The 112,243-nt window shown below is 66.0% G+C and carries 99 protein-coding genes, 5 tRNA genes, 6 pseudogenes and 2 riboswitches (1 of these 112 cut by a window edge); of the genes and pseudogenes, 63 read left to right on the top strand and 47 right to left on the bottom strand.

What is annotated here, in order from left to right; translation table 11 throughout:
- The first annotated feature begins 339 nt into the window (after positions 1–339).
- Positions 340–1,242, top strand: coding sequence for a class I SAM-dependent methyltransferase (locus tag DAD99_RS05190; protein WP_309233206.1), 903 nt, complete (start codon positions 340–342; stop codon positions 1,240–1,242).
- Between the two features lie 32 nt (positions 1,243–1,274).
- On the opposite strand, the gene DAD99_RS05195 is transcribed toward DAD99_RS05190, so the two are convergent.
- Both DAD99_RS05195 and DAD99_RS05200 read right to left on the bottom strand, forming a co-directional pair.
- Complete coding sequence (locus tag DAD99_RS05195; protein ID WP_193340641.1) at positions 1,275–1,625, bottom strand: DUF2516 family protein; 351 nt, start codon at positions 1,623–1,625, stop codon at positions 1,275–1,277.
- A 9-nt stretch (positions 1,626–1,634) separates the two neighbouring features.
- Complete coding sequence (locus DAD99_RS05200) at positions 1,635–2,825, bottom strand: PLP-dependent aspartate aminotransferase family protein (protein ID WP_193340642.1); 1,191 nt, start codon at positions 2,823–2,825, stop codon at positions 1,635–1,637.
- A 53-nt stretch (positions 2,826–2,878) separates the two neighbouring features.
- On the opposite strand from DAD99_RS05200, the gene tmk reads away from it, so the two are divergent.
- The 4 genes from tmk (at position 2,879) to DAD99_RS05220 (ending at position 6,428) form a co-directional block, all read left to right on the top strand.
- Positions 2,879–3,535: a dTMP kinase gene (tmk, locus tag DAD99_RS05205; protein ID WP_185262580.1), complete on the top strand. Its 657-nt coding sequence runs from the start codon at positions 2,879–2,881 to the stop codon at positions 3,533–3,535.
- Positions 3,532–4,674 carry a DNA polymerase III subunit delta' gene (locus tag DAD99_RS05210; protein ID WP_193340643.1) on the top strand — a complete coding sequence of 381 codons (1,143 nt, stop codon included), beginning with the start codon at positions 3,532–3,534 and terminating at the stop codon, positions 4,672–4,674. Before tmk ends, DAD99_RS05210 begins: the two co-directional genes overlap by 4 nt.
- Before the next feature lie 21 nt (positions 4,675–4,695).
- On the top strand, positions 4,696–6,261 hold the full coding sequence (locus DAD99_RS05215) for an alpha/beta hydrolase (protein ID WP_193340644.1): 1,566 nt from the start codon (positions 4,696–4,698) through the stop codon (positions 6,259–6,261).
- A 94-nt stretch (positions 6,262–6,355) separates the two neighbouring features.
- Positions 6,356–6,428, top strand: a tRNA-Thr gene (locus DAD99_RS05220).
- 149 nt (positions 6,429–6,577) lie between these two features.
- Here the strand turns inward: DAD99_RS05220 and DAD99_RS05225 are convergent.
- On the bottom strand, positions 6,578–6,790 hold the full coding sequence (locus DAD99_RS05225) for a hypothetical protein (RefSeq protein WP_193340645.1): 213 nt from the start codon (positions 6,788–6,790) through the stop codon (positions 6,578–6,580).
- A 342-nt stretch (positions 6,791–7,132) separates the two neighbouring features.
- Between DAD99_RS05225 and DAD99_RS05230 the strand changes: the two genes are divergently transcribed.
- Both DAD99_RS05230 and DAD99_RS05235 read left to right on the top strand, forming a co-directional pair.
- Positions 7,133–8,128 carry a hypothetical protein gene (locus DAD99_RS05230; protein ID WP_193340646.1) on the top strand — a complete coding sequence of 332 codons (996 nt, stop codon included), beginning with the start codon at positions 7,133–7,135 and terminating at the stop codon, positions 8,126–8,128.
- A gap of 39 nt (positions 8,129–8,167) precedes the next feature.
- Positions 8,168–8,353 carry a hypothetical protein gene (locus tag DAD99_RS05235; protein WP_193340647.1) on the top strand — a complete coding sequence of 62 codons (186 nt, stop codon included), beginning with the start codon at positions 8,168–8,170 and terminating at the stop codon, positions 8,351–8,353.
- A 3-nt stretch (positions 8,354–8,356) separates the two neighbouring features.
- On the opposite strand, the gene DAD99_RS05240 is transcribed toward DAD99_RS05235, so the two are convergent.
- The 9 genes from DAD99_RS05240 to DAD99_RS05280 all read right to left on the bottom strand — a co-directional run bounded on the left by DAD99_RS05240 (position 8,357) and on the right by DAD99_RS05280 (position 18,061).
- Positions 8,357–8,836, bottom strand: coding sequence for a hypothetical protein (locus DAD99_RS05240; protein WP_193340648.1), 480 nt, complete (start codon positions 8,834–8,836; stop codon positions 8,357–8,359).
- Between the two features lie 8 nt (positions 8,837–8,844).
- On the bottom strand, positions 8,845–9,522 hold the full coding sequence (locus tag DAD99_RS05245) for a bacterial proteasome activator family protein (RefSeq protein ID WP_193340649.1): 678 nt from the start codon (positions 9,520–9,522) through the stop codon (positions 8,845–8,847).
- An 82-nt stretch (positions 9,523–9,604) separates the two neighbouring features.
- Complete coding sequence (locus DAD99_RS05250) at positions 9,605–9,796, bottom strand: YbdD/YjiX family protein (RefSeq protein WP_193340650.1); 192 nt, start codon at positions 9,794–9,796, stop codon at positions 9,605–9,607.
- Positions 9,796–12,096 carry a carbon starvation CstA family protein gene (locus DAD99_RS05255; protein WP_193340651.1) on the bottom strand — a complete coding sequence of 767 codons (2,301 nt, stop codon included), beginning with the start codon at positions 12,094–12,096 and terminating at the stop codon, positions 9,796–9,798. Before DAD99_RS05255 ends, DAD99_RS05250 begins: the two co-directional genes overlap by 1 nt.
- A gap of 225 nt (positions 12,097–12,321) precedes the next feature.
- Positions 12,322–12,606, bottom strand: a complete 285-nt coding sequence (locus tag DAD99_RS05260) for a DUF1540 domain-containing protein (RefSeq protein WP_111907293.1) — start codon at positions 12,604–12,606, stop codon at positions 12,322–12,324.
- Positions 12,607–12,703: 97 nt separating this feature from the next.
- On the bottom strand, positions 12,704–15,610 hold the full coding sequence (locus DAD99_RS05265; RefSeq protein ID WP_193340652.1) for a hypothetical protein: 2,907 nt from the start codon (positions 15,608–15,610) through the stop codon (positions 12,704–12,706).
- Between the two features lies 1 nt (position 15,611).
- Positions 15,612–16,349: an ABC transporter ATP-binding protein gene (locus DAD99_RS05270; RefSeq protein ID WP_193340653.1), complete on the bottom strand. Its 738-nt coding sequence runs from the start codon at positions 16,347–16,349 to the stop codon at positions 15,612–15,614.
- Positions 16,346–16,957, bottom strand: coding sequence for a PadR family transcriptional regulator (locus DAD99_RS05275; RefSeq protein ID WP_193340654.1), 612 nt, complete (start codon positions 16,955–16,957; stop codon positions 16,346–16,348). The genes DAD99_RS05270 and DAD99_RS05275 overlap by 4 nt, the downstream gene beginning before the upstream one ends.
- 120 nt (positions 16,958–17,077) lie before the next feature.
- The gene (locus DAD99_RS05280; RefSeq protein ID WP_193340655.1) at positions 17,078–18,061 is read right to left on the bottom strand and encodes an NAD(P)H-quinone oxidoreductase; all 984 of its coding nucleotides are present in this window, start codon (positions 18,059–18,061) and stop codon (positions 17,078–17,080) included.
- Between the two features lie 109 nt (positions 18,062–18,170).
- On the opposite strand from DAD99_RS05280, the gene DAD99_RS05285 reads away from it, so the two are divergent.
- Both DAD99_RS05285 and DAD99_RS05290 read left to right on the top strand, forming a co-directional pair.
- Positions 18,171–18,258 (top strand) — tRNA-Ser (locus DAD99_RS05285).
- A 149-nt stretch (positions 18,259–18,407) separates the two neighbouring features.
- Positions 18,408–19,174: pseudogene (locus DAD99_RS05290) on the top strand (VOC family protein).
- 31 nt (positions 19,175–19,205) lie between these two features.
- Here the strand turns inward: DAD99_RS05290 and DAD99_RS05295 are convergent.
- Positions 19,206–21,215 carry an FAD/NAD(P)-binding domain-containing protein gene (locus tag DAD99_RS05295; protein WP_193340722.1) on the bottom strand — a complete coding sequence of 670 codons (2,010 nt, stop codon included), beginning with the start codon at positions 21,213–21,215 and terminating at the stop codon, positions 19,206–19,208.
- A 75-nt stretch (positions 21,216–21,290) separates the two neighbouring features.
- Here DAD99_RS05295 and DAD99_RS05300 point away from each other — a divergent pair, with 75 nt between their 5' ends.
- From DAD99_RS05300 to DAD99_RS05315, 4 genes are all read left to right on the top strand, one after another.
- Entirely contained in the window at positions 21,291–23,591 is a 2,301-nt protein-coding gene (locus DAD99_RS05300; RefSeq protein ID WP_193340656.1) for a prolyl oligopeptidase family protein, read from the top strand.
- Positions 23,592–23,692: 101 nt separating this feature from the next.
- Positions 23,693–24,103: a GNAT family N-acetyltransferase gene (locus DAD99_RS05305; protein ID WP_227007693.1), complete on the top strand. Its 411-nt coding sequence runs from the start codon at positions 23,693–23,695 to the stop codon at positions 24,101–24,103.
- Positions 24,104–24,251: 148 nt separating this feature from the next.
- Positions 24,252–24,339, top strand: a tRNA-Ser gene (locus DAD99_RS05310).
- Between the two features lie 158 nt (positions 24,340–24,497).
- On the top strand, positions 24,498–25,979 hold the full coding sequence (locus DAD99_RS05315) for an MFS transporter (RefSeq protein ID WP_193340658.1): 1,482 nt from the start codon (positions 24,498–24,500) through the stop codon (positions 25,977–25,979).
- On the opposite strand, the gene DAD99_RS05320 is transcribed toward DAD99_RS05315, so the two are convergent.
- Entirely contained in the window at positions 25,903–28,083 is a 2,181-nt protein-coding gene (locus DAD99_RS05320) for a RecQ family ATP-dependent DNA helicase (protein ID WP_193340659.1), read from the bottom strand. The two genes, DAD99_RS05315 and DAD99_RS05320, sit on opposite strands and share 77 nt — an antisense overlap.
- A 96-nt stretch (positions 28,084–28,179) precedes the next feature.
- Here DAD99_RS05320 and DAD99_RS05325 point away from each other — a divergent pair, with 96 nt between their 5' ends.
- The 4 genes from DAD99_RS05325 (at position 28,180) to DAD99_RS05340 (ending at position 31,867) form a co-directional block, all read left to right on the top strand.
- Entirely contained in the window at positions 28,180–29,598 is a 1,419-nt protein-coding gene (locus DAD99_RS05325) for a phosphomannomutase/phosphoglucomutase (protein ID WP_193340660.1), read from the top strand.
- On the top strand, positions 29,585–30,100 hold the full coding sequence (locus DAD99_RS05330) for a hypothetical protein (RefSeq protein ID WP_227007694.1): 516 nt from the start codon (positions 29,585–29,587) through the stop codon (positions 30,098–30,100). The genes DAD99_RS05325 and DAD99_RS05330 overlap by 14 nt, the downstream gene beginning before the upstream one ends.
- A gap of 17 nt (positions 30,101–30,117) precedes the next feature.
- The gene (locus tag DAD99_RS05335; RefSeq protein WP_185262562.1) at positions 30,118–30,567 is read left to right on the top strand and encodes an Rrf2 family transcriptional regulator; all 450 of its coding nucleotides are present in this window, start codon (positions 30,118–30,120) and stop codon (positions 30,565–30,567) included.
- 139 nt (positions 30,568–30,706) lie between these two features.
- Positions 30,707–31,867 (top strand): globin domain-containing protein, encoded by a 1,161-nt coding sequence (locus tag DAD99_RS05340; protein WP_193340661.1) that lies wholly within the window; start codon positions 30,707–30,709, stop codon positions 31,865–31,867.
- Positions 31,868–32,002: 135 nt separating this feature from the next.
- Here DAD99_RS05340 and DAD99_RS05345 read toward each other — a convergent pair whose 3' ends face one another.
- A complete protein-coding gene (locus tag DAD99_RS05345; protein ID WP_193340662.1) occupies positions 32,003–33,829 on the bottom strand; it encodes a phosphoenolpyruvate carboxykinase (GTP) in 1,827 nt (608 codons plus the stop codon).
- Positions 33,830–34,103: 274 nt separating this feature from the next.
- Between DAD99_RS05345 and DAD99_RS05350 the strand changes: the two genes are divergently transcribed.
- From DAD99_RS05350 to DAD99_RS05370, 5 genes are all read left to right on the top strand, one after another.
- Positions 34,104–34,177: transfer RNA gene (locus tag DAD99_RS05350), tRNA-Arg, on the top strand.
- Positions 34,178–34,437: 260 nt separating this feature from the next.
- A complete protein-coding gene (locus DAD99_RS05355) occupies positions 34,438–35,952 on the top strand; it encodes an NAD(P)/FAD-dependent oxidoreductase (RefSeq protein ID WP_193340663.1) in 1,515 nt (504 codons plus the stop codon).
- Between the two features lie 127 nt (positions 35,953–36,079).
- Positions 36,080–36,787 carry an ABC transporter ATP-binding protein gene (locus tag DAD99_RS05360; protein ID WP_227007695.1) on the top strand — a complete coding sequence of 236 codons (708 nt, stop codon included), beginning with the start codon at positions 36,080–36,082 and terminating at the stop codon, positions 36,785–36,787.
- On the top strand, positions 36,784–38,820 hold the full coding sequence (locus DAD99_RS05365) for a YhgE/Pip domain-containing protein (protein ID WP_193340664.1): 2,037 nt from the start codon (positions 36,784–36,786) through the stop codon (positions 38,818–38,820). Before DAD99_RS05360 ends, DAD99_RS05365 begins: the two co-directional genes overlap by 4 nt.
- 98 nt (positions 38,821–38,918) lie before the next feature.
- The gene (locus tag DAD99_RS05370; RefSeq protein ID WP_193340724.1) at positions 38,919–39,533 is read left to right on the top strand and encodes a TetR/AcrR family transcriptional regulator; all 615 of its coding nucleotides are present in this window, start codon (positions 38,919–38,921) and stop codon (positions 39,531–39,533) included.
- A 558-nt stretch (positions 39,534–40,091) separates the two neighbouring features.
- Here the strand turns inward: DAD99_RS05370 and DAD99_RS05375 are convergent.
- Positions 40,092–41,120, bottom strand: a complete 1,029-nt coding sequence (locus DAD99_RS05375) for an EamA family transporter (protein WP_193340665.1) — start codon at positions 41,118–41,120, stop codon at positions 40,092–40,094.
- Between the two features lie 72 nt (positions 41,121–41,192).
- Here DAD99_RS05375 and DAD99_RS05380 point away from each other — a divergent pair, with 72 nt between their 5' ends.
- Positions 41,193–42,140 (top strand): LysR family transcriptional regulator, encoded by a 948-nt coding sequence (locus tag DAD99_RS05380; protein ID WP_193340666.1) that lies wholly within the window; start codon positions 41,193–41,195, stop codon positions 42,138–42,140.
- Here the strand turns inward: DAD99_RS05380 and DAD99_RS05385 are convergent.
- Both DAD99_RS05385 and DAD99_RS05390 read right to left on the bottom strand, forming a co-directional pair.
- On the bottom strand, positions 42,118–42,645 hold the full coding sequence (locus tag DAD99_RS05385) for a histidine phosphatase family protein (RefSeq protein ID WP_185262553.1): 528 nt from the start codon (positions 42,643–42,645) through the stop codon (positions 42,118–42,120). The genes DAD99_RS05380 and DAD99_RS05385 overlap by 23 nt on opposite strands.
- A gap of 93 nt (positions 42,646–42,738) precedes the next feature.
- Complete coding sequence (locus tag DAD99_RS05390; protein WP_193340667.1) at positions 42,739–43,605, bottom strand: winged helix-turn-helix domain-containing protein; 867 nt, start codon at positions 43,603–43,605, stop codon at positions 42,739–42,741.
- Between the two features lie 623 nt (positions 43,606–44,228).
- Between DAD99_RS05390 and DAD99_RS05395 the strand changes: the two genes are divergently transcribed.
- The 3 genes from DAD99_RS05395 (at position 44,229) to DAD99_RS05405 (ending at position 47,513) form a co-directional block, all read left to right on the top strand.
- On the top strand, positions 44,229–44,969 hold the full coding sequence (locus DAD99_RS05395; RefSeq protein WP_193340668.1) for a response regulator transcription factor: 741 nt from the start codon (positions 44,229–44,231) through the stop codon (positions 44,967–44,969).
- Between the two features lie 93 nt (positions 44,970–45,062).
- Positions 45,063–46,526 carry a HAMP domain-containing sensor histidine kinase gene (locus tag DAD99_RS05400; protein ID WP_193340669.1) on the top strand — a complete coding sequence of 488 codons (1,464 nt, stop codon included), beginning with the start codon at positions 45,063–45,065 and terminating at the stop codon, positions 46,524–46,526.
- A 76-nt stretch (positions 46,527–46,602) separates the two neighbouring features.
- A riboswitch (cyclic di-AMP (ydaO/yuaA leader) is annotated at positions 46,603–46,779 on the top strand.
- Between the two features lie 5 nt (positions 46,780–46,784).
- Complete coding sequence (locus DAD99_RS05405) at positions 46,785–47,513, top strand: hypothetical protein (protein ID WP_193340670.1); 729 nt, start codon at positions 46,785–46,787, stop codon at positions 47,511–47,513.
- 39 nt (positions 47,514–47,552) lie between these two features.
- On the opposite strand, the gene DAD99_RS05410 is transcribed toward DAD99_RS05405, so the two are convergent.
- From DAD99_RS05410 to DAD99_RS05425, 4 genes and pseudogenes are all read right to left on the bottom strand, one after another.
- A complete protein-coding gene (locus tag DAD99_RS05410; protein ID WP_193340671.1) occupies positions 47,553–48,251 on the bottom strand; it encodes an HAD-IA family hydrolase in 699 nt (232 codons plus the stop codon).
- Positions 48,252–48,281: 30 nt separating this feature from the next.
- A pseudogene (locus DAD99_RS05415) lies at positions 48,282–48,555 on the bottom strand (VOC family protein); the annotation flags it as partial.
- Positions 48,556–48,611: 56 nt separating this feature from the next.
- Complete coding sequence (gene upp, locus DAD99_RS05420) at positions 48,612–49,247, bottom strand: uracil phosphoribosyltransferase (protein WP_056342624.1); 636 nt, start codon at positions 49,245–49,247, stop codon at positions 48,612–48,614.
- A 42-nt stretch (positions 49,248–49,289) separates the two neighbouring features.
- Positions 49,290–49,982, bottom strand: coding sequence for a phosphatase PAP2 family protein (locus DAD99_RS05425; RefSeq protein ID WP_193340725.1), 693 nt, complete (start codon positions 49,980–49,982; stop codon positions 49,290–49,292).
- Positions 49,983–50,112: 130 nt separating this feature from the next.
- Here DAD99_RS05425 and tadA point away from each other — a divergent pair, with 130 nt between their 5' ends.
- Entirely contained in the window at positions 50,113–50,619 is a 507-nt protein-coding gene (tadA, locus tag DAD99_RS05430; protein ID WP_193340672.1) for a tRNA adenosine(34) deaminase TadA, read from the top strand.
- Positions 50,620–50,625: 6 nt separating this feature from the next.
- On the opposite strand, the gene DAD99_RS05435 is transcribed toward tadA, so the two are convergent.
- The 5 genes from DAD99_RS05435 to DAD99_RS05455 all read right to left on the bottom strand — a co-directional run bounded on the left by DAD99_RS05435 (position 50,626) and on the right by DAD99_RS05455 (position 56,451).
- Positions 50,626–51,894 carry a DNA glycosylase AlkZ-like family protein gene (locus DAD99_RS05435; RefSeq protein WP_193340673.1) on the bottom strand — a complete coding sequence of 423 codons (1,269 nt, stop codon included), beginning with the start codon at positions 51,892–51,894 and terminating at the stop codon, positions 50,626–50,628.
- 3 nt (positions 51,895–51,897) lie between these two features.
- Positions 51,898–53,109, bottom strand: a complete 1,212-nt coding sequence (locus DAD99_RS05440; protein ID WP_193340674.1) for a glycosyltransferase — start codon at positions 53,107–53,109, stop codon at positions 51,898–51,900.
- Positions 53,110–53,113: 4 nt separating this feature from the next.
- Positions 53,114–53,509, bottom strand: a complete 396-nt coding sequence (locus DAD99_RS05445) for a 6-carboxytetrahydropterin synthase (RefSeq protein WP_193340675.1) — start codon at positions 53,507–53,509, stop codon at positions 53,114–53,116.
- Positions 53,497–54,573, bottom strand: coding sequence for a zinc-binding alcohol dehydrogenase (locus DAD99_RS05450; protein ID WP_227007697.1), 1,077 nt, complete (start codon positions 54,571–54,573; stop codon positions 53,497–53,499). The genes DAD99_RS05445 and DAD99_RS05450 overlap by 13 nt, the downstream gene beginning before the upstream one ends.
- A 408-nt stretch (positions 54,574–54,981) precedes the next feature.
- Positions 54,982–56,451, bottom strand: a complete 1,470-nt coding sequence (locus tag DAD99_RS05455; protein ID WP_193340676.1) for an HNH endonuclease signature motif containing protein — start codon at positions 56,449–56,451, stop codon at positions 54,982–54,984.
- A 261-nt stretch (positions 56,452–56,712) separates the two neighbouring features.
- On the opposite strand from DAD99_RS05455, the gene DAD99_RS05460 reads away from it, so the two are divergent.
- Positions 56,713–56,802: transfer RNA gene (locus DAD99_RS05460), tRNA-Ser, on the top strand.
- A gap of 220 nt (positions 56,803–57,022) precedes the next feature.
- Here the strand turns inward: DAD99_RS05460 and DAD99_RS05465 are convergent.
- Together DAD99_RS05465 and DAD99_RS05470 are read right to left on the bottom strand one after the other, a co-directional pair.
- Positions 57,023–57,802, bottom strand: coding sequence for a type 1 glutamine amidotransferase domain-containing protein (locus DAD99_RS05465; RefSeq protein ID WP_193340677.1), 780 nt, complete (start codon positions 57,800–57,802; stop codon positions 57,023–57,025).
- Between the two features lie 105 nt (positions 57,803–57,907).
- A complete protein-coding gene (locus DAD99_RS05470) occupies positions 57,908–58,249 on the bottom strand; it encodes a hypothetical protein (RefSeq protein ID WP_185262540.1) in 342 nt (113 codons plus the stop codon).
- A 440-nt stretch (positions 58,250–58,689) separates the two neighbouring features.
- Here DAD99_RS05470 and DAD99_RS05475 point away from each other — a divergent pair, with 440 nt between their 5' ends.
- The 5 genes from DAD99_RS05475 to DAD99_RS05495 all read left to right on the top strand — a co-directional run bounded on the left by DAD99_RS05475 (position 58,690) and on the right by DAD99_RS05495 (position 63,464).
- Positions 58,690–59,811 carry a nitronate monooxygenase family protein gene (locus tag DAD99_RS05475; protein WP_193340678.1) on the top strand — a complete coding sequence of 374 codons (1,122 nt, stop codon included), beginning with the start codon at positions 58,690–58,692 and terminating at the stop codon, positions 59,809–59,811.
- Between the two features lie 70 nt (positions 59,812–59,881).
- Complete coding sequence (locus DAD99_RS05480; protein WP_193340679.1) at positions 59,882–61,228, top strand: hypothetical protein; 1,347 nt, start codon at positions 59,882–59,884, stop codon at positions 61,226–61,228.
- A 64-nt stretch (positions 61,229–61,292) separates the two neighbouring features.
- On the top strand, positions 61,293–61,916 hold the full coding sequence (locus DAD99_RS05485) for a hypothetical protein (RefSeq protein ID WP_309233207.1): 624 nt from the start codon (positions 61,293–61,295) through the stop codon (positions 61,914–61,916).
- An 85-nt stretch (positions 61,917–62,001) separates the two neighbouring features.
- A complete protein-coding gene (locus DAD99_RS05490) occupies positions 62,002–62,736 on the top strand; it encodes a YcnI family protein (protein WP_193340680.1) in 735 nt (244 codons plus the stop codon).
- A gap of 104 nt (positions 62,737–62,840) precedes the next feature.
- Positions 62,841–63,464, top strand: a complete 624-nt coding sequence (locus DAD99_RS05495) for a DUF4232 domain-containing protein (RefSeq protein WP_193340681.1) — start codon at positions 62,841–62,843, stop codon at positions 63,462–63,464.
- 32 nt (positions 63,465–63,496) lie between these two features.
- Here the strand turns inward: DAD99_RS05495 and DAD99_RS05500 are convergent, their stop codons facing one another.
- The 5 genes from DAD99_RS05500 to DAD99_RS05520 form a co-directional block, all read right to left on the bottom strand.
- Complete coding sequence (locus tag DAD99_RS05500; RefSeq protein WP_193340682.1) at positions 63,497–65,005, bottom strand: glycoside hydrolase family 32 protein; 1,509 nt, start codon at positions 65,003–65,005, stop codon at positions 63,497–63,499.
- 100 nt (positions 65,006–65,105) lie between these two features.
- A complete protein-coding gene (locus DAD99_RS05505; RefSeq protein WP_193340683.1) occupies positions 65,106–66,713 on the bottom strand; it encodes an ABC transporter substrate-binding protein in 1,608 nt (535 codons plus the stop codon).
- A gap of 86 nt (positions 66,714–66,799) precedes the next feature.
- Positions 66,800–67,759, bottom strand: coding sequence for a carbohydrate ABC transporter permease (locus DAD99_RS05510; RefSeq protein WP_227007698.1), 960 nt, complete (start codon positions 67,757–67,759; stop codon positions 66,800–66,802).
- 7 nt (positions 67,760–67,766) lie between these two features.
- On the bottom strand, positions 67,767–68,741 hold the full coding sequence (locus DAD99_RS05515; RefSeq protein WP_193340684.1) for a sugar ABC transporter permease: 975 nt from the start codon (positions 68,739–68,741) through the stop codon (positions 67,767–67,769).
- Positions 68,738–69,748 carry a LacI family DNA-binding transcriptional regulator gene (locus tag DAD99_RS05520; protein WP_193340685.1) on the bottom strand — a complete coding sequence of 337 codons (1,011 nt, stop codon included), beginning with the start codon at positions 69,746–69,748 and terminating at the stop codon, positions 68,738–68,740. The genes DAD99_RS05515 and DAD99_RS05520 overlap by 4 nt, the downstream gene beginning before the upstream one ends.
- A gap of 180 nt (positions 69,749–69,928) precedes the next feature.
- On the opposite strand from DAD99_RS05520, the gene DAD99_RS05525 reads away from it, so the two are divergent.
- Genes DAD99_RS05525 through DAD99_RS05535 form a run of 3 tightly spaced genes read left to right on the top strand, consistent with a single transcriptional unit; the run spans position 69,929 to position 77,491 of the window.
- On the top strand, positions 69,929–71,482 hold the full coding sequence (locus tag DAD99_RS05525) for an FAD-dependent oxidoreductase (protein ID WP_193340686.1): 1,554 nt from the start codon (positions 69,929–69,931) through the stop codon (positions 71,480–71,482).
- A 56-nt stretch (positions 71,483–71,538) separates the two neighbouring features.
- The gene (locus tag DAD99_RS05530) at positions 71,539–76,653 is read left to right on the top strand and encodes a DNA glycosylase AlkZ-like family protein (protein ID WP_193340687.1); all 5,115 of its coding nucleotides are present in this window, start codon (positions 71,539–71,541) and stop codon (positions 76,651–76,653) included.
- The gene (locus tag DAD99_RS05535) at positions 76,646–77,491 is read left to right on the top strand and encodes an Fpg/Nei family DNA glycosylase (RefSeq protein ID WP_193340688.1); all 846 of its coding nucleotides are present in this window, start codon (positions 76,646–76,648) and stop codon (positions 77,489–77,491) included. Before DAD99_RS05530 ends, DAD99_RS05535 begins: the two co-directional genes overlap by 8 nt.
- A gap of 5 nt (positions 77,492–77,496) precedes the next feature.
- On the opposite strand, the gene DAD99_RS05540 is transcribed toward DAD99_RS05535, so the two are convergent.
- Complete coding sequence (locus DAD99_RS05540; RefSeq protein WP_193340689.1) at positions 77,497–78,177, bottom strand: YitT family protein; 681 nt, start codon at positions 78,175–78,177, stop codon at positions 77,497–77,499.
- 61 nt (positions 78,178–78,238) lie between these two features.
- Between DAD99_RS05540 and DAD99_RS05545 the strand changes: the two genes are divergently transcribed.
- The gene (locus DAD99_RS05545; RefSeq protein WP_193340690.1) at positions 78,239–79,777 is read left to right on the top strand and encodes a PLP-dependent aminotransferase family protein; all 1,539 of its coding nucleotides are present in this window, start codon (positions 78,239–78,241) and stop codon (positions 79,775–79,777) included.
- An 18-nt stretch (positions 79,778–79,795) separates the two neighbouring features.
- Here DAD99_RS05545 and DAD99_RS05550 read toward each other — a convergent pair whose 3' ends face one another.
- Positions 79,796–80,299 (bottom strand): DUF4188 domain-containing protein, encoded by a 504-nt coding sequence (locus DAD99_RS05550; RefSeq protein ID WP_193340691.1) that lies wholly within the window; start codon positions 80,297–80,299, stop codon positions 79,796–79,798.
- 66 nt (positions 80,300–80,365) lie between these two features.
- On the opposite strand from DAD99_RS05550, the gene DAD99_RS05555 reads away from it, so the two are divergent.
- Together DAD99_RS05555 and DAD99_RS05560 are read left to right on the top strand one after the other, a co-directional pair.
- Positions 80,366–80,941: a TetR/AcrR family transcriptional regulator gene (locus DAD99_RS05555; protein ID WP_227007701.1), complete on the top strand. Its 576-nt coding sequence runs from the start codon at positions 80,366–80,368 to the stop codon at positions 80,939–80,941.
- Between the two features lie 197 nt (positions 80,942–81,138).
- Positions 81,139–82,149 carry an RluA family pseudouridine synthase gene (locus tag DAD99_RS05560; RefSeq protein ID WP_193340729.1) on the top strand — a complete coding sequence of 337 codons (1,011 nt, stop codon included), beginning with the start codon at positions 81,139–81,141 and terminating at the stop codon, positions 82,147–82,149.
- Here DAD99_RS05560 and DAD99_RS05565 read toward each other — a convergent pair.
- Together DAD99_RS05565 and DAD99_RS05570 are read right to left on the bottom strand one after the other, a co-directional pair.
- A complete protein-coding gene (locus DAD99_RS05565) occupies positions 82,134–82,667 on the bottom strand; it encodes an O-acetyl-ADP-ribose deacetylase (protein WP_193340692.1) in 534 nt (177 codons plus the stop codon). The genes DAD99_RS05560 and DAD99_RS05565 overlap by 16 nt on opposite strands.
- A 30-nt stretch (positions 82,668–82,697) precedes the next feature.
- Complete coding sequence (locus DAD99_RS05570; protein ID WP_193340693.1) at positions 82,698–83,075, bottom strand: hypothetical protein; 378 nt, start codon at positions 83,073–83,075, stop codon at positions 82,698–82,700.
- A gap of 669 nt (positions 83,076–83,744) precedes the next feature.
- Between DAD99_RS05570 and DAD99_RS05575 the strand changes: the two genes are divergently transcribed.
- Both DAD99_RS05575 and DAD99_RS05580 read left to right on the top strand, forming a co-directional pair.
- Complete coding sequence (locus tag DAD99_RS05575) at positions 83,745–84,422, top strand: hypothetical protein (RefSeq protein ID WP_193340694.1); 678 nt, start codon at positions 83,745–83,747, stop codon at positions 84,420–84,422.
- 133 nt (positions 84,423–84,555) lie between these two features.
- Positions 84,556–85,173 (top strand): DedA family protein, encoded by a 618-nt coding sequence (locus DAD99_RS05580; RefSeq protein ID WP_193340695.1) that lies wholly within the window; start codon positions 84,556–84,558, stop codon positions 85,171–85,173.
- 39 nt (positions 85,174–85,212) lie between these two features.
- On the opposite strand, the gene DAD99_RS05585 is transcribed toward DAD99_RS05580, so the two are convergent.
- Complete coding sequence (locus DAD99_RS05585; protein ID WP_185262518.1) at positions 85,213–85,518, bottom strand: hypothetical protein; 306 nt, start codon at positions 85,516–85,518, stop codon at positions 85,213–85,215.
- 466 nt (positions 85,519–85,984) lie between these two features.
- Here DAD99_RS05585 and DAD99_RS22245 point away from each other — a divergent pair, with 466 nt between their 5' ends.
- The 6 genes and pseudogenes from DAD99_RS22245 to DAD99_RS05610 all read left to right on the top strand — a co-directional run.
- The gene (locus DAD99_RS22245) at positions 85,985–86,572 is read left to right on the top strand and encodes a hydrogenase maturation nickel metallochaperone HypA (protein ID WP_193340696.1); all 588 of its coding nucleotides are present in this window, start codon (positions 85,985–85,987) and stop codon (positions 86,570–86,572) included.
- 2 nt (positions 86,573–86,574) lie between these two features.
- Positions 86,575–86,754, top strand: a complete 180-nt coding sequence (locus tag DAD99_RS21515; RefSeq protein ID WP_255527440.1) for a GTP-binding protein — start codon at positions 86,575–86,577, stop codon at positions 86,752–86,754.
- Complete coding sequence (locus tag DAD99_RS05600) at positions 86,751–86,972, top strand: hypothetical protein (RefSeq protein ID WP_227007702.1); 222 nt, start codon at positions 86,751–86,753, stop codon at positions 86,970–86,972. The genes DAD99_RS21515 and DAD99_RS05600 overlap by 4 nt, the downstream gene beginning before the upstream one ends.
- A gap of 48 nt (positions 86,973–87,020) precedes the next feature.
- Positions 87,021–87,089 (top strand): annotated as a pseudogene (locus DAD99_RS22250) (hypothetical protein); the annotation flags it as partial.
- 7 nt (positions 87,090–87,096) lie between these two features.
- Positions 87,097–87,588, top strand: coding sequence for a hydrogenase maturation protease (locus DAD99_RS05605; protein WP_193340697.1), 492 nt, complete (start codon positions 87,097–87,099; stop codon positions 87,586–87,588).
- Positions 87,589–87,667: 79 nt separating this feature from the next.
- Positions 87,668–87,874, top strand: a pseudogene (locus DAD99_RS05610) (hypothetical protein); the annotation flags it as partial.
- Between the two features lie 630 nt (positions 87,875–88,504).
- Here the strand turns inward: DAD99_RS05610 and DAD99_RS05615 are convergent.
- Positions 88,505–88,711 (bottom strand): annotated as a pseudogene (locus tag DAD99_RS05615) (four-helix bundle copper-binding protein); the annotation flags it as partial.
- A 193-nt stretch (positions 88,712–88,904) separates the two neighbouring features.
- Positions 88,905–89,201, bottom strand: coding sequence for a heavy-metal-associated domain-containing protein (locus tag DAD99_RS22255; RefSeq protein ID WP_227007703.1), 297 nt, complete (start codon positions 89,199–89,201; stop codon positions 88,905–88,907).
- Positions 89,202–89,285: 84 nt separating this feature from the next.
- A riboswitch (cyclic di-AMP (ydaO/yuaA leader) is annotated at positions 89,286–89,481 on the top strand.
- Between the two features lie 3 nt (positions 89,482–89,484).
- Between DAD99_RS22255 and DAD99_RS05625 the strand changes: the two genes are divergently transcribed.
- The 3 genes and pseudogenes from DAD99_RS05625 (at position 89,485) to DAD99_RS05635 (ending at position 91,809) form a co-directional block, all read left to right on the top strand.
- The gene (locus DAD99_RS05625) at positions 89,485–90,225 is read left to right on the top strand and encodes an NlpC/P60 family protein (RefSeq protein WP_193340699.1); all 741 of its coding nucleotides are present in this window, start codon (positions 89,485–89,487) and stop codon (positions 90,223–90,225) included.
- A 337-nt stretch (positions 90,226–90,562) separates the two neighbouring features.
- On the top strand, positions 90,563–91,228 hold the full coding sequence (locus DAD99_RS05630) for a hypothetical protein (protein WP_193340700.1): 666 nt from the start codon (positions 90,563–90,565) through the stop codon (positions 91,226–91,228).
- Positions 91,229–91,342: 114 nt separating this feature from the next.
- Positions 91,343–91,809 (top strand): annotated as a pseudogene (locus DAD99_RS05635) (ATP-binding cassette domain-containing protein).
- Positions 91,810–91,854: 45 nt separating this feature from the next.
- Here DAD99_RS05635 and ppc read toward each other — a convergent pair.
- Together ppc and DAD99_RS05645 are read right to left on the bottom strand one after the other, a co-directional pair.
- Positions 91,855–94,677: a phosphoenolpyruvate carboxylase gene (gene ppc / locus DAD99_RS05640; protein ID WP_193340701.1), complete on the bottom strand. Its 2,823-nt coding sequence runs from the start codon at positions 94,675–94,677 to the stop codon at positions 91,855–91,857.
- A 152-nt stretch (positions 94,678–94,829) separates the two neighbouring features.
- The gene (locus DAD99_RS05645) at positions 94,830–95,510 is read right to left on the bottom strand and encodes an NADPH-dependent F420 reductase (RefSeq protein ID WP_193340702.1); all 681 of its coding nucleotides are present in this window, start codon (positions 95,508–95,510) and stop codon (positions 94,830–94,832) included.
- 144 nt (positions 95,511–95,654) lie between these two features.
- Here DAD99_RS05645 and DAD99_RS05650 point away from each other — a divergent pair, with 144 nt between their 5' ends.
- On the top strand, positions 95,655–96,497 hold the full coding sequence (locus DAD99_RS05650) for a DUF1684 domain-containing protein (protein ID WP_193340703.1): 843 nt from the start codon (positions 95,655–95,657) through the stop codon (positions 96,495–96,497).
- Between the two features lie 76 nt (positions 96,498–96,573).
- Here the strand turns inward: DAD99_RS05650 and DAD99_RS05655 are convergent, their stop codons facing one another.
- Positions 96,574–97,899 carry an acyl-CoA dehydrogenase family protein gene (locus DAD99_RS05655; protein WP_193340704.1) on the bottom strand — a complete coding sequence of 442 codons (1,326 nt, stop codon included), beginning with the start codon at positions 97,897–97,899 and terminating at the stop codon, positions 96,574–96,576.
- A complete protein-coding gene (locus DAD99_RS05660; RefSeq protein WP_193340705.1) occupies positions 97,896–98,720 on the bottom strand; it encodes an SDR family NAD(P)-dependent oxidoreductase in 825 nt (274 codons plus the stop codon). Before DAD99_RS05660 ends, DAD99_RS05655 begins: the two co-directional genes overlap by 4 nt.
- Positions 98,721–98,822: 102 nt before the next feature.
- Between DAD99_RS05660 and DAD99_RS05665 the strand changes: the two genes are divergently transcribed.
- From DAD99_RS05665 to DAD99_RS05680, 4 genes are all read left to right on the top strand, one after another.
- A complete protein-coding gene (locus DAD99_RS05665) occupies positions 98,823–100,013 on the top strand; it encodes a glycoside hydrolase family 76 protein (RefSeq protein ID WP_193340706.1) in 1,191 nt (396 codons plus the stop codon).
- A gap of 162 nt (positions 100,014–100,175) precedes the next feature.
- Positions 100,176–101,231 carry an iron ABC transporter substrate-binding protein gene (locus DAD99_RS05670; RefSeq protein WP_193340707.1) on the top strand — a complete coding sequence of 352 codons (1,056 nt, stop codon included), beginning with the start codon at positions 100,176–100,178 and terminating at the stop codon, positions 101,229–101,231.
- 5 nt (positions 101,232–101,236) lie between these two features.
- Positions 101,237–102,829 carry an iron ABC transporter permease gene (locus DAD99_RS05675; protein ID WP_193340708.1) on the top strand — a complete coding sequence of 531 codons (1,593 nt, stop codon included), beginning with the start codon at positions 101,237–101,239 and terminating at the stop codon, positions 102,827–102,829.
- Positions 102,826–103,986 carry an ABC transporter ATP-binding protein gene (locus DAD99_RS05680; RefSeq protein WP_193340709.1) on the top strand — a complete coding sequence of 387 codons (1,161 nt, stop codon included), beginning with the start codon at positions 102,826–102,828 and terminating at the stop codon, positions 103,984–103,986. Before DAD99_RS05675 ends, DAD99_RS05680 begins: the two co-directional genes overlap by 4 nt.
- Positions 103,987–104,017: 31 nt before the next feature.
- Here the strand turns inward: DAD99_RS05680 and DAD99_RS05685 are convergent, their stop codons facing one another.
- Positions 104,018–104,620, bottom strand: a complete 603-nt coding sequence (locus tag DAD99_RS05685) for a YdeI family protein (protein ID WP_193340710.1) — start codon at positions 104,618–104,620, stop codon at positions 104,018–104,020.
- A gap of 77 nt (positions 104,621–104,697) precedes the next feature.
- On the opposite strand from DAD99_RS05685, the gene DAD99_RS05690 reads away from it, so the two are divergent.
- The 6 genes from DAD99_RS05690 (at position 104,698) to DAD99_RS05715 (ending at position 110,506) form a co-directional block, all read left to right on the top strand.
- Positions 104,698–105,447 (top strand): VOC family protein, encoded by a 750-nt coding sequence (locus DAD99_RS05690; RefSeq protein WP_193340711.1) that lies wholly within the window; start codon positions 104,698–104,700, stop codon positions 105,445–105,447.
- Positions 105,448–105,545: 98 nt separating this feature from the next.
- A complete protein-coding gene (locus tag DAD99_RS05695) occupies positions 105,546–106,085 on the top strand; it encodes an NUDIX hydrolase family protein (protein ID WP_185262491.1) in 540 nt (179 codons plus the stop codon).
- Positions 106,086–106,171: 86 nt separating this feature from the next.
- Positions 106,172–107,209, top strand: a complete 1,038-nt coding sequence (locus DAD99_RS05700) for a DUF6707 family protein (protein WP_193340712.1) — start codon at positions 106,172–106,174, stop codon at positions 107,207–107,209.
- 61 nt (positions 107,210–107,270) lie between these two features.
- The gene (locus tag DAD99_RS05705; RefSeq protein ID WP_193340713.1) at positions 107,271–107,996 is read left to right on the top strand and encodes an SRPBCC domain-containing protein; all 726 of its coding nucleotides are present in this window, start codon (positions 107,271–107,273) and stop codon (positions 107,994–107,996) included.
- Between the two features lie 33 nt (positions 107,997–108,029).
- Positions 108,030–109,394 (top strand): tRNA guanosine(34) transglycosylase Tgt, encoded by a 1,365-nt coding sequence (gene tgt / locus DAD99_RS05710; protein ID WP_193340714.1) that lies wholly within the window; start codon positions 108,030–108,032, stop codon positions 109,392–109,394.
- Between the two features lie 170 nt (positions 109,395–109,564).
- Positions 109,565–110,506, top strand: coding sequence for a type IV toxin-antitoxin system AbiEi family antitoxin domain-containing protein (locus DAD99_RS05715; RefSeq protein ID WP_193340715.1), 942 nt, complete (start codon positions 109,565–109,567; stop codon positions 110,504–110,506).
- A 98-nt stretch (positions 110,507–110,604) separates the two neighbouring features.
- On the opposite strand, the gene DAD99_RS05720 is transcribed toward DAD99_RS05715, so the two are convergent.
- Positions 110,605–111,321 (bottom strand): queuosine precursor transporter, encoded by a 717-nt coding sequence (locus DAD99_RS05720; RefSeq protein ID WP_193340716.1) that lies wholly within the window; start codon positions 111,319–111,321, stop codon positions 110,605–110,607.
- A gap of 201 nt (positions 111,322–111,522) precedes the next feature.
- On the opposite strand from DAD99_RS05720, the gene DAD99_RS05725 reads away from it, so the two are divergent.
- Positions 111,523–112,179: a TetR family transcriptional regulator gene (locus DAD99_RS05725; protein WP_193340717.1), complete on the top strand. Its 657-nt coding sequence runs from the start codon at positions 111,523–111,525 to the stop codon at positions 112,177–112,179.
- A gap of 32 nt (positions 112,180–112,211) precedes the next feature.
- Positions 112,212–112,243 carry the 5' portion of a TIGR01777 family oxidoreductase gene (locus DAD99_RS05730; RefSeq protein WP_193340718.1) on the top strand. The gene runs 886 nt beyond the window's last position, so the window shows 32 of its 918 coding nt (coding positions 1–32); it begins with the start codon at positions 112,212–112,214; its stop codon lies off the right edge, out of view.

The raw sequence follows: 112,243 nt of genomic DNA on the forward strand, positions 1-112,243 counted from the left end.
GAGGCCGGGGCTTGACCTGTTTGAGGACCAGAGCCTGCCGCAGCGCCTTCCGCGCATGGTCACGGTGCCAACGCGTCAGGGCACACAGCTCGTCGAGAATGGTCTTCTTGGCGGCCCGGCCCGACCGGGCATATCGGAGGGCGGTGGTCTTCGTGACGGCCTTGCGTTCGCTCATCGAAAGCTCCATGGCTCACAGTGCCGGGCCAGCGGATGCCATCCCAGCAGACGCGCCGCTACGCGGGCATTATCAAATGATTCTTCGATAGCAGCTACGCGGGCATCTTTGATGAGTCAACGCGGGGCGTTAAGTGACCCCGCGTTGGAAGATACAGTGGGGCGGTGGTGCAAAAAGCTGAACGGGTGGCAAACGCCCAGATCTCGGGCAGGACCGCCGGCGGGCCGGCCAAACCCGCCAGGCCAGGCAAACCTGTTGGAAACGTCACCCGGGGCACCACCAATCCCAACAGGATGCGGCGGGTGGACCGCTGGCTCGCCAGCCCCCAGGCCTGGCGCCTGCGCGCCGCCGAAGACCCACTCGTGGTTGACCTGGGCTACGGCGCAACGCCGGCCACCGCCGTCGAACTCTTTGAACGCCTCCGCGCCGTCCGGCCGGACGTGCGGGTGTGTGGCATCGAAATCGAGCCGGAGCGCGTCCGGGTGGCCAAAAGGCTCGAAAGGCCGGGCCTGAGCTTCCAGGTGGGCGGTTTCGAGTTGCCGCTGCCCGGGCGCCCGGTGTTGGTCCGCGCGTTCAACGTCCTGCGGCAGTACGAAGAGGCTGACGTGGCGGGGATCTGGCGGCTGGTCCAGGGCCGGCTTGCCCCCGGCGGGCTCTTTATCGACGGGACCTGCGATGAGATCGGGCGGCGCGTGACGTGGGTTGCCCTCGACGCCAAGCGCCCGTTGTCCCTGAGCATGTCCGTGCGGTTCGGCAGCTTTGACCTGCCATCGGAAATTGCCGAGCGGCTGCCGAAGGTGCTGATCCACCGCAACGTTCCGGGTGAGCCTGTCCACCGGCTGATGCAAGCCATGGACCGCGCCTGGTTGGAGTCGGCGCCGCTCGCGTCATTCGGCAACAGGCAGCGCTGGCACGCCATGTGCAAGGTACTGCTCGACGGCGGGTGGCCGGTTCAGGACGGGCCGTCGCGGTGGCGCCTGGGCGAACTAACGGTGGCCTGGGATGCAGTGGCGCCGCTGGGTAAGTTGGCGGCCGGTGGGTGGGCCCACACCGGCAGGGTTCCCTGAGCGAGCTTGCGAGCTGAGGGGGCCGGTGGGGACTACCAGCCGCCGTAGGGCCCCGTGTTGCGACTGCCGCCGCGGCCCGCGTCCTTGACCGCCGGCCGGACGTCGGCGAGGTACACCGCGGCTGAGACCACGGCCACGAGCCCAAAGAGGCCGAGTGTGCCGAAGATTCCGCCGCCGCTAAAGAGCGAGATGGCGCCGATCATGGTGGCGCCGCCGGTCAGTGCCAGCCAGAAGGTCTTGGTTCGTTTGCCGGTCGCTTCAAAGGCGGCGGACTTGTGCCGGACGCAGTCCAGCAGAGCCCACGCTTCAAGTCCGAATGCCACCAGGGCAAGGATAAAAAACACTGCCAGCTCTACAGGCCGAATTATCAGTTCACCGTCCACCGTCCAAGCCTAGCGGTCCAGCGAGTCCAGTGCCTGCTTCAAATCGGCCCAGAGGTCCTCAATATTCTCAATGCCGACGCTCAGGCGCACCAGATTGTCCGGAACACTCAGCGGCTCAGCGGAGTGGCGGCGGCGCCGTTCGATCAGCGATTCCACCCCGCCCAGGGATGTCGCCGGGAGCCAGAGCTGCAGCGCGCGGACCAGTTTGTCCGCGGCATCCGCACCGCTCAGGCCGGCAACGGGCGCGATCTGCACGCACACAATCGAACCGAACCCCGTCATCTGGGTCTTGGCCCGTTCGTGGCCGGGATCCGCGGGCAGGCCCGGGAACCGGATGCTGTCGATGAGTGGGTGCACGCTGAGGCGTTCGGCCAGGACCGCGGCCGACGCCTGCGACCTTTCAACACGCAGGGCAAGCGTCCGCAGCCCGCGCAGTGCCAGCCATGCCTCGAACGGCCCGGCAATACCGCCGTGGATGATGCGGTGGTGCAACAGCGCTGCCCGGATGTCGGGGTTGGAGGTCACCAGTGCACCGAGGACGACGTCGGAGTGCCCGGCCAGGTATTTGGTCACCGAGTGAAGAACGACATCGGAACCCAGGCTTAGCGGCAGCTGGACCAGTGGCGTGGAGAACGTATTGTCTGTCACCACAATGGCGCCCACCCGATGGGCAGCCGCAGTAAGTTCCCGGATATCGGCGATGCCCAGCATGGGGTTGGTGGGGCTCTCAAGCCACAGCATCCTGGCTGCCTTGGCGTCCGGGCCCTGCGGGGCGAGCTGTGCTTTGACCGCGTCTGTGTCCGCGATATCCACAATCCGCAGTTCCAGGAAGCCCTTCTGCGCCAGCTCCGTGGCCATCACCAGCGAGCCCGCGTAGCTGTGCGACGGCATCACCAGGACACCTCCGGCGGGCAGCAGGGACAGCGCGGAACTGACGGCCGCAAGTCCGGATGCGTAAAGCAGGGCGGGCAGGTCGGACCCTTCAAGCTGGCCCAGGGCCTCCTCAAAGGGATCCCACGTGGGATTGGAGTAGCGGCCGTAGCCCCGGTCCCCGTCGCCCAGCTCTCCAGTGCCGAAGTATGTCGAGGACAGCACGATGGGCGGGTTGACGGGCTCGTCCCGCTTACGCGGCGGCCGGCCGGCGGCAACCACCATGGTTTCGGCCGACAGGGAGGCTGCGTACTGTTCCGAGAGACTCATGGAGAAAGCGTACTTGGACGTGCGGCGGCGTCCGAAGTCGGTAGTCTTGAGCAGTGACCACCAACAGCCCTGGACTTTTCATCGCCTTCGAGGGCGGCGACGGCGCCGGCAAGTCCACCCAGGCTGCCAGACTTGCCGAAACCCTGGAATCACGTGGACTGACGGTCCTGCGGACCCGCGAACCCGGCGGGACGCCCATTGGCGAAAAACTGCGTTCCCTGGTCCTGGACCACGGCCACGGCCACATAGACGCCCACACCGAAGCCCTCATCTTCGCCGCCTCCCGCGCAGCCCATTCCAGCCAGGTCATCCGCCCGGCGCTGGCACGCGGCGATGTTGTCCTGACAGACCGTTACATTGATTCGTCCGTGGCGTACCAGGGGGCCGGCCGGGATCTGGGTACCGATGCCGTGCGTACCCTCAACGAATGGGCGACGTCGGAGCTGCAGCCCGATCTCACGGTGTTGTTGGACGTGGATCCCGCTGACGGCCGCCGCCGCCGCACAGCCGGCGACGCCGCCGAAGACCGCCTTGAGTCAGAGGCCGATGAGTTCCATTCAACAATCCGCGGAGCGTTCCTCGAACTGGCCGCCGGCCGGCCGGCGACGTACCTGGTCCTGCCGGCGGACCTGCCTGTCGCCGAACTGGCCGCGCGCATCCTCACCCGGGTGGATGCCCTGCTCGCGTCTGCAGGCCGGGGCGCCGCGTGACTGTCTGGGACGACCTTCAGGGCCAGCCCGCCGTCGTCGAGCAGCTCCGGCAGGCCTCGCGGGGAGAGGGACTGACCCATGCCTGGCTGTTCACGGGCCCGCCCGGCTCCGGGCGTTCCAACGCCGCTAAGGCCTTCGCGGCGGCCCTCAACTGCGACCAGGACGACGTCGCCAGGCGCGGCTGCGGCGAGTGTCCAGCCTGCCTGACCATCCTCGGCGAGACCCATTCAGACGTGACGTACGTCAGGACCGAGAAGGTCACCATCACCATCGATGAAGCCCGCGACCTGGTCTCCAAGGCCGGCAACCGGCCGTCTTCCGGGCGCTGGCGCATCATTGTGGTGGAAGACGCCGACCGCATGGCCGAGCGGACCACCAATGTGTTGCTGAAGGCCATCGAGGAACCCACTCCGCGGACCATCTGGATGCTGTGCGCACCGTCGCCCGCTGACGTCCTGGTGACCATCCGTTCGCGCTGCCGCGCTGTGGCCCTACGCCTTCCGCCGGCCGCCGACGTCGCCGCTTTGCTGGTCAAGCGCGACGGGGTGGACCCGGTCCTCGCCGAACTCGCGGCCCGCGCGGCGCAAAGCCATGTGGGGATCGCCCGCCGGCTGGCGCGGGACCCTGAAGCGAGGGAACGCCGGCTGGAAACCGTGCGATTCCCGCTGGGTCTGCGCGGCGTGACCGCGGCGGTGATGATGGCGGACAAGCTGGTGAAGATTGCCACCGCGGAAGCCAGCAGTTCCAATGAAGAGCGCGACGCCGCCGAGAGGGCTGCGCTGCTGGCCACCCTGGGCGCCCCGGAGTCAGGGATGCTCCCGCCATCGCTGCGCAGCCAGGTCAGGCAGCTGGAAGACGACCAGAAACGGCGGGCCAAGCGATCCATCACGGACTCCCTGGACCGGACACTGACGGACCTCCTCTCGTTCTACCGGGATGTGTTGATCATCCAGTTCGGGAACGCCGTGGAGCTGGTAAACGTTGAGCTCAGGGGTGAGCTGGAGGAATTCGCTGCCCGGTCTGCCCCGGAGACCACCCTCGCCCGCATGGACGCGATCAACAAAGCCCGCCAACGAATTACCACCACTAACGTTGCTCCGCTATTGACCATTGAGTCGATGGCAGCCAGCCTGATCTAGCAACTACTAGGAGACCGCTCGATGACTGCACGCCCCCTGCCCCCACGCTCCCGATCCCTGGTGATTGGGCTGCGGGCTGCCGGCGCCCTGATCCTGGCCCTGACGCTGGCCTCGTGCAGCCTCCTGGGCGGGGATACCCCGGCCGCAGCCCCCGCTAGGGCAAAGGCAGACCCGTCCATCGTGGCGTCCGCGCCCGCCGGATTGGATGCCTTCTATGCCCAGGAGGTCGTGTGGGAGCCTTGCGAAAACGGCTTCCAGTGCGCCAAGGTCACCGTGCCCATCGACTACGCGAAGCCGGATGGCGACACGATCCAGATAGCTGCGCTGCGTGCTCCCAGCACAGGCAAGAAGACAGGCAGCCTGCTGGTCAATCCTGGCGGTCCGGGCGGGTCCGGCTACGACTTCGTCAAGGATGCGGCAGGAACGCACTTCTCGCAGTCCGTCCGGGCCAGCTACGACCTGGTGGGATTCGACCCGCGCGGCGTCAAACGCTCCGCCCCGGTGACCTGCCTGACGGATGCCGAACGGGACGCGTCACGGGCCAAGGTCTACGCCCTGGATACCGACGCCGGGCTGGCCGCCGCATTGGCTGACAACAAGGCCATCGCAGAGCAGTGCGCCAAAAAGACCGGTCCTGTACTGGGCCACGTGGACACGGTCAGCGCAGCCAAGGACCTTGACGTCCTGCGGGCTGTGGTCAACGACGCGAAGCTCAATTACCTGGGGTACTCCTACGGCACCTTCCTTGGTTCCACTTACGCCTCGCTGTTCCCGGACAATGTGGGCCGGATGGTCCTCGATGGTGCACTGGATCCTTCCATCAGCAACGAGGAGCTGACCAGCGGCCAGGCAGTGGCCTTCGAGAAGGCCATCAGGGCCTATGTGGCCAGCTGCCAGCAGGAATCTTCATGTCCGCTCACCGGGAATGTGAACAGCGGCGTCCAGCAGATCCGCGACATCATCAACGCCGTCCAGGCGACACCCAGGCTTGCCAAGGACGGCCGCCTGGTGAACGCCACGATGTTCGTCAGTGGCCTCATCACCCCGCTGTATAACGACCAGAGCTGGCCGGCCCTGACCCAGGCCCTGGAGGCCGCCACTACGGGCGATGTGAGCCTGATGCTCCGTCTGGCGGACCTCGGCGCTGACCGCGGCGCCGACGGGAAGTACACGTCCAACTCGACCTTCGCCTTTGGCGCCATCAACTGCCTGGACTACCCCATGGTGTCCGACACGGCCGGGATGCGCGCCGAACAACAACGGCTTATGCAGGCCTCCCCCACTCTGGGCTACTTCTTCGCCTACGGCGGCACCAACTGTTTGGACTGGCCGTACAAAAACCTGCGGACTCCTGCCCCGGTGGAATATGCCGGTGAAGCCCCGATCGTAGTTGTCGGAACCACCGGAGACCCTGCCACCCCCGTGGAATGGGCGGCGTCCCTGCGCAAGCAGTTGGGCAACGCCTCGCTGCTGACTTGGCAGGGAGAGGGCCACACCGCCTACGGCCGGGCCAACAGCTGCCTCGAAGAAGCCGTGGACAAGTACCTCGTGGACGGAACGGTTCCCACCGACAACACGGTCTGCTGACGTTTTAGGACCCCATTTTGACCCGGGCGCAGGGACTCTATTACAGTTGACTCTTGCATGAACCGCCCGGGTACGCCGGGTGAATTTGTGCGGTGCTTCCTTAGCTCAGTCGGTAGAGCGTTTCACTCGTAATGAAAAGGTCATCAGTTCGATTCTGATAGGAAGCTCGGGATAAACCCCCTAGAAACCACGGTTTTTAGGGGGTTTTTCGCTGGTTAAACAAGGAAAGCCGCCTACCGCCCAGGCGTGCCCTCGTGGAAGACCTGCCGGGCGGAAATCGCACGTGAAGCCCCGCAGCTCGCCCGAACGCGCACTTTTAGGGCACCACAAGCCGCACCGGCGAAGCGTCAACAGGCCCGCCGCACTGGGCTGAGCCGCCCACCCGCTTCCAGTCCAGGTCGGCGTCCGTCTCGGCAATGACCTCGCCTGTGGCAGACAGCGCTTTCGCGGTCACATGGTCAGGGAAGCTCATATTGACCTGGAATTGCCAGGTATCGGCATCGATCCGTTCAGCGTAAAACGGGGCCATAGCCGGCTGAGCTTCCGGTGTAGGAGAAGCCTTGGCATCCAGCGGTGTTGTCACGACAATACGCGGCACTGCTGTCCCGGGCTCCGGTCGCGACTCCGAGCACGCGCCATCAGCACACAGCTGCACGGTGCCTACCCGCGAGACATCACCCGACAATTCAACCGTGACGAAGTTGACCCACCCGATGGCCGGACAGACGTTCGAGCAGCCCGCCACCGGAATACAAACGGCCAACATCAGAACCGCCGGCCGGACAATGAGCCCCCACACTCTTCTCATGCGGCCAGTCTAGGCTTTAAGGCTTCCCGGCCGCCCACAGCCGCTCCACCTATGATGGCGTGCATGGATGACAAGGCGCTGGCGGCTATCGCATTCGAACTCTACGCCCTGCCTTTCGAGGAATTTGTGGCTGCCCGGACGGCCGCAGCCAAGGCCTCCGCCGGTTCCGGGAAGGAGCTCCCGGCAGCCGTCAAGGCCTTGCCAAAACCATCAGTGGCGGCCTGGGCCGTCAACATGCTGGCCAGCCATGAGCCAGGAGTCCTCGCGCAGCTTGCCGAGCTCGGCCAAAGGATGCGAGCTGCCCAGGCATCCCTCGACGCCGCCGCCCTGCGGGAACTGGCACGTGAGCGCCGCATCCTGCTGGGGATCGCAGTCGACACCGCCCGCGCCGTTGCCGAGCGCCAGGGGCGCACTATCAGCGCGACGATCGCGGCCGACGTCGAACGGACCCTGCAGGCGATGACGGCCGACGAAGGAGCCACCGCCGCCGTCCAAAGCGGACTGCTGGTCCAGGCGCTGTCCGCCGACGGCGTGGACACCGTTGAACTCGACGGGGCCGTGGCTCTTCCGGCCGCAGTGCCGGCGCGGCGCACCACCCCGCCGTCCACCACTCCCCCAGACAGTCCAAAGCAGCCACCGGCCGCAGCAGCAGGTCAGGAAGAACGCACGACGGCGGAACGCGGCGCCCGCAGGCCTGCGGACCAACCACGGCTCAAGGCCGTCCGGGAGACTCCGCGGGCGGCGTCCCCCTCCGCCTTGGAGAAAGCCAGCGCTGCCTTGGGAGAGGCCCAGGCTGCCGAGGCAGAGTCAGCCCGGCTGGCCGCGGACCGGCAAAGGCAGCTTGCGGACACGGAGGCGGAAGTTTCGGACCTGACCCGCGAAACACGTGAGCTCCGAGACATGCTCAGAGCCGCGGAGGAGCAGCTCGATAGTGCCAGGAAGAGTCTGGGCACGGCGGCAGCCGAGGCCAAGCAGGCGGCGCGGGCAGCAGATAAGGCCAAGCGTTCAGCCATGCTCGCGCAGGAGCGGGTGCTCCGCCTTGGCAACACGCGGGACTGATGAACGGTTATTGTCAGACCCCGGTCGCAGACTGGATTTATGGAAAACCAACTTGCACAGGAATTTCACGTCACGTACTTCGACGCTGATTGCGGCCGGATCTTCAGTGAAGGCTTCGATTCCCTGAAGGAAGCCGAGCATTTCGCCAGCCGGAACTGCGGCAGCGAGGAATCCTGGGCTGTCATCGACGCTGTTGCCGTCGGGCAGGCCCGGATTGCCGCCTGACGGTTAGCCGGAAAGGCTCTCGGGCTGGCCACTGGCGGCGGCATCCTCGGCGAGCCGGCGTTCAGCGTCGGCCACCTGCTCAAACACCGATTCCGCACGCCGGCGCACCGAAGCCGCCCCCACCGGGACGGGACCGACGGCGAGCCGGAGCATAGCGGCAGCCTCGGCGGTGGTGGCCAGCGAATTGCCCGCCTTCGACAGCGACCGGTGTACACCTGCCAAGTCCCCGGGAATGTCCAGGCCTTCGCTGGGCGACCGCCGCTGGGCCTCGACGCAAACAACACGGACACGTTCCATGAGTCCCGCCAGCTCGTTGGCTACTTCCACGAGTTCTGCGTAAAGCTGCTCGTCTTCGACACCTTCGAGGACCTGGTGATAGCGGTCCAGGCCCCGGTGGAAACGATCATGGGCGCGGCGCCAAAGGCCCTTCCCCAGCTCGGCATCGTCCTTGCGCCCTTGGCGGGCGGCAGAAAAGAATCCCACGCAGGAACCTAGAGGTACTGGCCGGGGCCGTGGTCCGGGTCCTCCGGCTGCCCGGACGGTACCGGACCGGAACGCTGGCCGGCGGCGGCCCGCTGAGGCTCGCCGTTCTCCCCAATAACCACACCAGGGGCGATCATAGTGCCCGGCGGAAGCTGCCTCAGGTGCAGCTGTGCGGCGGATTGCTCCCGTGCTGCGTGCTGGGCCGCGATAGCCGTCTGAATACCATGGAAGAGGCCCTCCAGCCACCCCACCAGCTGCGCCTGGGCGATCCGAAGCTCAGCGTCGGACGGCGTGGCGTTCTCCGGGAAGGGAAGGCTGATCCGTTCCAGCTCTTCAACAAGTTCCGGAGCCAGTCCGTCCTCCAACTCCTTGATGGAACGCTCGTGGATTTCGGCCAGGCGTTCGCGCGCGGCGTCGTCCAGCGGAGCCGACTTAACCTCCGCCAGGAGCTGCCGGATCATGGTGCCGATCCGCATGACTTTTGCGGGTTCGTCCACGAGGTCCTGCAGGTTGCTGCCCTTGGCCTTGCCGCTGGCCGCCGGGTCGGTACTGACCGGGCCAGGAGCACCGGGGCCGGCGCCGGCCCCCGCCGGGCCGGCCGCGGCGGGCATGGCCGGTTCGCCGTTGTCGAGGGTCCTGCCCTCAACGGGGACATCATCAGGCTGAGTGTCTGTGGGATCGCTCATGCGTTCATACTCTCACGAGCGGACGACGCACAGCCCAGTCGATGAAGCAGGCCAGCCGGTGAAGGCTGGCCTGCCGTCAACGTCAGCAGCACCGGCCCTGCGGGTTGGAGTCCTGTCGGTCCGTCCGGTCGCGCCAGAACTCGCGTTCAGTCATTGGGGCGTCCGCGTGGCCGGAAGCGTTGTGGTGCTCCAGGTACTTCGTGTAGGCATCGGCGCCCATGATCCCTTTGAAGTACGTGGCGAACCCACGGAAACCACCGGCAACCGCACCCATCAGTGGTGACCCGCCTTATCCAGCCGCTGATCGGCCGGCAGCTCGTCCCATTTCGCCATCAGTTCCCGTTCCGACGACGTCGGGATGAGTCCGGCGGGAGCAAAAACACGGGATGCCCGCGGACGGTCCTCGTTGTCCACCATGGGCACACCTGCCGTGTGGTCGCGGAAGGCCTTGATAGTTGCCAGGATCGCGGCGACGATCACGATCAGGCTGAGCACCACAAACACAATGGACAGGATGCCCTGGATCATTGTGTTGCGTACCACTGCTTCCATGGCCGCCTGGGTCTTGGCGGAGCCGAAGGAGGTCTTGCCTTCGGCCAGCGCCTTGCTGAACGCGGCATTGTTGGCGAAGTAGCCCACCGCGGGCGTGGTGGAGAAGATCTTTTGGAAGCTGGCCGTAATGGTCACGACCGCAGCGAACGACAGCGGTACGACGATGATCCACAGGTACTTGAACGACCCCCGCTTGGCCGCGATGGCCATGCACACCGACAGCGCGATGGCTGCGAGCAACTGGTTCGAAATGCCGAACAGCGGCAGGAGCGTGTTGATGCCACCGAGGGGGTCGGTGACGCCCATCATCAGCACGGCGCCCCAGGCCGCCACCATGACCGCGGTAGTGAGCCAGGCGCCGATCCGCCAGGAGTGTTCCTTGAACTTCGGGATGAAGTTGCCGATCGAGTCCTGCAGCATGAACCGCGCAACGCGGGTGCCGGCGTCCACGGCGGTCAGGATGAAGAGTGCCTCGAACATGATGGCGAAGTGGTACCAGAAGGCCATCATGGCAGGTCCGCCAATGAACTGCTGCATGATGTGCGCCAGGCCGACGGCGAGGGTCGGGGCGCCGCCGGAACGGGAGATGACGCTCTGCTCGCCCACGTCCTTCGCGGTCTGCGCCAGCATGTCCGGGGTAAGGTTCACGCCGGAGAGCCCCAGCGAGTTGACCCAAACGGCCGCCGTTTCCACAGTGCCGCCGGTCAGGGCCGCGGGGGCGTTCATCGCGAAGTAGATGCCGCGGTCGATCGACAGCGCCGCTACGAGGGCCATGATGGCAACGAAGGACTCCATCAGCATGCCGCCGTAACCAATGAACCGGGTCTGGCGTTCCTTTTCGATGAGCTTGGGCGTGGTACCGGAGGCGATGAGTGCGTGGAAGCCGGACAGTGCGCCGCAGGCGATCGTTACAAACAGGAACGGGAAGAGTGCGCCGGAGAAGACCGGCCCGTTGTCCCGGCTGGCGAACTCGCTGAAGGCGGGGACGTTGATTTCCGGGCGCACCACGATGATGGCGACGGCAAGCATACCGATGACGCCGATCTTCATGAAGGTGGAAAGGTAGTCGCGCGGGGCCAGCAGCAGCCACACGGGCAGGATCGCGGCGATAAAGCCGTAGATGATCAGGCCCCAAGCGATGGTGACCTTGTCCAGGTGGAACATCGCGGCGCCCCATTCGGTGCCGGCGACGGCGCCGCCACCGATGATGGCGGCCATCAGCAGGACGAAGCCGATGATGGAGACCTCCATGACTTTGCCAGGCCGCAGGTAGCGCAGGTACACGCCCATAAAGAGGGCAATCGGGATGGTCAGGCCGACGGAGAAGACACCCCACGGGCTTTCGCCCAGGGCGTTGACCACAACGAGGGCCAGGATTGCAACGATAATGACCATGATGAGCAGCGTGGCAACCAGGGCCGCGGTGCCGCCGATGACGCCGAGTTCCTCACGGGCCATCTGGCCCAGGGAACGTCCGCCGCGACGCATGGAAAAGAACATCACCAGGTAGTCCTGGACGGCGCCGGCGAAGACGACGCCGAGGATGATCCACATGGTGCCGGGCAGGTACCCCATCTGGGCGGCGATGACCGGGCCGACGAGCGGGCCGGCGCCGGCGATGGCAGCGAAGTGGTGGCCGAACAGCACGTTGCGGTCGGTGCGGACATAGTCCTTGCCGTCAGCCTTGTATTCCGCGGGCGTGGCACGGCGGTCATCCGGCTTGGTGATGAGGCGTTCGATCACCTTGGAATAGAAGCGGTAGGCGATCAGATAGGTACAGACCGAGGCAAAGACGAACCAGATCGCGTTGACGGTCTCGCCACGGACGATCGCCAGCATGAACCAGGCGACGCCACCGAGCAGCGCGATGGCTGACCACAGTGCGATCTTGGCCGGGGTCCATTTCCTGTCTTCGGCCTCGCTGACGGCCGCATCCACGGCCGTTGGCGGAAGCTTTGGATCTGCGGTCAGCGGCCTGCCTCCTTGCGCTGCACTTACCGCTTCCTCAGGCCTGCTGGCCATGTCTCCTCCTTGAGATTCTATGCTTCGGTGGGTTGCTCAAAGGCACCCTACCAACGCCGCACAAACGTGGAAACGGCATTGTGCACGCACCGAGCGCCATTTGCGGTGAACGGCGGGCTGCAGGCGCCGAGCGGCGCAAAAGCCCCCGTCCAGGCTTTCCTGGACGGGGGCTTCAATGTTTGCTCGCACGCGGGAGCTCGCACGCGGGACACGCGGGAGCAGCGGCTACGCGTGTGCGTAAGTAAGGCAGTCCGCGTTGTCAGCGCCCGGGCCAACATGGACCTCCGGGGCATTGCACATCAGGTGGTCATTGTGGACGCACTCGGAGCGCTGGCATGCTCCGACATCTGCCAGGACTTTGGGCAGCCCGCCGTGGGTCCCGGTGTCGATGAACGTGGCGCAGCTGGCGTGGTCTTTACTCCCGCCAACCGTGATGGCATGGGCCGTACAGCCTTCATGGTCATTAAAGGAGCAACGGGTAACACTGCAATCGGCAACATGTGTTGTCATAAGAGGTCCCTCCGTACTTCGGCCGTCCGGGAGGGACAGCATCCTAAGCCCTACGGTAGGCCCGCCGGGCCCAATCAAAAAGACCCAACTGTGTGACCTAATTGCCGGCCCTGCCCAACTCCCGGCGGGACACCGGAAGCCTCGCCCGCGTAGACAGCCAAGCCAGGGCTGCACCGGTGAGCGGCACCGCGATCAGCAGCGCCACGAGCTGGAGCCAGGGCACGACGGCGGTCCGCGCCATCCCGGTTGCGGTCACCAGCAGCACGGCAGGCACTATCCCGGCAAAACTTCCCAACACCGTTCCGAGCCCCGCCGTCATCAGTGCCTGCGAACCTGCAAGCGCCTTCCGCAAGCGCGGGGATGCACCCACTCCGGCAAGCGTCACGTGGTCTTTCCGTGAGTCCGCCATGGATAGGCCCGTGGTAATGCCTGCCGCGCTGAGTGTGATCAACGCACCCAGTCCCACGATGGACCAGAGGATCAGCGATGCGTCCCGCTCGGCCCCGCGCTCGACATGCGGGGTCCCGAAGCGGTCCTTGTAAAGTCCGGCGAGTGCTGCCGTCATTTTGTCAGCCTGGGTGGCATCGGGGTAGGCGCTGAACTGGACCAGCAGGGCACTGTCATCCACCCGCATGCCGGCCGCCGCGGCAGCTTCCGGGGATACCACTCCGTAGTACGGCACATTAACCGACGGCTCCAGCACGGCCGCGGCCACGTCCGTCCGCGCCGTCTCCTCGTAGCCCTGGAAGGCGCCTGTTGCGGGGTCGGCGCGCGCGGGCTTGCGGACGTCCCGCGCCACCAGCGATGCCTGCCCGTCGCGGACGAACACGGGATTGCTGACTACCATTCCGCCGACCGCCAGCACGTCGCGTGCTTCCGCCGTCGGCACCGTTCCAAACAGTCTTTCGACGTCATCGGCAGTCCCGACCACCATCGAGTCGGCCCTTCCCTGGGACTCATACGGGCGCATTGGCCCCTGGCAGCGCCAGTCCTCCGGATCCAGGACACGGCCGCCGGCCGTCACGGGACATGCGTTGCCTTCCGGCGTGGCCAGGGAATACTGCAGGCAGCTCGACGTCGGCGTCTGCGCGGGCGACGCGTCGACCAGTTCGGGCCGCATTTCACAGTTCCGGGTGGCGGCCGTATGCAGCACCCCGGTCCATTCGACGGTGTCCACAGCTCCATTCAGGGCGGACACCACCGCCGCGGGGTCAAGCCGCACCGGATCAGGGACTGTTCCGTCAGCCAGTACGGGTTGCCCCACGGACAGCGGCAGGACCGCCTGGTTCTTCAACCCGGACCAGTGGTGGTTTTGCTGTTCATTCGCCTGCTGGCTGGCTGCGAGGACCATGCCGGCACTGGCCAGGGTGGCAGCCGCGAGTACGGCGGCAACCGCCGGAACCGTCCGGCTGCGGTTGCGGGAAGAGTCCCGCGCGGCCATGCGTGCGGCCAACGGAAGCCGTCCGGCCCGCTTGGCAAGGAGCGCCACTACCTTGCCGGTCAGCAGAACCAGGGATGTAACACCAAGTACCGCGCCTCCCAGCAGGAACCAGGCAATGACCGGCGTCCTGGAGGTGAACACGTCGGGGTCTTTGCTGCTGACGGCGAGCCAGCTGCCGGCCGTGAGGGCCGCGGCGGCCACGCCCAGCAGGACAGCACCCACCACGGTGGATTTCGTGCCGGCCGAAGCCGGCGACCGCCCCGATTTGAGCGCGCCCAGAACGGCCTGGCGCGCCACCTGCCGCGCCGGGGCCAAGGCAGCCAGCAGACACGCAACATAACCCATCACCATTACCATCAGCGTCAGCAGCGCGTCCGGATGGAAGCCCGGGAAACGGACCGATCCGGACAGGCGCGCAACGATCACCACCCCGGCGGCCGCGGCCAGCCCCACGGCAGCGCCGGCCGCCACGCCAATGCCGCCGAGCCACAGTCCCGCCGCCATGACCACCGAGCGGATGGTGGGGCTTTCGGCCCCCGTCGCGGCCAGCAGGGCCAGCTCCCGGACCTGCCCCTTGGCGCCCACGGCAAACGCGGCTCCCGCCAGCAGACCCACTTCCAGCAGCGCCAGTGCGCCCAGCAGCGCCCCGGCCGCGTAGGCGGCGAACGGCAGCGACGCATTGGACGAGGTCCCTGCGCCTTCCGGCCCGCGCTGGTCTGGCGGCGGCGGATCCAGCACCACGGACCTGGACAGAACAGTGACACCCACGGCATTGGCCTCCAGAACCTGGCTCCAGGTCACCGGTTCGGAACCCACCAGGTAATACATGGTGGCCTTGATGGCCCGCGCGGTAGGCACCGGGCCGGCGGAGGCCGGCTGTTCCGGGGCGCCCACGCTGCCCTGTCCGGGCTTGAGGTAGATGATGGAGTTGCTGTCCGAATAGCCCGCATCGCGGAGCGTTCCGACCGCCACAAACGTCCCGGCCGACGTTGCCAGCTCCGCCCCCAGCCCCAGCCCAAACCGCTCCAGCAGACCGGGCGAGACGAGCATCTCGGCATCAGTTCCGGGGGCCCTGCCGTCCAGCAGGGTGTATTTTCCGGCAAATGCCGGGGACAGTGCATCCACTGCCCGGCCCACTACACGTACGTCCGCCGCACCCGACTCGGCGGTGAGGTCGAGGGTGGATTCTGTGAGCACGTCGTAGCCGGCTGGAATCGCGTCCTGCGGATCGGCTGGTGTGAAGTCCGGGTTGGTGTCCCAGTTGTTTGTGGTGATCTGCAGTTCTTCGACCGGGTCCTGGATCATAACCCCGTTGGCCATGGGCATGGGCCGGAACCGCGCCTGGGTGGCGCCGAGCTGGTATTGCACGCGCTCGGCTGCGGTCTCCTGGGTGCTCTGGACCAGGGCGGCCGCCCCTGCCATTCCGGCCACGGGGAGCATGATCAGCAGGATGATCAGGAGGGAACGCCCTTTGTGGCAGCGGATATCGCGCCGGGCCATCCGCACGGCGACAAAGAAAGCCTGCCGGCGCCCGCCAGGCGCCGGGTCGAGAGAGAGTGCCACGTCAGTTGCCGGCCTGCGCGAGGAGCATGGCGGGATCGTGCATGGCAGCCGCCTGGTCAATGATCCGGCCATCCCGGAGGAAAACCACCCGGTCAGCCCACGCGGCATGCCTGGCCTCATGGGTCACCAGCATCACGGCCGCGCCGGCATCCGCACGCCCGCGGAGCACTTCCATCACGCCGTGGCCGGTAGTGGAATCCAGGGCTCCCGTAGGTTCGTCGGCCAGGATCAGCCGGCGGTCGCCCACGATGGCCCGCGCAATGGCCACCCGCTGCTGCTGGCCGCCGGACATCTGGTCCATAAAGCGGTCCGCGAGTTCCGGGATTCCCACCTGCCGCAACGCATCCAACGCCTGGCGTTGCGCCTTCCGGGTGGCCGTCCCGTCCAGTTCCAGCGGCAGCGCCACGTTTTCAGCCGCGGTCAGGGTGGGGACAAGGTTGAAGTCCTGGAAGACGTAGCCGACGGCGCGGCGGCGCAACCGGGCGAGTTCGTTCAGTCCCAGCCCGCCCAGTGGCGTGGACTCCACAAAGACACCGCCCGACGTCGGCCGGTCAAGTCCCCCGGCCAGCGCGAGAAGGGAGGATTTCCCGGAACCTGACGGGCCCATCACGGCGACGAACTCGCCGGCGCTGATACTGAGGTCAACCTCGCGCAACGCGGCGACCGCCGTCGCGCCTTCACCGAACGTCCTGCTGACCTTGGCGAGTTCCAGGACCTGCTGCGGCCCCTGGACGCTCATCGGCGATTGTCCGCGATGAGCGGGGCAGCCTCTTCCACAGTGACCCCGTTGGACGATTTACGTGGTGATCCGTGGCCTGCGGTCTGCGCCTGCTGCAGCATCCGGGCCTCGCAAAGGTCCAGCCAGCGGACCTCCGCTTCCGTCTGGAAGATCAGCGAGTCCAGCACCAGCAGCCAGGCGGTATCCGCCGCCCGCTGGTTGGCGGCCGTGTCGCGGCGGGCCTTGGTGTAGTCCTGCAGCGCCCGGATGGACGCCACCCGCTGGGCCTGGATGATGGACTGCACATCGACGCCGGGCAGCGTGACTGCGAGCGCCAGTTTGATGGCCAGCTCGTTCCGGGGCGGGTTGTTGCGCTCCACGGGGGCGGCAAACCAGTTCTGCACTTCCGCCTTGCCCGCAGGGGTGATGCTGTAGACGACGTGGCCTTCGCCGTCACTGCCGTCATTGCTGACCAGGCCGTCGCGTTCCAGCCTGTCGAGCGTGGTGTACACCTGCCCGATGTTCAAGGGCCAGGTGGACCCGGTGCGGTTTTCGAACTCAACCCTGAGCTGGTAGCCGTAACGCGGCTGGTCCTGCAGCAGGGCGAGGAGGCTGTGGCGGATGGACATGATGCTCCTAGCGGGGGCGTGAGCGTCGGTATGCACGGACCCCCAAGACCCGTGCATACCGCGTATAGAGTGAGGCTAACCCAGTCCGCCAGGCAAAGCAATACTCAGTATCTACCCGGGCTACATCGCCAGCAGGATCTTGCCCACATGGTCGCCGCTATCGAAGTACCGGTGCGCGGCCGCGGCCTGGTCCAGCGGGAAGGTTTTGGCCACCAGCGGGCGGATCCGGCCGTCCGTAATGAGGGGCCACACGGATTCGCGCACCGCGTTCATGATGGCGCCCTTCTCCGCCACCGGGCGCGGCCTCAGTGCCGTGGCCACCACTGCCGCACGCTTGCGCAGGAGCTGGCCAAGATCCAGCTCGCCCTTGGCACCGCCCTGCAGGCCGATGACAATGAGCCGGCCGTAGTCAGCGAGCGCATCAACGTTTTGCGCCAGGTACTTGGCACCGACGACGTCGAGGATCACGTCGGCACCCTTGCCGCCGTTCTGCCGCCGCAGGCTGTCCGGAAAGTCCTCTTCGGTGTAGTTGATGGCGATGTCTGCGCCCAGGAACGCCTTCGCCGTCCCCACCTTTTCCGCTGTCCCCGCGGTGGTAGCCACCCTGGCACCGAAGGCCTTGGCCATCTGGATGGCCATGGTGCCGATCCCGCCGGTGGCGCCGTGGATCAGGACGGTCTCTCCCGCCTGCAGCTGCGCCGTCATGATCAGGTTGGAGTAGACCGTGGCTGCGACTTCCGGCAGCGACGCAGCCGTGACCACATCAACGCCGTCGGGAATCCGCAGGACCTGCTCCGCCGGCACCGCAACCTGCTCCGCGTAGCCTCCGCCGGACAGCAGAGCCACTACTTTGTCCCCCACGGAGAACGCTTTGGTGACGCCCGGACCGAAGCCGGCGATCCGCCCGGAGACTTCCAGCCCGGGGATCTCGGAGGCACCGGGCGGAGGCGGGTAGAAGCCCCGGCGCTGCTGCACGTCTGCCCGGTTCAGGCCGGCGGCGACGACGTCGATCAACACCTCGCCCTGCCCGGGGACTGGAGCCTCGACGTCGCGGACTTCCAGCACTTCCGGACCGCCGGGTTCGGTAATGTAGACGGCTTTCATGGCGGACTCCCGTTTTCTAGCTGATTCGTGCCCCAGAACCAGTGTGCACCGGACGCACGGCAGACTCTGTTTTGTTGCAGCCAACTGCCTATGAAACACTACTCGTTAGGGAAGGTTGTCCGAGCGGCCGAAGGAGCTAGTCTTGAAAACTAGTGTGCGGTAACCCCGTACCAAGAGTTCGAATCTCTTACCTTCCGCGAATGGAACCCCGGCACGCCACATGATGGCGGGCCGGGGGTTCTTCGTTTAACCGGCCCCTGGGCCGGAATGGCGGACCCATTGAAACTGTCGGGGCCCGGACATAGGGTCGTTCCTGCCGCTACCCATCGACAGAAAGAGCCCCACCATGCCTTCACCCGAGATCTCCCCCGGCGCTCCCTGCTGGATCGACCTCATGACATCAGACATCGCCGCAGCCCGCCAGTTCTACGGCGAACTCTTCGGCTGGGAATACGAGACCGGAGACGCGGAGAAGTACGGCGGTTACACGACCGCGCGGAAGAACGGCAAGACCGTAGCCGGGCTGATGCAGAAGGATGCGGACCAGGCCGGCATGCCTGACGTCTGGTCCACCTATCTCCGCTCGGACGACGCCGAGGCCACCGCGTCCGCCGTCGCGGCCAATGGCGGCCAGGTCTACATGCCGCCCATGGATGTTCCGGAACAGGGCCACATGGCCATCTTCGGTGATGCCACCGGCGCGGCCGTCGGCGTGTGGCAGCCGCGCGAAATGAAGGGGTATGAGCTCGTCGCCGAGCCCGGCGCAGCCGCATGGCACGAGCTCCACACCAAAGACTACGACGCCGCCGTGAAGTTCTACCAGGACGTGTTCGGCTGGGACACTGACGTATGAGCGATACACCGGATTTCCGGTACACCACCCTGGGCGCCGGGGACTCCGCCAGGGCGGGCATCCTGGACGCCTCCGGGTACCTGCCCGCTGACGTTCCGTCCAATTGGCAGGTCTACTTCAACGTCGAAGATGCGGACGCTTCGGTTGAGAAGGCTGTTTCGCTCGGAGCCACCGTCATTGACGGGCCGGAGGATTCTCCGTTCGGCCGCCTCGCCTCGCTGGCCGACCCCACCGGAGCGATGTTCAAGATCATCGCATAAATGAATTCCGTTGAAGAAATAGCGGCAGGCTTCAGCGCCCGAGGATCGCCTGCGCGATTTCGTCGGCGTCGCGAAGGGTCCGCTGCCCGCTGGCGTACGTGGGGCCGCCAGGCTGGAGCGCTTCCGCGGCAATGGCCGTGCCCCACTGGGTGGCCGATAACTGCAGGCCCAGCACAAACAAGCCTTCCGTGACCGAGCCGTTGGCCGCCAGCGGCCGGTACGGGTGCGGCGCAACGTCGAGCCCGGTGGCCTGCACCGGCGCGCCTTCCGCCGTCATCATCAGCCGGGGCCGCACCATCCCGTCCGCTAGGAGCTGTTCCAGCAGCGGTGAATCGTTCGCGGACACGCGGTTGGCCGGCGCGAGGGCCTCCACCATGGTCTTCGCCGCCACCGGCGGACCGCTCACCCAGGGTGAGACGGCGGCAAAGCGGCCAGTCCGTCGGTCCACACTGAACCGGGGATCTGGCCCCACAAAGCTGACCACGCCGGCGCGCACCAGGGCGGCCAGCTGTTCAGCGCGCAGCGCGGGCGGCCCGCTGGCCAGGCCCTCCACAAACGACTCAAACCAGCCACGCAGGCCGGCCACCCAGGACTCATCGGTGATGCCGCCGTCGGCCACTGCCGTTTTCAGCACCGCGCGCCCGTGATGCAGGGCGCCGATGGCCATCTTCACCGGGTCCTCCTCGCCGAGGGCGGAGCGGCGGGCGTCATCGAGCAGGTACTCGACGACGGCGGCATCCAGTTCAGCGCGCGATCCGAAGGACCTGCCCGCCAGGGGAGAAGCGAGTCCCGGCAGGTCCAGCCGGTGCCGCGGCCCGACGTGCACGGCCAGGACGCTCTCCACCGCGGCCTCCCAGTTGACGGCGCTGTGGGCATGCGGGCGCAACGCCTCATCCAGCGCGGCCAGGAACGCGGATGCGTCGGGGACAGCCGCCGGCTGCGAGCGCACCAGGGTGGAGTAGTAGGCCCAGAGTGTGTCACGCTGCAGAAGGGGCCAGAGATCGTGGTCGAAACCCGGGCGGATCCCGGTGGCCGCGAACCGCTCCAGCGCGGCCTCGGTCAGGTACCGCAGGGTGACCGACGCCGGGTAGTAGCCGCCCAGCGCCGCCTTGGCCCGGTACGGGGTGCCGCGGCGGGAGCCGGCAATGATCCGGGGCTCGTGGCCGGAAGGCTGATAGTCAAGCCGGGTTCCGGCGTCGATGAACTTTCCGCCGCGGCCCTCCGTGAGCTGGCCCATCACGTCGAAGAAGTTCAGCCCCATACCCCGGACCAGAACCGGTTCGCCGGCCGGAACCGCGGCCCAGTCGACGTCCGCCGGGACGGCAGGCGGAAAGTAGCTCAGGCCCAGCTGTGCGGCCGATGCCTGGAGTTCGCGCTGCTCAGGGTTCAGCCGGGACGCAAGGTGCCCCAAGGCCAGCACCACGGAATCGACCGTGAGCGAACCTCCGTCGCCGAGTCCGACGTCGAACGTTCCGGTATATGGGATTGCCTCCCCCGGGGTGTCGTCATCTGCGGTGCCGTCCCCCGGCGTCCGGGCTGTTCCGTCGCGCGACGGGCGCACCGATACGGCCGTCGTTTCGTGGAAACTGACGGTGACGCCGTCGGGCAGTTTTGCCGTCAACTCGTCCAGCGTGCAGCGCAGGTAGCGGCCGTACAGTGCCCGGCTGGGGAAGTCCCGCGATCCCAACGCAGCCAGTTCGGACCGCTCGTCCAGCGTCAGGGCAGGCATCGGCTCACGCTGCTGGCGGGCTCGCCAGCGGTCGAACGTGGTGCCCGCGACGGGCGGAGCCAGCCGGGGGTCCTCCGGGATAACCGTGGGATAGAAGGACTGGGTGTTCATGAGGTAGAGCCGGGACTGGCCGGGCTGCCAGACATGCCCCGGACCTGCCGGATAAGGGTCGATGACGTCGATATGGAGGGCTGCGGAGCCGGCATGGGCGGCGGAGTGTGCCGCCGCGTGTGCGAGCAGGCGCTCCAGGACACTGGTTCCCCGGGGTCCGGCGCCGATGATGGCTGTCCGGATGCTCTTCGATTTACCCACGGCATCCAGAGTATCGGCATGCGCCTCAGGCACTTGACTTGCCTACGGCGCGAAATTGTTGTTTGGATGGGGCGCATGACCACCACTGCAGCTGATCAAGCGCCCGGTTCATCGCCCGCCCCCGAACCCACCGATGAGAACGTCTGGCTGGAGGAAATCTACGGCGAGGCACCGCTTGCCTGGGTCCGGGAACAGAACGCACGCACCGAGGACCTCCTGGAGGACGCCGATTACGCAGGCCTGGAAGGAAGCATCCTGGAGGTGCTGGACTCCATGGACCGGATCGCCATGGTGGGCAAACGCGGCGAGTGGTACTACAACTTCTGGAAGGACCAGGCGAACCCGAAGGGGCTGTGGCGCCGCACCACCTGGGAAAGCTACCTGACGGACTCCCCCGACTGGGATGTCCTGCTGGATGTGGATGCCCTTGCCCACGCGGAGGGTGAAGAGTGGGTGTTCCACGGTGCCACGTTCCTGCGCCCTGCCGCCGGCGAACCATACCGACTGGCCCTGCTGGCACTCTCCCCCGACGGCGGCGACGCCAACCGCTACCGCGAGTTCGACGTCCTGACCCGCACGTTCGTTGACCCGGCCAGCGGCGGTTTTGACCTGCCGACGGCGAAGGGGAACGTCTCGTGGCTGGACGCGGACACACTGCTGGTCGCCTCCACGGCCGGAAACCTGCCGCGGACCGCCTCCTCCTACGCCCGGACCGCCGTCACCCTGCGGCGAGGCGAAACCCTCTCCGCGGCTGCCCGGCTTTTTGAGGTGCCGGACTGCCACATGATGGCCGTGGTGGCGCATGATTCCACTCCCGGTTTCGAGCGCACGTTCGCCGTGGACTACATCGATTTCTACAACCGCAGCACGTTTATCCGCTGGGACGACGCCTGGCTGGAGATTGACGCGCCGACAGACGTTAACCTCAGCGCGCACCGCGAGTGGCTCCTGTTCCGGCCGCAGCAGGACTGGTCCCTGGACGGCACGACGCACCCCGCCGGTTCCTTGTTGGCCGCGAAGTTCGAGGGCTACCTTGCCGGCTCACGGGAGCTCTTGGTGCTTTTTGCCCCGGATGCGCACACGTCGCTGCAGTCGTGGAGCTGGACCCGGAATTTCCTGCTGCTGAACCTGCTGCGGGACGTCTCGTCCGAAATCCGGGTGCTGGATCCCTCCGCGCCGGGCGCAGCGTCCGACGGCGGCGCGACCAACGGCGGCGCGACCAACGGGGGCACAACCAACGGGGGCGCCTGGGCTTCCTCATTGCTGGACGCCTGCCCGCCGCTGCACGACGTCAACGCCTACGCGGTGGATGACGAAGACGAAGGACCGGCCGACGGCGGTGCCGGCGACGACTTCTGGCTGGTCGCCACCGGCTTCACCACCCCCAGCACACTGATGCGCGGAACGCTGGAGCGCGCTGGTTCCGGCAGCACTGATGAGGTGAGCACTGATGAGGTGAGCACTGGTGTGGTGAGCACTGGTGTGGTGAGCCATCATGCGGAAGTGAAGGCGTCGCCGTCGTTCTTTGACGACCACCAATACGAGGTGCAGCAGCACTTCGCCGTGTCCGCGGACGGCACCCGGGTCCCCTACTTCCAGGTGGCTTCGCGGGACCTGGTCCTGGACGGGCAGAACCCCACACAGCTCTCCGGCTACGGCGGCTTTGAAGTCTCCCGGACCCCTGCGTACAGCGGAACAGTTGGCCGTGCTTGGCTGGAACGCCGGACCGCCACTTCTGGCGTGCCCGGCGAGGCAGCGCACTCCCGCGGCGGCGTCTACGTGGTGGCCAACATCCGCGGCGGTGGCGAATACGGGCCCTCATGGCACCGGGCCGCGCTCAAGGAAAACCGGCACCGCGCCTTCGAGGATTTTGCCGCCGTGGCGCAGCACCTCGTCCACCGTGGCGTTACCTCCCGGGAGCGGCTAGGCTGCGTGGGCGGGTCCAACGGCGGGCTGCTGGTGGGCAACATGCTCACGACTTACCCGGACCTTTTCGGAGCCGTCTCCTGCGGCGTTCCGCTGCTGGACATGAGGCGCTACACGAGGCTCTCCGCCGGGCACTCCTGGATCGCCGAATACGGCGACCCGGACGTGGCGGCGGAATGGGAGTACATCAAGGCCTTCTCGCCGTACCACCTGCTCAGGGACGGTGTGGAGTACCCCGAAACATTCATCTGGACAGCCACGTCGGATGACAGGGTGGGACCGGTCCAGGCCCGCAAGATGGCTGCCCGGATGCAGGCGATGGGCATCCCGAATGTCTGGTTCCACGAGGCGCTGGAAGGCGGCCACGCCGGGGCGTCGGACAACCGGCAGGCCGCCGCTCTGCAGGCCCGCAGCCAGCACTTCCTGTGGCGGACGCTGGCAGGCGGATGAGCGTAGTGGCCTGCGTGGACGTCCGGCGGGCCAGACCGGCTGATGCCGTCCAACTGGCCGAAGTCCACACCCAGTGCTGGCAGCAGACCTACCCTGGCTTGATGTCAGACGCCTTCCTGGCTGCCCTGAAACCGGCCGACCGGCTGCCGATGTGGTGTCAGCTGTTGTTTGCCCCCGAGCCGGCCGCCTGGGTGGCGTGCGTGGACGGTTCAGTGGTGGGGTTCTCCGCAACCCGCACAGTGCCGCGAGGGGACACCGATCAGGATTTGCCCACCTCAGGGAGCCTGGAGCTGTGGGGGCTGTATCTGCTTAAGTCCCATCAGAGCCTCGGTCTGGGACGCAGGCTGCTTGAGGCTGCACTCGGCGCAGGGCCCGCCAGCCTCTGGGTGGCCGCGGGAAATGGCAAGGCCATCGGATTCTACGAACGGCTGGGATTCGCTCCTGACGGGGCCGAGAACCGCGTGGCAGATTGGGAAGACCTTCACGAAATCAGGATGATCCGCTCCCGCTAACCCGCTCCCGGCGCAGGTCTTCCGCAGGTCTTTCCGCCGGCAGGCGGCGCCCCGGAGGTTGTGGGCCGGGCCGGGGACAGGCGTTCGGCGGCCGTTTTGCACTGCGTGCCCCGTTCTGCGTATCCTTGGTGGGCTAGTAATAGCCATTGGAGACGTGCCAGAGCGGCCGAATGGGCTTCACTGCTAATGAAGTGTGGGGCACAACTCCACCGGGGGTTCAAATCCCCCCGTCTCCGCGTTTGGCCCCGGTCCTGGACCGGGGCCTTTTGCGTTCCCGGGGCAGGAGCCGGGCGTGATCGCGGGCGGGAGCCGGGCGTGGTCCGCGGGCAGGGCTGACGGTCCGGGGTGCGGACGCCAGAGGCTCCACCCGGGGCGGCGGTGGCAGGATAGTGGAATGGCAGCAAGCAACGCCCCAGGGATGGAAACCAGCACAAGCCAGTCGTGGAATCCCCGCCTGGCGCTACTGGTGGCTGCCACGTTCTTTATGGAGTTCCTGGACGGCACCATCCTGACCACCGCCATCCCCAACATCGCCAGCGACTTTGGCGTTCCGGCCGCGGACGTAAACATCACCATGACGGCCTACCTCATGACCGTGGCCATGGGAATTCCGCTCAGCGGCTGGCTTGCTGAACGCGTGGGGGCGCGCAAAGTATTCTGCGTCGCAATTGCCCTCTTTACGCTCGCCTCGTTGGCCTGCGCCGTCAGCCCCGACCTGACCGTGCTAACGCTGAGCCGGATCCTGCAGGGCGCCGGCGGGGCCATGATGGTTCCTGTTGGCACCCTGCTGGTACTACGCGGCACACCCAAGTCCGAACTCCTGCGCGCCACGGCCTTCCTGGTGTGGCCCGCGTTGCTGGCTCCCGTACTGGCGCCGCTGGTGGGCGGCGCCTTGACCACCTACCTGTCGTGGCACTGGATCTTCCTCATCAATCTTCCGCTGGGCGCGGCTGCCTTCATCGCCGCACTGAGGCTGGTTCCAACCGGCGCAGGGGACAGCACCCGCCGGCTGGACTGGCTGGGCCTGCTCCTCACCACAACCGGCGTGGGCGCCCTGGTGGTGGGCCTGGAACTGGCCACCGTACACCCCGACGGTCCATGGGCTGCATTGAGCGCCGCTGCAGGCGGGTGTGCCCTCACGGCGGCCGTACTGTGGATGAGGCAGGCCAAAAATCCTCTGTTCGACCTCAGCGTTTTTTCGACGCGCACATTCCGGGCCATGGCTACCGGCGGGTTTGTCTACCGCTTGACCATCAGCTCGGTGCCGTTCCTCCTGCCGCTTATGTTCCAGACCGGCTTCGGCTGGTCGCCCCTGCACGCAGGAATCATGGTGGCGGCCGTGTTCATCGGCAACATAGGCATCAAGCCGGCCACCACGCCGCTGATCCGACGTTTCGGTTTCCGGGCCATGCTGGTCTTCGGCTCCCTGGCCTCGGCGGTGACCTTCGCACTGTGCGCCCTGCTCACTCCGGACACGCCGCAGGCCCTGACTTTCGCCTTGCTGGTCTGCAGCGGGGCTTTCCGCTCCATCGGCTTCTCCGCCTACGCGTCAGTGCAGTACGCGGACATCGCGCCCGCCCAGCTGACGTCGGCCAATGCCGTGTCGGCGACCCTGGTGCAGCTCGCTGCAGGGGCCGGCATCGCTGTTGGCGCTCTGCTGATCCGGATTTTCGACGGCGCGGGGGCCTTCCCCGCCGATCACGCCGGCCCCTTCCGCGGGGCCTTCCTCACCATGGCCGTCCTGATGCTCTTGAGTACGGCGGACAGCCTGTCACTGCACCGGCAGGCTGGCGCCGAGGTCAGCCGGCCTGGGCAAGCACCAGCGGAAGAACAGCCCCCGCCCCCGCCTGGCGCAGGGCACGTCCAGCAACGGTAACGGTCCACCGGCTGTCCACGAGATCGTCTATCAGCATCACGCCCTGGCCCCGAAGTGATGCCATGGCCACGTCCAGCTCCGGCCCAACCACCACACGGTCCCAGACGCCCGCGAGCCGGTACGCACTGTTGCCGCCGCGGCTTCCCGTGGGTCCGCCGTGGCCCAGGGCCAGCTCGCCAAGGTAAGGGATCCGGCCGATTTCAGAAATTCCCTGGGCAAGGGACCGGACCAGTTCGGGCTTGCTGCGGGAAGGCATGCTGACGATCGCGGCCGGCCGTCCTGCACCGCTCCAGCCCGGGTTCCGGCCGTCACCGGTAGCCCATTCCCGCAGGACCTGGACACAGGCCTGCAGCATGGCGGGATCCACCGGCCGGTCCGCGGCGCCGGCCGCGAAAAGTTCCCGCAGTGCGCCGCCCCAGCCGAGATCAGTCAGCCTGGCCAGCACGCGGCCGTCCGCCAGCCCTTCGTCCGGCTTGATCTTGCCCTTAACCGGAACGCCCAGGCGGTCCATGCCGCTGGGCCACTGCAGCCGTGCCTCCAGGACGCCGCCGGCGCGGGTGAGTGTCTGGCCCGCCGCTGCCGTGGCATCCGCGGCTATGTCAGCCCGGAACCAGCGGCCTGCGCAGTTATCGCACTTCCCGCAGGGGTGCGCGGTCTCATCATCGAGGACCGAGGTGATGTATTCCATCCGGCAGCCGGCGGTGTCCTGGTAGATCACCATGGAGTCCTGCTCATCCACCCTGGCCTCGGCGATCCGACGGTAACGCTCGGCGTCGTAGATCCAGGGCTGGCCTGTTGAACGCCACCCGCCACCGACCCGTTCCACGGCGCCGTCCACGGCCAGGACCTTCAGCAGAAGCTCCAGCGGAGTGCGGCGGAGATCAACACGGGCCTCCAACGCAACCGTTGACACGGCAGTTCCGGCCTCAGCCAACGCCGTCAGCACCGCTGTGGCTTTTTCCTCCGAAGGCATGGAAGCGGTGGCGAAGTACTGCCAGATATCCCGGTCCTCAGAACCGGGCAGCAACAGGACATCTGCGTTCGCCGCGCCACGGCCCGCTCGGCCCACCTGCTGGTAATACGCCACGGGGGAAGACGGTGCCCCGAGGTGGACCACGAAGCCAAGGTCCGGTTTGTCGAAGCCCATGCCGAGCGCCGAGGTGGCCACCAGCGCCTTGACCTGGTTGTCCTTGAGCATCTGCTCTGCGCGCTCCCGGTCAGCGGGATCGGTCCTGCCGGTGTAGGCCTGCACGGTGTGCCCGGCTTCGGCGAGAAGCCGGGCTGTGTCCTCCGCGGCGGAAACTGTCAGCGTGTAGATGATGCCGCTGCCGGGCAGGTCGGCCAGGTGCGTCAGGAGCCAGCCCAGCCGTTCGCGCGAATTCGGGAGGGTGAGGACGCCCAGCCGCAGGGAATCACGGCCCAGGGTTCCGCGGATGGTGAGGACCCCCGCGCCAAGCTGTTCCTCGATGTCGTGGACCACGCGCGAGTTCGCCGTGGCAGTGGTGGCCAGGACAGGAACGGACTCCGGCAGCTGGGTGATCAGGTCAGCGATCCGGCGGTAGTCCGGCCGAAAATCGTGGCCCCAGTCCGAAATACAGTGTGCCTCGTCAATCACCAGCAGGCCCGTCCGCCGAATGAGCTCCGGCAGCTGGTTTTCGCGGAAGGACGGGTTGGTGAGCCGTTCCGGCGACACCAGCAACACGTCGACTTCATCGGCGGCGAGCTGTTCCCGGACGGTGTCCCATTCCAGCTGGTTCGCCGAGTTGATGGCCACAGCACGCACTCCGGCGCGGGCAGCGGCAGCTACCTGGTCCCGCATCAGGGCTAGCAACGGCGAAACGATCAGGGTAGGGCCGGCCCCGCGGCGCCGGAGCAGCAGGGACGCCACAAAGTACACCGCCGATTTTCCCCAACCGGTACGCTGGACCACCAAAGCACGCCGGCCGCCGTCTACCAGCGCTTCAATCGCCTCAAACTGTCCGTCGTGGAAATCCGCCTCCGGATGCCCCACAAGTTCGCGGAGAACCTCCAAAGCCTGGCTTTTTGTGGCGGACGGTGAGTCAGGGGAAGCGGAAAGAAGGGCGGCGTTCTGGGTATCGACCATTGATTCAGTATCCCAGCCCGCACCGACACCCATAAAGCCGGGACCTCCGTATGTGGACAACCGGGAAGGTCCGCGGGTCCACGTAAGATAAGACCCGTGACTAGCGAACAGACAAAGACTTTTGACCTCTCGGCATCCTTCAAGGCCTACGACGTCCGGGGCATCGTGGGCGAATCCATCACCGCTGAAATCGTCGAAGCCGTGGGCGCCGCGTTCGTTGATGTCCTGGAACTGGAAGGACAGACGATCCTGGTGGGCGGCGATATGCGTCCCTCCTCTCCCGAGTTCGCCAAGGCTTTCGCCGACGGTGCGGCCACCCGCGGAGCCGACGTCAAGCTCCTTGACCTGATCTCCACCGATGAGCTCTACTTCGCCTGCGGTTCCCTCAACGCCGCCGGCGCCACGTTCACCGCCAGCCACAACCCTGCCGAATACAACGGCATCAAGATGTCGAAGGCAGGCGCGCAGCCCATCTCCTCCGAATCAGGCCTCAAAGAGATCCAGGCACTCGCCGAGCAGTACCTCAACGAAGGCTCCATCCCGGCGGCCCCCGCCCGCGGCCTGATCGGCGTCCACGACGTCCTGAAGGACTACTCCGAGTACCTCCGCCAGCTGGTGGACCTCTCCGGATCCCGCCCGCTCAAGGTAGTTGTCGACGCAGGCAACGGCATGGCCGGCCTCACCACACCGGCGGTGCTGGGCAACGCCCTCCTGCCCAAGCTGCCGTTCGAGATCATCCCCCTGTACTTCGAGCTGGATGGTTCCTTCCCGAACCACCCGGCAAATCCCCTCGAGCCGGAAAACCTCCGCGACCTGCAGGCGGCCGTCATTGAGCACGGCGCCGATCTCGGCCTGGCATTCGACGGCGACGCCGACCGCTGCTTCGTCATCGACGAAAAGGGCGAGCCTGTGTCGCCGTCGGCCGTCACCGGTATGGTGGCACGCCGCGAAATCGCCCGCGCCCAGGCGCAGGGCGAGGCGACGCCCACGGTCATCCACAATCTGCTCACCTCCCGTGCAGTGCCGGAACTGGTAGAGCACGACGGCGGCCGCGCCGTCCGCACGCGCGTGGGCCACTCCTTCATCAAGGCAGTCATGGCCGAGGAAGGTGCCGTGTTCGGCGGCGAGCACTCAGCCCACTTCTACTTCCGCGACTTCTGGAACGCAGACACCGGGATGCTCGCAGCCATGCACGTGCTCGCTGCCCTCGGCGAGCAGGACGGACCGTTGTCCGAGCTCGGCCGCGAGTACGAACCCTATGTCTCCTCCGGCGAGATCAACTCGGAGATCCAGGACAAGGCCGGCGCCGTGAAGCGTGTCCACACCGACTTCGCCGCCGAGGACATCACCGTGGACACCATGGACGGCAGCACGTTCACGGCAAATGACGGCAGCTTCTGGTTCAACCTGCGCCCGTCCAACACGGAACCCTTCCTCCGCCTGAACGTGGAAGCAACGGACCGGTCCACGATGGAACGCGTCCGCGACCGCGTGCTCTCCAATGTCAGGCGCTAACCCGGAAGTGGCCTACGAAGCCACAGAAACCGACGGCCCGGCTGCGGTGGCTTCCTGGCGGGATTCCGTTCCGGAGGCCTCGGCCACGGACCTGGAAAACCTACTGGGCACAGGCGTCGGCGCAGCCCAGGAACAGCTCGAGCGAAACGGCGGCTTCCTGCCGTTCGCACTGGTGGTGGAGAACGACGGCGAAGTCCGCCTCGTGGCCGTTACACCGGCTGATGCCCAGGGCGGCTCCGACGCGGACTTCGACGCGGACACGATGATCAGCGACCTCACCGAGCTGCTCCGGCAGAACCGGGCTGATTTCCGCGCAGCCGCTATTGTCTGCGACATCCTCTTGATCGAGGAAGAAACAGATGCCATCCATGTGGCTGCCGAACACCGCGATGGATCCGTCTTCGCCGCGGTCCTCCCCTACGCCGCCAACACCGGGACGCACGAATGGGAGTTTGGCCAGCTCGCCGCTGACACCAGCGAACCCACCGTCTGGGTGGACTAGACCGCGCCCCGGTTGCCATGAAAATCAACGCCTTCGCAGACGTCAGCCTCCGGGCGCTGATGGTCCTGGCCGCCGCGCCCGGGGCCACCCTCCTGACTACACAGAACATCGCCGATGCCGTGGGCACTCCGTACAACCACGTCAGCAAGGCGATGGCCAAACTGCGGACACTGGGCCTGATCGACGTTGAGCGCGGCAGGTCGGGCGGATCCCGGCTCAGCCCCGCTGGCCGCCGGGCAACGGTGGGCCAGGTCCTGCGGGACCTTGACACCCGGACGGATGCGGCCGATTGCGTCGCGCCGGGCGGCGACTGCCCGCTGATCCACGAATGCACGCTTCGCGCCGCGCTGGCCCGCGCCCGCGAAGCGTTTTACCGGGAACTTGATGGAGTTGTTGTGGCCGAACTTCCCGGCTCGCGGCAGATGGCACCCGTCTTCCAGATGATCGGCCTGCGCCCCGGCCTGTAGCCCCGCGCCGCGCCCACCTCACCGCCAATTTGATTCCAACTTCTACGAGGTGTAGAACTTGAGTTACGAATATGCGCATTTTAAATGTAAGTATTCACGTTGACCGGGTGAAAGCCCGGCCCCTATCGCAGGAGTACACATGCTCTCGGACAAATCCCGCCCCGTCATTGAGGCCACACTGCCGCTCGTCGGTTCCCGGATCGGCGCCATCACTCCCAAGTTCTATGCACGGCTGTTCGCCGCCCACCCGGAACTGTTGGATGGCCTGTTCAGCCGCTCCAACCAGCGCTCGGGCGACCAGCAGCAGGCGCTGGCCGGAAGCATCGCCGCTTTCGCCACGCACCTGGTCAACAACCCGGGCACCCTCCCCGAAACCGTGCTGTCCCGCATCGCCCACCGGCACGCGTCACTCGGCATCACTGAGCCCCAGTACCAGGTGGTCTACGAGCACCTCTTCGCGGCCATCGCGGAGGATTTGGCCGAAGTCATTACCCCGGAAATCGCCGAAGCTTGGACCGAGGTGTACTGGCTGATGGCCGACGCCCTGATCAAGATCGAAAAGGGCCTTTACGCAGCACAGGCCAACGGCAAGATGTGGACGCCATGGAAGGTTGCCTCAAAGAACCATGCCGGTATCGGTTCCATGACCTTTACGCTGGAACCTGCAGACGACACCCCGGTCACGCCCGCCCTGGCCGGCCAGTACGTCAGCGTCAAGGTCCAGCTCCCCGACGGCCTGCGCCAGGTCCGGCAGTACTCACTTTCGGGCGATGCAGGTACGAGCCGCAGCTTCACCACCAAGCTCGACGACGGCGGCGAGGTCTCCCCTGTGCTGCACAACGCCGTCGAGGTTGGCGACGTCCTGGAAATTTCTAATCCCTACGGCGAGATCACGCTGAAGGGCGGCGACGGCCCGGTGGTCCTGGCATCGGCCGGCATCGGCTGCACGCCGACGGCATCGATCCTCCGGTCCCTCGCCGAGTCGGGCTCCGACCGGCAGGTGCTGGTGCTGCACGCGGAAAGCACGCTGGACAGCTGGGCGTTGCGCGGTCAGATGACGGACGACGTCGAACGCCTGGACAGCGCTGACCTACAGCTGTGGCTGGAAGAGCCACGCGACGGGGCCAACAAAGGCTTTATGTCCCTGCGTGAAGTGGACCTGCCCGCCAATGCGTCACTGTACCTCTGCGGGCCACTGCCGTTCATGAAGCACATCCGCAACGAGGCCATCAACGCCGGCATCCCGGCCACGAAAATCCACTACGAGGTCTTCGGACCTGACATCTGGCTCGCCAGCTGATCCGATACATGGATGGGCCCACGCCGGCAGGGTTCCCTGGCCGAGCATGCGGGGCCAGGGGGCCGGTGGGGAACGACGGCGGCCCCGCACCTTTATTGCAAAGGTGCGGGGCCGCCGTCGTGATTAGCGGGGGACTCAGCCCAGGCGGGACTTCAGGCCGGCAAGCTCGGACTGCAGCGCCTCGGGGAGGGAACCGCCGAAGTTGGCGTACCACTCCTCGATGGATGCGAGCTCGGTGGCCCACTCTGCCGGGTCGACGCGGACAGCCTCTTCGACCTGTGCGGGCGTCATGTCCAGGCCCTTAAGATCGATGGATTCGCCCGTGGGGACAAAGCCGATGGGCGTCTCGACGGCGTCTGCCTTGCCTTCCAGGCGCTCGATGGCCCACTTGAGGACGCGGGCGTTATCGCCGAAGCCAGGCCAGGCGAAGCCACCCTCGGCCGTGCGGCGGAACCAGTTGACCAGGAAGATCTTGGGCAGGCGTTCCGGGTTGCCCTTGGCGGACAGATTGACCCAGTGGTTCAGGTAATCGCCGGCGTCATAGCCAATGAAGGGCAGCATGGCCATGGGGTCGCGGCGCACAACGCCTACTGCTCCGGCTGCAGCGGCAGTGGTCTCCGAGGACAGCGTGGAGCCCATGAAGATGCCGTTTGACCAGCTGCGGGCCTCGGTCACCAGGGGGATGGTGGTCTTGCGGCGGCCGCCGAACAGGATCGCGGAAAGCTCCACTCCGTCCGGGTTGTTGTACTCCTCGGCCAGCATGTCGATCTGGTCGATCGGCGTGCAGAAGCGCGAGTTCGGGTGGGCGGCCGGCTTATCGGAGTCCGAGGTCCAGGAATTGCCCTGCCAGTCGGTCAGGTAAGCAGGCACTTCCTCAGTCATGCCCTCCCACCACACGCCGCCGTCGTCGGTCAGTGCGACGTTGGTGAAGATGCTGTTGCCTTTGGCGATGGCGCGCATCGCGTTGGGGTTGGTGCCCCAGCCAGTGCCCGGGGCAACGCCGAAGAGGCCGGCCTCGGGGTTAACGGCGCGGAGTTCACCTTCCTTGCCGAACCGCATCCAGGTGATGTCGTCGCCAAGGGTTTCCACCTTCCAGCCCTCGATGGTGGGATCGAGCAGCGCGAGGTTGGTCTTGCCGCAGGCGGACGGGAAGGCAGCCGAGACGTAGTACGTCTTCTGCTCCGGCGACGTCAGCTTCAGGATGAGCATATGCTCGGCCAGCCAGCCTTCGTCGCGGGCCATCACGGAGGCGATGCGGAGGGCGTAGCATTTCTTGCCCAGCAGCGCGTTGCCGCCGTAGCCGGAACCAAAGGACCAGATGGAGCGCTCCTCGGGGAAGTGCACGATCCACTTGTCCGGGTTGCACGGCCACGGCACGTCGGCCTGGCCGGCTTCGAGCGGCGCACCCAGGGAGTGCAGGGCCGGCACGAAGAAGGCATTGGTCTCGGTGATCCGGTTCAGGACGTCGGTGCCGATGCGGGCCATGATACGCATCGAGGCAACAACGTAGGCGCTGTCGGTGATCTCGACGCCGAACTTGGGATCTTCGGCATCCAGATGGCCCATGACGAACGGGATCACGTACATGGTGCGGCCGCGCATGGAGCCGCCGAACAGTCCGCGCAGCTTCTGCTTCATTTCGACCGGGGCCATCCAGTTATTTGTGAAGCCGGCGTCGTGCTCCTTCTCGGAGCAGATGAAGGTCTGCTCTTCCACACGGGCTACGTCCGCGGGATCAGAGAATGCAGCGAAAGAGTTAGGGAAGAGCTCCTGGTTCAGGCGCGTCAGCGTCCCTGCTGCGACGAGTTCGTCAGTGAGACGCGTGTTTTCCTCTTCGGTACCGTCAACCCAGTGAATGCGGTCCGGCTGAGTAAGTTCAGCAACCTCTTCGACCCATGCCAGCAGGCCAGCATGTGTGGTGGGTGCCTTCTCAAGCAGCGGCAGTCTTGCGAGATCGCCCATTGCGGTTCCCTTCCTCGGGTTCATCGGTGTGGACTAAATGCTATTGGCCGCCAAGGGACCCAAACTGGACCAGCCGTGCACGTTGGTGGGCGTTTGAACCGAAAACCGCGCAAATTCAAGGAAAAAGCGGACAAATCGGTGGAATTAAGTGACGAAGGTCACCTAGACCGGTCTAGTTGGCTAGATTACAGGCTTCTCGATTTGGAACTCCGGCCCTCCCTCGCGTAAAGTAATTCGAGGTTCGGGGAGCAAGAAACTCCGCGAAACACAAGATGCGCCCATAGCTCAGCTGGATAGAGCGTCTGTCTACGGAACAGAAGGCCGGGGGTTCGAATCCCTCTGGGCGCACAGAGCAAGGCCCGTATCGGTTCGCCGATACGGGCCTTTTGTCATTTAAGTTACGCCCCGGGCGGCACCCGTCTTCAGCTTCGGGAACTGCCGGGGCAGGCCGACGGAAATGCGTCACTTCTGGTCGCAAACCCCTGCACCGCCCCTGGATTCGCGCGGGTGAGCCCGCCACGCGTGGTCAAATGTTACGCAGTTCTGCGTCACAGGATTGACGACGGCGGCACTCCCCGCCTCAAGGGAGGCGGGCGTAGGCTGGACGAATGACGCCTGCAACGCTGCAACGTGAATTCGATGTCATTGTGATCGGCGCCGGTGCCGTGGGGGAAAACGTCGCCGACCGGGTGGTCCAGGGCGGCCTGACGGCCGTCCTCATTGAAGCCGAACTGGTGGGCGGCGAATGCTCATACTGGGCCTGCATGCCATCCAAAGCCCTGCTTCGACCAGGCACGGCCCTGCACGGCGCACAGTCCGTACCGGGCGCGGTGGAAGCCATCACCCTGACACTGGATGCAGCGGCAGTCCTTAAGCGCAGGGACTACTTCACCGCAAACTGGCAGGACGACAGCCAGGTGAAGTGGCTGGAAGATGCCGGGATTGAGCTGATCCGCGGCCACGGCTGGATCACCGCACCACGCACCGTTGAAGTAGCCGGGCTGGACGGCAACACTTACGAGCTCAAGGCCCGTCACGCCGTCGTCCTCGCCACCGGCTCAAGGCCAACTACACCTCCCATCGACGGACTGGCGGACCTGCAGGTCTGGGGCACCCGCGAAGCCACCTCGGCCAAGCAGGTACCGGAGCGGCTGGCTGTGATCGGCGGCGGCGTGGCGGGCACAGAGCTGGCGCAGGCGTTCGCACGCCTGGGCTCGGACGTGACACTGGTAGCCAGGAGCGGACTGCTGGGCACGTTTCCCGCGGAGGCCAGCAGGCTTGTGGTCGCGGGGCTGCGGGCGGACGGCGTTGCGGTCCGCCTCAACACGTCCACCGAAAGTGTCCGGGAAAACGACGACGGCACGTTCACCCTCACGGTTCAGGACGGGACGCCGGACGGGCGAACCACTGTCACGGCCGACAAGGTCCTCGTTTCAACCGGCCGGCATCCCGCCCTCGAAGGCCTCGGCCTGGAAAGTTTGGGCTTCGAGGCCCGGGACGGACAGCCGCTGAAACTCACCACCGACTCCACTGGCCTAGTCCAGGGCATCCCGGATGCGCCGGGCACCCAGAACGTTCAGGACGATGAGGGCTCGGATGGAGAGTATCCCTGGCTCTACGCCGTTGGCGACGCCGCCGGCAGCAACTTTTTCACCCACCAGGGTAAGTACGAGGCCCGCGCTACCGGCGACGCCATCGCGGCCCGCGCCAAGGGCGAGCTCCGCGGCACCCCAGGGCCCTGGAGCCGGTACGCCCAGACCGCCAACCAGCATGCCGTCCCCAGCGTGGTGTTCACCGACCCCGAGCTGGCGGCTGTGGGGCGCACCGTGGAACAGGCGAAGCGGGACGGCTACAACGTAGCGTCCGTGGAACTGCCCATCGAGGTGTCGGGTTCGTCCCTGCATTCCGAACACTACGAAGGCTGGGCGCAACTGGTGGTGGACGAGGACCGCCGAGTCCTGCTGGGAGCCACTTTCGCCGGCCCGGACGTGGGTGAGCTGCTGCACGCCGCCACCATCGCCGTGGTGGGCGAGGTCCCGCTGGAGCGGCTGTGGCATGCGGTGCCGTCGTTTCCCACCGTCAGCGAGGTGTGGCTGCGGCTCCTGGAAAAGTACGGCCTGTAGTCGGGGCCGCAAGTTCCCGCTCGCGCTGGCCGGCTCCACCCGCGCGCCCACAAGGGCCTACACTATTTGAACTGACCAGTCAGTTCAGTTAGGCTTGGGGCGGACATACCCCGTCGAAAGGCTATTCTTGCTCTCCGTACAGCAGCTCCATGTGAAAGGCCGGCGCGACGATTTGCTCCCGCCCACCTCTCTGCGGGTCGGCCGGGGTGGGCTCCTCCTCGTCACCGCCGAACGTCAGGACCAGCGGACAGCCCTTGCCCTGACCATCAGCGGGCGCATGAAACCTACTGGCGGCCGGATCTCGTGGGACGCCACCGAACGCACCAAATCCCTCAGGCTCGCGAGCGCACTGGTGGATTCCCCCAATGTGAATGAGCCCGAGCAGCACCTCAGCGTCCGGGACCTTGTCACCGAGGACCTCGCCCTGATCCCCCGCCGCTACCGGGGCGCCCTGCTCAGCAAGCCTTGGCTCAAAGTCAACAGTTTCGAGGACATCGCGGACTTGTGGACTGAGCAGCTGGCCCCGGACCGGCGCATTGAACTGCTGACAGCCTTGGCGCTCGCCAACCCGCACACCGACCTCCTGGTGGTGGACTCCCCCGACAGGCACGGTGCGCACTCCGCGGACTGGCTCCCGCGGCTTGAGGAGCTGGCGTACGACGCCGGCCGGCCGCTCGCCGTCGTCGTCACCGTTACTGCCCTCCCGGCTGGGTGGACGGGGCCGGCCGTGGTGATCGGCAACACTTTCCCCGACGCCGACGAAGTACCCGATGCGCCGGCTCTCACAGACGAAGAAACCGAGTCCCTCTTACGTGAAACCGAGGATGCCAAGTGACCGTGCTGCGGCTGGCCCGTTCCGAACTCAAGCGGATGACCGGCGGGCTGCTGCCAAAGCTGACCGTCCTGGCCCTGATCATGGTGCCGCTCCTGTACGGGGCCGTGTACCTGTACGCCAACTGGAACCCCTACGGGAACCTGAACCAGATCGAGGCCGCCCTGGTGGTTGAAGACACCGGCGCCACGTCCAGCGACGGCACCGAGCTCCAGGCGGGCAGGAAGGTGGCTGACGGCCTCGTGGAGGGCAACGTCTTCAACTGGCAGGCGGTCCCCACGGCGGCTGAGGCCGATGCAGGGGTCAGCAGCGGCACGTACGCGTTTGCGCTGAAGATCCCGGCGGAGTTCTCAACGAACCTGGTCTCACCTGGCAGCTTCGATTCAGCCAGCCAGGCAATGCTGAACGTCACCACCAACGATGCCAACAACTATCTGCTGAGCACCATCGTGGACAAACTGACCACCGCGGTGCACACAACCGTGGCCAAGGAAGTGGGCGAAGAGACGGCGAACCAGCTGCTCACGGGCTTCGGCACCATCCACGCCCAGATGCTCAAGGCCGCAGACGGCGCCGGGCGGCTGGCGGACGGCGTGGCAACCCTCCGCGACGGGACGGGCACCCTGCATAAGGGCACCAGCGAACTCAGCGCTGGAGCCGGCGAGCTCTACAACGGGCAGCTGAAATTGCGTGACGGCGCCAATCAGCTGACCGACGGCGCCGGGCAGCTCAGCAGCGGGCTCTCCGTCCTGAAAGAGAAGACCGCCGTGCTGCCCACCGACACCCGGACCCTCGCCAACGGCGCGGCACAGGTGGCCGCGGGGAATGCGCAGCTGAACACCAAGGTCCAGGACGTCGTCACGCAGCTCGACGCCGCGGACCAGGGTCTCCGGACGCGCGTGATCGAATCGAATGCCCGCCTTGTCGCATCCGAAGCGATCACCCAGCAGCAGGCAGACAAAATCCTGGCCGACTTCGATACGGTGGCAGCCTCCAGCCCCGTGGCCGCAGCGAAAACGCGGATCCAGGCCGACGCCACTCAGATCCAGCAGATCGCGGACGGTTCCGAGGCCGTGAGCGTCGGCGCGGCACAGCTGGCAACAGCCACCCCGGCCCTGAAGGACGCCATCGTTCAGGCCTCCGGTGGCGCGGACCGGCTCCACACCGGGGCGGCCACACTGGCCACCGGCGAGCAATCCGCGCTGGACGGCACCGGGCGCCTCGTCCAAGGAGCGCAAACGCTCGACGCCGGCGCGGGACAGCTTGAGGCGGGGGCCGCCACCGCAGCTGACGGCTCACGGACGTTGGCCGACGAAATTGCCAAGGGAGCCGGGCAGGTGCCCAACCCGGACGATTCGCAGAAGAGCAGCCTCTCAGAGGTGATTGCTGATCCCGTTGCGGTCAGCAACGTCTCGCAGGCGAAGGCGGACTCCTACGGTGCCGGGCTGGCACCGTTCTTCCTGACGCTCGCCTTGTGGATCGGCATCTTTATGCTGGTCCAGGCGATGCGGCCCATCACCCAACGGGCCCTGGCGTCGAACGCCCCGGCCTGGAAAATCGCCGTCGGCGGATGGCTTCCGTTCCTGGCCGTTTCGGTGGTGCAGGCGAGCCTGCTGACCCTCGTGGTGAATCTGGCGCTGGGCCTCAACCCCGCTCATCCGGTGCTGATGTGGCTGTTTATGCTGGCCGCGGCCATGGCCTTCAGCGCCATCATCCAAGGGATCGTGGCGCTGCTGGGGTCGCCCGGCAAGCTGGTGGTGCTGATCCTGCTGGTGCTGCAACTGGTCTCCTCGGGCGGCACGTTCCCCTGGCAGACCACCCCGGAGCCGCTTCACGTGGTCCACGAAATCCTGCCCATGGGCTACGTGGTCACGGGCATGCGGCACCTCATCTACGGCGCGGAGCTGTCCGGGATCGTGCCCACTGTCCTGGGGCTGCTCGGCTACACGTTGTTGGGCGCTGCGATGTCCACCTTTGCGGTCCGGAAGCACAAGTACTGGACGCTCAAAACGCTCAAACCGGAGATCGCGGTATGAGCCAGCCGGTGCCCGGAGCTGGCGGGCCTGATTCTGCCGTGTCTGATCCCGGCGTGCACGATCCTGTTGACCATGTTGCCGCCGGGCCCGATCCCGCCATGCATGGGCCGGCCGAGAAGAAACTCCGCCCGGCCCGGACCAACGCCACCCGGCAGAAGCTCTTCGACGCATCCATGGAGCTCATTGGCCAGCGTGGCGCAGCTGGCGTCACAGTGGACGAGATCGCCGCGGCGGCGGGTGTCTCCAAGGGCACCGTCTACTACAACTTCGGCAGCAAGTCGGACCTGATCGCGCAGCTGCTGCGGCACGGCGTGGACATCCTGAAGGCACGCCTGATCAGCGAGGCCGGGCAGCCCGGCTCCGATCCGCTGGCGTCCATGGAGGCAATGATCGGGCAGGCCATGGATTTTATGGCCGATTACCCGTCCTTCGCCCGTTTGTGGGTGAGCGAAAACTGGCGGACTCCCAGCGAATGGCGGGACACGTTCGCGGTGCTCCGGGCTGAGCTCCTGGCGGTGATCGGCGCGGCCATAGAGAACGTGGCTGCCGTCTACCCTGTGGACGAAACGATTTCGCGGGGCAGCCTGGAAACGGCGATCTTTGGCGCCTGCTTTGTGGTGGGGCTGGACCGGCAGACGTACAACCCCGAACGCACCCGTGACCAAAGCGTTGCAGCAATCATGGCAATCATGCGCGGCTATGTCGTGAAGTAGCAGGATGATTGAACACATGCGCCACATGGGTAACAGCGGGAAATTCGCAGTGATCGCGGCTGTCGCCGCCTTGGGCATGCTGGTGCTCACCGCCATCACCCTGGAAGAAGCCGTGATGGTCACGTTCCTGGGCCTGGTTGCGCTGGCCTACGTGGCGGCCATAGCGGAGGTCCTGGCCCGCGGGCGCCGCTTTGTGTTGGTGGCCACCGCTGCGGGTTCCAGCTTCACCATTGCCTTCTCCCTGGCCTTCGTCAGCACCTGGGAACTGGCCTTCGCCGAGCAATCATCGTTCTTCGGCACACCGCTCCCCACCGGGGATCCGGACAACTATTTCTACTGGGGTGCGGCCTCAGCAGTTGCCACCCTAGTGGTCCTCTTCCTTGGCACTGCCTGGCCCGCGGGAAGGCGTCCGGGAACTGCGAAACGGAAGCCCCCACCGGCCGAGCGGCGGCCCGCGTCCGGCGCAGGCCGGCCTGCTGGGCGGCGCCCGGCAGCCGGGGGCGCCGCCACACGGACCGCGGCCACCCGTGGCGCGGCACCACGGGGTGCGGCCACAGCTCAGCGCGCGTCAGGGCTCCGCCCACCCGCCCGGATGCCTGACACGGCAGCCAAGCGGCCGTCGTCGTCCGCTTCCCCGGTCCGCAAGCCGACACCCAAACCGGGCACCAAGACGGGCGCCAAACCGGCACCCCGCCGCTGACCCAGCCGCAGACCGCGCCGGCCTCGGCCAGCGACTACCGCCGTCGCCACTCCTCCCAGGAGGAGCAGCCCGCCAGCCAGTTCAGCCGGCGTCGGGACCTCCCCCAGCGCCAGCCAGGCAGCGCTCATGCCCACCACGGGAACCAGCAGGGTGAAAGGCACCACGGCCGACGACGGGTAGCTGGCCAGGAGCCGGTTCCAGATTCCGTACCCCACCAGCGATGCGAAAATGGCCGTGTACAGGGCACTCAGGATCGTGGCCGGCTGGAGGTCTGCCAGGGTGCTGAACACCGCCTCCGGGCCGTCCACCAGCAGCGACAGTCCGGCGAGCGGCAGGGGCACTACTGCGCCGGACCAGACCACCAGCCCCAGCCCGGAGGCGGCCTTGGCCTGCCGCGCAATGACGTTCCCGGCAGCCCAGGACAGCGCGGCTCCCAGGACGATGATGAGCGGCAGCAACGGGGCAACGGCACTGCGGCCGACGGCCACCACGGCCAGGCCCGCAACGCCAAGAACGACGCCGGCCAGTTGGCTCCGGCTGGGCCGCTCGCGCAGTAACCCGGCAGCCAGGAGTACCGTGAGCAGCACCTGCGCCTGGAGGACCAGGGAGGCTAGCCCTGCCGGCATGCCCAGCGCCATGGCCAGGTATAGGAGGCCGAACTGGCCCGCGCTCATAAAGACGCCGACGCCGATGATCGCCTTCCAGCTGACGTCCGGCTTCCTGATGAAGAAAATCCAGGGGAAGACCACGAGGAGGAACCGCAAGGCCACAAACAGCAGCGGGGGAACCTCACCTCCGTTCGCATGAAGCCCTAAGTCGATGGCCACGAAGTTCAGGCCCCAGAGGACGGCGACCAGGGCGGCAAGGAGGGAGTGGCGGAGGTTCACGGTCCCACTCTCGCAGAAGGGTCGATGAAGCACCAGCGTTGAATTTTGCGTCAAACCGTGTACGTTTGCTTCATGATTGATATCGGTTCGCTCCGGGCATTGGCTGCGATTGAACACCACGGTTCGGTCATAGCGGCGTCGGAGGTGATGGGCTTCAGTCCTTCGGCCGTCTCCCAGCAGATCAAGAAGCTGGAGAAGCAGACAGGGTTCCCCGTCCTGGAGCGCCGCGGCCGCGGCGTGCTGCTGACCGAACGCGGGCTCACCCTGGCAGCCTACGGCCGGCGCATCCTGTCGGAGCTCGAAGAACTGGAATCCACCCTCTTGGCGGATCCGACCAAACCCACAGGGCACCTCAAGGTTGTTTCCTTCTCCACCGCCTGCCGGGGCCTGGTGGGGCCGTTGCTGGGACGGCTGGCTTCATCCGGAGCAGACCTGGACATCAGCGTGCTGGCGGAGGACCCGCGGGAAGCGGTAGCGCGGGTGGCCAACGGCGAGGCGGACCTGGCTGTGGTCCACAACTGGAACTCCGTCCCGCTGGTGATACCGGAGCACATGGCGCTCGACTGGCTGTGCGAGGATGTCGCGGACGTCCTGGTGCATCGCGACCATGCGCTGGCCGGACGCAGCCAGGTGGAACCGGCCGACCTCGTGGACGAGCGGTGGATCAGCACACCGCACGGCGCCATCTGCAACGAGGCCCTGCTGCGGATCTTCGCTGATCGGGGCCGGGTACCGGACATCCGGGTCTACGATCCTGACTTTGCAACCCACATCGCCCTGGTGGAGCAGGGGGCCGTGGTTGCGCTGGTCCCCCGCCTCGGCCGGCCCGCGCTGCCTGCGGACGTCGTCGGCCTGCCCCTGGTCAACCCCATGCAGGTCAGGCAGGTGGGCATCGTGTACCGCCGGACCATGGCGGCCAGCCCGGGCATCCAGCACGTCGCCGGACTGCTGCGCGAGGTCGCCGCGACGAGCGGTGTTGTTGCCGGGGCCCCTGCGATCAGTGGCCTCGCGGGACCTTGAACTTGGTCAGCCGGGCGTCCTGCCCGTCCAGTTCGGCCCAGGACTTTTCCGTTTCCAGCACCGTGAGGGCGCTCGTGGGGTAGCGTGTGGCGGCGTCCATGTAGGCGTCGTGGTTTGAGTCGCGTGCGGCCAGGTGCATGGCGAGGTCCTGGACGCCAGGCATATGCGAGATGAGCATCAGCGTGGTCACGGTGTCAGGCACATGGTTGACCACGGCGAGCATCCGCAGCGCGGAGGCGGCGTAGAGGCCGTCCTCAAGTTTCGGCGTCGGGGCCTTATCCCCCAGCTCGGAGCACACCCAGGTGCAGGTCTGGCGGGTGCGAAGCGCGCTGGAACACAGGATAAAGTCCGGGAGGATACCGTGCTTGACCAGCCACTTGCCGGCCAGGGGCGCCTCGCGGTGGCCCCGTTCCTCCAGCGGCCGCTCATGATCCGCCACGCCGCCGGGCCAGTCGGCCTTGGCATGCCGCATGATCACCAGGCGTTTGATGTGGTGGTCGCTCATCCCCCAAGCCTAGACCCGCAGGACCCACGGCGCCGCCCTCGAACGACAGGCACAGAGGGGTCGTGCCGCCTTTGCGCGGTACTGAAGTAAGGACTAGATCGAGTATTCCGGAGCGGCCCAGACAATCACTTCGGGGTGCTCGTAGAAGCGGTAGCCCTGGCCGCGGACGGTGCGGACGGTGTTGGCGAGGCGGCCCAGCTTGGAGCGGAGCCGGCGGATGTGGACGTCGATGGTGCGCTCGTTGGGGACTTCCTCGGCGTTGCGCCACAGGCCCTCGAGCAGCTCATCGCGGCCAACCGTGCGGGTGCCGTTTTCCACCAGGTAGTTCAGGAGTTCGAATTCCTTGAAGGTCAGGTTCAGGGACTCGCCATCAAGGTGGACTTCTCGGCGGGCAAGGTCGATCAGGACACCGGACGGACGCGGGTCCTGGGGCTGCTGAAGCCGGGCAGTCTCGGTGCGCTTCTGTGCATTCACGGTGGGGTCACCAAAGGTGGACCGGACGACGTCGAGCGCGGAACCGGGGGTGCCGGCCGGGGCCACGGCAACGGCCGCATAGCTTTCGGCGCCGGTCACGAGTGTCTGTGCGTAAGTGCGGATTTCCTGGGCAAGCTTGGCAATGGAGGTTCCCGCAGCCGCTGCGGTTTCCTCATCGATGCCCATGTAGAGGACAAATCCACGGGCAACGGTGTCGTTGGCGACGGGCCGCACGGCGTTTGGACCAGCGATAACCGGGGTGGGCGCGGTCAGCGGCGCGGCTTCGGCAGGCTGGACAGCGCGGAGTTGGCCGTAGGAATTGGGATTGTAGCCTTGCGGTGCGTAGCCGGGGGCAGGAAAGCTCGCGCCGGGGGCTGCCGGGACGAATGCCGGCCGGGCGCCGAAGCCTTGGCGGAGGCCGGAGGCCTGGCCTGCCTTGCCTGCGTTACGGACGGAGATGTGGACGTATCCGGATGCAACTGACATGAATGCTTACCTCAATGTGAATGGCCGTCATCGCGGCTCGAATGCTGAATTTCCCCGCAATGAGATCTGGGGAGGGCGCCCTACGCTGGGCTGGGGGGCGCTGGGCTTGGGGGCGAATGCCTAGGAACTTCGTGGGGTTAGAAGGTCAGGCGTGCATTCGACAACAGCGCATGTCGGCAGCAGCGGATGTGCTGGGCCAATATTCTGCGGCTGCAGGTGCTGTTGAGTTCTTGTTCACAATTCAAAGTGTGCAACGTAACAATGCGAACTTGCAAGTAACAATGGGTGCGTTGTTCCGCATAGTGAGACAAAATACGGATTTGTGTCATGGGTCACCATTCTGATAAGACGACAAAATGGCGATTGATGTCCGTCAAGGGTGCGTAAATAGCCTCCCGTTGCGAATAATCTTCGTCCAGCCCCTGCGTTAAGCCGTTAAAATTCACCGCAGCATGGCTTGCCGACATTGCTGGCTGCCTATTGCCGCCTGTCCAGCGGAAACGGCTCCGTCCCGCGCATTATCTGCACCCGTCCCTGATCACTCAGCTCGCTAGGCTGGGATTCACAGCGTGCGCACAGGAACCCCATAGCGCGGGCTAACCGAATGATCGGAGAGTTGTCCCATGGCCACTTCGCACTCCATGACCAACAACCTCCCGCAGCTGACCCACCCGGACGGCTCCCCCATCCGTGCCCTGGTGGTTGACGACGAACCCAGCCTCTCCGAACTGATGAGCATGGGGCTGCGCATGGCCGGCTGGTCTGTTGCCGTTGCCGCCGATGGCCCCGGGGCCGTGAAGCTCGCCAAGGAGTTCCGCCCGGACGTCCTGGTGCTGGACGTGATGCTGCCGGGCTTCGACGGCGTTGAGCTGCTGGGCAGGATCCGCGCCTTCGCCCCGGAGGTGCCTGCCCTTTTCCTGACCGCCAAGGACGCCGTCCAGGACAGGATCCTGGGCCTCGCGGCCGGCGGGGACGACTACGTGACCAAGCCGTTCAGCATGGAGGAGGTCCTGCTGCGGCTGCACCGCCTGGTCCAACGGTCCGGCGTTGCCGCGATGGACACAGCCGAACTTGTGGTGGGCGATCTTGTCCTCAACATCGACACCCGCGAGGTGACCCGTGCAGGCGATGACCTCCAGCTCACGGCCACCCAGTTCGAACTGCTCCGGTACCTCATGGAGAACCCCAAACGCGTCATCAGCAAGGCCCAGATCCTTGACCGCGTCTGGAACTACGACTTCGGCGGCCAGGCCAACATCGTGGAACTCTACATCTCATATCTGCGAAAGAAAGTGGATGCCGTACATCCGCCCATGATCCACACTGTGCGCGGCGCCGGATACGTCATCAAGCCGGCGGACTAGGCCGTGTCCTCACCGCGAGCAACCCCAACACCGGCCCGGAGTTGGCTGAAACCTGACACGTGGCATCTGCGCACGCGACTGATCCTCTTGGCCATGGCGCTGCTGGTTGCCATCTGCGGCGCCGTGGGCCTGTTCAGTTACGCTTCCATGGACTCCTTTCTGACCGGCCAGCTGGATGAACAACTGAGCCAGGCCGCCAAACTTTCGAACGGTCCTGGCCGTCCGGGCCTGGGCGGATTCAACGGCCGGACAGACCCGCTCGACGCCCGCGGGCAGAGCGTGGGAACGCTGAATGCGCGGATTCTGGACAGCCAGATCCCCAGCGGCGGCTTCCTGAACTCGGACACAACACGCCTGGCGCTCGACGCGGAAGACAAGCAAACCCTGCTGGCGCTGACCCGGAACGGCTTTCCTGTGGACCGTTCGCTGTCCCACGGGGATTACCGGATTGTGGCCGTGGAAACCGGCTACGGCGACGTCCTGGTCACGGGACTTCCGCTCGCTGCCAAGGAGAGCACGCTGGCGTCGCTGGTCTGGACTTTTGTGTTCGTTTCCCTTGGTGGCCTGGCGCTGATCGGGCTGGCAGGAACCGTGCTCATCCGGCGCACCATGAAGCCGTTGGAGCAGCTTTCCGAGGTGGCAACCCGGGTGGCCCGGCTCCCGCTGGACGCGGGCGAGGTGGCACTCGCGGTGCGCGTCCCGGCGTCGAACTCCAACCCCGGAACCGAAGTGGGCAGCGTAGGGCACGCCCTCAACCTGATGCTGGACAACGTGGCCAGTGCCCTCGAGGCGCGGCAGCGGAGCGAGACCAAAGTGCGGCAGTTCGTTGCAGACGCGTCCCACGAACTGCGCACGCCGCTTACCGCCATCCGCGGATACACGGAGCTGATGCGGATGACCGAGGACTTCACACCGGACGGCCGGAAGTCCCTGGCCCGTGTCCAGAACCAGTCCGAGCGCATGACCACCCTGGTGGAGGACCTGCTCCTGCTGGCCCGGCTCGATGAGGGACAGCCCCTTAAGCTCAGCGAAGTTGATCTCACCCAACTCGTGATCGAAACCGTCAGTGACGAGAAAGTCATAGCTCCGGACCACCGCTGGCGCCTTGAACTGCCTGACGAACCGCTCGCCGTCACCGGTGATGCTTCCCAACTGCGTCAGGTGCTGGTCAACCTGCTCTCCAATGCGCGCAAGCACACGCCACCCGGAACCACAGTGGTCACCGCTGTCACGAAGTCTGACGATGGCGCCGCAGTGGTGACGGTAACGGACGACGGCGGCGGCATCCCTGCGGAGTTCGTGGACCACGTTTTCTCCCGGTTTGCCCGCGCAGACGCGGCCCGCAAGGGCACGGCACCGGCCTCGGGCGCCGGGGCGTCGGAGGGCACCAGCGGCCTGGGCCTGTCCATTGTCCAGTCCATCATGGAGGCCCACGGCGGGAGCGTGGCAGTGACATCGCGGGCCGGGCGGACAGAGTTCGCCCTACACTTTCCTGCCGGTGCCGCGGCACGCGCAGCCGAATCCCGAATGCCGCAAGGCGACACGCCATCGTCGTGACTCCTGTTACCAAAATGAGACTTAAGCGTCCAGCTCCTGTACCGTAGAAAAGGTGCGGATCCCGATTGGGCCGCATATCCGGATGACGCCAAGCTCTGCCGCTTCCCGGATTCCGTTTTCAGAGGCAGAGGCGGGGGACCCACCGTCCCGGGCACCAAGAGCCCTTTGGGGTTAAGCCAACACGTGATTGTGCCGTGTGGCCGGATGCCCTCATCCGAACCCGACAGCTAACTCCGCAGGTGTGAGAGGCGATCCATCATGTCTGAATTCAAGGTAGAAACACGCCCGCAGGGCGACCCAAAGTCCGGCAGCCACCGCAAGCAGACCCGCGTCGGTGCAGCTATGTCCCCACTGTCCAAGGAAGCCCGGATTCCCTCCGTGGGCCAGCGCGTCGCCGTGTTTGCGACGGCGTGCGCCATCCTGGTCGGCGTCAGCGCCGCAGCACACGCTTCCGAATCCGCGTCGCTTGCAGCCAGCGCGGACCAGTCCGCCGAAGAAGCCAGCGCCCAGTCGACGCTGAGCTTCGAAGCAGCCCAGATCCAGACCCCGGCCGAGCCGGAAGCTGCACCGGCCGAGATCAACGTAGCGCCACAGGCTGCCGAACCCGCACCCGCCCCAGCCCCGGAGGCCGCCCCGGCACCGGCTCCCGAGCCTGTCCCGGCACCTGTTGTGGCCGTCAACGACCCCGCAGGAGCCCAAGCCTACGCCGCCGGACAACTGGCGACCTACGGCTGGTCCGCTGACCAGATGCAGTGCCTGCAGACGCTGTGGACCAAGGAATCCGACTGGACCACCACGGCCACCAACGCCAGCAGCGGCGCGTACGGCATCGTCCAGTCGTTGCCTGCTGAGAAGATGGCGAGCGCCGGCGGGGACTACCTCACCAACTACCGCACGCAGATCAACTGGGGCCTGAACTACATCCAGGAGCGCTACCAGTCACCGTGCGGCGCCCTGAACTTCCACCTGTCGCACAACTGGTACTAGGCCGACTCGAGTCCCCCGGGCCGGCGTTAAAGGCTGGCGTCAAAGCCGGAAAGAAATGATCTGCCGGCCCGCAGCGTCCGGTTCCACGGAGACTGTCACTGCACGGTAGTCCGGGATGTGGAGCACTCCTGCCGGCAATTCGCCCGTGTTGGGGCCCACGGCCACAGTCCGGATCCCCGCAGCAACACCGGCCGCGATTCCGGCGGGTGCATCCTCGAACACAAGGGCATCCGCCGGCTGCACGCCCAGCAGCCCGGCTGCCTTCAGATACCCTTCCGGGTGCGGCTTGCCCCGTGTGACCAGTTCCGCCGTCACGGCCGTGGCTGGCATGGCGAGTCCCGCGGCGTCCATGCGGATGTCTGCAAGGGTCCTGTCCGCTGAGGTCACCAGTGCCACGGCCTCGGCCGGGAGGCTGCCAAGCAGCTCGGCAGCCCCCGGCAACGCGACGATACCGGAAGTCCGCACCCTTTCCATGGCGCCGAGTTCGGCAGTGAGCGCCACAACGTCAGCTCCGGCGGGCGCGAACCGGCGCACGGTATCCGCAGCCTGGATGCCGTGCGAAGTGCGCAGGATTTCGGCGATGTCCAGACCGTACCGGGCTGCGAATTCTCCCCATACCTCTTCTACCACTGCCGTGGAGTCCACCAGTGTGCCGTCCATATCGAAAAGGACGGCACGACAGGTCAGTGTTCGTGTGGCGGCAGGTGTTCGCGTGGCGGCAGGTGCGGGGATGTTCATGCTGCCTATTTTGCCTCACACGCCACAGGCTTAGGCGTCACGGCCCGGGATGTACTGCACCGCCCACTTGTTGCCGTCGGGATCCGCAAAGTAGACGAAGTGCCCCCAGTCCTGCACGTCAATGTCGCTGACCTCCACCCCCTTGCCCTTGAGGAGGTCGTGGGCGGCCCTGGATGTCACTGACTACCATCTGCAGGCTTGGCGCCGTGCCTGGAGGGGCGTCATTGAGGCCCTCGCCGAGACAGATGGAGCAGGCGGAACCCGGCGGGGTCAGCTGGACGAAGCGGATGCCTTCCATGGGCCGCAGGTTAACTGCGGCGGCGGGAATGCGGAAGACCTAAATTCTGGAGCAGCCCATCACTAGCCGGCAATGCCGTACAGGCGGTCGCCGGCGTCGCCGAGCCCCGGAACAATGTAGGACTTCTCGTCGAGCCGTTCGTCGATGGACGCCAGCACGATGGTGACGTTCGCCTCGGCGAGTTCCTCTTCGAGCTTGGCCAGGCCTTCCGGCGCGGCCAGGAGGCAGATGCACGTGACGTCTGACGCGCCGCGCTTGAACAGGAACTTGATGGCTTCGCGCAGGGTTCCGCCGGTGGCAAGCATGGGATCCAGCACAAAAATCTGCCGGTCCGTCAGGTCTTCCGGGAGCCGCTCCGCGTAGGTGATGATGTCCAGAGTTTCCTCGTCGCGGGCCATGCCCAGGAAACCCACCTCAGCGGTGGGGACCAGTTTGGTCATGCCCTCGAGCATGCCGAGCCCGGCACGCAGGATGGGAACCACCAGCGGCGTGGGCTTGGTGAAAGCGGTGCCCACGGTGGTGCTGACCGGCGTCTCAATTGTGACCGGCTGGGTGCGGACCTCGCGGGTGGCTTCGTAGGCCAGGAGGGTCACCAGCTCTTCCGTCAGCTGCCGGAAGACCGGCGACGGAGTGTTCTTGTCCCGCAGGACGGTGAGCTTATGGGCGACCAGCGGGTGGTCCACAACGAGAGTGCGCATGCGTCAAAACTATCACCCACGCGGGCAGCCTCCGGCCGGGAATCAGCTCGACGGATCATCCCGCAGGACGGGGTGTTCGAACGTCGGTGCCGGGCCCGCGTGCTCGCGTTTCCGCAGCACGTGGAACAGCCGGTGCGCCAGGATCACGATGCCCACCCAGGCAAGGCCCAGGAACCAGCCGGCCATCACATCCGTCAGCCAGTGGTGGCCCAGAAACACCCTGCTCAGGCCCATGGCGATGATGAAAATCACCCCGGCGCTGATGGCCGAGATGCGCGCCCACAGCATTTCGAACTGGAGGCACATGACGTACAGCACGACACCGATCACCACCGTCGTGTTGAGGGTGTGTCCGCTGGGAAAGGACGGCGAAGTCTCGTACGGCGGGACCGCTTCGGAGTGGTCCGGGCGGGTACGGCCAACCAGGCGCTTGCCCACCGTGGTAGCCACTGTGGAGACAGCCGCGGCCCCGCCCACCAGGATGATCGGCCGCCAGGTCCGGCTCAGGAACGTCAGCCAGCCGGTCAGTAAGCTGGCCAGGATGGGCATGCCGATGCCCCCGCCGATGTTGGTAAAAGCGGTTACCCCGGCATCCAGTGCCGGGTTCCGCAGGCTCTGCGACAGCTCCAGCGCGGGCAGGTCCAACGAGGCCAGTCCTGCGTCATCCACTACGTTGTCGTAGACCTCAGCACCCAGCAGTGCCAAGATAACCACCAGCAGACCACCCACCAGCATGGTGAGCCACAAGGCGGCATACGGCTTGAACCATTGGCCTACACGGCCGCTGAATGTATCGCCGTCCACGAGTTCCTCCTGGCGTCGGTGGGTGTCAAGGATGGATATCTCTCGAAACTATCATTGAGCCATGGCCGCTGTAGGAAAGAACCACCTCGAATGGATGGGTCTTGCCCTCGACGAAGCCCGGCGCGCCCTGGCCACCGATGACGTGCCCATCGGCGCAGTGGTGATAGGGCCCGACGGCGCCGTGCTCGGTTCCGGACGGAACCAGCGGGAAGAGTTGGGAGACCCCACCGCCCACGCCGAGGTGGTGGCCATCCGCCAGGCTGCGGACAGGTTGCGTGCCTTGTCCAAGTTCGACGGCGGCACCGGGGATGGCTGGCGGCTGGCGGACTGCACACTGGTGGTGACCCTGGAACCGTGCGCCATGTGCGCCGGCGCGGTGGTGCTGGCCAGGATTCCCCGCGTGGTTTTCGGCGCCTGGGATGAGAAGGCCGGAGCTGCGGGCTCGGTGTTCGACATCCTCCGCGAGCGCCGGCTCAACCACTGGGTTGAGGTGTACGGCGGCGTCCGGGAAAAGGAGTGCGGAGCGGTCCTCAGGGACTTTTTCGCAGCGCACCGCAGCCAGCAGTAACGCGGCTTAGCCGGCGGCATCAAGGGCGTCGATCCTGTCCTGGCGCGAGGCCGGTGAGTCCAGGCTGAAGGAGCGGAAGTCGCCCAGTTCCTCCCGGATCCAGGCCTCTACCTCGCCGATGCGCCGGGATACTGCGGGCGTGGCCCCGCCAAAGAGCCAATGGGCGATCCGGGCTTCCCCCGGATCGTATTGCCACAGTCCGATGATCCGGCCGCGGTCGAAGATGGGGTGGTCCGGCAGATCAGCCTGCAACGCCAACGTGGACCCCAGGACCTGCTTTCCTTTGTCCTGCTCGGCAAAGAGATCCCCCGAGTTCCTGCGGAGCAGTACCAACGAGTCAGTGCCGGCCAGCAGCTGAATCTGTTCCTCGGCCGGCGCCTCGAACGACGCAAGCCGTCCGACGTCGTCGGGCAGCACCCACAGCACCTCGCCGTTGGCGGTGGGAATCTCCACCGCGCCGGTGGCGGCCAACGCCGCCTTGGTGTGTGCCAGGGTGAACCCGGTAAACCATTGCGACTGCTTGACCGTGGCACCGCCAGTCCAGCCGAGGTAGCGCTGCAACAGGAGGCTGCGTGCGGCGTCGCCGTCCATGGCGGTGCGCGGCAGACCCCACAGTGTGTAGCCGTAGCGCTGCTGATCCAGCCGTCCGTTGGCAGGTATGCGCCGGATCCGGCCGTCCGCCTGGAGGAGGCCCAGTGCCGTTGGCAACGTGGTGGCGGCGCCTTTCTTTTTGCCCTCCTCGCCGAGGTTCCGGACCGAATCGCCCAGCAGGTCCTTGAGCTGTTTGGGGTCCAGCGGGCTGCCGGCCTCGGCCAGGGCGTGGAGGATTTCCTCCTCCAGGAGCGTGATCTCGCCGCGCTCAACGCCCATTCTTGCCAGCACACGGAACGGCGCCACGGCGGCGTCCCGGCCGATCTGGAGGCCCCACGCGAAGTCATCCCGTCCCAGCACATAGGTGCAGCCTCGGGCGGTGGGCAGCTCATGGATTTTCAGCGACAGGACGTCGGCATCCGCCTGCGCGCGGCTGGTGCCGGCGCGGGCAAAGAGCGTGAGGTAGGGGTTGGCTCCGCCGACGGAACGGGCCCAGCCGGCCCTGCCAAACACGTCGGCGGCGTCCGCGCCCAGCAGTGTGCCATCGAGGCCCTGCTTGTGCCAGGCCCATGCCCTGAGGAACTCTGGAGTGAGCACCTGCGGATCCGGGGCATCGTGGCTTACTGCCGGTGGGATCACGGCCGGTGGGATCAAGACGGTGGCGGAGCTCGGGAGCGTGGTCATGGCTTATTGTCCACCGGCCGTCCCCGTGGCGATAGGGTTCCCTTCGGCAGTCACTGGTTCAGCAGATCCACCGAGGATTTCAAGGACGTTCCGGGCCGTGGAGTCCCAGCCGGGCAGCCGTTCCCGTGCAGCGAGGGCAGCCGCACGCCAGGCGGCGCGGAGAGATTCGTCCACCAGCCACTGCCGGATTACGGAACCGAGCACGTCCGCACGGTGGTCTTCGCGTCCGCTGTCTACTGTTTCGACGAGCCCGACGGCGGCACCTGGCACCGCATATGTCCCGCCATCACGTTCGCCACTCAGCCCACCACCACGCCCGACCCCCGGTTTTCCCGCGAGCCTGCCGGTGATTCCCCCGGCGAGGCCCAACGCGTCCACGGCACCGGTTCCCTCCCGCACAATGACAGGGATGCCGTGGGCCAGCGATTCCGTCACCACGAGCCCAAAGGCTTCGGCCCGGGACACAAGAAGGCTCAGGTCCGTCCGGTTCCACTCGTCCGCCAGGGCCGTTCCTGCGAGCTGGCCTGTCACGCGCACCCTGCCTTCCAATCCAGAGGAGGCAATGGCTGCCCGGACCTGTGCCGCATAGGCGGGGTCGGCGTCGTCGGTTCCGATCAGGGACGCTGTCCAGGCGAGGTCCTGGAGCCTGGCCAGCGCCGCCACGGTCAGCAGCTGGTCCTTGTTGGGCAGCAGCGCTGCCACCGCAACGATGTGTGGCGGGGCCGAACCCGGCGCCACCGGTGCGGGGTCCGTCCCGGGCAGGGCAACCCGGCTGGCTGGGAGCCGGTGCTTTTCCGACGCCGAGGCCGCGGCGGACGAACTCGTGCAGATCACTCCGGCAGCCGCCCGGAGCGCGCGCCCTTCGCCGTCGGCGTGGCTGGGCGAGGGCATGTGCTGCAGGACCCAGGCGTGTTGTCCGGCAGCCGCGGCGTACTCCAGTTCGTCGGGGGCGCCGCACGCAACCAGTCCGTCCACGAGGGTGACCGTTTCCGGAGCGACCTCCGCCTGCCGTAAGTCCACCTTTGGGTCCCAGGCGCCCAGCAGGCCGCCCAGCCGCCGTCGTTCCCTGGCGCTGGCCTCCGGCCAGCAACCCTCCACCACCAGAGTCTCCACAGAAACGCCCAGCGTTCTCAGGCCTCGGGTGAGCCACGCGTTGTAGACATTGCCGCCGGAGTTGTGGCGGATGTTGGCGGGGACCAGGAACCTGACCAGCATGGGATCAGGCGGACAGGTCGTATACGTAGGCTGCCCAGGCGTCCGGATTTTCGCGCAAGGTGACGTCGATTCCCGCGAGCCCGCGGCCGTCGTCATCATCCTTGAGCCTGGCTGCGACGGCGTGGGCGATGTACTCGGCAAGTGCCTCGGTGGTGCTGAGCCTGTCCACGAAGTCCGGATGTTCGTCCAGGTTTTTGTAGTTGAGGCCGGACAGCACGTCCTCGATTATGCCGCCCGCAGCCCCGATGTCCAGGACGATCGAGTCCTGGTTCAGCGCACGACGGCGGAATGTCACCTCCGCCACGAACGTCGCCCCGTGGAGGGCCTGGGCCGGGCCGAATACCTCCCGCGGGAGGCTGTGGGCGATCATAAAGTGGCGTCGGACGGTCAGGCTGAACACTGGCTACTTCCTGTCTTTGGGGCCGGTTCTGCCGGGCTGTCGTGCCCGGGGTTGTACGCTCCAAGGCTGTCAGCGTTAGGGTATTCGATCACATGGCACAGGGCTGGGAGCGTACCGTCTGCCAGGTTCTGGACTACTGCCGGGAGGTCCGTGAAGGGAGAGACGCCGGTGAGGAAGACATCGAAGACCGGGTCTTTGAGGAGCTCAACAGCCAGTTCCAGGCGCTCGGCCGTGGTCCGGCGGTGGCGCCGCGCACGGGCAACCACTCCCACCTGGCTGGCCCGGATGGAGAGCCTGCGTGCATGAAAGTCCTCACCCAGCGGCAGCGTGACCTTGCGGTTGGCGTACCAGGACATCTCGATGATCTCCCCCTCATAGCCGGCCAGCTGCAGGCTGCGTTCGAGGCCTTCCTGGGACGCAGAGCAGTGGAATACAATGTCGCAGTCCGATTTGGCATCATCGGGGTGGGCGAACCCCACGCCAAGCTTGTCCGCCAGGTGCCTACGTTCCGGGTCAAGGTCCACCAGTTGGAGGCGTCCCAGCGGGAACGTGCGCAGGAGCGTGGCCACCATGCCGCCCACCAGACCGGCGCCGACGACGGCGATCCTATCCCCCAGCCTCGGTCCGGCTTCCCAGAGGGCATTGACGGCAGTTTCCACAGTGCCTGTGAGGACGGCACGGCGGGCCGGGACGCCGTCGGGAATCCTGGTGAGGGCGTCCGTGGAAATGACGTAGCGGTCCTGATGTGGGTTGAGGCAGAAGACCTTCTGCCCCGCCCAGTTTTCGGGCCCCTCCTCCACAATGCCCACCGAAAGATACCCGAACTTCACGGGCGACGGGAAGGTGCCCTCTTGGTGCGGCGCGCGCATCTCCTCGGCCACGCGTGGTGGGACGGAGCCGGTGTGGACCACAATTTCCGTGCCCTTACTGATGCCTGAATACAGCGTGCGGACCAAAGCTTCGCCGGGCCCGGGGGCGTGCAGAGCCTCGTTCCGAAGCTCGCCGTGTTTCGGCCCCGTAGTCCAGTACGCGGTTGCCTGTGCCTCTTTGCCTGAGTTAGCCATCTTGCTTATGAATCTAGTCCGCGGGGGCTCTCCGCGACACCCACTCCGTGCGAGATGACACTTGGAGCCCTGAAATCGGGGCCGTAACTGTCCGTTCGCACTGTTGATGGGAGGCTGCCCTGTTTTGCCCGCCTCAGCCTTGCCAGCCCTAACCCCGCCCGCGTTATAGCCCTGCCACGGCCCTAACCCTGCATTCTCTTTAGGGTTGGTGGTCAGACGTTGCTGCGGTCAGTGAGGGAGAAGTCCCAGTTCGGTGGGGGACTTCGGGCAGCGGACCGCCGGGAAGAGCCTCCGCGAACAGGGAATGGTCGGGCGGTTCATTGTCGGGCAGCTGAAGGTCAGCACCATGAAGTTCGGGAAAGGGAACGCCCCCACGGGTTCGCCCGGAATTTCGGCTTCGGGCACTCCTCAATCTGCACGGGGCGCCAGCGCTGACCATTTTCCCGACTGTTGTTGTGGCCAGTGGGGTGGTTCCCAGTCCTGCCGTTCGCTGGTGTAGTGGCGTCCGGTGGGTGATGTCCAGCCAGGTGGTTGGTTTTTGGTAGCCGCAGTGGGTGTCCAGGCTGTGGTGTGGCGGAGTCTGTGGTGTTTGTGGCAGGGCTGGCCGAGATTTGAGATGCCGGTGGTGCCGCCGTGGGCCCAGGCGAGGATGTGGTCGGCTTCGTTGTCGAGGGAGTGGTTGCTGCAGCCGGGGAACGGGCACTTCCCGTCGCGAAGTCTGAGCCATTGGCGTTGGGCTTTTGTGAGCCGGTAGCTGGTCCGCCCGATCTCCAGGGGTGCACCGTCCCGCGGGTCGGTCAGGACCCGGTGGAAGGACTCCGCACCGTCGGCGATCAGTTGCCGGGCCATCGACGGCGGGATCGGGCCGTATCCGTCGAGCATGGCAGGTTCATCCGTGAGGCCCAGCAGCGCAAACACCGGCACGGTGATGAGGACCTGTGCCCGGGGCGAGGGAACACCGCCGCTCACGACCAGGCCCGTGTCGCCGATACCGCTCGTTTCGCCGGTCGCGTCGCCGCTGTTTTCCCTACCCTCATCACCGGTTCCGGCGGCGGCGGTGGTGTTGGCGCCGAGGAGCCAGGTCGCGACGGTGTCTGCGCGGAGCTGGCTGAGGGTCCGGTCCTCATGAGGTCCCTGCAGCGCTCGGGCTGCGGCGGTGGTCCGGTTCCAGATCCCGGCGGCCTGATCGGCGGGGAGGTAGGCGGAGAGCCAGGCCATGCCGTCGCGGTCCGGGGCATACTCCACCCGCCGGTCCTGGACACCACGTAGGTGGCGTTGTTCGATGCTGACCGGGTGATGGCGTTCCCGCCAGGTGCGGGCCTTGTGCCGGAACCGGCCGGGGATGAGCTCACCGGCCGGGCCACGTGCCGGATTCACCACGTGGGGGTCCAGGAAATGTGCCTCCAACGCCTGCGCTCCCGCGGGGTTTAGGTTGGTGGTTTCGTCGACCATGATCCTCGCGTGCTGCCACGAGATCGTCCCGGCCTGCAACGCCGCGAACGTCAACGGCAGGGCCGTGGTCAGCGCGTGCGCCTCAGAAAGCAGAGCACCGGCGGAGCGTTCGCTGACCGTCAGCACGCACGCGACCTCAGCGATCACAGCCATCTCCTGACCGGCATGGTCCTGCGGCGACGCGGAAGGGCCCGCAAGGGCCTCGGCAGCGGCGGCATAACCTGCGGCCGCATGCACCTTCAGGGCAGCCAGTTTCGCCTCCCCGCAGGCGACGGCGGCCAAGGCCTTCAGGGCAACATCAGCTCTACGGCGAAGCGGATCAGCACACGCAGCGGAGCCTTCGGAAGCTTCACGGAGCACTGCAGCAAGCTCCCCGAAAGACACCGAAAGGGCCTCCGCCGTCGCCACAGCTGCTCTGCTATCCATACTCAAATCATCCCGTGAGGGTCTGACAATAGCGGCCAGGCTGAAGGTCTATGTGGACAACTCCGCGGCCTTCCGCAGCCCCTAACCGTGCAGCACTTCGAGGGCGCTGCATTGGAGGCCCTCAACTGTCCGTTCGAGCTGAAAGAGTGGGGCTCAATTGCCCCTTCACACTGGAGCTCCGCTACGTGTCCCTTCGCCATGAGGGGCTGAACATATGCCGTTTTGTGGATGGGCGGTATGCTCCGGTAACCTATTCAGGTTGGTGACGTGTCCGAGCGGCCGAAGGTGCAACACTCGAAATGTTGTTTGGTGTCAAAGCCAACGTGGGTTCAAATCCCACCGTCACCGCCAATTGGCAAGACCCCTGCTTACCTTATGAACAAAGGGAAGCAGGGGTTTTGTTTTGCCCCAAACTTGGCCCCTTGATTTGTTGAGGATGCCGTACATCGTGGAGCGCGGAACCTGAAGCAGGACCGCGATGCGCTGGACAGTATGGTCGCCGGCGCGTGTACGCCGGTTGGAGGCCGCCCCGTCGGCGGGGCGGCCTCCAAGTTTCAGCGCGCTGCGGGCGTTAGTGCTCGGTGCCTGCCGCAGCAGCCTTCTTGGCGCTCTTCTCGGCGTCCTTTTCGGCGCGCAGCGCCTCCGCCTCGTGCTGCTCCTCGGCTTTTTCCTGGTGGATGACCTCTGCCAGGAGCTTCTCCATCTCCTTGGCCACGCCAGCGGCTGAGGCCGGGTTCTGACCCGTCACCAGCCGGTCGTCGACCACGACCATTTCCTCAAAGACACCAGCGGAGACGTGGGTGGCACCCTGTTCCTCAAGCCGGTCGGCCAAAAAGAACGGGATGACCTTGTCCTTTCCTGCGGCAACTTCCTCGTCGTTGGTGAAAGCAGCGACCTTCCTGCCCTCGACCAGCCGAAAGCCGTTGGCCAACTCAACGTTCAGCAGTCCGGCCGGTCCGTGACAGACAGCGCCCACCACGCCGCCGGCGTTGTAGACACCGGCTACAAGGTTCTGCAAGCCTTCGCTGTCCGGGAAGTCCCACATGGTGCCATGGCCTCCCACAAGGAAGATGGCGTCGTACTGGTCGGGATCAACGACGTCGACGCGGGCAGTGTTGTATAGACCGGCGCGCGTGGTCTCGTCCTCCGTGAAGGCAACCTGGATGGGATCTTTTGAGTCCACCTCGTCGCGCGGGGGCTGGCCGCCCTGGATGGACGCAAAGTCGACGAAATGACCGGAATCCTTGAAGACTTTCCAAGGATGTGCAGCTTCGGCCACGTTGTACCCGGTGTTCTCTCCGGTATCGCCAATCTCGGAAACGCTGGTCAGTACCATGAGGATTTTCTTCATGAAGTGCTCCTTCCGTCTAACTTCCACCCTACGCCCAGCCCAATTTGTGCCCTCCCCGTCTTAGAAGGCAAGGACCTTTGCTGTACCCGACGGACAGTTCCCCAGCTAGAGCTTGTCCGTCCTGTCATCGCCCTTGTGGCCGCCGCGCAGGTTTTCCTGGACCTTGCCGAAGAGGTCCTTGATGGTGGACTCGGTATTAGTGAGCATGTCCGGCTGCAAATAGACGTGCCGACTGCCGGGGAGGCTGTAGCTGGACTGCAGACCGCCACTTCCTTCAACGCCCTGCAAAGCGATGGTCACGCTGCCTTCCTTGCGCGCGATGGCCGCGATTTTTCCGAACACCAGTGTGAATTCGTCCGGCTCAAAACTGACTGTCTGACCCACATGGGTCCTGTTGAGTTCGCTGGCCGGGGTGGCTTTCTCGTTGCCAGTTCCTGAGTAGTTCATCGTGTGCTCCCTGAGGTGGTTGGCGACTTACGCCAGCAGTCTAGTACCCGCCCTATGTCGCGGTACATGGCCCTACTGGATGCCTGCACAAACGGGGGTGGCAAGCGTGGTCACATCCTCCATTGAGCTGACCAGGGCCCTTCGGGTTGGATGAATTGAACCGGCACGCCTGACCGGCACCCGATGCATTAAGGAAGAACCGTGACTTCGACGACGAATCGCGCTATTCGGCGGCCGCATACTCTTCCCGGTCAGCGACCGGGTCAGCGACTGCCTCGAACTCCTCCGGAGCCAGACGTGACCGATACGTGCCCCGACGACTGCCACTACTGCTCAGGCCCGGAAACAGACTGACTCCCCGGCCACAGGTTGGGCAGCAGCACCCAGCCCTGCGAGACTGGGTCCTGAAGCCAAACCGCCGACCTTTCAGGAGCCGCCGTATGACGCCGGAACACCGCACTTCTCCCCGGCCAAACCGCATTACCGCTCTGTTCGGTACGGACGTTCCGGTGGTGCTGGGCCCTTTCGGCGGGGTCTCTTCCGTGGAGCTGACTGCAGCGGTGAGCGACGGCGGCGGACTGGGTTCCTACGGTCTGTACGGTTATCGCGCCGACGCCATCCGGAACACAGTGGCTGAGCTGCGGAAGGCAACGGCGAAGCCGTTCGCCCTCAACCTCTGGATTCCTACCGGCAACGAAACAACCTCGCTCCCCCAAGCGGCCTTCGACCGGTACCTGGAAACCCTGAAGCCGTACTTCGACGAACTGGCCCTTCCGCTTCCGCACATGCCGGACCGCTTCCTGCCCGACTACGAAGAGCAGGTGGAGGCAACGCTGGCGGCGGGTCCCGCCGTCGTCAGCTTTGTGTTCGGTGTGCCCGCGCCGGAACTGATCGAGGCAGCGCACCGGAGAGGCATAGTCGTGGTGGGAACCGCCACTACCGTGGCGGAAGCCGTTGCCCTGGAAGCCGGTGGAGTGGATGCCGTGGTCGCAAGTGGCATGGAGTCCGGCGGCCACCGCGTCTCGTTCCTGAAGCCCGCCGAGGAGTCCCTGATCGGAACTTTTGCACTGGTTCCCCAGGTGGCCGATGCCGTCACCATCCCGGTCATCGCCGCCGGGGGAATCGCGGACCGCCGCGGTTATGCAGCCGCCATGGCCCTTGGCGCCGACGCGGTCCAGGTGGGCTCGGCGTTCCTTGCCACTCGGGAATCCGCGGCCGTGCCTGCGTACCGGGCGGTCCTCCACAGCCCCGCCGCGCGGGAAACCGTGCTGACAAGTGCCCTCAGCGGACGGCTTGCCCGCGGCATCCCCAACCGCATCATCGCCGAACTCTCAGAGGCCAACGTGGCAAAGGCTGGGCTCTCGGAGGCTGGAATCCCGGAGCGAAGAATAGCCCCGTTCCCCGCGCAGAACTGGCTCACCGGCCGCTTCCGGCCGGAGGCAGCCGCCCAAGGAAACACGGACCTCATGTCGCTTTGGGCGGGGCAGTCCGCAGCGCTGATCCGGCATGACTCGGCCGCGGACGTCCTCGCCGAACTGCTCGCCGGCACCGCGATTTTGTAAGCTCGATACATCCGCGGTTATCCCAGGCAGCGAACCTGGGGCGAGCGCCCGTTGACACCGGAGGCAATCCTTGACAAAAAAGACCGGCAAATCCAAGAACAGAAACAAGGACCGGCGGCACCTCAAGGCCGTACCCTCGGCCCCCAAGATGCCCCTGCAGCTGGTCCTGAACCACCGGGTGATTGATTCGATGGCTCATGACTTCATTCAATGGCACGCGACGGAAGACCCTGATCCTGCCGGTGCCTTCGAGTGTCTTGAGCTGGTCAAACTCTTCCTCACGTCGCAGCACGCCATCAACGGTTCGAGTTCGGCCACAGCTATCGACAGTGAAAGCCTGGAGCAGGCGGCCGGAGCAATTGCGGCGTCCTTGGACCCCGACGACATGGATGAGGCCTTCGACGACATCTACTTCGCCCTTCACTCGTATATCCATTTCCTGAACGGGACCGGGCGCTGGACCGGCACGGATGTCGCCTATGAGGAACTCCATTCAGTGTTGGGAAACGGTATCGCCGCGGCAGTCCCGCAACTGCCGGCTATCCAGGTACCTGACCTCAGCGACGACCACCAGGAGGCGGCCTTCAATGCCATGCCGCTGATCCAGCGCGCGTCGGCCCTCCTTGAGTGGATCGGAACCGGCAGGGAAATCACCAGTACGGGCGCGCTGCGCCTGAAGCACATCGAGCCGGCCGCCGCAGCCGCAGGAGTCCAGGCCCGTGGGAAGCGTGGCGCCAGTGGAGCCGAGCCACTTTTCGATCTGGCAACTGCCAAGAGCCAGCCCGAAACACTGCTCGAAGTCGGAACCATGCACGACGTACCGGTGCTCCGCGAGATCTGGTCAGCCCTGGTGGGGGCAGGCCTGGTCACGCTCGGATCCACCAAGGCCATTCCCGGCCCGGAGGTGGCCGCCTGGAACAGCACCCGGATCAAGGAACGGCTGGACATCCGCCGGATGCTTTCGGTGGTCCTCCTTGTCGGCGTACTCACAGACCCGGACCGGGGGTGGGGCCAAGAAGCGGTCGCCGGGACGCTGCTGGCCGTCCTCACCTATGGCACTACCTATGAACCAATGCCTGTGGCGGAACTCGAACGGATGGCGTTGCCGGACGTTGAGGGCGCCTTGCTGCAGGACCCGGACATCGAGGACACCGAGCTCGAAGACATGGCACTTGAGGAGATCTACGCATCGTTTGCTGCCCTGGAGGCACAGCAGAAATTATCTCTGCTGGCCGAACTGGGATTGGTGGAGGCCGCGACTGATTACCGCCTTCCCCCGGTGGCCATCCAGTGCCTCGACCTGGCCATAGGTTTCCTCAACCTCGCGGACCAGCCATCCGACGCCACAGAGTTCCCATCCAACGTGATCGCGCTGCACGGCCCGGCACACGCCAGTGGCCCGCCCAAAGGCCGGTAGAATCTGACCGTCGCCGAAGAACGCGACTGAACACCGTCACCGGCGACCGAAATAAGGAGGATCCGTGCGTTGTGACCACGCCCGGCCACCCTTCCACTTCCTTCGCGCCGCGTCCCTCTCCATGGGAGTCCTGACTCTTGCCGCCGGCGCCCACGTGGCCGGCGGCGGAGACCTTCCCGCCCCAGGCATCCTGCTGGCCGTGCTCGCAATGACCGTACTGACGGCCACCACGGCCACGAGGCTGCGGCTCAATTTTCCGGCCATGCTCACGGTCCTCGGCGCGGGCCAGTTCATCCTGCACGAAGCCTTCACGGCTTTCAGTTCGTCTGGCACGGCTGTGAGTGGTGCTGCCGCAGGGCTCCATAACGCGCACTTCTCCGGCGCCGCCGCGTCTGTCATGGCAGCTGCCGGACACATCAATGATTCCGGCTCCACGGGCATCCTGATGCTCCTGACCCACGCACTCGCCACCGCCGCCTGCGCCCTCCTGCTTGCCAAGGGTGAAGCCGCGCTGTGGGCTCTGGCCGCGTGGCTGAAGCCCCTCGTCCGGCTTCCGGAAGCGGTAACGCCCGACGCCGGCACGCCGCGTGCGGTGCCCGGCCCACTGGCGGTTCTACCCCTCCGCCCCTGGCGGAACCTGAGGCAACACAGCCGACGCGGCCCGCCTTCCGCCGTCGTACTTTCCTGACCCCTCCCGCACCGCACTTCCGCAGGCGCGGGCCCACCCGTACTTCCGCACGCTCCCATGCGGCGTGCGCCCGAAAGGCAACCCCATGACCACCACCTTCCTTCGCCGTACCCTCACCGCCGCAACAGCCACCGGCGGCGCCGCTGTCCTGATCCTGGCCGCAGCAGCAGGCGCGTCGGCCCACGTCGGCGTCACCCCGAACAAAACTGACGCCAATTCCTACGCCCTGCTGACCTTCGGAATCCCGCACGGCTGCGAGGAGTCCGACACCACTAAAGTGGCCATCACCCTGCCGGCCGAACTCAACGACGCCCAGCCAACGGTGAACCCCAACTGGACTGTGGAGAAGGTGACCGAACAGCTCGCCGAGCCGAAGAAACTGGCCGACGGCACGTCCATCTCCAAGCGGACCAGCCAGATTGTGTACACGGCCAAAGCCCCGCTGGAGCACGAGCTGCGTGATGCCCTGGTGCTTTCGGTCAAGCTGCCTGACGCGGCCGGCACCACGCTCTACTTCCCCACCCTGCAGTCGTGCGAAACCGGGCAGACTGACTGGTCGGAGATCGCCACGGACGGCCAGGACCCGCACTCCCTCAAGGCACCGGCCCCGTCCATCACCATCACCGAGGCGGCCAGCGCGGACGGTCACGGCGCCGCTGCTTCCACGGCCCACACCGCCGAGCAGGTGGCTGCGGTGACCGACAGCGGTGCGGACGCCCGCAGCTGGGCGGGGCTTGCTGCCGGGTTGGGCGGACTCGCGCTGGGCGGGGTGGCCTTCGCGCGCAGCAGCTCAAAGCGCCGCCAGGAATCCGCCGCGTAACATCGCCGGATTTGATGCCCGGATGATCACGATCCGGGCATCAAATCCTCCTGCAGGCCCGTGGCAGCGTTGACTCCCGTCACAGCAGCAACAAAGGTGGTGCCATGACGTCTCAGCGCATTTCACAAGGGTTTGTTATTACGACGGCGGTCGCGGCGGCGGCGCTGTTTCTCACCGCCTGCGGACCGAGCCAGCCGCAGACGCAGGGGACGACGGTGCCGGGTACCAACTCCGCGAGCCCGTCCAGCACGCCGGCGTCTCCGGACGCGTCCCCGTCGCCGTCGTCGTCCGCCACCACCCCGGCCGGTCCTGCGCTCTGCAAGGCGGCCACACTGTCGGCTGCTACGGATGCGTCCGGCGGGGGCGCGGCGGGCAGCGTTTACATGAAACTGAACCTCACGAACACGGGCACGGCGCCCTGCCTGCTCAAGGGCTACCCGGGGGTTTCGCTGACCGCCGGCGCCGACGGTGCACCGATTGGCGCGGCGGCGACCCGCGACGAAACCACCCCCGTAGCGGACGTCCTGCTCGCGCCGGACCAGACCGGAACCGCCGTCCTCCGCTACACCCAGGCTGCGAATTACAGCGACTGCACGCTGACGGACGCGGCCGGTTACCGCATCTACCCGCCGGAAGACACAGCGTCGTTGTTCCTGCCGCAGCCCACCAGCGCGTGCAGCAACGCAAACATCGCCCTCCTGAGCGTCGGAGCCTTCCAGCCCGCCTGAAAATGCGGGAAGGATTCGATCCGCTGCCCAGGTCAGGCGTAATGAATGACGTCCATGTTGATGACCGTAGCCGTACCGCCCAGGGCATAGACCGCGAGGTCGGTGCTGGTGGGTGCCGGGAAGATCAATTCGGTCATGGTGACCTGACCGTCCTGGGCGAAGACCTCAACGGAGCAGCGGTCCACAAAGATGGTGAGCTGGTAGTCACCGTCGATGGCCCGGATAGGCGCGGTGTCGATGGAGGCGAAAGTTTCGTGGAAACCTGTCTGCCCGGAACCGCGCCGATCAACAACGAGGGTGCCTTCAACGGGCCTGATGCCGATGCGGGTTCCCTGGTCGCCGTCACCGCGGACCACAAGCCCGAATTCGGTGGCGCTCCCAGGCGTCAGCGTGATGTCGATGCGTTGGACGCTCCCCGCTGCACCGTCCAGGATGTGGGTACCGTCGGCGATTTCCGTTGCGTTGAGGGTGAAGGTTCGGGCCGGGTCGGAAATTGAGGTGAAGTCTCCGGCGGCCTCCTGAACCAGTCGCACTTTTCCGTCAACAGTGCGGAGGGATACTTCGCGGGCCAGCGTCATGGGGCTGCGCCAGGGCGACGTGGGGATCTGGTTCGCGTATTCCCAGTTGTTCATCCAGGCGATCATGAGGCGGCGGTTGTCCGGGGCGTCGCTGAAGGAGACTGCAGCGTAGTAGTCCCGGCCCCAGTCCAGCCACTGGTACTCGCCCAGCCGGTCCGGGTCCTGGAGGCCTTCGGTCACGGTGCTGGCCGAAGTGAACGTGGTCCCGTCGAAGTCCCCTAGGAAGTACTGTCCGGCGGAGCCGTTGTTGGGGCCGCCCGGGTTGAGGTTTACGGTGAGTACCCACTGAAGGTTCTGCGGGTCCCCGTCGACGGGGAGCGGGAAGAGGTCCGGGCATTCCCACACGCCACCGGTGGCGTTGGCCGGGCCGAACGTGCTCATTAGCTCCCACTTCTCCAGGTCCTCGGACTTGTAGAGCACCACCTGGAAGTCCGTCGCTTCCACGGCGACCATGACCCAGTAACTGCCTGCGGCGCCGTCGTACCTGATGACTTTGGGGTCGCGGAACTCGGTGGATCCACGGTTCAGGACAGGGTTGGCCGTGTGCTTGGTCCAGGTGTAGCCGCCGTCGCGGCTGTAGGCGAGGGACTGGGCCTGAAGACCAGCGTGTGCGGACCCGGATTTGAAGGCGCTGGTGTAGACGGCCACCAGGGGTGGGGCCAAGTCGGTCCCGAATCCGCTGGTGTTGTCCCGGTCGAAGACGATGCTGCCGGAGAAGATGTCTTCTTCCTCATCACAGGAGATGGCGACGGCATGTTCGGTCCAGGTGGTCAGGTCCGGGGAGGTGGCGTGTCCCCAGGACATGTTGCCCCAGACGTTATCCAGTGGGTTGTTCTGGTAATAGAGGTGGTAGGCGCCTTCGTGAAAAATCAGGCCGTTGGGGTCATTGAGCCAGGTGTTCCGGGCGGCGTAGTGCAGGGCCGGCCGGAAGGTGTCGGCCGTGGTGGCGGTCGCGGCAGTCATGAAGGTGGGGTCTCGTTTCTGTGCAAGCGTGGGGAGCCCCTGAGCAGGGTTCCCTGAAGGTGGGGTGGGCCGGTTGCACCGGCCCACCCCGGTAGTGGAGCTAGGAGTTGGACTTGTAGCGGTCGTAGGCCTGCTGGTAGACCTCGATCATTTTGTCGACGCCGACGTTTTTGAGCTGGGAGACGTAGCCGTCCCATTCCTGTTCGATGCCGCCCGAGACGATCCATTTGGCCATGTTCTGCTTCACCAGGGAGGTGATGTCCGTCTGGATGGTGCTGATCTGCTGCAGTTCTTCGTTGGACAGGGCCACCGGGGGGTAGCCGTCGTTGCCGGCGAAGGGCTTGTAGAGTTCATTGACGATCTTCTGACGTTCGGCGGCGCGTGGTTCGGGAGCGACGACGGTTTTGAAGTTCTCCGCGGTATTGGCCTTCGGGCCGCCCGGAGCGACTTTCTGGCGGCGTTCACCTTCGCTGGTTCCGGCCGGTGCAGGTATCTGGGTCAGGAGGCCGCTGGCGTCCTTCTGGAGGGTTTCACCGATGGGTCCCCAGTTTGCCTGGGCTGACTGGATGGGGTCGTAGAGATTGTCGGCCCAGCGCATGGTCGCTGCCGGGTATTTGTTGGTCCGAGTGATGGCGAAGGCGCCGCGGGCGATTTCCTGGTTGTTTGACTGGCTGGCGATCCGCTTGCCATCGACGCCTTCAAGTACGGGGACGATGGCATAGTTGTTGGCGCGCTCGGCGCCGACCATTTCAGGGATTTCCCACCAGACGAACGAGCCGAGGTTTTCCGTGGCCGCCTTGCCTTTGGCCAGGTACGCCTTGTCATCCTGGGAGAAGGACTCGGGATCGATCAGGCCTTCCTGGTACCACTTGTGCAGGGTACCGAGTGCTTTCTTGTAGCCGTCCTGGGTAGCGGTGAAAATGACCTTGTCGTCCTGGACGATCCGGTGGTCCATGTTGTCCGGCACTCCGCCGAGGGCAGCGATTAGGTCAACGATGTCACCGGTCCAGCCGCCGGGCCTAAAGCTGAGCGGGATGGTCTTGCCGGTCCCGGACGCGTCCTGGGTTTTGAAGGCCAGCAGGGCGTCGTGGAACTCGTCGATCGTCTTTGGCATAGGAATGTTGAGCTTCTTCAGCCACGACGTGTTGATGATGAGTTCATTGGGGAACTGGACCAGGCCGAGCTCTTCGACCGATGGCAGGGAGTAGATGTGCCCGTCCGAGGAAGTGATGGCTGCCTTGATGTCGGCCCGGTCCGAAAGCAGCTTGGAAAGGTTGGGGGCGTTCTTCTCGATGAGTCCCTCGAGCGGGATAAGCGTGCCGCTGGCGGAGTACGTGGCGATCTCGGCGTCGGTCAATCCGGTGTTGAAGAAAGCGTCGGGCAGGTCACCACTGGCGAGGATGAGGTTCTTCTTTTCCTGGAAGACCGTTTCGGGCAGGTTCTCCCAGTTGATGTGGACGTTGGTGGCCTTTTCCCATTCCTTCACCACGGTCATGGTGTTGTAGTCCGGAGCAAGTGCTGCCTTGGTGCCGGAGAACGTCAGGTCGAGTTGCTTGCTGACGATCGGGAAGCCCGTTTCCTGGAAACCGAAGTCCGCGGAGGCGTCTTTGATTTCCGCGGTGCCTGAGCCGCCGCCGGAGCAGGCGGTGAACATCAGTGTTCCGGCCAGGACGGCCCCGAGGGCGGCGTATTTACGGCTGAGTGCCATGGTCATTCCTATTCTGAGGTGGGTTCTTGCGGTGGGTGCGCTGCCGTCCGATGGCGTTTGCCCGGGCGGTCTGTATGCGGGAGGAGCTATTTGACGGCGCCGATCATGGCGCCCTTGGTGAAGTGCTTCTGCATGAATGGCAGGGCAATCATCAGTGGCAGGCTCGAGACGACGATCATGGCGTACTTGGTGAGCTCTGCTATCCGTTGCGCGGCGGCATAGGATTCGATGTCTCCGCCGGTGGTTCCGGTGGATGAGACGTCTGACTGGATGAGGATGTTGCGCAGGACGAGCTGCAGCGGGTATTTGGAGTCGTCGTTGAGAAAGATCAGTGCGTCAAAGAACGAGTTCCACTGAGCCACGACGTGGACCATGATCATGAGCATGATCAGTGGCTTGGACAGTGGGAGCACCATCTTGAAGAAGAATTTGAAGTCGGTTGCCCCGTCCATCTGGGCGGCTTCGCGTAGCTCGTTGGGGATGGTGTGCTCGAAGAAGGACCTCGCGATGATGAGGTTCCATACGCCCACCGCTCCCGGCAGGACCACGGCCCAGACGGTGTCCAGCATGCCCAGGTCGCGGACCACCAGGTACTTGGTGATGAGTCCGCCGTCGAAAAACATGGTGATCACGAACAAGAGCATGAGGATTTTGCGGCCCGGCATGTCCTTGCGTGACAGGGCGTAGGCGCCGCAGAGGATGGTGCTGACGCTGATGGCGGTGCCCAGCACGGTGTAGATGACAGTGTTGCCCAGGCCGTTCCAGATGCGGCTGTCGGCGAAGATCCGTTCGTAGCCCTCGGTAGTCACACCGGACGGGAACAGCCAGACCTTACCTTCGTAGACGGCATTCGGGTCGCTGATGGAGGCGATGACAATGAAGTACAGCGGGTACACCACGGCCAGAATGGAGAGCAGAAGGACAGCGGTGGCGGCGATGTTGAAGGCACGGTCGCCGTATTTGTCGCGCAGGGTCTGCTTGGGCCGGACCTGGCTGACTGGCCGGACCGGGTTCTCGGTAGTGCGGGGGTTGGTTGTCAGAGACATTTCGGCATCACCACAGGGTCGCTTGGTTGGCCCGGCGCGCAATCGTGTTGAAGACGAGCAACAACGCCAGGTTGAGGAGGGAATTGAACAGGCCGATGGCGGCCGAATAGCTGAACTGCGCCTGCTGCAGGCCCGCGTGGTAGACGTAGGTCTGGATGATCTCCGAGGTCGAGATATTCAGGGGCGTCTGCATCAGCAAGGCCTTCTCGAAGCCGACGTTGAGCAGGTTGCCGATGGCCAGGATGAATAGGATGGTCACCACCGGCATGATGCCGGGCAGGTCAATGTGCCGGATGCGCTGCAGCTTGGAAGCACCGTCCACCTTGGCCGCGTCATGGAGCGCCGGGTCAATGGCCGCCAGGGCCGCGAGGTACACGATCATGGAGAAGCCAGCGTTCTGCCATACGTCCGAGATCACGTAAATGGGGCGGAACCACTCCGCCGACCCCATAAAGAAGACCGGCTCACCGCCGCCCAGCTGGATGGCGTTGTTCACCAGCCCCGACCGTGGGGAAAGAACCACGAACATGATGCCCACCACCACCACGGTGGAGATGAATGCGGGTGAATACAGCACCGTCTGGGTGAACTTCTTGAACCTCTCGCTCTGGAGCTGGTTGACCAGCAAAGCCAGGATGATCGGAATGGGGAAGGCCAGCAACAGCCCGAGTACGGCGATCCACAAGGTGTTACCGACCACCTGGCCGAACTGGTACGAGTTCACGAACCTGATGAAGTGCGTCAGGCCCACCCAAGGGCTGTCGGTGAAACCGTCCACCGGGTTGTAGTTCTTGAACGCGATCTGCACCCCGTACATCGGCCAGTACTTGAAGACCAGGATGTAGATGATCGCGGGGGTTAGTAATACGTATAACTGCCAAGCACGGGAAATCCTCTTCAGGCTGAGCGAAAGAGAATTTTTTCGTTGCGGCAACGGCGCCGCAACAGGACGCCCGCGTCGGGCCGGTATGGTGCGGCTCATGGCATCTCCTTAGGGTGGGTCACTGAGTTCCGTTCGATCAGAGGGCAGTCCATGAGCTCGACCCGGCCATCGGGCTCCGCGTCCTGGAGGATCAGGTCAACCGCGCGCCGGCCCATGGCGACGAACGGCAATTCAAAAGTGGTCAATCCCGGGCGAAGAAACGGCGCGAGTGTCGCCTGATTATCAAATCCCACGATCGAAACGTCCCCGGGGATGGAGAGACGCAGGTCCGAGACTGCCTGATAGGCACCCCAGGCGCCACGATCGTTGGCGCAGAAGATCGCGGTAGGCGGGTTCCTGGATGTCATAAGCTCCATCGCGTACTTGTAGCCGTGCAACTCGCCGCCTTGACCGAAGCGGACAAGTGACGGATCAACATCCAGCCCCGCGTCCTCAAGCGCCGCGCAGTAGCCTTCATATCGGCCGACGGCGGCAGGAAGACCGCTCTCCAGGGTTTCGATATTGATCATCCCCACCCTGGTATGGCCAGCCTCAAGCAGTCGGCTGGTGGCCGCGTACCCGCCTTTGACCTCGTCCGGGGCGACACTCGGGACCAGGCCGGCCCGGTCCTGCGAATTCAGCACCACGGACCTGACTCCCGCCAGGGCCTCCGGAATGTCCAGCCGCCGGTGATACATGGCGGCATAGACCACGCCGGCAACCTTATAAGAAAGCATGGTGTCCAAGGATGCGGCCTCGAGCTCCTTATCACCACCAGTGTTTACCGAGAGCAGGAGGAGTCCATCCTCCCAGGCCCGCTGCTGGGCGCCTTCGATGATGGCGCCCGCGAAAGGGGTAGTGGCCACGGAATCGCCAATGAACCCGATCATGCCGGCCACGCCTTCGCGTAAGACTTTAGCGTGGGCGTTCGTGCGGTAGCCGAGCCGGTTCACGGCGTCCCGAACACGCTTGCGCGTATCTTCGGAGAAACGTGACCCGGAGGCTGAATTCAGCACCAGTGACACGGTGGCCTGTGAAACGCCGGCGGCAGCAGCGACGTCGTGCATTGTCGGTCCTGACTTTGGCCGCGATCCAGCCATGATGGGCACCTCCTCGGGCCAGTTGGTTTCGTAGGTTATTCGTATAACTTCGGATAACTGTAGCGTGCATCACATTGGGCGTCAATAGCGTGCTGCGCCTCCCCGGGATCTGGGCCTCAGTACCAACGATAAGTACACTTAGCTTCCATGACGTCGCTCTGGTTGGACCGCGGGCATTCAATCAGCACTGACACGTTCGAGACTGACACGTTCGAAGCCGGCAGCAGCTACGACACTGTGGTGGCTGGAGCCGGACTGACGGGGCTGGTCACCGCGCTACTGTTGGCCCGGTCCGGGCAGCGCGTCCTGGTCCTGGAGGCCCGGTTTCCCGGGGCTGTGACCACCGGAAACACCACAGCGAAAGTCACTTTGCTGCAGGGGACCGTGCTGTCTGCCTTGGCCAGGCAGTACGCGCAGAAGCAGGTTGGCGCCTATGTTGAGGCCAACCGGGAGGGGCAGTCGTGGCTGCTCCGCTACCTGGACGAACACCGCGTGCCGTATCAGCGCCGGGACGCCTACACCTTCGCCACCACCGCCCAGGGGACCGAGCGCCTGCTTAAGGACCTCAGCGCCGCGACCAATGCCGGCCTGGACGTGGAGTACGTGAAGGATGCACGGCTCCCCTTCCCCATCCAAGGCGCCCTTATGCTGACCGATCAGGCCCAGGTCAACCCCATGGACGTCCTGGATGCGCTCCTGCGGGACGTCCGGGCCCGCGGCGGGAGCGTCGTGGGCGGGACCCGGCTGCGGAATGTCTCCGGGAGCGGACCACTTACTGTCCACACAGACCAGGGCACCGTCACCGCCAACAACGTTGTTTTGGCCACCGGAATCCCCATTCTGGACCGCGGGCTCTACTTCACCAAACTCAAGCCTCTGCGCTCCTACGCCGCCGCCCTTGAACTTCCGGCCGGAGACACCGCGCCGCCCGGCATGTACCTGTCAGCCGAGGAGCCCACTCATTCGCTAAGGGACTATGAAGCGGACGGCCGTCAGTTCCTGCTGGTGGGCGGGCGCGGGCACCAGGTGGGGCGGACCGCCTCGGAAAAGTCCCATCTGTCCGGTCTGCTGAACTGGGCCACCGGGCACTTCCCGGGCGCGGTAGTCACCCACACGTGGTCGGCCCAGGACTACCAGGCCACCAACCTCATGCCCTTCTTTGGCAGACTGCCGCGGGGCCGGGGCCGCATCTTCTTCGGCACCGGTTACAACAAGTGGGGCATGACCAACGCGGTGGCCGCCGCCCTGGGCATCTCCGCGGACATCCTCGGCGGCAGGCTCCGCTGGGCAAACACCATCCATCACCGTGTGACGTCCCCCGGCGGCGGGCTCACCGCCGTCGCCCTAAACGCGGGCGCGGCCGCGCGGCTCGCCACTGACTGGGGAAAACTGGTGGTTGGGAAGTCGGGGGCTGAGGCTGTCGAAAGCGGCGTTTCGACAATCCCACCCACCGGAGGTCCCCTACCGGCCGACGACGGCGGCAGAGTCTACCGCGACGGCGCCCGGCCGGCGGCGGTCTCCACAGTGGACGGCACCATGTGCAGGCTCTCCGCTGTCTGCACCCATCTGGGCGGGATTGTCCACTGGAACGACAATGAACTGACCTGGGACTGCCCGCTCCACGGCTCGCGTTTCAGCCCCGCCGGCGAGCTCCTGGAAGGACCCGCCACCAGGGATCTTCCGAGGCTCGAGCAGGGTTGATACGCGCCTCCAGCGGGGCCGGCAATACTGTCGGTGGGGTAGGGCATGATGGAGGAATGCAGGAGCACCCACCGCCGGGAACGGAGCCGGACGCCCTTCCCAGTACTGCTATGAGCCGTTTCAGCCGGCCCACGCGGGAGTGGTTCCTGGGCGCCTTTGCGGAGCCTACCCCCGCCCAGACCGGCGCCTGGAACGCCATTTCGTCCGGCTCGCACGCCCTGGTGGTGGCGCCCACCGGGTCCGGCAAAACGCTCGCGGCGTTCCTCTGGGCCTTGGATCGCCTGCTCGTTGAGGCGCCGGCCGCTGATCCGGAACTACCTGGACTCGAGGCTGCTCCGGCCAAGGGGGCTAAGGGAAGGCGCCCCCGCCCGCCCAAACGCAAGACCCGGGTCCTGTACATCTCGCCGCTGAAGGCCCTCGGCGTGGACGTGGAACGCAACCTCCGCTCGCCCCTGATCGGGATCACCCAGACGGCCAAGCGGCTTGGACTTTCCGCCCCTCTAATCACAGTGGGGGTCCGGTCCGGTGACACCACGACGGCGGACCGCCGGGCGCTGCTCAGCAACCCACCGGACATCCTCATAACCACCCCGGAATCACTGTTCCTGATGCTCACGTCCAAGGCGCGCGAGACCCTCACCGAGGTGGACACCATCATCGTTGACGAGGTCCACGCCGTTGCCGGAACCAAGCGTGGCGCGCATCTGGCGGTCTCCCTGGAACGGCTGGATGCGCTGCTGCCCAAGCCCGCCCAACGGATCGGGCTCTCCGCCACGGTGGAGCCGCGCGAGCTGGTGGCCCAGTTCCTGGCCGGTTCCGCGCCGGTGGAAATCGTAGCCCCGCCGTCGCGGAAAAACTGGGACCTGACCGTCTCCGTGCCGGTGGAGGACATGTCAGATCTCCAGGGTGCGGCGGGCGCCTTCGATTCCGGTCCCGCGTCAGGGCTGCAGCCTCAGGCCTCGATCTGGCCCCATGTGGAGGAGAAGATTGTTGACCTGGTGCTGGCCAACCAGTCCACGATCGTTTTCGCCAACTCGCGCCGGCTTGCGGAGCGGCTCACCGCCCGCCTCAACGATATATACGCCGAACGGCAGCTGATCGCCGTCGGCGGGGGCTGGGACCTACCTGACGCAGGTGCTGCAGACCCCGGGCTTCGGCCCGGCGCCCCTGCACTCAGTCCTGCCTTCGCGCCCTCCTCCACTCCTGCGTCCACCGCCACGCCAGCCCACATGATGGCGCAGGCCGGCAGCACGGCCGGAGCCGATCCGTTGCTGGCCCGCGCCCACCACGGCTCAGTTTCCAAGGACCAGCGGGCACTCATTGAGGACGACCTCAAGTCCGGCCGCCTGCGTTGCGTTGTGGCCACGTCGTCCCTGGAGCTTGGCATCGACATGGGCGCCGTGGACCTCGTGGTGCAGGTGGAATCACCGCCGTCGGTAGCCAGCGGTCTTCAACGTGTGGGCCGCGCCGGCCACCAGGTGGGGGAAATTTCCCAGGGCGTGCTGTTTCCCAAGCACCGGGCAGACCTGGTGCACACGGCCATCACCGTGGAGCGGATGCTCGAGGGGAAGATCGAGCGGCTCTTTGTCCCGGCCAATCCGTTGGACATCCTGGCCCAGCAGACCGTCGCGGCCACCGCCCTGGGCAGCATTGACGTGGAGGAATGGTTCGCCACTGTCCGGCGGTCAGCCCCGTTTGCATCCCTCCCCCGGTCCGCCTACGAGGCAACCCTTGACCTGCTGGCCGGCCGTTACCCGTCCGATGAATTCGCCGAGCTGCGGCCCCGGATCATCTGGGACAGGAACGCCGGCACCATCGAAGGCAGGCCCGGCGCCCAACGGCTGGCCGTAACGTCCGGCGGCACCATCCCGGACCGCGGCCTCTTCGGTGTATACATCATCGGCACCGAGGTGGAAGGCTCCGGTGCGCCGGGAGCGGACGGCAAACCCGCCGCGTCGCCCGCGAAGGGCGGCCGCCGCGTGGGCGAACTGGACGAGGAGATGGTCTACGAGTCCCGGGTGGGTGACATTTTTGCACTGGGCGCCACCAGCTGGAAGATCGAGGACATCACCCACGACCGAGTCCTGGTCTCGCCCGCGTTCGGCCAGCCGGGCAAGCTTCCCTTCTGGAAAGGTGACTCGCTGGGACGGCCGGTTGACCTGGGCCGCGCGCTGGGCTCCTTCGTGCGTGAACTTTCCGCGTCCGACGTCGGCCCTGCCACCGAACGCTGCAAGGCCAGCGGGCTGGATGCATTCGCCGCCAACAACCTGATCCAGTACCTCAGTGAACAGAAGCTCGCCACCGAGGTGGTCCCCTGCGACACCACGCTGGTGGTGGAGCGCTTCCACGACGAGCTGGGCGACTGGCGGGTGATCCTGCACAGCCCCTTCGGGATGCCGGTGCACGCTCCCTGGGCACTCGCAGTCGGGCAGCGCCTGCACCAGCGGTACGGCCTGGACGGGTCGGCCATGGCGGCGGACGATGGCATCGTGCTGCGGGTCCCCATGATGGAGGACGAGCCTCCCGGCGCCGAGCTTTTCCTGTTTGATCCCGATGAGCTGGAGCAGATTGTCACCGCCGAGGTGGGCGGAAGTGCGCTCTTCGCCTCGCGCTTTCGGGAGTGTGCCGCTCGTGCCCTGTTGCTTCCGCGGCAGACTCCCGGCAAGCGGCAGCCGCTGTGGCAGCAGCGCCAGCGGTCCGCGCAGCTGCTTGATGTCGCGCGGAAATACCCTACGTTCCCCATCGTGCTGGAGACTGTCCGCGAATGCCTCCAGGACGTGTACGACCTTCCGGCGTTGAAGGACATCGCGGCCTCGGTGGAACGCCGCGAACTCAGGATCGTGCAGACCACAACACAGCAGCCGTCGCCGTTCGCCAAGTCCCTGCTGTTCGGCTACGTGGCCCAGTTCCTGTACGAAGGGGACTCGCCCCTGGCCGAGCGCCGGGCCGCAGCCCTGGCCCTGGATTCAACGCTCTTGAACGAGCTGCTCGGCCGGGTGGAGCTCCGCGAACTGCTCGACGCGAAGGTTATCGATGCCACCGAACTTGAACTTCAGCGTCTCGCGCCGGACCGCCGGGCGCGCGGCATGGAAGGCGTTGCCGACCTGCTCAGGTTGCTGGGTCCGCTGACCCCGGCAGAAGTCGCCGCACGCCTGGAGACAGCACCGGTGGTCGAGCCATCGCCGATGGTTGAGCCTGTCGAAACCCCGGAGGTCGACCCCGCGGTTGAACCCGCCGCAACCCCGCACGCCGATACCCCGCTGGCCACGACGCATCTGGCCGCACTGCTGCGGGCCAACAGGGCCATCAAAGTGAACATCGGCGGGGCGGAGCGCTACGCCGCCGTCGAGGATGCCGCCCGACTCCGTGATGCCATCGGTGTTCCGCTGCCCATGGGCGTTCCCCTAGCCTTCATCGAACCGGTGGCGGACCCCCTGGGTGACCTCGTCTCCCGGTACGCCCGCACACACGGACCTTTCACCTCGGCGGAAGCCGCGGCCCGCTTGGGGCTTGGAGTCGCCGTGGTGAGCACAGCACTGAAACGGCTCGCCGCGGATGGCCGGGTGGTGGAAGGCGAGTTCCGGCCGCACGCCAACGCACCGGAACCGGTGGCCAGTGACGGGCAACCGGCCGAAACAGCGGTTGAGGAGGTCCACACGGCTCAGCCGCTGCCGGCAGAATCAACGCAGACGCACCTTCCCGCGCCCACCACGAGCGAATGGTGCGACGCCGAAGTGCTACGGAAGCTCCGACGTCGTTCGCTGGCTGCACTGCGCGCCGAAGTGGAACCGGTGGACGCCGCCGCGTATGGGCGTTTCCTGCCGGCCTGGCAGCACGTCCGAACGCCCGGGGCCGGGCGCGGGCAGCCGTCCCTGCGGGGGCTCGACGGTATTGTCACGGCGATCGACCAGCTTTCCGGCGTGCCGGTGCCTGCTTCGGCGTGGGAGCCGCTGGTCCTGGCCAGCCGGGTTTCCAACTACCAGCCCGCCATGCTCGACGAGCTTATGGCCGCCGGCGAGCTCCTCTGGTCCGGCGCGGGAGCACTGCCTGGAAACGACGGCTGGGTCAGCCTGCACTTGGCCGATTCCGCCGAGCTGACGCTGAACCCCGCCATCGAATATGAACCCGGAGACTCGCAGCAACGCCTGCTCGACCACCTGAGGAACAACGGCGGCGGTTATTTCTTCCGCCAACTGAAGGACGTGGCCGGGGGCATGGACTCAGTGCTCAGCGACCAGGAAGTGGTGTCCGCGCTGTGGGATCTGGCCTGGGCGGGCCGCATCACCGGCGACACCTTCGCCCCGGTCCGCGCCCTCATCGCCGGCGGCCACACGGCGCACCGCCAAGTAGCCCGCTCGCCCCGCGCCCGTGCCCCCAGGCTGAGCAGGCTGGGCCGCTCGCACGGCACCGGCCTGCTGGGCTCGCCCGGGCTGGGCTCCCCTGCGCTGGGTACTGGACGGTACGGCTCGTTGTCAGGCGCGGGGGCAACGCCCCCGCTGGCCGCGGGGCGCTGGTCTGCCCTGCCCTCGCCCGAACTCGACGCCACCATCCACGCCCGCGCCACCGCTGAACTGTTGCTGGACCGGTATGGCGTGGTGACCCGGGGATCGGTCATGGCGGAGCAGATCCTGGGCGGGTTCGGCCTGATGTACAAGGTCCTGGCCCGGCTGGAAGAGGCCGGACGCTGCCGCCGCGGGTACTTCATCGAGCACCTTGGGGCCGCACAGTTCGCCGTCCCCGCAACAGTGGACCGGCTGCGCTCCTATTCCGAGGACACCCAGCTGGCCAAGCCCGAGCCAATGGCACTGGCCCTTGCAGCCACGGATCCCGCCAACCCCTATGGCGCGGCGCTGCCTTGGCCGGCACTCAACGTGGAGGCCGGGACGGGGCACCGGCCTGGGCGGAAAGCCGGCGCACTGGTGGTTATGGTGGACGGCGCCCTGGTCCTCTACGTGGAACGGGGAGGTAAAACACTGCTGGCCTTCAGCGAGGACGCGGCGGAGCTGTCCGCCGCCGGCGCGGCTTTGATGGGTGTGGTCACCCGGGGCGCCGTGGACAAGCTGATCATGGAGAAAGTCAACGGCCACGGCATCCTGGACACACCGGTCGCAGCGGCTCTCGCCGCAGCGGGGGCCTACTCCACGCCCAAGGGATTGAGGATCCGTGCCTGAGGGCGACTCCGTCTGGCGGGCCGCCCGCCAGCTGCACGAGGCCTTGGCGGGGCAGACACTCACGGCGTCGGACTTCCGCGTGCCAAGATTCGCCACGCTCAACCTGGCCGGCTGGACCGTGGCGGAGGTGGTCCCGCGCGGCAAGCACCTCCTGATGCGCGTGGTGGGACCGGACGGGAATGGACCGGAGGAGCGGAAACTCACTATCCACTCACATTTGAAAATGGAAGGCACGTGGCAGGTCTATCCGCCCGGTGGACGCTGGCGGAAGCCGGGATTCACCGCCCGGTGCGTCCTGCGCACACCGGTGGCAGACGCCGTCGGATTTTCCCTGGGCATCGTGGAAGTGGTTCGCACCGTGGACGAGGACACCATCGTGGGCCACTTGGGCCCGGACCTCCTGGGTCCGGACTGGGACCTGGCCGAAGCCGAACAGCGGATCCGCGCGGCACCCGACGTCCCCATCGGCGTCGCCCTGCTGGACCAGCGCAACCTGGCGGGCATCGGCAACATCTACCGCTGCGAGGCCTGCTTCCTGTCCGGTGCGCACCCGGCGAGTCCCGTCTCAGCCGTCCCCGATCTCAGGACCCTGATGACGGATGCCAAGCAGCTGCTCGAAGCCAACTTGGGCCCGGGACGCCGGGTGACGATCCTTAATTCGCGAGGCATGCCCGTCGGGCGGATGGCGGGCCGTCCGGGCTACTGGGTTTACCGTCGGGAACACCAGCCGTGCCTGAAATGCCGGACCGCCATCCGCCGCGGCGTGCTGGGCAAACCCAATGGCGAAGAGGAACGGGACATCTACTTCTGCCCGCAGTGCCAGCCGGTCTTGCCGTAGGGGTCCTAGGAAATCCTGGCCCCGGGTTCGACGGCGACCGGCCCGGCAGTGTCCAGGCCGGCGGTGTCCAGGCCGGCAGCGTCCAGGCCGGCAGTGTCCGGCGGAAGCGCTGCGGGCACCATAAACCGCGGGAGCAGCAGCTGCACCAGCGGCCCGATGGCGAGGGCGTAAACCACCGTGCCCACGCCCACGGAACCGCCCAGCAGCCAGCCCACTCCCAACACGACAACTTCGATCAGTGTGCGCGAGACCCGCACGGACCAGCCGGTGCGCCGAGCCAGCCCGGTCATCAGCCCGTCTCTGGCACCCGGACCGAACCGTGCGCCGATGTAGCACGCGGATGCGATGCCGTTCAGCAGCACCGCGCCCGCAAGCATGCCGATCTGGCCGCCCAGATGCGCGAACGCCGGGATCAAGGCCAGCCCTACGTCTGCGAAAACGCCCACCAGCACGGCGTTGCAGAGAGTGCCGAACCCGGGCCACTGCCGGAGCGGAATCCAGAGCAGCAGTACCAGGAAACTTACAATGATGACCACTACGCCGATGCTCAGCCCGGTCCTGCCGGCCACCCCCTGATGGAATACATCCCACGGATCCAGTCCAAGTCCGGCACGGATGAACATGGCCAGGGAGATGCCATACATGGCGAGGCCGATAAAGAGCTGGAGGAGTCTGCGGGTCAACATAACAACAACCCTGACAGATAACTGGCATTGAATTACATAGCCAGTCTGGGATACTGGCCTCATGTCCCCTTCACTGGCCCCGTCCGCCCTGGGCCGCCTCCTGGGCGAGTGGAACCTCGGCGTCGCACCCGCCTACCGCGAGCTGGCCGACGTCGTCCGCCTCCTGGTCCTGGACGGCCGGGTGGCCCTGGACACGGCACTACCCAGCGAGCGGGCACTTGCTGAGGCGCTGGGCGTAAGCCGCACCACCGTGACGGCTGCCTACGGGCACCTCCGCGGGCAGGGTTTCCTCAGCAGCGGGCAAGGCAGCAGGGGCCGGACCCGGATTCCGCGTCTGACGCCGCCGGGTACCACTGTGTTCATGGATCCTGGCCTTACAACCGCGGCGCTAACGCCCGGAACAACATCTCCCGGACTCGCGGCACCGGAGGGGCTGATCGACCTCGCCTACGCATCGCTGCCGGCCAGCGGCGAGGTGGTCCATCGCGCGTTCGCGGCCGCCCTCACCGAACTTCCTGCGCTCCTGCCGGGCTTCGGCTACGACGCCATGGGGCTGCTCCCCCTGCGCGAGGCGGTGGCGGCACGTTACACGGCGGCAGGTGTACCGACCACTGCAGAACAGATCCTGGTCACATCGGGCGCCCAGCACGCCCTGAACATCATCATCCGTGCCGTGGCTGGACGGCAGGACAGGGTTCTGGTGGAACACCCCAGCTACCCGAACGCCCTCGATGCCATCCGTGCGGCCGGCTGCCGGCCCATTCCGGTGGCCTTCACCACAGCCCGCGACGCCAACACGAACAAAGCCGACGGCGCTCCGCCCCACATGGCCTGGGACGTGCACGCACTGCAGGCCGCCATGACACAGCAGCGCCCAAGGATGGCTTACGTGGTGCCGGACTTCCACAACCCCACGGGCCAGCTAATGCCCGATGTCCAGCGCCGCCAGCTGGTCCGGGCGGCCGTGGCGACCGGGACGGTCCTGGTGGTGGATGAGACCCTCCGCGAGCTGAACCTCGACGGCGCCGAAACCAGTCCCGTAGCAGCTTTCAGTCCCGCTGTGGTCACCATCGGATCGCTCAGCAAGTCCCACTGGGCCGGCCTTCGGACGGGCTGGATCCGCGCCTCCGAAGCCATGATCCAGCGGTTCGCGGCGGCTCGGACGTCCCTGGATCTGGGCGGACCGCTTATGGAACAGCTGGCGGCGGCCCATCTGGTCCGGGCCCTCGACGAGCCGCTTCCCGCACGCCTCAGCGACCTTCGGGACAACCGCACCGCACTTCTGGAGCTCCTTGCCGGACACCTCCCGGAATGGGAAACGGGACACCCCTCCGGCGGCCTGTCCGTCTGGTGCAGGCTTCCCGCACCGGTAAGCACTGCGCTGACGATCATCGCTCCGGATTTCGGCATCCGGCTGGCTGCAGGTCCGCGGTTCGGCATCGGCGGAGCCTTCGAACGCTACCTCCGGGTGCCATTCACCCTGCCGCCGGACCAGCTGGAAACCGCTGTCCTCGCACTGCGGTCGGCCCAGGACAGGCTCGACGCCGCCCCGCAGCTCCGCCGGAGCCTGAAGAACGCGCCGGCCATGGCTATCGCCTGACGCGCGGGGGCTTTCGGATCAGGCGACGCCATCGCCCCGCCCGGCCTTACGGCCCATCCGCTGCCTGGCCGTATTGGTCCCGGCCCCGACCGGGACATGCGCCGTCGCCTTGGCCAGCCCAAACACCGGCATCCCGTTGTAGACAACCTCAATCCCGGCAGCAGGCACCTGGTACGTCTCACGCCAGACGCCGACGTCGCCAGTTCCGGAGAGTTCCTTCATGAATCGGCGCCACGATTCCAGGTGCGGGGACTCCCGGTCCGCGGCGAACTTCCGCAGGTGCTCGGGGCTCTCCCAGTAGCTGAGCAGCACCGTGGTGCGCCCGAACCACTGCTCATATCCGAGCATTCCTGCCGCGGGATCGGCGGCCAGGTGCCGGAGCATCCGCGGCATGGCGGCCGCCACCCTGCCGACGGTCCCGAACTTCCACCACCGGTTCGCCCGCATGCCAATCAGGAAAACCGTCACTGATTCGCCGCCCGGGTCAGCTGTGTACCGGCCTGGAAATACCTTCTGCGCCAAGGGAGCTCCTCAGATTGTCAGTTTCATAACGTTGTTACGAAACAAGGTTATGAAACAATAGGCTCCATGGCAAGACCCGTAGTGCATAACCATTCCCTCAGGCAGGACCTGCTGACTGTCACGGCTGACCTGGTGGACCGCGACGGTCCGGCTCGCGTGAACCTGCGGGACGTGGCAGTGGCTGCCCGAACATCCACCACGGCCGTCTACTCACTGTTCGGCGGAAAATCCCAGCTCCTGAGTGCCGTCGTGGACGACGGGTTCCGGTCATTCCGAGACTCACAGATGGCCGCGGCCCCGGGCGGCCTCCGGGAACTCGGCGTGGCCTACCGCGCCTGGGCGCTGGAACATCGGGCGCTTTACCGGCTGATGTTCGGCGGCGCGCTGGCCGCCTACGTCGATTGCCAGCCCAGCCCGGACGTTGCGGCCGATGCCATGGTGCCCCTGATTGAGACGGTGGCTTCCGCCCAATCCGCGGGTACCGTTGTGCCGGCACCCGCGGAAATGGTCGCCGTCGCAATCTGGGGCCAGGTCCACGGCCTGGTGAGCCTGGAACTGGCACAGGTAGGGCCGCCGGACGCGGACTGGGCCGCAGTGTACGGCGCGGCCCTAGACGCCGTCGCCCGCGGCTGGGCTGCCTGAGGCCACCCTTCCAGTGGATTCCCGAGGCGCTGATTCGCCCTCGACGCGTAAAATACCCGGCGCAGGCGTAATTTCCACCGCGTCAGGTATTTTGCGAGTCGAATTTTGTCTTGCGAGTCGAGAACCGGTGCGGGCGACGCCAATAGACTCAGGCCCAGGCGGAGCCGCCAGAGCCGGCAAAGTAGAATGGACCGGTGATGCAATCCCCCCTCCCCGTGCGTGACGGCGTGAACGCCACCCGTCTGCGCCTCCCGGACGCGGGGCCGTGGACAACCGCGATGGACTACATGATGCACCGCTGGGGCCACATCGATCCGCAAGGCATCGAGGACAGGTTCGACGCCGGCGAGATCGTGGGCGAGGGCGGCGTCGCCCTGGACCGGGCCACCCGGCTCGAGGACCACACCTTCATCTGGTACTACCGCTCACTGCCGCCGGAGACCCGCATCCCGGTGGAAATCAGCATTCTGCACCAGGATGATCACCTCCTCGTGGTGGACAAACCGCATTTCCTGCCCACCACCCCGGGCGGCACTTACATCCAGGAATCGGCCCTGGTCCGGCTCCGGAACCAGCTCAACCTGCCGGACCTGATCCCCATGCACCGCCTGGACAGGATGACCGCCGGCGTGCTGCTGCTGTCCACCAACCCGGAAACCCGCGGAAATTACCAGGTGCTCTTCGAGAAGCGGCAGGTGCAGAAAAAATACGAGTGCGTGTCCGCAGCGGAGCCCGCCGCCGGCCACCCCGCCGTCGACTTCCCCGTGGTGGTCCGGAACCGGATGACCAAATCCCGCAGCTACCTGCTGGCCGAAGTCATTGAGGGCGAGCCGAACGCGGAGACCCGGATCGAACGGCTGGAAACGTTCGACGGCGGTGCTTCCGTGGGTGCCGCCGGCACCGGCGACGCTGGTGCCCGAGCCTCTGGCATCAACGCGGACGCGGGTAGTACGCCGCGACTGGCGCGGTACCGGCTGGAGCCGCACTCCGGAAAGACGCACCAACTGAGGGTGCACATGGCCTCGTTGGGACTGGGCATCGTGAACGACGCGTTTTACCCGGACCTCCTGGACAAGGCTCCGGACGACTACTCCAAGCCGCTGCAGCTTCTGGCCCGCGGCATCCGCTTCGTGGACCCCATCAGCAAAAAGCCCGTGGAGTATCGCAGCGGGCTCCACCTCAGTGAGGCTACTCATGCACCGCGTTGATCAAACACGGTCCTGAAGGCCTGCTCCATCTCGGGGCCGAACAGGACAAACTCCACCAACTCGAGCGCGCTGGCCGGATGGGAGGCACCAAACCCCGTGACGGCGTCGTGCGCTGCCTCCGCCACCTGGCGCCCGTGCCAGCCGTAGACTCCCCCGCCCACTGCGGGAAGTGCGATGCAAGCCGCGCCCAGCGAGTCCGCCAGCCGCAGGCTCTCGCTGAAGCAGGAGACCAGGAGTGCCGGGTTGGTCTGCCCGGCGTGCCGGTTGGGACCCACGGTATGGATGACCCAGCGCGCCGGGAGCCGGAATCCGGGAGTGGCGACGGCGGCTCCCGGCGCCAGCCCGTGCGGCAGTACCGTTTCGCGGAGTTCGCGGCAGGCGGCCAGCAGTTCCGGCCCGGCAGCGCTGTGGATGGCCCCGTCCACACCGCCGCCGCCCAGGAGCGAGGAGTTCGCCGCGTTCACAATCGCGTCAACGGTGCGGGTGGTGATATCGCCTTTGAGGATGGTGATCCGCATGCCGCCAGTTTCCCACTTACGAGGTGCGGCTCAAAGGCCCCGCATCACCGCAGAAGATGCCCGCACCCAAGCCTCGCGAGTCGTTGCCAGTAGCGCCTGGTAGTTGAACGGGCCGCCGGAGACGAGGGACTTGTCGTAGGGAACATCGAGGACTTCCCGCGTCCGGGATTCGAAGTGGTTCCGGGTCCGGTCATGAAGCTGCAGACCGGTCTTCAGGGACGGCGCGGCAAGCAGGGTCACCGCGGTGCGGACCTTGTCCTCGTAGCCGCGCTCACGCAGCCCGTCCACCAGCCAGACGGCGCTTCCCACCGTGTCTTCCCGCACGGTGGAAACGATGATCAGCCCGTCCGCGGCCGCCACCGGCGCTTCCCAGTTCGAGGACCGCATATTGTTTCCGGTATCCATCATGATGACCCGGTAGAACCGGCGCAGCGCCGTGTGTCGCCGCGCTGCAGCAGGTGGCTGCGGTCCTTGAGGCCGGACCCTTCAACGGGTCCCAGGGAAACCAGCCCGGGCGAAGGTGTTGCCCGGGCGAAGGTGTTATCCGCGCGTGGGCGGAGCCTGCCCAGAATCACCGCGTACGGTCACGCCTGATCTCCAGTCATCCGGGCCAGGAGCAAGAAATTGTGGAGACCGCCGACGATGCAGATGAAATCATCGTGCCTCTTCAGCGTTGGCTCGACGTACTGAAAGCCTCGGAAAGCACTGCCAGCGCATAGCCCCGAGTTCGCTACCAGGCTGGACTGGTCCGGCAAACCCTTCTTGAATGACAACCGGCGCCATGCTGATTGACCAGTATGTGGACGTACTGCCGGTATGTATACCTGCAAAACCCCTGTTACTAACAGCCTTGACATGATGCGCGCCAGTGCCACGATGGATATCTGGGGTATCGCGTGTTGTCCGGTCGCTTGAAGGGGATAGGCATGACGGTGGCTCTCGCACTGGATTGGGAATTAAGCCTGCTGGGGGCCTGGCGGTTGCGTCGCGGCAGCAATACCGTGACGGTGGCCAGCCGGGAACAGCGCGAGCCAAAATCCACCCCGAGCGAGAATCCACACTGAGCGAGGAAGCATCATGGATACCCTCATCGAAATCCCCGGCGACCGAACGGCGGCCAAGTTCGCCTACGCGTCGGCGGGCATCGGCGTAGTGGGCGTGGCAACACTGGGCGCCATGTTCGCCATCGAGGTGCCCAGGAAGGGCCCCTACATCTTCGGCACCATCAACGATGCCACCGGCGGCGTCTTCCAGCTGACGATCATCCCGGTGATCGTCCAGGTCCACTGCCGCCTGCGCCGTACACCCGGCTCCGAGGCAGCCAAATGGCTGGTGATCGCGGCCAGCGCCGCAGGATCGGCAAGCTCGTTCCTCCTCGTCGCGAAGAAACTCGATTTCAATGTGTCCACCGGCATCTCGGTGGGGGCAATGGTGGTCCAGGCCGGCTGGTTCCTGCTGGCCCACCGGACGCTGCTCAAGTCAGGCGGCTATCCACGGGATCTCGCGAAGCTCGGACAGTTCATCGGCGGCGCCTTGGTGGTGGCGCTGCCCTTGGCTGCGCTGACGGCTCTGGAACCGGCGCCGGCTTGGATCCGCTGGGACATCGGCGGGGCCGGAATCGCCGTGGGCGCCGCCGCGTGGGTCGCCTGGCCGTACTGGTATTTCCTCGCGGGACGGCACCTCAGCCACGTTCCCACGGAAGTTCGCGGAGGAATCCCACGCCCACGCCGCCGGAACATCGGCGCTGGCTACTGAGACGCCGGGTACAGAGGCTCCGGGTACTGGAGCGCATGGTACTGGGACGCTTGCTGAACCCAAATGAGGCGAAGTCCGTGCCGCCGGCCAGCTCAGGCCGTGCTGCCGCGCAAAAGTGCGGTACTTTGTGGCCATGGACTTTGGCGACGCCGACAGTTGGGGGGCGGCGATCTACTTCTGGATCATCCCCACGGTCCTCGGCGATGCCATCTTCCCGCCCATCCCGTCAGAAATTTTGGTGATCACCGGTGGGGCCCTCTCGGCCGACGGCCGGGCCAACGTTTTCCTGGTGGGGGCAATTTGCGCGGTGGCGTCCTGGATTGGTGACATGGTGGTGTTCCAGCTCTTCAAACGCCGGCTCAGCCATGTCCTGGACCGCTGGCGCTGGGGCCGAAAAGTCCATACGGGCATCCACAAGGCCATCGCCAGGGCCGGCCGCTCCTCCACCTATGGGACCATCATCGGCGCCCGTTTCATCCCCGGCGGGCGGCTGGCGACGTCGGCCGCTTCGGGCATCGCCGATGTTTCTACCCGGGGTTTCAGCCTGTGCGCCGGCCTTGGCGCGGTCCTCTGGGCCAGCTGGCTGGTGGGCCTTGGCTACTTCACGGGATCGGCCACCAAGCTACCGTTCTGGGCGAGTTCGCTGATCGGTGTGGTGCTGGGCCTGGTGTTCGGCGTCGTCGTCGGCATTATCGTGACCCGCCGGCGCGGCACCCGCTCACCCGTGGACGAGCCCGGTCCCGGCGAGTGAGCTCGGGCGCGTAAGCTCGACCGAGTTCGCATGAGTGAGCTAAACAGGTGCCCAGCGGCCGCGGTTGCGGCGGAGCACCGTCAGTGAGCCGGTGAGCGCAACGCGTTCGACGGCGTCTCGCATCATCGCTGCCGATTCGCATGCCTGCTGGTTCTCACCGCTGTATTCGGTCGCCTCCACGAGGAAGCGCAGGTTCAGCTGCGGAACGCCGGCGGCTAGTTCGATCTGGTTGGATTCCACATGGTGGCGGGTCTCCAATGCCTCAACAGCGGCGGCCATCACGGCTTCCGGCGGGTTGCCAGGTTTCAGTCCGGTGATTTTCAGGCGCGTCTGGAACGAAGGCATGCCTTCAACCCTATCCCGACCGTCCGCTCGCCGGGTGGCCGGACTAGTCCTGCCGGCGGTCCAGCGGCCAATGCCGCTACCGGACCGGATCCCTGCGCTGTCCGCCCCCACAAACGCCCAAGGAGCCCGCCGGGAGGTCTTCCGCTACCACAACAGCCAAGAGCCCGCCCCAGCCCACAGAATGCAGGAGCAACACAACGGCCGCCATTCCACCGACCGTTGCCGTTCCCGGCCGGTCAGCGTTTTCCCGGACCGCCCCGGCACGTTACTGGACCGGCCGGTCCTGGCCTGCGTCGGCGGGTTGACTCCAGCTTCCGGTTGCTGCATTGCCGAGCCTCCGGTTTTCGCGTCATTGCAAAATACTGGGATAACTATACGGCCTTAGCCGATGAATGCGCTGCTGTCAAATTTGAGGTTGATTTATGGCCTCGACGAGCCTATCTTGGGCAGAGAGGGGGCAGTACCCATGCACGAACTCTCGATCGCACGAAGCCTAGACGCGGTCTTGGACAGGACAGGCGGCCAGGCAAACTCGGGCGTCAGCTTTCGGATCGGGCCGTTATCGGGAGTGCTTCCGGACGCCCTCCGTTTCTGTTTTGATGTGGCTTCAGCGGCTACCACCCTGGCAGGGGCGCGGCAGCAGATCGAGGAGCCGCAGGCCCGTGGGCATTGCCGCCAGTGCGGTACAGACTTCGCCAAGACGGACATGTCCTTCTGTATCCCTGCGGCAGCGCCGACTTCGCAGTGGTCAGCAGGCGGGAAGTCAACCTCGTTTCGATGGAGGTGGCGTAACGACATGTGCGCAACGTGCGGTTGCGGCGAGGACGCCACCCCCCGGGTTTACCCCCTGGAAGTGCCGGGCCTGGAAATACCGGGGGCGCAGGCGCATGAGCATTCCGGCGAACCTGGACATATGCGCACTCACGACGGGCGCCCGCCTAGCCACCCCACACCCCGGAACTCATCCCGCTGGAACAGCACCTGCTGGCCAAGAACGACCTCCTTGCGGAACGGAACCGCGGCTGGCTCGCCGGGCGGAAGATCCGGGCGCTGAACATGATGAGCTCCCCCGGCTCCGGCAAAACCACGCTCCGGGTGCGGACGCTCACGGAGCTGGGAGACCGGCTGCAGGCCGGTGTCATCGAAGGGGACCAGGAAACCTCCCTCGACGCCGACCGCATCCGCAAAGCCGGCCGGCCCGTGGTGCAGATCAACACCGGAGCCGGGGCCTGGTGAATCCGAGCCGGCGGGCCGACGCCCAGGACCTGTTCTTCGCCGGGCAAACGTGCCGCGTCACCAACGTGCACTTCGATGTTGACGGCAGCACACACGTGGGCCTGGTCCTCGACCAGGACCCCGCCGCAGACCTCCACGAGGGCTACGGCCCGTCCTTCTACTACTCACCGGAAGAGCTCGAACCCCTGGGGCAGGATGGAAAGGAAAGCCCGCCATGAGAATCATAGGAATGGCCACGGTAGCGTTTCTGGCGGGCGTTAGCACTCGGCGCCGTCTATGTAGGAATTCGCTCGGTCCCCGACATCCAGCGATACCTGAAGGCACGGCGGATGTGACCCCGGTATGACTGCGCTGGTGGCAGGCGTGGGCAACATGTTCCTGCGCGACGATGGCTTCGGCCCGGAAGTCGCCCGCCGGCTGGCCTCGGAGGGGCACCTGCCGCCCGGCGTCGAGGTGGCGGACTACGGCATCCGCGGCATGCACCTGGCCTACGATCTCCTGGCCGGAGTGGACATGCTGGTGCTTGTGGATGCCGTGCCGCCGGAGCTCGGGACGGTACACAACGAAGCCCCGGGCAGCCTCCGTGTGCTCCGGATCCGCAGTGAAGATCTCGACGCCGGCGCCACCCTGGACCCGCACGGCATGGATCCTGCCGCCGTCCTGGGCAAGCTCAGATCGCTGGGCGGCGAGGCCCCCGTGACCTATGTGGTGGGCTGCGTTCCGGCCGACGTCACCGACGGCATCGGGCTGACACCGCCCGTGTCCGCCGCCATCCCGGCGGCGATGGCCGCCGTCGTCGAACTCCTGAGTCAGTACACCTCCACGCAGACCTAAGGATGACCTATCACGTGCCGCGGAATACCCGGCCAGGAGGGCGCGCTGGGGATCCGGGCCCCGGCCGGGCCCGGACCATCGGGTCCTGCTGCCGGCGTCCCTCCTCCTTGGCGGCCCCTACATCATCCTCGTGGACAACCTGGCACCCACCGCCACTCCGGGTGAGATCCCGCTCGGTGTGCTGACAGCGCTGATCGGCGCGCCCGACGCTTCTATGTCTGTCAAGCGGGAAACGGGTACGGGCGCGGACCCAGTTGTTTTACTGGTGGTGGTGCGGTTTAGGTGACCGGCCAGCGTCCCCTCTCCCCCGTTGTTTTGGCTGCTGGCGAAGCTTGCGGAGCTTGCGGAGCTGTGGCCGACGGAGGAGGGTATTAGACGGGCCGGAGCGGACACGTACAATCCGGCAGGACAGCAGCCAAAACAGAAAAACGCTTCTACAGCCCCGAGCGAAGCGAGCCCCGTTTGAGCGTTTAAAACGGGTGAGACTGGCCCCTTGGGGCCGGCCTTAGTTTTCCCTCGGCAAAAGGAAAATCAGTGCTGCAGCGTCATCGCTGCAGAAACTTACAGGTCCAGCGGGGATTTCTCCCAGGAGATATCAACGATGGGGCGCCTGGCTGCGGCTCGCCCGCTCCGATAACAACGAGGCGGACGCGGCACGTCTGCACCAGGGAGGCCACGCGGGGCGGGCCCATCAGCACCTCACGGATTTCATCGCAGAGATCATTCACGAAGGCGCGGACGCAGAGACTTCCGTTTCGAAGCTGCCCCGGACGAGCTGGCGGCCTTCTGCCTTCATGCCCTGGGGGCTGCGGCAGGACTGGCTACACATGAAGCGGTACTGAGGCTGATCAGAGTTGCCTTGGACGCCCTGCAGGTGCCGGGCGCGCCGGCCTCTGCAGGGCAGGCGCCGGTCAGCCAGGAATGTGAGGAGTTCATTGCAGGCTTGCTCGCAGCGCCGGCACGCCTCGGCGCAGATCCGGCAGTGCTCGTGCATGCCTGCATGTTGTTCGCAGTCATCGCCGCAGGCCTCACAGACCCTGGCGCAGGCCTGGAGCACGGCGCGGGTGACGTTGGCGTCGTAGCCGGTGTGCCGGGAGAGGATGTTGCCCGTCGCTGAGCCGATGCCGTGCACCCGTTCCAGCGCCGAGCGCGATGCCGACCTCAGCGCCGGGGACGCGTTCGCCCCGTCAAAAGACGCCCCGCTCGCCTAACCGGTCTTCTGCCAAAGGCCTTGATGCCAATTGCTGTAAACCGTGTAGCCGGTTGAGGTCACGGCCCCACACACACAGCAAAGCTGCCGGCCATACCGTCGACAATCACCCGGGAACGGACACGAGGTCCGCAGAGGCGGACTCGACACCCTCAACGGCCGATACAGCCTTTTTAACGGTCTGGACGCAATGCCCGCCCGTCAGCCCTTCAACAGCAAACTCGACTGTGCTGCCACTGGATACCACTGCAGGTGCCGAAGAAGCTCCGGTTGAGCAGCAGCTGCACCCGGCAGTGGAAGAAACAAGGGGAAGCCCGGCTCTATATTTTGAGGAAGGATGGAGGGCGTACTGGGGGTGAACGGCCGTGCAAGCGGGTACGGCAACACCAGCCCGGACTTCCATGTCACACCGTTACCGTAATGTGACAAACAGTGCTGGTCTGAAGTACGGTCTAAGTCGTGCCGGTTTCTCCTTGAGGCGGCACTCCCGAACAGATTGCCTAACTCTGCCGCTGCCCGGGATCCGTTCGCTTTTCGTCCGGCAGAGACGGGGAACCCATTATTGGCCTGCTTCTGGCAGGTCTTGGGGTGAAGCCGTGCCTGGTGCACTTTTGCGCCTGACGCGGCCGGGTGCCTTCCACCCGAATCCGACAGCTAACCTCGCAGGCAGTGGGAGAGGCCCTTACATGCCCATGCGCAAAACTCACGGCCGCCGCCGCGCGGTCCCCCAGACCAGCACTCTTGCCGCACTGACCAAATCCGTTACCACGAATGCCAGCGGCGCAGGCCGCCAGGCTGCCGTCTTCGCAGCGGCTTCCAGTCTCGTGCTGACCAGTGGTATTGCTGCCGCCCAGGCAGCGGACGCCCCCGCCCAGCGCGAAGCTGAACCGGCCGCCAACCTCGAGGTCGCTAGCCAGGTACAGGCCCCGCTGACCGCCGATGCCACCATCCAGATTTCCTTCGAGCGCCCGGTCGTGGAAACCATGCCCGCTCCTGTAGTGGAAGCCCCGAAGCCTGTCGTGGAAACCGCGAAGGCCGCGGTACCCGCCTCGGCCAAAGTCACCGTCACCCCGCCTGCGCCCGCTCCGGCTCCCGCCCCCGCAGCCGGTGGCATTAACTCCATCATGGTGTCCTCCGCCTACGCTCAGATCGGCATGTTCCAGGACTGCACGCGGCTGGTCGAAAATGCCCTCAATGCCGCTGGCATCCCCGTTGGGGACCTGGGCCCGATGCAGTTCATGGACTACGGCACCGTGGTCACCGACCCCCAGCCCGGTGACATGGTCATGCAGCCCGGCCACGTAGGAATTTACGTCGGCAACGGCCAGGTCCTCAGCTCAGGCCTGAACGGGAAGAACGAAACCGCCGTGCACCCGCTGACCTGGATGACGTCCAAGGGTGCCGTCACCTTCGTCCGCGCAGGCTAACAAATCACTAAAGGCCGGTGATTCAATGCCTTGGGGGCACTGAATTACCGACCTTTAGTATGCTCCTCCAACCATGCGCCTGACTCCTTCCTCGGGTCACCCGAAGGCAACATATAGCGGTGCTATAACACCGCCGTTTATGCCGCGAACCACAATTCTGAGGCGCATCCCATCTCTGCAGAGTGTCGGGCCAAGCCGTCCCAGTTCCAAGGAAACGAGACATGACGCTCGATTCTGCCCTGCTGAGCAGCACGCGCAGCGCCACACCGCACCAGCTTCCGGTATCGGCGCTACGGCTGCCTGCTCTCGCACTCCTGAAAAGAAAGACTCACCAGACATGACCGTTCAGAACGACCTCAGCCGCGAAGACGTTGCCTCCTATGAGGCAGAGCTCGCGAAACGGACTCCCTCGCTTTACTCGCGCTACATCGGCGCGATGCTCTACTTCATGGGCGCGGCCCTTATCGCCGGCGCCGTCGTACACTATCCGGTCAACCCGGGCCTGTACACGATCATCTGCATCGTCGGTGCGGTCGTGTTCCTCCTCGGCACCATCGTCAACGAGTTCGTGCTCGTCGATGAGCGCCCTCTGCTAGGCCGGGCCATCTCGCTCGTCGCGTTCTCGCTCCTGCTCTCCTTCGGCGTCGGCCTGGTCGGCGGCGGCATCCAGCACTTCGAACAGTTCCCCGAGCGCAGCGCCTGGATGACTCCGATCGGCCTGCTGATGTCCTACGTCGCGTTCATCGCCAAGGACGCCAAGGGCGGCCTGCGCCACCTGGTCAGCCCGTTTGCCGCAGGTGTCGTGTTGGTCGCCGCGCTGACGTGGTTCGGCATGTCCGCCCTCGCAAGCACCCTCGACTCCGGGAGCCACAGCCACGACTCCACGCCGGCACCGTCGCAGGCACCCGCCGAGGCTCCGACCAGCGAAGACCCCACCCTCGTCGAGCCGACGGACGCCCCCGCAGTCCCCGCACCCGACACCCACACGTCGCACAGCCACTAACCCGAAGCCCGAGATGCTCAACCGGTGCTCCTATTCCGGGTAAGGGTCTGCCCCGGCAGCGTGCGGGAGGGCCGGTTCGGGACAGGATCTGGGAAAGTGCTCGAGCTCAACGGAGTGGGCTTCGGATACGGCCGGACGGACTGGGTCTTCCGGGATGTCAGCGTCCGTGTCCTGCCGGGAACCGCCGCTGCCGTCCTGGGACCGAACGGCAGCGGCAAAACCATGCTGGTGCGCTGCGCTGCCGGGCTGCTTCCCTGGAGGCCATGGACAGGGTGGGCATCGCCGGCCTCCGCAGCAGGTTCTTCCCCACACTCAGCGGCGGCGAGCAGCAGCTGGTCCTGATTGCCCGTGCCATCGCGGACGGCAGCTCCGTCCTGGTGCTGGACGAGCCCGCCACCGGCCTGGATCTGAAGAACCAGGTCCGCGTCCTGCTCACTCCCAGCGGATCCCGGACCGGCGATGCCCTGGAGCTCCTGAGCGGGAAAGAACTCAGGGCCCTGTACGGCGTGGGCATCAGCACCATGGCGTACGCCAATGGCCCCAACACCCGCCGGACCGTGGCGGTGCACTACGGCCGGTGAGAGAGCGTCGGGGGGAAAGCCGCAATAGTGAGAGAGCGTCCGGGGTTAGCCCGTGTTGCGCAGGCCGGCCGCTACCCCGTTAACCGTGATCAGCATGGCCCGCTGGAGGCGTTCGTCGATCTCGGCACCGCTGATGCTCTCGCCTTCGGCGCCCTGGGCAGCCCGCACACGGCGGAGCAGTTCCACCTGCAGGTAGCTGATGGGGTCCAGGTACTGGTCCCGGATCTCAAGCGAACGCTTGAGCGTCGGCTGCGCGTCCAGGAGCACATCCTCACCGGTCAGGTTCTGGATCTCGGTGACCGTGAGTTCGAACTCTTCACGGATGGCCACGAAAATGTGGTGCAATTCCTTGGGAACCAGGGTGGCCACGTAGTACCCGGCGATGTCCAGGTCCGTTTTGGCCAGCGTCATCTCAACGTTAGAGACAACGGACCGGAAGAAGTGCCAGTTTTGCATCATCTCCACCAGCTGGGCGGAGTTTCCGGCCTCGCGGGCAGCCTTCAGTCCCGAGCCAACACCGAACCAGCCCGGCACGATCTGCCGGGACTGCGTCCAGCCGAACACCCACGGAATGGCGCGCAGGCCGCCGAGCCCTGCCCCGGAATCCGGGCGTTTGGACGGACGGGAGCCGATATTCAGCGAGCCGAGCTGCTCCACCGGAGTGGAGGCCAGGAAGTACGCGGGCAGGTCCGGATGGTCAATCAGCTTCCGGTACCGGTCGAAGGCGCCGTCGGAGATGATCTCCATAACGTGCCCGTACCGTTCGCGCTGGTCGTCCGACGTGCGCGGGTCCCGGTGCAGGGCCGAGCCCTGGAGTACCGCCGCGAGGGACAGCTCCAGGTTTTCCCGGGCAAGCTCCGGCAGCGAGTACTTGTCCGAGATGACCTCGCCCTGTTCGGTGAACTTGATCTCGCCCTCGAGCACGCCGTTGGGCTGGGCCATGATGGCGTCATAGGTGGGTCCGCCGCCGCGGCCCACGGACCCGCCGCGACCGTGGAACAACCGGACACGGACGCCATGCTTGGCCGCCACGTCGCGCAGGTTCCGCTGGGTCTTGTGGATCTCCCACTGGCTGGTCATCACGCCGGATTCCTTGTTGGAATCCGAGTAACCCAGCATGATTTCCTGGACGTCACCGCGCAGCCGGACCAGGTCCCGGTAGGACGGAACGGACAGCAGCTGGTCCACGATCTCCGCCGAGGCTCGCAGTTCCTCCACGGTCTCCAACAGGGGCGCGAACCCGATCCTGGCGTAAGGAGATTCGCCGAACAGGTTGATCAGGCCTGCCTCGCGGGCCAGGACAGCCGCGGCCAGGACGTCGTCCGCGCCGCGGGTCATGGAAATAATGTAGGTCTCGATGACGTCCGGGCCATATGTGCGCAGGGCGCGGCGGACCTCGCGGAAGACGTCGTACGTGCCGTCGGCGACGCCGTCGAGCTTAATCGGGTGGCCGGACAACGGCCGGCGTGACGCCAGCTCCGAACCGAGAACCTCAAAGCGTTCAACGCGGCTCAGTTCCGCATAGCGGATGCCGGGGCCGCCCAAGCGGTCCATCAGCTGGCCAACTGCGTCATGGTGGTGGTCGGCGTGCTCGCGGATGTCCAGGGTGGCCAGGTGCAGGCCGAAGGAGGCAACGGCGCGGCGGACCCGGGCCAGCGCGCCATCGGCGACGAGCGACGCCGAGTGGTTGCGGAGGGACAGCTCCAGCAGTTCGAGGTCGTCGAGGAGTTCCCCGGTGGAGCGGTAGTCACGGCCGTGCTCGTGGGTGGAGTCCGCGGCAACCCGTTTGCCCGTATTGATGAGCTTGGCCTTGATGCACGTGAGTTTGAGGCGGTAGGGCTCCTGGGCGTTGAGCTCCAGGACGCGCCGGTCCAGGCCCGGCAGCTTCTTCAGGTCCGCATCGATGGAGTCCAGCAGCGACTGGTCCGCGCCGGACAAAGCGGTGGAGTTGGACAGGATGGAGATCAGCTCGTCCATCATCGCGATGCTGATGCGGACGGCGTGCTGGTTCTGGATCTGCAGGATTTCCCTGGTGACCGCCGCCGTGACGTTGGGGTTGCCGTCCCTGTCGCCGCCGATCCAGGACCCAAACCGGATGGGTGCGTCCTGGGACGAAAGGCTGACGCCGTGCTCACCGAGCAGTTCCGAGAAGTCCGAGAGCATCTCGGGCATGGCGTCGGTCAGGATGCCGCCGAGGTAGTAGATCGCGTTGCGGGCCTCATCCACCGGGGTGGGGCGGACCTGGCGCAGTTCGTCGGTCTGCCACATCTGGTCGATGACTTCCGAAAGCTGGCGGTCCTGCCGGCGGCGCTCGGTGGTGCCTTCCTTCGTGGGCTCGGCCAGGACATCGGAGAGCCTGCGGATCTTGTCCAGCACGGAACGGCGCGAAGCCTCGGTGGGGTGGGCTGTGAAGATGGGGCGGACGTCCAGCCTGTTGACCACTTCCTGCAGGACTTCGGGCCCGGCCTTCGCGGCGATTTCGGTGACGGCCTTGGCCAGCCACCCGTCCTTCTCCTGCCGCGTCCGCAGGCCGCGGACCCGGTGGACCTGCTCGGCCGCGTTGGCAAGGTGGAAGTAGAACGCGAACGCACGCACAAGGTCAGTGGCTTGCTCGATCGGCAGGGAGCCGAGCAGTTCGCGGACCTGCTCGACGACGTCGTGCGCGCTCCAGGGGCCGGTAGCATCGGCACCGCCACGGGCGGCTTCCTTGGACTCCTTGGTGAGGAGGCGCACCTGCTCCACCAGATCCAGGAGTTCAGGCCCGTGCTGGCGGACCAGGGATTCGCCCAGCAGGGTGGAGACGCGCCGGACATCGGCCCTCAGTTCAGAGGCGAGGTCGGTTGCGGAATTCATTGCAGTGTTAGCCATGGAAACTGTCTTTCGAGGGTTCGGACTTGGCTCGTACACTGCGCTGGATACTGTGAGCCACGTTACTAGCTATCGATGCTACCCGCACGGGATGGCGAAGGCGGAATCCGTCTCAGATATTGCGCTGGTCCCCGCCACTGCCGCGCCGGACGTCAGCGGACGATCTTGAAATTGAAATCCGCAGTACCAAACGCCGACCACAGGCGCAGCCACACCGGGAGCATCATCTCCGCTCCCCGTGCGGTGGCGATGTCTCCGAGGTCAATAATATCGCGGTGGCCCAACTCCTGGAGAAGGGCCGTCACGGTGCTCTTGGCGCTCGCGTCGTCGCCGGAGACAAACACCGAGTGGTCCCCGCCGCCCAGCCGTCCGGGGTCAACCATCAGCCCGGCGTTCATGGTGTTGAGGGTTTTGACCACCCGCGCCTCCGGGAACGCGTGCTGGATCCGTTCGGCGTTACTGTCCGTGTTGACCGGGTTCAGGACCGGCGGCATGCCCTGGGAGAAGTCGAGCGGATTGGAAACGTCCACCACGACTTTCCCCGAAAGGTTGGCCGAGCCCGCCGCACCGAGGGCGCTGAGCGCACCCGCGCCGTTGGTTGCATTGAGTATCAGTTCCGCCCCGGCTGCTGCCTCCGCGAACGTTTCCAGTGTTATGTGCTGGTTGGCTGCGTGCCACTCGCTGAAGGGTGGCGTGCCCATGGCGTCCGGCGCGCTCCGGGCAAGAGTCTTGCCCGGGTCGCGGGTTCCCACCACCACGTCGTGTCCCAGCGCGGACAGCGCGCCCGCCAGGGTCCGGCCTGCGAAACCCGTACCCAGGACCGCGATTTTCATGGTTCCTCCAAGGTCAGCCGTGGTAGTGCTGGAACGATACTCCGCCGCCTTCGACGTTACTCTCCGCCCGCGGCAGAACAAGAGCCCCGGCAGCAGCGCGGCCGTGGTGGAATGAACCGTATGCAGACGCCTTCTGGAGGAATCATGAATACCACCGCCAACGCCGCCGCGCAGCTGGAACGCTGGCAGCGTTTCCGCACCAACCGGAACAAAGCCCTCGCCACCCGCCACGGCTGGCTGACCCTCACCTCCTTCCAGTGGCTGGAATCCCGGCCCGCCGCCGTCGACCTGGCCCCCGGCCTCTGGTCAACGGACGGCACGACGGCGGCACTCACCGCTGCGGCACACGACAGCCTGACGCTGGCGGAAACCGGCGAGCCCGTGGACGGGACAATTACGGCCTCCCTCACCAACGAAGAATCCCTGATGTGGGTGCAGTTCGGCGGTGCGGACGGGCAGCAGGTAGTGGTGGAACTCGCCATGCGCGCGGACCGGTACGCCATCCGGACCCACGATTCCGGGTCGCCGGTGCTGAGGGAGTTCGACGGCGTTCCCACCTTCGATTACAACCCGGACATGGTGATCGAGGCAGCCTACGAGGCGTATCCCGAGCCGGTGGCGATCCCGATCGGAACCGCCAATCCCCTGGTGGAAGGCGTGCATTATTCGGTGGGCGAGGTGGTTTTCCGGCTGCCGGGCATTGACCACGAGTACCGGCTGCACGCCGAGGAGGAAAAACTGGGGGCGCTGACCATCACGTTCCACGACGACACCAACGGCGAATCAACGGATGAGTGGCGCAAAGTCTCAACCCCCAGACCCCGGGTTGATGCGTCAGGGAAAGCCACTGTGGTCCTGGACTTCAACCGCGCCATCAACTACCCTAGCGCCTTCACCCCATACGGCACCTGCCCCATGCCCGTGAAAGGCAACAGCCTGGACGCGAAGATCGAAGCCGGCGAAAAGCAGCCTCTCCTCGCTGATTGAGCGCGAGATGGCAGCCAATCCGCTCAGATCCAAGTTTTGAAGGGATCAGCTGCCCATTCGCGCCGGCGCAGCCCGGTCAGACGATCGCTGAGACGCCGGTGACCGCCCGGCCCACAATGAGCGTGTTGATTTCGAACGAGCCCTCGTAGGTGTAGATGGCCTCGGCGTCCGCGAAGATTTTGGCCATCCGGTAGTCGGTCACGATGCCGTTGCCGCCGAGGATGGACCGGCCCAGCGCCACGGTCTCGCGCATCCGGGCGCTGGTGTACGCCTTGGCGAGGGCCACCTGCGGCATGTCCGCCGCGCCGTCGTCCTGCAATTGGGCAACACGCGCCATCATGGCCATGCTCGCCACCGCGTTGCCCAGCATGGTCACCAGCTGCAGCTGGATAAGCTGGAATTTCGCCAGCGGCCGGCCGAACTGGTGGCGTTCGACGGCGTACTGCCGGGCGACGTCGAACGCCGCCAGCTGCTGCCCCACGGCCTGCCACGCCACCATGATCCGCGAGCCACGCAGGAGCTGGTTGGTGTCTTCGAAACTGTTGATGCCGGCGAACCGGTCGGACTCGGCGACGTGGACATCCTTAAACACAATGTCCGCGTTCTGCACGGTGCGGAGGGCAATCTTGTTCTCGATCCGGCTCCGGCTCACACCCGGCAAGGAGGCATCCACGATGAACCCTCGGACGGCACCCTGCCCGTTGGCGGCCACAGCCTCGTCTCTGGCCCACACCAGCATGTAGTCGCAGAACGTCCCGTTCCCGATCCAGCGCTTGGCGCCGTTGAGCACCCACGAGTCGCCGTCGCCGTCGGGCTCTCCCGTTGCGCTGGAAATGCGCCGGGCACGGGTTTCCATGCCGCCGGCCACATCGGAACCATGGCCGGGCTCGGTCAGCGCGAACGCGCCGGTGATGCGCAGGCTTGAAGCGTCCGCAAGCAGCCTCGCCTTCTGGCCGGCCGACCCAAAACCGTACAGCGACTCCACAAACAGATCGTGGTGGACCAGGAAAAAGGTGGCGATCGACGTATCGACGCGCGTCATCTCGGCGATGACCAGTCCCGCGAAGAGGTTGCTGTAGCCGCGCTGCGCCGGCGTGCTCAGCTCCAGCGCGGCGAGCTTGGGCAGGATGTGCGCCGGGAACTCCGCCTTGTTCCACCAGTCCGACGCGTGCGGGGCGATCTCCGTGGCCAGGAACTCGCGCAGCTCGGCCAGCTTGGCCCGCTCCTTGGCGCTGAGGAAGGACTCGTAAGCGAAAAAATCGGCGGTGGGCAGGTCGTCGATCGCCGGTTCCGAAGTAGGGGGTTTCGAAGTAGCCGGTTCGGAAGTAGCCGGTTCCGAAGTAGGGGGTTTCGAACTGGCCGGCCCGGGGGTCTGCGGTTCGGTGGTGCGGGGCCGGCTCATTTCGGTCCCATCCGGATGGCGCCGTCGAGCCGGATGGTTTCGCCGTTGATCATCGCATTATCCACAATGTGGGCCACCAGGCTGGCGTATTCCGCGGGCTTGCCCAGACGGGACGGGTGCGGGACCTGCCGGCCCAGGGAAGCCTGGGCTTCGTCAGACAGCGTTGCCATCATGGGTGTTTCGAAGATGCCCGGCGCGACGGTCACGACGCGCACCAGCGATCGGGCCAGTTCCCGGGCCAGCGGCAGAGTCATGGCGGCGACGGCGCCCTTGGACGCGGCGTAGGCCGGCTGGCCGATCTGCCCGTCGAAGGCAGCCACGGAGGCGGTATTGATGATGACGCCGCGCTCAGGGCCGCCCAGCGCAGTGTTCACGGGTTCCGTTGAAACCATGGCCGCGGCCGCAAGGCGCAGCACGTTGAAAGTCCCGATGAGGTTAACCTGGATGACGCGGTTGAATGTGTCCAGCGGGAGGACGCCGTCCCGGCCCAGGACCTTGCCCGGGGTGGCGACGCCGGCGCAGTTCACAACAATGCGGAGCGGCCCGAGCGCCACGGCGGTGTCCACGGCGGCCTGCACCTCAGCTTCGTTGGTGACGTCTGCGGGGACAAAGGCGGCCCGCGCCCCTGAGCCGCCGGCGGAGCCGTTGCCGACCGCGTTCAGCGCTGCCGCGTTGAGCTCGGCGGCGTAGGCCGCACCGGCGGAGGACGGCAGGTCGATCAGCACCACCGAGGCGCCGGCGTCGAACAGGCGCTTCGCCGTGGCAGCCCCCAGCCCGGAGGCCCCACCCGTAATCAGCGCGACAGTACCCAAGACGTCCATACATCCTCCTTGATGCGGCTCCGAAACCGGTGACCGGCGCGAAACAATAGTTAGTGAATGTTAACTGAAATTCGGTCGGGCCGCACCCGCTAGGCTAAACGCATGACGGATGCCGAACCCACCGACTGGCAGCCCGCCGACTGGCCGGAGCGCGCCAACGTGGCGGCCCGCTCCGTCACCGCCCTCTTCGGCCGCCGGCTGCTGTTCCTGCCGGGAACCCACCTCGCCGCCGTGCAGTGGCCGTCGAAACACCTGAAGAATCTCCTCCACCCATGGCACTACTGGTGGCAGGCCCACTACGTGGACTGCCTGGTGGACGCCGGGCGCCGCGAACTGGGCAACGGAGCCACCCCCGCAGCAAGGTTCAACGGCCCGCGCCGCCCCAGCGCCGGCAGGCTCGCGTCCAGGCTGGTCACGGGCATCCGGCTGCGCAACGCCTTCACCTTCGTCAACAGCTACTACGACGACATGGCCTGGTTGGCGCTGGCGACGCACCGCCTGCAAACCCTGGCCGAGGAGACGCACAAACGTGGACGCCGTCGTAACGCCGGAATCCAGGAGACCCTCACCCTGCAGTTCGATTCCGCCTCCACCGATGACCTGGGCGGCGGGACCTTCTGGAGCAAAAAGCGCGACTTCAAGAACACGCCGGCCACCGCCCCCGTGGCGCTCTACTACGCCCGGACAGGCCAGCAAGCCAAGGCGCAGCGGCTGGTGGACTGGCTCAATGGCGTGCTGTTCGACGAGGCCCGGCGCCTCTATATCGACGGGGCGCGGCTAAGCCCGGCCGGTGAAGTGACGGTGGAGAACACCATCTACACCTACAACCAAGGCCCCGTATTGGGAGCCCTGCTGGAGCTGGGCGGCGATGCCAACCTCGCCCGGACCTCGGCGGTCATTGACGGCGTAGCCCAGCACCTGACGGTGCACACCACAGCGCCGGGCAGTTCCGCCCGCGTCCTCCGCTGCGACGGAACGGGCGACGGCGGACTCTTCACCGGGATTCTCTGCCGGTATTTGGCACTCGCCGCCGTCGACGCCCGGCTTCCGGAATCCGCGCGGAACACGGCCAGGGAGCTGGTGACTGCTACCGCCGAGGCCTTCTGGGCGGGCCGCCGGCCAGCCGGAGCAGCAACAGCCGGCAACGGCAGGTATGTGTTTTCCGTCCACGCGGTAAACCCGGCGACCACCACCTACCCGCCAGGTGCCGCCGTCGAGCTTTCCACCCAGCTGCAGGCCTGGATGGCGCTGGAGGCCGCCGCGGCCATTCAGCAGAAAACGCGAACCAATTAGGGCACGCAACAGTTGCGTAATGCGTGTGATCCTTATCACTTAAGGCCCGCGCCGCTTGGTGTCTTAGGTTTGGCTAACCTACAGTTTCTCGAGTGAGCCAACCCTAACTACAGGCTCGCCAAGACCGTCGGTCCGCACACTTTTCCCCAGAAAGTAGCCCCAATGAAGATCCGCAACAGCGCCCTGGCCGGCATCGCACTTGCCGCCACCGCAGCCCTCGGACTGACCGCCTGTGGTGGCAGCACCACACCGGCAGCAACCGGCTCCTCCGCCGCAGACGGCAAAGCCGCCGGCGAAATCACGGTCTACAACGCGCAGCACGAGAGCCTGACCAAGGAATGGATCGACGCCTTCACCGCGGAGACCGGCGTCAAGGTGACCATGCGCCAGGGTTCAGACACTGAGCTCTCCAACCAGATCGTCCAGGAAGGCGCCGCGTCCCCGGCTGACATCTTCCTCACCGAAAACTCCCCCGCCATGGCGCAGGTTGAAAACGCCGGCCTCTTTGCTGACGTCGACAAGGCCACCGTGGACCAGGTTCCGGCCGAGTTCCGCCCCAGCACCAACAAGTGGACGGGCATCGCCGCCCGCTCCACCGTCCTGGTGTACGACAAAACCAAGCTCAGCGAAGGCGACCTGCCCAAGTCCATGCTGGACCTGGCCAACCCGGAGTGGAAAGGCAAGTGGGCCGCTTCACCGTCCGGCGCCGACTTCCAGGCGATTGTGGCTGCGCTGATGGAACTCAAGGGCGAGGCAGCTACCGAGGAATGGCTCAAGGGCATGAAGGAAAACTTCACAGCCTATAAGGGCAACAGTGCCGCCATGAAGGCAGTCAACGCCGGTGAAGTAGACGCCGCGTTGATCTACCACTACTACTACTACGGTGACCAGGCCAAGACCGGCGAGAACTCCAAGAACGTCACCCCGTACTACTTCAAGAACCAGGATCCGGGCGCGTTTGTGTCCGTCTCCGGCGGCGGCGTGCTGACGTCGTCCAAGAACGCCGCGGCTGCCCAGGCCTTCCTGAAGTTCATTACCGGCAAGAAGGGCCAGGAGGTCCTCAAGAACGGCACCTCGTTCGAGTACGCCATCGCTTCCGAGGTACCCGCCAACGACAAGCTGGTTCCGGTCAAGGACCTCCAGGCGCCCACCGTGGACCCGGCCAAGCTGAACTCCACGAAGGTCACCGAGCTGATGACCAAGGCAGGACTCCTGTAATTTCAGTGACCACTGATCTATCGGCTCCCCCCTCAGCGGGGAGCACAACGACGGCGGGCCGGGGCACGAGCCCCCGCCCGCCTCTCGGCGTTTCCGCGGTGTCCATCCTGGCAGTGCTGATCGCCCTGTTTTCCCTGGTACCGCTGGGGTACGTCGTGTACATGACGGCGGCAACCGGGTGGGACACCGCCGTCGAACTGATCTTCCGGCCAAAAGTGGGCGAGCTCCTGCTCAACACGGTCCTGCTAATGGTGATCACCATTCCGCTCAGCATCGTCCTCGGCGTTGGCGGTGCCTGGCTGGTGGAGCGGACCAAACTCCGCGGCCACAAAATCTGGGCGGTGCTGCTGGCAGCGCCGCTCGCCATTCCGGCGTTTGTAAACAGCTACGCCTGGGTCTCGGCGGTCCCGTCCCTGGCCGGGCTGGGCTCCGGTGTCCTGATCGCCACGCTCTCCTATTTCCCGCTGGTGTACATCCCGGCGGCCGCAACACTCGGCCGGCTGGACCCGGCCATCGAACAGTCCGCCGCCGCGCTGGGGCTCGGCAACTGGCGGGTCTTTTTCCGGGTGGTCCTGCCGCAACTCCGCATCGCCATGACCGGCGGCGCTCTGCTGGTAGGCCTTCACCTGCTCGCCGAATACGGTGCGTTCGCGATGATCCGTTTCGACACGTTCACCACCGCGATCATGGTCCAGTACCAGTCCACGTTCAACGGGACCGCGGGCAATATGCTCGCCAGCGTCCTGGTGTTTTTCTGCCTGATCCTGCTGGTGGTGGAGGTCCGCGGCCGCGGCACGGCCCGCTATGCCCGTGTAGGATCCGGCGCCCCGGCCAAGGCCCTGCGCCTGCCGCTGCACGCCTACCAGGTTCCGGCGCAGCTGTCCCTGCTTGCTTTGACGGGACTGGCCTTCGGGCTGCCGGTGTTTTTTGTCCTGCGCTGGATCACCGCGGGCGGTTCCGCGGTCTGGGCTGCCGACGAGTTCGCTCCGGCCCTCCTGACCACACTCGGCTACGGCCTGGCCGGCGCGGTGGTGACCACCGTCGTCGCATTCCCCATGGCCTTCCTTGCGGTGCGGCACCCCAGCTGGTTCAGCAAGTCGTTGGAGCTCTCAAACTACGTCACCAGTTCCTTGCCCGGGATTGTGGTGGGCCTCGCGTTCGTTACCGTCAGTATCCGGCTGGTCCCCGGCGTCTACCAGACGGCCGGAGTGCTGGTGGCCGCGTACGTCCTGCTGTTCCTGCCCCGGGCGCTGGTCAATCTCCGCGCCGGCCTGTCCCAGGCCCCCAAGGAACTCGACGAAGCCGCCCAAGCCCTGGGCAAACCGCCGCTGCTGGCCTTCATCCGGGTCACGCTGCGGCTGACCGCGCCGGCGGCCGCGGGCGGCGCTGCCCTGGTGTTCCTGGCCATCGCCAACGAGCTGACCGCCACACTCCTGCTCTCCCCGAACGGGACCCGGACGCTCGCCACCGAGTTCTGGAGCAAGAGCAGCGAAATCGACTACGCGGGCGCCGCCCCGTACGCCCTGCTGATGATCCTGCTCTCGGCGCCAATGACCTATCTTCTCTTCCAGCAGTCCAAGAAAGTAGCCGGACAGTGACCGAACAATCCCCCTCCAGGCTTCCGGAACCGCGGATCGCGCCGTCTGTGGCACCTTCCACCAACAGCCACCTGCAGATCGCCGACGTCACCAAGAACTTTGCCTCCCAGGCCGTCCTCAAGGGCGTCAACCTGTCCGTGGCCAAGGGCGGCACCACCGCCATCGTGGGGCCCTCCGGCTCGGGCAAGACCACTCTGCTGCGGCTGATCGCCGGCTTTGAACACCCCGCCACCGGCAGCATCTCGCTCAACGGCACCAAGGTGGCGGGCGACGGCGTATGGTTGCCTGCGCACAAGCGCCAGGTGGGGTACGTGGCCCAGGACGGGGCGCTCTTCCCGCACCTGACGGTGGGCCAGAACATCGCGTTCGGCCTGGACACCGCCAAGCTGGCGGGTGGCCGCCGCGCGGCGGAAGGCCGGATCAGCGAGCTGTTGGCCATGGTCTCGCTGGACGCCTCCATGGCCAAGCGGAGGCCACATCAGCTGTCCGGCGGGCAACAGCAGCGGGTGGCCCTGGCCCGTGCGCTGGCCCGCGAACCGGAACTGATGCTGCTCGACGAGCCTTTTTCAGCCCTGGATGCCGGCCTGCGCGTGGCCACCCGGCGGGCCGTGGCCAAGGTTCTCAACAAAGCCGGCGTGACAACCATCCTGGTCACGCACGACCAGTCCGAGGCCCTGTCCTTCGCGGACCAGGTGGCGGTGATGCGCGGCGGCAAGCTGGCCCAGATCGGCAACCCGTTTGTGGTCTATACCCGCCCCGCGGACCGCGCCACCGCAGAGTTCCTGGGCGACGCCGTCATCCTGGACGCCTGGATGGAAGGCTCGCTGGCCACGTGCTCACTGGGCGAAATTCCCGTGCGCCGCCCTCCTGCCCAGGGCCGGGTGCAGCTGATGCTGCGTCCGGAGCAGATCCGCATTGCCGAGGATGGCCCCATCCGCGGCGTGGTGGTGGACACCGACTACTTCGGCCCGGAAACCACCGTGCGCCTCAAACTCTCTGTGCCGCCGGAACTGGCCGGCCGCGCCGACCACCGCTACCCCGGCGGCGGCGAAGTCATCACCATCCGGCACTGGAACGCCTCCATCGCCCGGCCCGGCATGGAACTCTGCCTGCGGGTGGTGGGCGAAGCCGTCGCCTTCCCCCTGGACGACGACTAATCCCGGTGATTGAGCCTGCCGGAATCGGGCTCTACTGACCCGCGGCGGGCTTTTTCTTCTGCGGGTACGGCGCCTCGCCCCGGGCCAGCATCTCCACAAAGCCGGCAATTTTCCGTTCCCGGGTGGAGGCCTGCTTCACTGAATTCGTCCGGTAAATCAGGGCATACCGGTTCACGGCGGTGAGGACGTCGAACATGGACTGGGCCGCCGGAACGGCGGCGATCGCGGCGGCCAGGTCCGGCGGGACTTCCGCCGTCGCCTGGCCTACATAGGCTGCCTCCCAGCGCCCGTCCGCCTTAGCGGCATCGACGGCCGCGCGGCCCGCTGCCGTAATCCGGCCGGCAGCCTCGAGCTTCCCGATACGGTCCACATTCCGCGCCGACCAGACGCTCTTCGGGCCGCGGCGGGTCATCCGTTGGAAGGAACTGTCATCGTCGCGCCGTTTGCCTTGCCCGTCGATCCAGCCAAAGCACAGCGCCTCCTGCAGCGCTGCTTCGTAGCCCAGCTCGGTGGTGTTGCCGCCCTTCTTGTGAAGCACCAGCCACACGCCAGGGCTGTCGTTGTGGTTGGCTTCCAGCCACAGCCGCCACGCCGCCGCGTCCGCTACCAGCAGTTCCTCGAGTTCAACGGCCATGGCCCTATTCTGCCTGCCTTCCGCAGGAAGTGGCATGATGGCCGTAGCCGACCTGTCCTGTTTCGAGGAGGAACCTGATGCTGCGTGTCCGACCCGTCCATTTCACCTCCCGGCCGGACAGTTGGGAGCAACTCCTCAGGGCCCTGGGCCTGGCCAAAACCGTTGATCACGGCCCGTGGCGGGAGTTCGACGCCGGCTCCGGTCGGCTGGCCCTGCATCTGACCGACGCCGGTGCTACGGATGAAGGCACCACGGCCCTCGGCGTCGAGGTGGGCGATCTGGCCGAATTCGCCCGGCGCACCGCCCTGGCCGCGGCGGAATCCGGAAATACGGTCGCCGAGCTCATCGCCGCTGATCACGGCGAGTCCTGCCGCATCACCGGCCGGGACGGCTTCAGCTTCCTTGCGGACAAAGGCGCGCGGGAGCCAAACTCGGCTGACGCTGATCCGGCGCTGACCGTCGTCGGGGTCTGGTTTACGGCGGATCCCGGCGCGGCCGCGGTGACGCTGCAGGACATCGGTGCCAGGTTCCGCCCCGTCCCGGACGCCGACGAAACCGCAGACTTTACCGCCAAGAACGGCGGGGTGCTGATGGTGCGCCCGGCGTCCGGTGCGCCGCGGTCCGGCCTGGGATTTGAGTACGACGGCGATCTGGGCGCCTTGCGGGACCGGCTCGCCGCCGCCGGGCTGGATGTCAGCGAAACCGAGGAAGCCTTCGGCCGGACCCTGCACTTGGCCAACCCCGACGCCGACGGCACCGCCGCAACCACACGCGCCCCGCATGTCCCGCCCACCCTCTGGATCTCTCAGCGCCTCTCCGCGCAGTGATCCTGCTGAGGGCTGATATTCCGGCGCTTTGCACAACGCTTTACGCTGAGAGCTCACCCCTCAGCGGCCCCGGCCGTCCGATGAGGTAGAACTTAACCATGAACGTTCGCACTCCTGACCCCAATCCCGGCTGGCTCTCCGAAGAAGACCTTTTTGAGGCCCGGGGGAGGCTCCCCATGATCTATGTGGAGGCCGTGCCGGTCAGGCTGGATCCGCTGGGTTTTGTGAACGAGGTTGGCACGCTGCTCCAGGCCGATGAGGACGGGAACATGATCCGGTCGCTGGTATCGGGCCGCGTGATCTACCGCGAGACCATCCGCGCCGCACTCCTGCGCCATATGGAAAAAGACCTGGGGCCGCTCGCCTTTCCGCAGCTCCCCATCAGCCCGGTCCCCTTCACGGTGGCCGAATACTTCCCTGCCCCGTCCCAGACGGGTTTCACTGACGAACGCCAGCACGCGGTGTCCCTGGCGTACGTCATTCCCGTGACGGGCGAATGCGAGCCCCGCCAGGATGCCCTGGAACTGACGTGGATGACTCCGGCGGAAGTGCTCAGCGCCGACGTCCAGCTCGAATTCAGCGGCGGCCGCGGCGCCCTGGTCCGCCAGGCGCTGGCCTTTGCCGGAGTGGGTCACTGACGCCCGAGGGATCCCCGGCGTCCCCGACTTCCGGCGCCCCGCTTTGTAGACTGTAGGGCGGACCGCAAGAGAACTTAAGGACTCCCATGACCGAAAACCCAGCCGCCCGGCACTACAGCGAACAGCAGGCTGGATCTCTGACCACCGGCGATCAGCTCCTTCTCCCTGACGGTGAACGCACCGCCGAAATTCAGCATGTGGAGTTTGAACAGGATGATTTCGGGACCCCTGCGGTGGTCCTGGCGAACCTTACGGGCGGCGGCACCCTCCGCATCGCCGCCGGCTCCACCGTCAAGATCCTGGACCCAACAGTCCTGGTCATCACGGTTCCGGACGCCGCCCTTCAGGACGCCACGCCCGACGCCGTCACGCAGCTTCCGGTCGCGGCTCAACCCCCTGCCGAACAGCCCCAGCACACCGGCGAAGGGGAGGAAGCCCCGGCGGCTCCCGCCGTCGTCGTACCTCCCCTGCCAGCCATCCCGCCCGCGGCGAGCGGGCCCTCCACGGAAGAACTCGCGCGGATTCCGGCGCCGCAGGGCACTCCCGAAGCGGTGGTGGAAGCTGCCGCGGAAGCCCACCCGGACGCCGTTGGTGTGCTGCTGCTGGCGGACAAGCTGGCCAAGGGCATCAACTTCAAATCCGGCAGCTGCCTCAAGGACCTCAGCGATCTTGCCCACGAACTGTTCATTACGCTGAAGGATCCGGACGGGGCGCTCACGGTGGCGGACCTGCTCAACGTCCTGCCGTTCGACGGCAACCCGGGCCGGTGGGCGTCCGTGGAGGCATCGCTGGCGTTGTCCAGCTTCATCTGCCGCCAGGACCGTCAGGAGGAGCGCGCCGAAGTCTATGAAAAGCTGCTGCGTTTGCCGGAAAACCAGGAAACGGACCCGTTCAAGGCCCGGATGAACGCCAAGGTGCGCCAGCGTTCGCTGAACGAACCCAACCTGTACGACAAAGAGATCTTCCGCTCGATCGACAACTCCAACCATGAGGCCGAGCGGGAGTGGCGGCTGCTGCGCCTCGAATCCCTGCTGTTCCTGCGGGCCCACGGCGGGTCTGAAACGATCGGTGTGGGCGAACTCCAGCGCCGGATCAGCAACGAACTCGAGGCCGTCCGGGCCTGAGATTGTCCGGGTGGAGGAATTACCTCTACCCGGGGCCGCGCCTGCGTTGTAGATTCGGGCTATGACGAACAATCTGAGCGTGGTGATAAATGCTGACGCGCCGCAGGTCTGGACCATGCTGCGTGAACCGGCCAAAGTGGCCCAGTGGCACGGCTGGGAGGCCGATGAACTGGCGAATGAGATTGACGGGATCTACTTCAGCAGCAACGTCGTTGAAGCCCCGGACCACACCAGCCTGACCACCAACGGCGGCGATGTCTTCGACCTCAAACCGGTGTCCGCCGGGACTCTGGTCAGTGTCACGCGTGCTGCCCTGGACCACAACTCGGAATGGGCGGCCTGGGATGAGGACATCACCCAGGGATGGCTGACGTTCCTCCAGCAACTCCGCTTCGCGCTGGAACACCACCCGCACGGCAAGCGGCACACGTTGTTCTTCGAATTTCCCGGCACCTCCGATTCCGAAATCGAAAAGCTCGGATTGTCGGACGTGCCTGCGCCGGGTGAGCCGTACGGGCTGACGCTTGCCACCGGCGAGGAGATCACCGGGAAGGTCTGGTTCCGCAGCAACCACCAGGTGGGACTCACCGTCCACAGTTACGCGGAACACGGGGACGGCCTGCTGATCGTAGCGGACCAGCCCGTCATTGAAGGGGTAAGGCCCCAAGGCGGCGCCATGGTGATCGCCTCGACGTTTGATCTTGGTGCCCACAAACTGGAGTCCATCCATTTGCTCTGGGAAAGCTGGCGGGCTGAGAACTACCCCACATCGGAAGCGGCCCACTGAGGGATCGGCGGCGTTTGCTGGCACACTGGAACCGTGCCAGCCAACCCCGCCTCCGCTACATCTGTCTCCGTTTCGGATGTCCCGGCTGATCCCGTCGCAGCTGATCCCGCCACGCCGGCGGCCGTCGCCGCCGCTGACCAGTCCCAGTTCTGCTTCACCGTTGGCACCCGCCTTGCTGACAGCTGTGCGCCGTCGGCCAGGCAGATATCTGCCAATGGCGGCGAATTCCTGGGCCGCACGGGGACCATCACCACGCCCCATGGCGAGATCCGCACCCCGGCGTTCATCGCCGTCGGGACCAAAGCTACGGTGAAGTCCGTCCTGCCGGAATCCATGGCGGACCTGGGGGCACAAGCGCTCCTGGCCAACGCGTATCATCTGTACCTGCAGCCCGGAGCAGACATCCTGGACGAGGCCGGCGGGCTGGGTGCGTTTATGAACTGGTCCGGGCCGACGTTCACGGACTCCGGCGGGTTCCAGGTGATGAGCCTCGGGTCCGGGTTCAAGAAGGTCATCGACATGAAGACTGTGTCTTCCGCGGACGCGGCTGTCCCGGACGACGCCGTAGCTCCCGGCAAGGAACGCCTTGCCCACATCGACGACGACGGCGTCTGGTTCAAATCGCATCTCAATGGGGACCGCCACCGGTTCTCCCCCGAAATTTCGATGCAGGTCCAGCACCAGATCGGCGCGGACATAATATTCGCGTTCGATGAGCTGACCACGCTGCAGAACTCCCGCGGCTACCAGGAGGAATCGCTGGAGCGCACCCGGCTGTGGGCTCTGCGCTGCCTGGAGGAGCATTTCCGGCTGACCTCCGAGCGGGTGGGCAAGCCATACCAGGCCCTTTTCGGTGTGATTCAGGGTGCGCAGTATGAGGACCTGCGCCGGAAGGCCTGCCGGGACCTTGGCGCCATGGATTTCGACGGCTACGGCATCGGCGGGGCGCTGGAGAAGGAAAACCTGGGCACGATTGTGCGCTGGTGCAACGAGGAGCTGCCGGAGGACAAGCCGCGGCACCTGCTGGGCATCTCCGAGCCGGACGATATCTTCACCGCAATCGAAAACGGCGCGGACACCTTCGACTGTGTCTCCCCCACCCGGGTGGCCCGCAACTCCGCGTTCTACACTCCTGCCGGCCGCTTCAACCTCTCCGGCGCCAAGTACAAACGCGACTTCGGGCCGCTCCAGGAGGGGTGTGACTGCTACGCCTGCGCCAACTACTCGCGGGCCTATATCCACCACCTGTTCAAGGCCAAGGAGATGGTTTCCGCCACGCTGATCTCCATCCACAACGAGCGCTTTGTGGTGAAGATGGTGGACGACGCCCGGCTGGCCATCGAATCCGGGACCTTCTTCGAGTTCAAGGCCGAAACCCTGGCGCAGTACTACCCCTAAGCGCTGGCCCACTGGCCGCCTCCCGCCGTCGTTCTCCGCGCCGTTTCGACGGTTCCCTGCATACTCGATGTTCGTGACCAGCTGGGGCGCAGGGAACCGTCGACCCGGGATTATCCACATAGGCACACCTCTGTCTTTTCGAGGCCAGGCAACCAGCGGAGGCTGGAGGTATGTCAAACGCATCGAGCCGTGGGCTCCCGGTTGGAGTGGACCTGTGGCGCACAGAGGAGCTTTTGGAAGCTGGCCTGAATTCCCGCGCCATTTCCGCATCGGTACGCTCCGGAGACTTGGTCCGGCTCAGACGCGGCTGCTACATTCGCGGCAGCATCTGGGCGAGTCAGAAGCCCTGGGTGCGCAGTCGACAGCTGATCGCGGCCCATGCCCATGGAACGCTGACGACGTCGGGCGGCGGCTTTGTCTACAGCCACACCTCGGGCGCCCGGCTTCATGGGCTGTTCCTCTGGGACGTGGACGATCTCGTTCACCTCACTCAGCAGACCTGTCCCTCGCGCATATCCCACGGCAAGGACGTCGTGGCACACACCCGCTCTTTGGGGGCCGAGGACGTCACGTTCGTGGACGGTCTGCCCTGCACGTCGCTGGAGCGGACGGTGGTGGATTGCTGCCTCATGCTGAACTACCGGCAGTCCCTGGTTTTGATGGACCACGCCCTGCGGAAGGGTGCGGACGTGGCGAAGCTCCGGAAGATGTGCTCTGCCTTGACTGGAAGAAACGGAGTCCTGGCGCTGCGCCGAGCCATCGAAGATGGCGATTCCCGCTCCGAATCTCCGGGCGAAACCCTCTCCCGCGAGCTGGTCCACCGTCTCTGTATCGAGCCTCCTGAGCTCCAGGTGGTCGTCTGGTCCGCGGAAGGCCAGCACCGCCTCGACTTCGCTTGGCGGGACAAGAAAGTGGCCTTGGAATTCGACGGCAGGGTGAAGTACTTCGACTTCCAGCCGACGGATGAGGCCCTCTTCGCCGAACGGCAGCGCGAAAAGGCGTTGATGGCCCGCGGCTGGACATTCATCCGGGTCGAGTGGAAACACCTTTTCCGCGAGCAAGAGTTCAAGATGACTGTCCTCCAGGCGCTCAGGAGCCAATCAGCGGCGTAGCGTCAGGCGCCAATTCGATGGTTCCCTACCGGCTCGACGACTGCGAACATCGCGTGCGCAGGGAACCGTCGAAACGGCGCAGGGGAAGGGAGACGAGCCTAGACCCCGTAGCTCGGTTCGCGCTTCTTGATCCAGCCGATCACCAGGGACGTCACCGGGACGAACAGGAACTCAACCAGGGTCTTGTAGACAAAGCCCACCACCACGTAGTTCAGGAACGTGCCGAAGTCCGTGATGCCGATGACGGACGCGGCGATGCTGCAGAAAATCAGGGTGTCCACGAATTCACCTGCGCCGGTGGAGCCCATCAGCCGCGCCCAGAGGGACTTCTCCCCGGAATGGGCCTTCATCTTCACCAAGATCCATGAGTTGATGGTCTGGCCGGCCAGGAATGCCAGCAGCGAGGCGAGCACAATCTGCGGGACTGGGCCCAGGGCACCTTCCAGGGCTGCCTGCTTGGACGTGCCGAAGTCATCCTCAAAGCCGGGCAGGGCGATGATCACCCAGTAGCAGGCCGAGGCGAAGACGGAGAGGGCAAAGGTGGTAAAAATGGCTTTGCGCGCCACCTTGAAGCCGTAGACCTCGCTGATGACGTCGCCCAGGATGTAGGCGAGCGGGAACAGGAAGAAGCCGCCGTCGGTGATGATCGGGCCGATCGCGACGCCCTTGGACGCCCCGATGTTCGACAGGATCAGCACCACGGCCATAAAGGCCAGCATGATGCCGAAGTACGGCGAGCCGATCGATGCAAATTTCGGTGCCGTCCGGGCGGAGCCGGCGATGGGCAGGGCGTCAGGGCCCGAGGGGGAAGACATGGGGGAGATTCCATTCGTAGTGGTTCGCTCGGCGTACCGTTCCGCAACGAACGTTGTCGCGGGACACCGGCTCTATTAGCACTGTCACGCCATTCTCCCACTGAACGTGTATCGCTCTTCCACCGACGTTCGCAGCATGTTTTGAACACGTTCAGTTCCATGGCACACTCAGTTTTGAACATGTTCAAAAGAGGAGAAACCGTGACCGCCAAGAGCGAGCAGACCAGGCAACTCGTAGCGGACGTCGCGCTGCGTATGTTCCGCGAGATCGGATTCGAGAAGACCACCATGCGGGCCATCGCGGCCGAGGCCGGGGTCTCCGTGGGCAACGCCTACTACTATTTCGCCTCCAAGGATGACCTGGTGCAGGAGCTGTACGTCCAGGTCCAGGCAGAGCATGCAGCCAAGGCTGACGAGGCACTCGAGGGCATCAAGGACCTGGGCAGCCGGCTGAAGGCCACACTGCACGCCGGCCTGGATGTCATGGCCCCGTACCACCGCTTCGGCGCCGACTTCGTGGCCACGGCCATCCGGCCGACGTCGCCCGTGAACCCTTTCGCGGGCGAGTCGACGGCGGCCCGCGAGGCATCGCTCGGCATCTTCCGGGCAGCGGTGGAAGGCGCCAGCCCGGCCGCTCCAAAAAAGATCCGCGCCGACCTGCCCGAGCTGCTCTGGCTCGGCTACATGGGGATCGCCCTGTTCTGGGTGTACGACACCTCCGAAGACCAGCGCCGGACCCGGAAGCTGGTGGACGGCGTAGTCCCGTTGATCGCCCGGGGACTTTCGCTGGCAAGGATTCCCGGCATTAACAAGGTGCTGGACGATGTCCTCAGCCTGAGCCGCAGCATCCGCGACTGAACACGCCACCGAACACAAAGCTGGGGGAAGAAATGAACAGGACAAACACCGTGGTGCTCGCCGC

The sequence above is a fragment of the Pseudarthrobacter sp. AB1 genome, assembly GCF_014926485.1.
In the GTDB taxonomy this organism is placed as follows: Bacteria; Actinomycetota; Actinomycetes; order Actinomycetales; family Micrococcaceae; genus Arthrobacter.

What these genes read in the sequence shown, in the direction of transcription:
- ppc (WP_193340701.1), bottom strand. Translation starts at nt 94,677, where the DNA reads ATGGCTAACACTGCAATGAATTCCGCAACCGACCTCGCCTCTGAACTG.
- DAD99_RS05320 (WP_193340659.1), bottom strand. Translation starts at nt 28,083, where the DNA reads ATGGTCGATACCCAGAACGCCGCCCTTCTTTCCGCTTCCCCTGACTCA.
- DAD99_RS05275 (WP_193340654.1), bottom strand. Translation starts at nt 16,957, where the DNA reads ATGTCCATCCGCCACAGCCTCCTCGCCCTGCTGCAGGACCAGCCGCGT.
- DAD99_RS05625 (WP_193340699.1), top strand. Translation starts at nt 89,485, where the DNA reads ATGCCCATGCGCAAAACTCACGGCCGCCGCCGCGCGGTCCCCCAGACC.
- upp (WP_056342624.1), bottom strand. Translation starts at nt 49,247, where the DNA reads ATGCGCACTCTCGTTGTGGACCACCCGCTGGTCGCCCATAAGCTCACC.
- DAD99_RS05560 (WP_193340729.1), top strand. Translation starts at nt 81,139, where the DNA reads ATGCAATCCCCCCTCCCCGTGCGTGACGGCGTGAACGCCACCCGTCTG.
- DAD99_RS05665 (WP_193340706.1), top strand. Translation starts at nt 98,823, where the DNA reads ATGACGGATGCCGAACCCACCGACTGGCAGCCCGCCGACTGGCCGGAG.
- DAD99_RS05630 (WP_193340700.1), top strand. Translation starts at nt 90,563, where the DNA reads ATGACCGTTCAGAACGACCTCAGCCGCGAAGACGTTGCCTCCTATGAG.
- DAD99_RS05660 (WP_193340705.1), bottom strand. Translation starts at nt 98,720, where the DNA reads ATGGACGTCTTGGGTACTGTCGCGCTGATTACGGGTGGGGCCTCCGGG.
- DAD99_RS05565 (WP_193340692.1), bottom strand. Translation starts at nt 82,667, where the DNA reads ATGCGGATCACCATCCTCAAAGGCGATATCACCACCCGCACCGTTGAC.
- DAD99_RS05395 (WP_193340668.1), top strand. Translation starts at nt 44,229, where the DNA reads ATGGCCACTTCGCACTCCATGACCAACAACCTCCCGCAGCTGACCCAC.
- DAD99_RS05215 (WP_193340644.1), top strand. Translation starts at nt 4,696, where the DNA reads ATGACTGCACGCCCCCTGCCCCCACGCTCCCGATCCCTGGTGATTGGG.
- DAD99_RS05455 (WP_193340676.1), bottom strand. Translation starts at nt 56,451, where the DNA reads ATGGATAGCAGAGCAGCTGTGGCGACGGCGGAGGCCCTTTCGGTGTCT.
- DAD99_RS05655 (WP_193340704.1), bottom strand. Translation starts at nt 97,899, where the DNA reads ATGAGCCGGCCCCGCACCACCGAACCGCAGACCCCCGGGCCGGCCAGT.
- DAD99_RS05370 (WP_193340724.1), top strand. Translation starts at nt 38,919, where the DNA reads ATGCATGGGCCGGCCGAGAAGAAACTCCGCCCGGCCCGGACCAACGCC.
- DAD99_RS05200 (WP_193340642.1), bottom strand. Translation starts at nt 2,825, where the DNA reads ATGAGTCTCTCGGAACAGTACGCAGCCTCCCTGTCGGCCGAAACCATG.
- DAD99_RS05235 (WP_193340647.1), top strand. Translation starts at nt 8,168, where the DNA reads ATGGAAAACCAACTTGCACAGGAATTTCACGTCACGTACTTCGACGCT.
- DAD99_RS05435 (WP_193340673.1), bottom strand. Translation starts at nt 51,894, where the DNA reads ATGACCACGCTCCCGAGCTCCGCCACCGTCTTGATCCCACCGGCCGTG.
- DAD99_RS22245 (WP_193340696.1), top strand. Translation starts at nt 85,985, where the DNA reads ATGCACGAACTCTCGATCGCACGAAGCCTAGACGCGGTCTTGGACAGG.
- DAD99_RS05225 (WP_193340645.1), bottom strand. Translation starts at nt 6,790, where the DNA reads ATGGCCCCGTTTTACGCTGAACGGATCGATGCCGATACCTGGCAATTC.
- DAD99_RS05400 (WP_193340669.1), top strand. Translation starts at nt 45,063, where the DNA reads ATGGCGCTGCTGGTTGCCATCTGCGGCGCCGTGGGCCTGTTCAGTTAC.
- DAD99_RS05385 (WP_185262553.1), bottom strand. Translation starts at nt 42,645, where the DNA reads ATGAGCGACCACCACATCAAACGCCTGGTGATCATGCGGCATGCCAAG.
- DAD99_RS05335 (WP_185262562.1), top strand. Translation starts at nt 30,118, where the DNA reads ATGAAAATCAACGCCTTCGCAGACGTCAGCCTCCGGGCGCTGATGGTC.
- DAD99_RS05490 (WP_193340680.1), top strand. Translation starts at nt 62,002, where the DNA reads ATGACCACCACCTTCCTTCGCCGTACCCTCACCGCCGCAACAGCCACC.
- DAD99_RS05525 (WP_193340686.1), top strand. Translation starts at nt 69,929, where the DNA reads ATGACGTCGCTCTGGTTGGACCGCGGGCATTCAATCAGCACTGACACG.
- DAD99_RS05380 (WP_193340666.1), top strand. Translation starts at nt 41,193, where the DNA reads ATGATTGATATCGGTTCGCTCCGGGCATTGGCTGCGATTGAACACCAC.
- DAD99_RS05465 (WP_193340677.1), bottom strand. Translation starts at nt 57,802, where the DNA reads ATGAAGAAAATCCTCATGGTACTGACCAGCGTTTCCGAGATTGGCGAT.
- DAD99_RS05520 (WP_193340685.1), bottom strand. Translation starts at nt 69,748, where the DNA reads ATGCACGACGTCGCTGCTGCCGCCGGCGTTTCACAGGCCACCGTGTCA.
- DAD99_RS05690 (WP_193340711.1), top strand. Translation starts at nt 104,698, where the DNA reads ATGCTGCGTGTCCGACCCGTCCATTTCACCTCCCGGCCGGACAGTTGG.
- DAD99_RS05280 (WP_193340655.1), bottom strand. Translation starts at nt 18,061, where the DNA reads ATGAAAGCCGTCTACATTACCGAACCCGGCGGTCCGGAAGTGCTGGAA.
- DAD99_RS05405 (WP_193340670.1), top strand. Translation starts at nt 46,785, where the DNA reads ATGTCTGAATTCAAGGTAGAAACACGCCCGCAGGGCGACCCAAAGTCC.
- DAD99_RS05670 (WP_193340707.1), top strand. Translation starts at nt 100,176, where the DNA reads ATGAAGATCCGCAACAGCGCCCTGGCCGGCATCGCACTTGCCGCCACC.
- DAD99_RS05545 (WP_193340690.1), top strand. Translation starts at nt 78,239, where the DNA reads ATGTCCCCTTCACTGGCCCCGTCCGCCCTGGGCCGCCTCCTGGGCGAG.
- DAD99_RS05650 (WP_193340703.1), top strand. Translation starts at nt 95,655, where the DNA reads ATGAATACCACCGCCAACGCCGCCGCGCAGCTGGAACGCTGGCAGCGT.
- DAD99_RS21515 (WP_255527440.1), top strand. Translation starts at nt 86,575, where the DNA reads ATGATGAGCTCCCCCGGCTCCGGCAAAACCACGCTCCGGGTGCGGACG.
- DAD99_RS05475 (WP_193340678.1), top strand. Translation starts at nt 58,690, where the DNA reads ATGACGCCGGAACACCGCACTTCTCCCCGGCCAAACCGCATTACCGCT.
- DAD99_RS05685 (WP_193340710.1), bottom strand. Translation starts at nt 104,620, where the DNA reads ATGGCCGTTGAACTCGAGGAACTGCTGGTAGCGGACGCGGCGGCGTGG.
- DAD99_RS05270 (WP_193340653.1), bottom strand. Translation starts at nt 16,349, where the DNA reads ATGAGCGTCCAGGGGCCGCAGCAGGTCCTGGAACTCGCCAAGGTCAGC.
- tadA (WP_193340672.1), top strand. Translation starts at nt 50,113, where the DNA reads ATGGCCGCTGTAGGAAAGAACCACCTCGAATGGATGGGTCTTGCCCTC.
- DAD99_RS05575 (WP_193340694.1), top strand. Translation starts at nt 83,745, where the DNA reads ATGGATACCCTCATCGAAATCCCCGGCGACCGAACGGCGGCCAAGTTC.
- DAD99_RS05530 (WP_193340687.1), top strand. Translation starts at nt 71,539, where the DNA reads ATGCAGGAGCACCCACCGCCGGGAACGGAGCCGGACGCCCTTCCCAGT.
- DAD99_RS05515 (WP_193340684.1), bottom strand. Translation starts at nt 68,741, where the DNA reads ATGAGCCGCACCATACCGGCCCGACGCGGGCGTCCTGTTGCGGCGCCG.
- DAD99_RS05450 (WP_227007697.1), bottom strand. Translation starts at nt 54,573, where the DNA reads ATGGCTAACTCAGGCAAAGAGGCACAGGCAACCGCGTACTGGACTACG.
- DAD99_RS05250 (WP_193340650.1), bottom strand. Translation starts at nt 9,796, where the DNA reads ATGGGTGCGGTTGCCGGTGGTTTCCGTGGGTTCGCCACGTACTTCAAA.
- DAD99_RS05390 (WP_193340667.1), bottom strand. Translation starts at nt 43,605, where the DNA reads ATGTCAGTTGCATCCGGATACGTCCACATCTCCGTCCGTAACGCAGGC.
- DAD99_RS05315 (WP_193340658.1), top strand. Translation starts at nt 24,498, where the DNA reads ATGGCAGCAAGCAACGCCCCAGGGATGGAAACCAGCACAAGCCAGTCG.
- DAD99_RS05705 (WP_193340713.1), top strand. Translation starts at nt 107,271, where the DNA reads ATGACGAACAATCTGAGCGTGGTGATAAATGCTGACGCGCCGCAGGTC.
- DAD99_RS05700 (WP_193340712.1), top strand. Translation starts at nt 106,172, where the DNA reads ATGACCGAAAACCCAGCCGCCCGGCACTACAGCGAACAGCAGGCTGGA.
- DAD99_RS05505 (WP_193340683.1), bottom strand. Translation starts at nt 66,713, where the DNA reads ATGGCACTCAGCCGTAAATACGCCGCCCTCGGGGCCGTCCTGGCCGGA.
- DAD99_RS05570 (WP_193340693.1), bottom strand. Translation starts at nt 83,075, where the DNA reads ATGATGGATACCGGAAACAATATGCGGTCCTCGAACTGGGAAGCGCCG.
- DAD99_RS22255 (WP_227007703.1), bottom strand. Translation starts at nt 89,201, where the DNA reads ATGGAAGTCCGGGCTGGTGTTGCCGTACCCGCTTGCACGGCCGTTCAC.
- DAD99_RS05470 (WP_185262540.1), bottom strand. Translation starts at nt 58,249, where the DNA reads ATGAACTACTCAGGAACTGGCAACGAGAAAGCCACCCCGGCCAGCGAA.
- DAD99_RS05510 (WP_227007698.1), bottom strand. Translation starts at nt 67,759, where the DNA reads ATGTCTCTGACAACCAACCCCCGCACTACCGAGAACCCGGTCCGGCCA.
- DAD99_RS05345 (WP_193340662.1), bottom strand. Translation starts at nt 33,829, where the DNA reads ATGGGCGATCTCGCAAGACTGCCGCTGCTTGAGAAGGCACCCACCACA.
- DAD99_RS05715 (WP_193340715.1), top strand. Translation starts at nt 109,565, where the DNA reads ATGTCAAACGCATCGAGCCGTGGGCTCCCGGTTGGAGTGGACCTGTGG.
- DAD99_RS05585 (WP_185262518.1), bottom strand. Translation starts at nt 85,518, where the DNA reads ATGCCTTCGTTCCAGACGCGCCTGAAAATCACCGGACTGAAACCTGGC.
- DAD99_RS05540 (WP_193340689.1), bottom strand. Translation starts at nt 78,177, where the DNA reads ATGTTGACCCGCAGACTCCTCCAGCTCTTTATCGGCCTCGCCATGTAT.
- DAD99_RS05260 (WP_111907293.1), bottom strand. Translation starts at nt 12,606, where the DNA reads ATGACAACACATGTTGCCGATTGCAGTGTTACCCGTTGCTCCTTTAAT.
- DAD99_RS05255 (WP_193340651.1), bottom strand. Translation starts at nt 12,096, where the DNA reads ATGGCCAGCAGGCCTGAGGAAGCGGTAAGTGCAGCGCAAGGAGGCAGG.
- DAD99_RS05410 (WP_193340671.1), bottom strand. Translation starts at nt 48,251, where the DNA reads ATGAACATCCCCGCACCTGCCGCCACGCGAACACCTGCCGCCACACGA.
- DAD99_RS05340 (WP_193340661.1), top strand. Translation starts at nt 30,707, where the DNA reads ATGCTCTCGGACAAATCCCGCCCCGTCATTGAGGCCACACTGCCGCTC.
- DAD99_RS05305 (WP_227007693.1), top strand. Translation starts at nt 23,693, where the DNA reads ATGTCAGACGCCTTCCTGGCTGCCCTGAAACCGGCCGACCGGCTGCCG.
- DAD99_RS05330 (WP_227007694.1), top strand. Translation starts at nt 29,585, where the DNA reads ATGTCAGGCGCTAACCCGGAAGTGGCCTACGAAGCCACAGAAACCGAC.
- DAD99_RS05695 (WP_185262491.1), top strand. Translation starts at nt 105,546, where the DNA reads ATGAACGTTCGCACTCCTGACCCCAATCCCGGCTGGCTCTCCGAAGAA.
- DAD99_RS05230 (WP_193340646.1), top strand. Translation starts at nt 7,133, where the DNA reads ATGGATGACAAGGCGCTGGCGGCTATCGCATTCGAACTCTACGCCCTG.
- DAD99_RS05580 (WP_193340695.1), top strand. Translation starts at nt 84,556, where the DNA reads ATGGACTTTGGCGACGCCGACAGTTGGGGGGCGGCGATCTACTTCTGG.
- DAD99_RS05495 (WP_193340681.1), top strand. Translation starts at nt 62,841, where the DNA reads ATGACGTCTCAGCGCATTTCACAAGGGTTTGTTATTACGACGGCGGTC.
- DAD99_RS05440 (WP_193340674.1), bottom strand. Translation starts at nt 53,109, where the DNA reads ATGCTGGTCAGGTTCCTGGTCCCCGCCAACATCCGCCACAACTCCGGC.
- DAD99_RS05645 (WP_193340702.1), bottom strand. Translation starts at nt 95,510, where the DNA reads ATGAAAATCGCGGTCCTGGGTACGGGTTTCGCAGGCCGGACCCTGGCG.
- DAD99_RS05355 (WP_193340663.1), top strand. Translation starts at nt 34,438, where the DNA reads ATGACGCCTGCAACGCTGCAACGTGAATTCGATGTCATTGTGATCGGC.
- DAD99_RS05555 (WP_227007701.1), top strand. Translation starts at nt 80,366, where the DNA reads ATGGCAAGACCCGTAGTGCATAACCATTCCCTCAGGCAGGACCTGCTG.
- DAD99_RS05500 (WP_193340682.1), bottom strand. Translation starts at nt 65,005, where the DNA reads ATGACTGCCGCGACCGCCACCACGGCCGACACCTTCCGGCCGGCCCTG.
- DAD99_RS05605 (WP_193340697.1), top strand. Translation starts at nt 87,097, where the DNA reads ATGACTGCGCTGGTGGCAGGCGTGGGCAACATGTTCCTGCGCGACGAT.
- DAD99_RS05425 (WP_193340725.1), bottom strand. Translation starts at nt 49,982, where the DNA reads ATGCTGGTGGGTGGTCTGCTGGTGGTTATCTTGGCACTGCTGGGTGCT.
- DAD99_RS05300 (WP_193340656.1), top strand. Translation starts at nt 21,291, where the DNA reads ATGACCACCACTGCAGCTGATCAAGCGCCCGGTTCATCGCCCGCCCCC.
- DAD99_RS05245 (WP_193340649.1), bottom strand. Translation starts at nt 9,522, where the DNA reads ATGAGCGATCCCACAGACACTCAGCCTGATGATGTCCCCGTTGAGGGC.
- DAD99_RS05720 (WP_193340716.1), bottom strand. Translation starts at nt 111,321, where the DNA reads ATGTCTTCCCCCTCGGGCCCTGACGCCCTGCCCATCGCCGGCTCCGCC.